Here is a 115,099-nt window from a genome sequence, read left to right as displayed (position 1 = left end):
GGGTGCCGTACCAATCGTAAGGCAGCTCTTCGGGATAGTGGCTCATGACCTTCAGGGTGTGCTCCCAGATGGACACGGGGCCGGTCTCCTCGTCGAAGGTCTGGAAGATGCGGCTCAGGGCGGCGAGTTCCGGCACCAGGCCATGCAGGATCATGGAGTCGAAGAGCAGTTCGGCGAAGCGCCACATGTTCTCGGCCTCGACCTTGCGCCACTCGTCCATGATATCCGTGACCGAGACATAGTCGAGGACACGGCGGGAGGCGCGGATGATGGACATCCACGAGTTCTCCTCGATGGGCAGGTGGTAGTTGGCCGAAAAGCGCAGGGCGCGGATGGCGCGCAGGTAGTCGTGCTTGAGGGTCTCGTCGGGGATGCCCTGGAACCTGATCTGGCCGCCGGAGATGTTCTCGAACCCATCATACACGTCGCGGGAACGGGGGATGAACGGGCAGGCGTAGTTGACCGGGAAGGCGTCGTCCTTCTCCAGCTTCTTGAGCATGGTGCCCGTGACCTGCGCCACGCAGGCTTCGGGGTGGGACGCGTCGGCCATGTCGGCCGGGTGGAAGAGGAACGTCGCGGCGCCCTGGTTCATGCGGGCCACGATGTCGCCCTCGCCGGCGGCCACTTCGGGGAAAAGGCTTTTGAGGCCCTTCAGGTCCAGATCCGTGCAGATCTCCACCTCGGCGTCCTTGGACGTGGCGAGAATCTTGCGCTGCAGGGCGGCGTTGATGACATAGGCGTCATAGCCGTTGCGCATGATGGTTTTGCAGATGGAGGCCGCTTCTTTTATCGGCTGAGGCATCAATGTCTCCTTGAGAGTCGTGTTGGCGGTCGTCGTGGTTCGGAGACCGTTCAAATATCTTCGTCTTTTTCCCCCGCCTTGGTCAAGCGGTAGCGGAACTGCCGGAAATTGAGCCCCACCATCTCGGCGGCCCGGCCCTTGTGCCCGCCGCAGCGGCGCAGGGCTTCGGCGATGACCCGGTGTTCGTGCTCGGCCAGGTACTCGTCAAGGGTCATCTGGCCCGATAGGACCTTGTGAATCCCGCCGTCCTGCTCCGTTGCGGCGATCTTCTCGTAGATGACGAGGGACTGGGCCGAGACGGCGTCGCCGGGCTCCAGGGCCACGGCCCGCTCCACGATGTTCTCCAGTTCCCGCACGTTGCCGGGGTAGCCGTAGGCCAGGAGCTTCTTGCGGGCCTCGGGCGTGAACCCTTTCAGCTGGCGCTTCTGGGCCCGGCAGGCCTTGTCCAGAAAATGGTCGGCCAGGTCCAGCACGTCCTCGCCGCGCTCGCGCAGAGGAGGCAGGTGCACCTTGACCCCGCTCAGGCGGTAGTAGAGATCCTCGCGAAAATCGCCGTCGGCCACGCACTGCTCGACGTTGCGGTTGGTGGCCGCGATGATGCGCACGTCCGAGCGCAGTTCCTCGGTCCCGCCCAGGGGGATGAAGCAGCGCTCCTGGATGTAGCGCAGAAGCCGGACCTGGGTGGAAGGGGCCAGCTCGCCCACCTCGTCCAAAAAGAGGGTCCCGCCCTCGGCCATCTCCAGGAGGCCCTTCTTGTTGCGGTCCGCGCCGGTGAAGGCCCCCTTGCGGTAGCCGAACAGCTCGCTCTCGACCAGATTCTCCGGCAGGCCGCCGCAGTTGATGGCCAGGAACGGCTGTCCGCAGCGCCGGCTCTCGTCGTGGATGCAGCGGGCGAAGAGTTCCTTGCCCGTGCCCGACTCGCCGGTCAGCAGCACGTTGATGTTGGTCGGCGCGATGCGCCGCACCAGGTCGAAGACGACCTGCATCTGGCGGCTGTGGCCGATGATCTCGCCGTAATGGCGGCTGATCTGACCCTTGAGCCAGTCGTTCTCTTCCTTCAGACGCGCCGTCTCCAGGGTCCGCTCGACGGTGTAGAGGAGGTCGTCCAGTTCGAAGGGCTTGGAGATGTAGTCCTTGGCCCCGTGCTTCATGGCCGTGATGGCGCTCTTTGCGTCGGCGTAGGCCGTGACCATGAGCACCGGCACGTCCGTCCACGTCTCGCGGATGCGCACCAGCAGGTCGATGCCGCTCTCCCGGCCCAGGCGCAGGTCCAGGAGGATAAGCGCGATGGACTGCTTCTGCAGCACGGACAGGGCCGTGGCCGAGTCAGGCGCGGTCCAGACCGTGTGCCCCTTCTTGAGCAGGGCGATCTCCAGGACCTCGCGCAGGCTTAGGTCGTCGTCGACGATGAGTATGTTGGCCATGTCATTCCCGGGCTGAAATCCCTTCCAAGAGAAACGGCTAGCCCAAATCCCGCCGCGGCTCAAGGCGGCGGCGCGAAACCTACCTGGAAAACACCTTTTCACCGCCGAGGTAGTGCGCCATGACCCGGCCCGGCACCTCCTTGTCCAGGCAGGGCGTATTCTTGCCCTTGGACAGGAGCGCCTCGGCCGAGGCCACCCAGGCCAGGTCCGGGTCGAAGAGGACGAAATCGGCCGGGTCGCCGGGCTGCATGCGGTTGGCAGGCAGACTGAAGATGTCGGCCGTGCGCCAGCACCACAGGCGCGCGATGTCGGCGAAGTCCAGTTCGCCGCTGCGCACCAACTCGTAAGTCAGGGACAGGGCCGTATCGAGCCCGGAGATGCCGTTTGGCGCGTCGGCGAAGGTCACTTCCTTTTCATGGGCCGCGTGAGGCGCGTGGTCCGTGACCAGGATGTCGATGACCCCGGTTCGCACGGCCTGGCGCAGGGCCAGCACGTCGTCGCGGGTGCGCAGTGGCGGGTTGACGCGCACGCTCGTGTCGTAATTGCCGACTCTGGTCTCGTCCCACAGCAGGTAGTGGGGGCAGGTCTCGGCCGTGACGGGCACGCCGCGTTCCTTGGCCCTGGCGATGAGCTCCACGGACTCGCGGCAGCTGATGTGGGCCAGATGGACGGGCAGGTTCAGGTACGAGGCCAGGAGAATGTCGCGGGCCACCTGCATGGCCTCGGACACGGTCGGCACGCCCTTGAGACCCAGACGGCCCGAAATCTCGCCCTCGTTCATGACCCCGCCGCGGCCAAGCCACGGGTCCTCGCAATGGTCGATGACCTTGAGGCCAAAGTCCGCGGCGTATTCCATGGCGCGCCGGAAAAACTCGGTGTTCTCGACGGGCACGCCGTCGTTGGACAGGGCCACGCACCCGGCCCGGGCCAGCTCGCCGGCCGGGGCCAACTCCTTGCCGGCGAGGCCCACGGTCAGGGCGCCCACGGGCCGCACCCAGGGCCCACCCGGGAACGCCAGGGCCGCCTTCTGCAGCATGAGGCGCGTGACCGAGGCGTTGTCGTTGACAGGGCTCGTGTTGGCCATGGCCATGACCTGGCCGAAGCCCCCGCCGGCCGCGGCCGACAGGCCCGAGGCGATGTCCTCCTTGTACTCCTGGCCGGGCTCGCGCAGGTGCACGTGGGCATCGATGAGGCTCGGCAGGAGCGTGAGCCCGCCGCCGTCCACGACCCGGGCCTCGGACGCCTGGGCCGTTCCCGCGTCGGCGAGCTCCACCACCTTCCCGTCACCGACGAGCAGGTCGCAATCACGGTCCTGCCAGGAAACGTTTCGAATCAGCAAATCGACATGTGCCATTGTTCCGCCTCCGCTCAGGCCGAGACCCGGGAGCGGGTCAGATAGAGGTGCAGGAGGGTCATGCGCACGGCCACGCCCGCGGCGACCTGGTCCAGGATGAGGCTCGCGCCGCAGTCGGCCAGCTCGGAGGCGATCTCCAGGCCGCGGTTCATGGGGCCGGGGTGCATGATCTTCACGCCGGGGTTGGCCTTCTCCAGGTGCCTGGGCGCCAGGCCGTAGGTTCCGGCGTACTCGCGCAGGTCCGGCAGCAGCCCGGCCTGCTGGCGTTCGAGCTGCAGGCGCAGGCAGATGACCGCGTCCACGCCCGTGCAGGCCCTGCCCACGTCGGAGAAGACCTCCACGGGCCAGGTCGAGACGGCGGCAGGGAGCAGGGTGCGCGGGGCGCAGACCCGCACGCGCGCGCCGAGCATGGTCAGGAGTTCCACGTCGGAGCGGGCCACTCGGCTGTGGGCCACGTCGCCCAGGATGCAGACGGTCTTGCCCTCGAAGGAGTCCCAGACCCGGCTCAGGGTGAACCCGTCCAGCAGGGCCTGGGTCGGGTGGGCGTGCCAGCCGTCGCCGGCGTTGATGACCGAGCACTCCAGCCGTTCGGCCAGGAAGCGCGCCGCCCCGCTGTCCCAGTGCCGGATGACGATGGCGTCGGGGTTCATGGCCTGCAGGGTCAGGGCCGTGTCCTTGAGGCTCTCGCCCTTCTGCAGGGAGCTGCCCGACTTGGCCAGGCTGAAGGTGTCGGCCGAGAGCCGCTTGCCGGCCATGTCGAAGGAGGTCTTGGTGCGCGTGGAGGCCTCGGCGAAGAAGAGAACCACGCTCTTGCCCTTCAGGATGGGCACCTTCTTGATGGGCCGCTGGTTGACCTCCGCGAACCTGGCCGCCGTTTCGAAGACGTGGCCGATCTCGGCCGGACTGAGCTGCGAAATTTCCAGAAGATCCTTGTGGCGCCAGTTCATATCACTTCCCGTCCCGCCCTGGGGGCCATGGTTGGCGTGTGGCCAAAAAAAAGGGACCCGCCTTCCGGCCTGTCCCCTGTCGCTGCATGACGCACGGTCTTTCGTACACGTTTCATGGCATGGGCCCTTACACCACCGGGGGCCGAGCGTCCAGTACCGCATTGCCCCCGCGATACGCGCAAAAAAGGCGCGCCCCGTGCGGGACGCGCCTTTTCATCTTTTGGTCCAATGCCCTATGCCTCGCCATCCTCGGACTCGTCGGCCTCGCCGGGTTCGTCATCCGGCAGGTCCGTATCCAGCAAATCCTCGGGATCCTCCATGTCGGCCGGAACCGGCGTAGGTCGGGGCGTCCCGGCGGTCTCGACAGTATCCGTGGGCACATGGTCGAAGCAGACCACGGTCTGTTCGTCCTCCAGGCGCACCAGGCGCACGCCCTGGGTGGCTCGGCCCACCAGACTGATGTCGGAGATGCCGATGCGGATGATCTTGCTGCCCGAGGTCAGCAGGATCAGTTCGTCCGTGGGATGGACCATCATGGCGCCGACGACCTTGCCGGTCTTGGGCGTGATGCGCATGTTGATGATGCCCTTGCCGCCGCGCGACTGGGCCCGGAAGTGCTCGACCTGGGTGCGCTTGCCGTAGCCGTTCTCGGCGATGGTCAACAGCTCCTGCCTGTCGTCCTTGCCGATGACCACGCCAGCCACGACCTGGTCGCCCTTGCGCAGGGCCAGGCCCTTGACGCCCGTGGCCGAGCGGCCCATGGACCGCACCTCGGAACAGGCGAAGCGGATGGAGTAGCCGTCGGCCGTGACCAGGACCATCTCGTCGGCGGCCTCCACCTCGCACACGCCGATGAGTTCGTCGTCCTCGCGCATGCCCAGGGCAATGAGGCCCACGGCCCGGACGTTGCGGTAGAGGCTCGCGACGCTGCGTTTGACCACGCCCTGGCGGGTGTAGAAGAAGTAGTACTTATCCTGATCCAGGTCGCGGCAGGTCATGGCCGTGGCGATGTACTCGTTGCTGTCCAGGGGCAGCAGGTTGGCCACGTGCTTGCCGCGCGCCGTGCGCCCGCCCTCGGGGATCTGGTGCACCTTGATCTGGTACATCTTCCCCTTGTTGCTGAACAGGTTCATGTACTGGTGGTTGGAGGTGGTCAGGATGGAGGTGATGAAGTCCTCGTCGGCCACCTGCACGCCGGTGATGCCCGTGCCGCCACGGCGCTGCTGGCGGTAGTTGTCCAGGCTCGTGCGTTTCAGGTACCCGTTGCGGGACAGGGTGATGACCACGGGCTCGTCGGGGATGATGTCCTCGATGTCGATGGAGTCGGGGTCATGGGCCAGGATCTCGGACTTGCGCGGCGTGGCGAAGGTGTCGCGCAGCTCCTGGAGCTCCTGCCGGATGACGGATTTGAGGACCTCGGGGTTCTCGATGACGCTGGTCAGGTACTCGATCTGCTTGAGCAGCTCGGCGTATTCCTCCAGGAGCTTCTCGCGCTCGAGGTTGGTCAGGCGCTGCAGGCGCATGTCGAGGATGGCCTGGGCCTGGATCTCGGACAGGCCGAAGCGCTCGCGCAGGCGTTCCTTGGCCTCCTGCGGCGTGCGGGAGGCGCGAATGAGGCTGACCACCTCGTCGATGTGGTCCAGAGCGATGCGCAGGCCTTCGAGGATGTGGGCCCGGTGCTGGGCCTTCTTCAGGTCGAAGCGCGAACGCCGGATGATGACCTCGCGGCGGTAATCGAGGAAATACTCGAGCACCTGCTTGAGGTTCAGGAGCTGCGGCCGGTTGTTGACCACGGCCATCATGTTGATGCCGAAGCTCGTCTCCAGGGACGTGTACTTGAAGAGCTGATTGATGATGACGTCGGAGAACACGCCCTTCTTCAGGTCCATGACGATGCGGATGCCCTTCATGTCCGACTCGTCGCGCAGGTCCGAGATGCCCTCGATCTTGCGCTCGTTGACGAGCAGGGCGATCTTCTCCACCAGGGTGGACTTGTTCAGGGCGTAAGGGATCTCCCGGACCACGATGGATTCGAGGTCCCCTTTGCGCTTCTCGATCTCGACGCGGGAGCGGATGCGCACGGAACCGCGGCCCGTGTGGTAGGCCTCGCGGATGCCGGACCGGCCGTAGAGCAGGGCGGCCGTGGGGAAGTCCGGAGCCTTGATGTAGCGCATGAGCTCGTCGATGGAGGCCTGCGGGTTGTCCAGCAGGTGCAGGGTGCCGTCCACGACCTCGCCCAGGTTGTGGGGCGGGATGTTGGTGGCCATGCCCACGGCGATGCCCGAGGAACCATTGATCAGCAGGTTGGGCACCTTGGTCGGCAGGACCGAGGGCTCCTGCAGGGAGTTGTCGTAGTTGGGGCGGAACTCCACCGTGTCCTTTTCGATGTCGGCCAGGAAGGAGCCGGCCAGCCGCGACATGCGCGCCTCAGTGTAACGCATGGCCGCCGCGGCGTCGCCGTCGATGGAGCCGAAGTTGCCCTGCCCGTCGACCAGGGGGTCGCGCATGTTGAAGTCCTGAGCCATGCGCACCAGGGCGTCGTACACGGCCGAATCGCCGTGGGGGTGGAATTTGCCGATGACGTCACCGACCACGCGGGCGGATTTCTTGTAGGGCCGGTTGTACGTGTTGCCCAGCTCGTGCATGGCGAAGAGGATTCGCCGGTGCACGGGCTTGAGGCCGTCGCGCACGTCCGGGATGGCCCGGCCGATGATGACGCTGAGCGAATATTCCAGGTAGGATTTCTGCAGTTCTTTCTCGATGCTGATGTTCGACACATCCACCTCAGTTCATTGTAAAATCTTATTGATTCGCGCTAGATGTCGAGGTCCGTGACCAGGAGCGCGTTGCGTTCGATGAATTCGCGCCGGGGCTCGACCTTGTCGCCCATGAGCTTGCCGAAGAGCTCGTCGGCCTCCACCGCGTCCTCGATGTGGACCTGCAGCAAGGTTCGGACCTCGGGGTTCATGGTCGTACCCCAGAGCTGCTCGGGGTTCATCTCGCCCAGACCCTTGTAGCGCTGCACGTTCACGCCCTTCTGGGCCAGATCCAGAACCTGGCGCAGCAGGTCGAAGGGTCCGGCAGCCTCGAATTCCGCATCCTTGTGACGGATGGTCCAGGTCCCGCCGGGGCAGACCTCACGGATTCTGGCCTGTAGCTCCAGGGCGCGGCGGTAGCGCTTGGAGTGGAAAAACTCCACGCCCAGGCGGATGACGTGGTTATTGGTGTCGACGAAGCGCAGGTAGTGGCGCGCCTCGCTGTCCAGGGCCTCGCCGTTGCCGGACTCGTCGTGCTCGCTGACCAGCTCCAGGGCGTACCCGCCCCCGGCCATATGCGCGACAAAGGCCCCGTCGGGGCCGCTCTCACGCAGGGCGTCGGGTTCGAGGGGGGCCGGTGCGTTCACGACCCGCATGAACAGACCCTCGGGGATGCCCATGTTGGCAACGTCCTCGGCCAGGTCGCGCAGGGCCAGGGCGGTGTTGAGCAGAGTGGTCAGCTCCTCGCCGGACACGGGTTCGCGCCCTTCCACCGCAAGGCTGACCTCCTCGGCCACGCGCTGGACCAGGAACTGGCTCATCTCGCCCTCGTCCTTGATGTAGCGCTCGAAGGAGCCCTTGTGCACGCGGTACAGGGGCGGCTGGGCGATGTAGAGGTAGCCCTGGCGTATGAGCTCCTCGTAGTGGCGGAAGAAGAAGGTCAGGATCAGGGTGCGGATGTGCGCCCCGTCCACATCGGCGTCGGTCATGATGATGATCTTGTGGTAGCGCAGGCGCGCGAGGTCCACGTCGTCCTCGCCGATGCCGGCGCCCATGGCCGTGATCAGGGCCTTGATCTCCTTGTTCTGGAGCATCTTGTCGAAGCGGGTCTTCTCCACGTTCAGGATCTTGCCGCGCAGGGGCAGGATGGCCTGGAACTTGGGGTTGCGGCCCTGCTTGGCCGAGCCGCCGGCCGAGTCGCCCTCGACGATGAAGACCTCGCTCTCGGCCGGGTCCTTGCTCTGGCAGTCGGCCAGCTTGCCCGGCAGGGAGTTGTCGGACAGGGCGCCCTTGCGGCGGACCAGATCCTTGGCGCGGCGGGCCGCGTCGCGGGCGCGGGCCGCGTCGATGACCTTCTCGATGATCAGGCGCACGTCCTTGGGGTTCTCGCCGAAGAATTCGTTCAATTTCTCGTAGACGATGGTCGCCACATAGCCGGCCACCTCGGAGTTGCCGAGCTTGGTCTTGGTCTGGCCCTCGAACTGCGGGTTGGGGATCTTGACGCTGATGATGGCCGTCAGGCCCTCGCGCACGTCGTCGCCCGAGACCTTCTGCTTGAGCTTCTTGGGCAGGTCGGCGCTGTTCTGGATGTAAGTGTTGATGGCGCGGGTCAGGGCCGTCTTGAAGCCCTGTAGGTGGGTGCCGCCTTCGCGGGTGCGGATGTTGTTGGCGAAGGTGTACACGTTCTCCTTGTACCCGGCCGTGTACTGCAGGGCGAAGTCGATGCTCACGCCCTCCATCTCCCCGGAGCCGCTGACGATGCGGTGGATGCCGTTGTCCAGGTTCTTGTTCTTGACGAAGAGCGGCAGGCCGCCTTCGTATTTGAACACGTCGCGGTTCTGGGACTTCTCGTCGAAGAACTCGATCTTGATGCCGGGATTGAGATAGGCGAGCTCCTCGAAACGCTTGGCCAGCACGTCGTACTGGAAGTCGAGCTCCTCGAAGATCTCCTCGTCGGGCCGGAAGCGCACCAATGTGCCGGTCTTGTCGGTCTCGCCGACCACGACCAGGGGCGCCTGGGGCACGCCGCGCACGTAACGCTGATAATGGCGCTGGCCGCCGCGGCTGACCGTGACCTCCAGGTACTCGGACAGGGCGTTGACCACGGACACGCCCACGCCATGCAGACCGCCCGACACCTTGTAGGTGTCGTTGTCGAACTTGCCGCCGGCGTGCAGCACGGTCATGACGACTTCCAGGGCCGGCTTCTTCTCCTTGGGGTGCATGTCCACGGGAATGCCGCGGCCGTTGTCGACGATGCTCACGGAGTTGTCCATGTGCACGGTGATCTTGATGTGGTCGCAGTACCCGGCCATGGCCTCATCGATGGAGTTGTCGATGACCTCGTAGACGAGGTGATGCAGGCCGTTGATGTTGGTCGAGCCGATGTACATGGCCGGCCGCATGCGGACGGCGGACAGGCCTTCGAGGACGGTGATGTTGTCCGCGGTATAGGTGGATGTTTTTGTCATAGTATTAATTTATATCTTTTAAATCAGAAGAATAAAGAAAACCCTCTTTAACCACAGAGGAACATTTTTCAATTGTCAAAACTGATGGCATCTTACCCATTAAAGGGACATTCGGCTCGCAAGATACAGTAAACGTGTATTTAGTGAACTCCTCAACCCGCACACGGACATCTTGCATTTTTAGCATAGTTTTAGAGTTCCTCTTCGCTGTAATACGTGTCTTCCGTGATCTCCACGGGCATGGTGATGATCATGTAGTTGGCGTCGTCCTTGCCCGTGATGCGGCAGGGCTCCGAGGGGCCGACGAAGGAGAAGGTCAGGGAGTCGGACACGAAGTGGCCCAGAATCTCCAGGATGACCTTGGTCGGCAGGGCGATCTTGGCCAGCTCGCCCTGGTACTGGCAGCCGATGAGCTCCGTGCCTTCGCCGATGTCCTGGCCCTGGCAGTAGAGGGACAGCTCTTCGGGGCCGAAGTCGAAGAACGTGGCCTTGTTGGCCTCGGTGTTGAAGACGAAGATGCGGTCCAGGGCGTCGGTCAGCTCGTGCCGGTCCACCGTGAGGCTGGAGGCGAAGCGGTCCTTGTACTGGTTGATGAAATTGCGGTAGTCGGCGAACACGTAGGCCTTGAGCGGCAGGCTGAAGGCCTCCTTGCGGTTGCCCGTGCGCAGGAAGAGGCGCTTGTCCGAGAGGCTGATCTCGATCTCGTCGTTGGTCAGCCACTTGCGGATTTCCAGCAGATACTTCTTGGAGATGAGGAAACCGTCCTGGCCCAGCAGGCCCCGGATGTCGGCGTTGGTGAAGCGCAGCAGGCCGAACTGGTGGCCGTTCAGGCCGCAGATCTCCACGTCGTCGCCTTCCACGGGCGCGAACTTGATGCAGTTCATGCTCGTCAGGTCCTCGTCGTCGGCAATGCAGAAGGCGATGCGGTCGATGATCTCCTTGAAGAAGTCGCCGGACCACAACACGGCGTTCTCGGCCGGGAACGGGTTGAAATCCTGGAACCAGGAGGACTCGTTGGCCGGCAGCTTGTATTTGCGCCGGCCCTGCTCGACGTGCAGGTGCTTGGAGGCCGCGTCGAGCTTCATGGTGATCTCGCCGGGGGGCAGGCGGCGCATCAGTTCGCAGAACTTCTTGCCCTGCACGCCAACCAGGCCGCCGTCGCTGATGACGGCAGGATAGACGCCCACGAACTCGATGCTCGAATCCGTGGCCAGGATGGACAGGGAGTCACCCTCGGCCTTGAGCCAGACCGTGCGCAGATAGGCGGCTCCGGTCTTGGACGGGATGATGTTCGAGGCCTTGAGCAGCCCGTCGATGACGTCTTCCTTTCGCACTTTCAAAAACATCGCCGTCTCCTTGTGTCCTGATCAGGCAGGGGATTTTTCGTTCATGGCCAGACATTTTTCGGTCAGGGCCTGTAACATGGATTTTATGCTTTTATCATCCCTCTGTAATTGCTGAATTTTCCGGCAACTGTAGAGGGCCGTGGAGTGGTCTCGCCCGCCGAAGGCCCGACCGAGCTCGGGAAAGGACAGGCCGAGGTGCTTGCGGCAGAGGAACATGGCCACCTGACGGGCGAAGACGAGTTCGTGCCTGCGCCCGGCCGAGAGGATTTCACCGGGGGTGAGGTCGAACTGGGCGCAGACCGCGTCGATGATCTGCTCCGCGCTGAGGGAGGTCACGGAACGGTCGTCGAGGTAGTTGAGGATGTTGTCGAACTCCTCGTCGGAAATATGGTCGTGCACCAGCTCGCGGTACGCCCAGAGCTTGAGCAGGCAGCCTTCGAGGTTGCGCAGATCCGGAAAGCGCTGGGCCAGGAGGAGGATGCGGTCCTTGGGCAGATCCAGGCGGCGCTCCCGGCAGCGGGACTGGACGTACTGGGTGCGGATGTCCAAGTCCGGAATCTTGAGGGTCACGGTCAGCCCCCACTCAAGCCTTGACTTGAGCTTGGTCGTCAAAAACGAGAGCCCGGCCACCTTGCCGGAACACGCGAAGACCATCTGCTTGCGGTGCAGGTGAAAATGGTCGAACAGCGCCAGCAGCTCCCCCTGCAGATACGGGTAGCGCTCGATCTCCTGCAAGTCGTCAACGGCCAGAAAATTCATGGATATCAAATACTTGCGAGCGTCAGACCTGGAGGAAAAGAGTTCGTGCAGGTCGTTGACGCCGGCCACGTGAATCCCGTCCCGGCCGTTCTCGCTTTTGGCATTGGCGATGGCGCGCAGCAGGAAGGACTTGCCCGACCCGCTCTCGCCGCAGAGCACGAAGGGGTTGTAGGGCGCGTGGCTGCTCTGGGCCACCTCCTGGGCCGAAGCCAGAGGGAAGTAGTTCTTGGTGTTGACCAGAAAGTTGTCGAAAATGAACTCCGACCCGAAGGGCAGCTCCTCGGAGGCCGGCCGCGCCTCGCGCACGATGCGGGAGCGGCTGCCGTCGCGGCACTCGTAGGCCAGGGCCAGGCCCGTGCCTTTCAGCGCGGCCTCGAACCGCTCCCGGGCGTGGCTCGCGAACCAATCGGCGAAATACATGTGCGGGAAGCGCACCGTGAGAACGCCATCCTCCACGCTCATGCCCAGAGACGAGCGCCACCTGCCCAGCTCTTCGGAGGAAAAAGCCCGTTCCAGGGCCGCATCGACCTGATCCCTGCTCAATTCAGCTCCCAATTATCTTCGATCCGCCATGGCGGCCGGTTTACTCCGGCGTGCAAATCGGGCACAGTCACGCCCTGCGGACCGGCATCGGCCCGATATCATCTTCGGAGGACAAGCATGAGCGCCCAGCACACAGTCAGAACCATCGCCGAGATCAACGAGAAGATCCGGCAAGGAAAAGCCGTCGTCCTCAACGCCAGCGAAATGACAAGCCTAGTTCGCAAGGAAGGCAAGGTCAAGGCCGCCCGCAAGGTCGATGTCGTCACTACCGGAACCTTCTCGCCCATGTGCTCGTCCGGCCTGCTGTTCAATATCGGCCAGCAGCCCCCAACCATCAAGACGTCCAAGGTCTGGCTCAACGGCGTGCCCTGCTATGCCGGCATGGCGGCCGTGGACTCCTACATCGGCGCTACCGAACCCACCGAAGAGGACCCGCTGAACAAGGTCTACCCCGGACAGTTCAAGTACGGCGGCGGCCACGTCATCGAGGACCTGGTCAAGGGCAAGCGCGTGCACCTCAAGGCCGAGGCCTACGGCACGGACTGCTACCCGCGCAAGGCCATCGAAAAGAAGGTCTCCCTGGCCGAACTGCGCAACGCCATCCTGCTCAACCCGCGCAACTGCTACCAGAACTACAACTGCGCAATCAACCGCACGGGCAAGCTCAAATACACCTACATGGGCCCCCTCAAGTCCAATCTCGGCAATGCCAACTACGCCACAGCCGGAGAGCTGAGCCCGCTGCTGAACGACCCGTATTTCCGGACCATCGGCCTGGGTACGCGCATCTTCCTGGGCGGCGGCATCGGCTACGTCATCGGCGAGGGCACCCAGCACGTGGCCGAGCCCAAGCGCAACGAGCGCGGCGTCCCCATGAGCGCCTCGGGCACCCTCATGGTCAAGGGCGACCTCAAGGGCATGAACGCCCGCTACCTGCGCGGCGTGAGCATTGTCGGCTACGGCTGCTCCCTGGCCGTGGGCATGGGCATCCCCATCCCCATCCTGGACGAGGAGATGGCCTGGTTCACGGGCGTGGCCGACGAGGACATCCAGGTGCCCGTGGTCGACTACGGCGAGGACTACCCCAACGGCTACCCCTCCAAGTACGGGCACGTCACCTTCGCCGAACTGAGGGGCGGCGTCATCAGCGTTGAGGGCAAGGACGTGCCGACCACGCCCCTGACCAGCTACACCCTGTCCCTGGAGGTGGCCGAGGAGCTCAAACGCTGGATCCTGGAAGGGCGTTTCCTGCTGACCGAAGCCCAGGAACCCATCCCGTCGAGGTAAGCCATGGCCGAGGCCGTCTATTTCTGGAACCTGCGCGCCTCGCGCAAGGCGCCCTTTGAAGCCAAGGTCAAGCGCATGCTCAAGCTCGCCGGCCTGGGAGCGGAGTTGCGTTCCGGGGACCTGACGGCCGTCAAGCTGCACTTCGGCGAAGGCGGGGGCACGGGCCATGTCCGGCCCCTGCAGCTCGCCCCCCTGCTGGCCTTCATCCGCAAGTGCGGGGCCAAGCCATTCCTGACGGACACCAATACCCTCTACGTGGGCCAACGCGGCGAGTCCGTGTCCCACTGCCTGCAGGCCGCGGCCCACGGCTTCGACCCCAACGTGCTCGGCGCGCCCGTCGTCATTGCCGACGGGCTGAAAAGCGGCAACGAACGAACCGTGCCCTGCCCGGGCAGGCATTTCGACGCGGCCTACCTGGGCGGCGACATCGTGGACGCGGACATGCTGGTCACGGTCAGCCATTTCAAGGGCCACGAACTGGCCGGTTTCGGCGGGGCCATCAAGAACGTGGGCATGGGCTGCGCCACTCGCAGGGGCAAGATGCAGCAGCACTGCGGCCTGGGCCCCTCGGTCAAGCCCGACCACTGCACGGGCTGCGGCCAGTGCGTGGAGGTCTGCAGCCACGGCGCCCTCGCCCTGGACCCGAGCGGCAGGATCTCAATCGACCGCGACAAATGCGCGGGGTGCGCGGCCTGCTTCCTGGTCTGCCGCACGGGTGGCCTGGGAGTGGACTGGCGGGTGGACGTGAACACGTTCCTGGAGCGCATGGCCGAATATGCCGCCGCGGCCCTGCTCTCCCGCCCGCGCAGGACCTTTCACCTGAGCTTCATCCAGCAGGTCAGCCCGGGCTGCGACTGCATGGGTTTTTCCGACGCGCCCGTCTGCCCGGACCTGGGCCTGCTGGGATCGTGGGACCCTGTGGCCCTGGACCAGGCCTGCCTGGACCTGGTCAACCAGGCCCAGCCCCTGCACCCCAGCGCCCTGCCGGCCGGCATCGCGCCTGGCGAAGACAAGTTCATGGCCATCCACGACCACGTGCGCGGGCAGTACCTGCTCGAGTACGCCCAGAGCCTCGGCCTCGGGTCGCGGGAGTACGCGCTGCAGCCGGTCTGAACCGTGAAATCGGGCTCGAAAGAGGCTGGACAAACGCGGCAAGGCTATTATATGTGCCCTTGCTTCGCGCCAGAAGAAATTTCACCCCATTGGAGGATTGCATAATGGCCCACAAGAAAATCGAACGCATGAAAGAGATCGCCCGCCGCCGCAAGCGTCGCGCCGAGCGCATCAAGGAACGCATCAAGGAAGCCAAGGCCGCTGCTGCCAAGAAGTAGGCTCTGTCGTCTTTGAGGAGGTAACCATGCCCATCTACGAATACTGCTGTGAAGACTGTCGCCAGATTTTCGAGGAATGGCAGAAGGATTTCCAGGACAGGGAAAAAGTCTGCCCGGTCTGCGGTGGCACAGCCCAGAGGCTTATCTCCAACACCTCCTTCGTCCTGAAGGGAGGCGGCTGGTACGCGTCCGGATACAGCAAGGAGTCCGGCGGGAACGGGAGCAAAAGCTCCTCGTCCTCCACATCCGCGGACACATCCTCTTCGGCGTCCTGACCAAGGCAGCTTAGGCTGCCTTTTTCATTTTCGGCCCCGGAAACACCGCGGCCCGCACATCAACCACACCCCACCATCATGATCGATCGCTATACACGCAAGGAAATGGGCGAGATCTGGACTCTGGAACGCAAGTTCCGGGTCTGGCTCGAAGTCGAGCTGGCCATCTGCGAAGGCTGGACCGCCATGGGCGTCATCCCGGCCGAAGACATGGCCGTCATCCGCGAGAAGGCCGACTTCGAGCTGGACCGCATCCTGGAACTGGAGGAGACGACCAAGCACGACGTCATCGCCTTCCTCACGGCCGTGGAGGAGAAGGTCGGGCCGTCGTCTCGCTACATCCACCTCGGCTGCACGTCCTCGGACATCGTGGACACGGCCAACGCCGTGCTCCTGACCCGCGCCGGCCGGATCATCCTGGCCGACCTGGACCGGCTCCTGGGCACCATCGCGAAGATGGCCGAGACCCACAAGGGACAACTGTGCATGGGCCGCACCCACGGCATCCACGCCGAGCCCACCAGCTTCGGCCTGAAGATGGCCGTGTACCACGCCGAGTTCCAGCGCCACAGGCAGCGCTGGGAGGACGCCCTGGAGAACATCCGCTACGGCAAGATTTCCGGCGCCGTGGGCACCTACGCCCAGCTGGAGCCCGAGCTCGAAAAGCGCGCCCTGGACATCCTGGGCCTGAACGTGGACCCCATCTCGACCCAGGTCATCCAGCGCGACCGATACGCCCAGTACTTCACGGCCCTGGCGCTCATCGCCGGCGGCGTCGAGCGCCTGTGCGTGGAACTGCGACACCTGCAGCGCACCGAGGTGCTCGAGGTGGAGGAAGGCTTCGGCAAGGGCCAGAAAGGCTCCTCGGCCATGCCGCACAAGAAGAACCCCATCTCGGCCGAGAACCTGACGGGCCTCTCACGCCTGGTGCGCACCAACGCCCTGGCCGCCATGGAGAACATGGCCCTGTGGCACGAGCGCGACATCAGCCACTCGTCGGTGGAACGCGTCATCATGCCCGACTCGACCATCATGGTGAACTATATGTTGAACCGCCTGAACGGAGTTCTGGCCAACCTGCGCATCATCCCCGAGAACATGCAGCGCAACCTCATGGGCTCCTACGGCCTGTTCTTCTCCCAGCGCGTGCTCCTGGCCCTGGTGGAAACGGGCCTGGAACGCCAGAAGGCTTACGAGATGGTGCAGGCCGTGGCCATGCGCTGCTGGCAGGATCGGACCTCCTTCGAGGAGGCCGTGCGGGCCGACGCCGGCATCACCTCGCGCCTCGACGCCGCGCGCCTGGACCAGGCCTTTGATCTGAACTACTATCTGCGGCACGAACAGACCGTGTTCGACCGCGTCTTCAAATAGGTGATACACCATGCTTGAACTGAAAAAACGTCTGGCCCGCCTGCTCATCGAGAAGTCCTACCTCGAGGGCGACTTCACCCTGACCTCGGGCCAGAAGAGCGACTACTACTTCGACTGCAAGCACACGGCCCTGCACCCCGAGGGCGCGTGGCTCATCGGCAAGTTCTTCCTGGACATGATCCGCGCCAAGGGCGGCGTCCAGGGCGTGGGCGGCATGACTCTGGGCGCCGACCCGCTGGTCTCGGCCGTGACCGTGGTCTCGCACCTGGAAGGCTACCCCCTGCCCGGGTTCATCATCCGCAAGCAGCCCAAGGGGCACGGCACAAACCAGTACCTGGAAGGCCTCAAGAACTTCACGCCGGGCATGAACGTCTGCCTGCTGGAGGACGTCATCACCACCGGTGGGACGCTCCTGAAGGCCGTGGACCGCGTGCGCGAGCAGGGCCTCAATATCGTGGCCATCATGGGCGTCCTGGACCGCGAACAGGGCGGCCGGGAGAACATCGAGAAGGCCGGGTTCCAGCTGCAGACCATCTTCACCCGCCGGGACCTCGTCGAGACCGCGAAACTCTAGGGAGGCTCCGGCCTCCCTTTTTCCTGCCATGGTCACCCGCTTCCTTCAGCTCCCGGTCCTGGTCCTCGCACTGGCCGCCTCCTGTGCCTTCGCCGAAGGCTGGGTGCCGACCCTCGCCCCGCGCACGAACCTGCCGCCGCAGTTCATGGCCGTGGACATGGGCCGCCAGCGCGCCTTTCTGCTGCGCAGCCAGGACGGAGCCCTGCGCACGCTGCAAAGCATGTCCTGCACCACGGGCATGCGCGGCGGCGGCAAGCTCCTCGAGGGCGACCGCAAGACGCCCGAAGGCGTCTACTTCCTGCAGGGCAAGGCCACCGGCGGGCTCGATTTCGACCGCTTCGGCAACACCGCCTACCCCCTCAACTACCCCAACCCCGCGGACCGGGTCCTCGGCAAGACAGGCGACGGGATCATGATCCACGGCCGGGGCCGCACCTTCGGCCCGCGCCAGACCCTCGGGTGCGTTGTCCTGGAAAACGACGTCGTGGACCGGCTGGACCGGCACGTACGCATCCAGGCCAGCCCCGTGGTCATCGCCGACGGGGTGAAGTGGGGCGAGACGGCCAGATTCGGCCCGCCGCCAGAGATCGTCATGGGCACCAAGGGCTGGGTCAAGGCCAGGGAACGGCGCGAAGGCGCGTTTTTCGAGATCTACGACCCCGAACGCTTCGAAAAGTCCTCGGGCATGAACTTCGAGCAGTTCAAGCGCAAAACCCTGCAGGAATTCTCCCGCTCCCCCTGGGTCGACATCCGCATGCAGGACCTGCAGGTGCTGGAGGGGCCGGGCTACATGGTCTCGGCCTTTGCCGAGCGCACCTATCCCCAGGGCGAGGAGGGCTGGCGGCGCCTGTACTGGATGCGCAAGGTCGAGCTGTGGAAGATCGTCGGCGAGGAGTGGGTGCCCCGGAATCTGGGCCCGCGGCAGGATTACGCCACTCTGGCCGGCAGCGAGATCCGCGAGCGCCTGCGCCAATGCGCCGAGGCCTGGGACCGTGGGGACCTGAAAACCCTGATCCAGGCCTACGACCGCACGGCCAGCCGCGGCAGGGACCAGGGGCGCGATGCCATCGCCGCGGCCCTGGACAAAGAGCGCGGGAAACCGAACCCCTTCCGCGCCGAGCCCTCCGTGCGCGTCACGAAGGAGGGCGTCGAAGCGGTTCTGCGGCCGGCAGGCGGACAGACCCGTACCTTCCTCTTCCTGCCCGGCGCCTTCGACGCCTGGGTCATCTCCCGCGAAGAGGGAGCTTCCTGAGCATGGCCTTTGTCAACCTGCCCCTGCGCTACCTGGACGAACACCCCGAACACTTCGAACTCTTCCTCTCGCGGCGCGTGAACCCCGAACTCGGCTTCGACGCCCGCGCCCTGGATTCCACAAGCCCGCAGCGCCATGCGGAAAACGCCCGCATCTTTCATGACGCCGGCCTGGCCTGCGCCGTGCACCTGCCCTTCTTCGACCTGCATCCGGGCAGCCTCGACCCGCTGGTGCGGCGGGCCGCCACCGAGCGCCTGCTGCAGGCGCTCGATGCGGCGCGGGTCTACGAGCCCGCCCATCTCATCGCCCACCTGGACTACAACCACCTGACCTACGCCGCGTTCCAGGAGCAGTGGCTGGAAAACTCCCTGGCCACCTGGCGGACGGTCCTGGACCATGCCTGCGCACCCCTTTTCCTGGAGAACGTGTTCGAACAGGCGCCGCAGCGCCATGTCCGCGCCCTGACCGAGCTTGGAGGCCGGGCCGGAGCCTGCCTGGACCTCGGGCACTGGCACAGCTTCGCCCGCGGCGGCGAGCGCGGCAACCTGGACGAGTGGCTGACGGCCCTTGACCCGTTCCCTCTGCACCTGCACCTGCACGACAACGACGGCAGCGCGGACCAGCATCTGGGCCTGGGCCAGGGCGCCATACCTTGGGACAGGCTCTGGGATTTCCTGGCAAAACGAAAGGCCCCGGTCACCATCACCTTCGAACCGCATACGAAGGATGATTTCCTGGCGACCGAGGCCTATCTGGCCCGAAATCCCGGACGCTGCCCGGTCTAGAAGCTCGCGCCCTCCTGGGCCGGCCAGACGCCCTTGTAGCCCCGGCACAGGAAAAGCGTGAAGGTCTGGCCGAGGCGGCGGCCCTGGGCGGTGGTCACGGTCCTGGGTTCGTCCACGCTCTCGAAAAGTTCGAGGACCCGCTCCGAAACTTCCCCCTTTTCCCCCTTGACCACGAAGACCGCATTCTGCGCGGACGCATCAGGAGCCGGCCAGAAGTCGTACTGATTCATCTTGCGGCCGCCGGCCAGGCAATAGGCCCGCCGCTGGCCAGGCACGTAGAAGGACAGTTCCGCCGTGACCCCGTACTCGTCGGCAAAAACAAAGACCGTATCGGACCCGCCCAGCTCCTGCCGCGCCTCGTCGACCTTCTGGCCCAGTTCCTGCCAGCCACGCAGCCGGTGCACGGGGTTCTTCTCCCCGTCGAAAGGAATGAACGCCTGCAGATGAAGGACGGCAAAGACAACGATGCCCAGCACGGGCCAGGCGAAACGCCACCTGGGCCGCGGCTCGCGGTGGACGAAGCGCTCCAGGGCCATGGCCGCCAGCAGGATGCCCGCCGGATAGGCCGTGGCCGACCAGTTGGCCTCGACCTTGGCGTGCAGGCTCCAGAGCAGGAAAAAGAGCCATACGGGCCAGAAGAAGACCGTCAGGATGATGGCCATGGGCCGCGGCAGCCAGGGGAAAACCGGCTCGGCCTGCCGCCGCAGGAGCTGCCGGCCGACCAGCCACGCCCCGATGAAGATGAAGACGAACCACCACGGCGTGACCACGCCCAGCTGGCTGCCCAGATATTCGGGAAAATTCTTCAGCGCGAAAAAGACCTTGGCCTTTTCCCCGGCCATGGCTCCCCGGTAGAGGACGTGCTTGATCCCGGCCCAATCGTTGGTGGCGTTCCAGATCAGGATGGGCAGCAGACCGGCCGCGCCGCCGATGCCGAGGGTCTTCCACAGCCTCGGCCAGAACAGGGCGGGCATGTCCTGCCCCCGGCCGATCCAGAAGGACGCCGCCAGGGCCAATGGGATGAAGAGCAGCATGGTGTACTTGGCCGCGATGCCCAGGGCCAGGAAAATCCCCATGAGGACGAAAAGGGGCAGGCTGCCCTTGTCCACAGCCAGACTCAAGGCGATCATGCCCAGAATCCAGCAGACCAGCAGCGGGTTGTCCGTGGTCATGAGGAGCCCCCCGGCCATGAACAGCAAGGTCGTGTTCAGCACCACGAGGGTCCAGAAGGCCGTCCGGATGCGCCGCAGCCAGATCCCGATCCAGCCCAGCACGGCCAGCTGCATGAGGGCCGCGCCGACCACGGCCCCGGCGCGAACGCCCAGTTCCGTGACGCCGAGAAAAAAAGAACCCAGGGCGTTGATGACTGCGATGAGCGGCCCCTTGGAGTAATAGGACCACTGCAGACTCCGGCTCCAGTCCCAGTATTGGGCCTCGTCGGGCGAGAGGCCCAGCTGCCCAGAGGCTACGAACCAGTACCTGGCCCAGGTGGTCAGGGCGATGACGGCGAGACTTAAGCCCCAGTACAGGGCGTTTGATTGGCGTTCGTTCATGAAGCCCCCTCCTTGGCGGGAGCGGTGGTGACGATGTCGTTGATGGTTCCGGCCAGGGCAGGGGGAACCTGCAAATCCCCGGTCCAGGGCGGAAGGACGAAATAGGCGTGTCCCGGCCAGGACAGAAAGGCGGCATGGAGCATGAGCCCCCCGCCCCGGCCGTATTTGGGGTCGCCGACGATGGCGTGCCCCTGGTCGGACAGATGCACCCTGATCTGGTGGGTGCGGCCGGTGCCGAGCACGACCAGCACGAGACTGCGGCCCGCGGCGAGGCTGATGGGATGGACATGGGACACGGCCCGCCGCCCCTGCCCCGAAACGACTTTCTCGCCTCTGCCGGTTTCGGCCTTGGCCAGGTCCGAGACGACGGTCGTCCAGCCCCGGGCCGGCCAAACGCCTTCGACCCAGCACAGGTAGGCCTTGGTCGCGCAGGGCCAGGCCTCGTGCATGGCGCGCAGGAAATCATGGGTCTTGGCGCAGAGCAGAAGCCCCGAGGTGTCGCGGTCCAGGCGGTGGACGGGAACCGGCGTGAAGGCCTGGCCGGCGAAGCGGACCCGTAGCCGGTCGTGGACCGAGTCCGTCCAGCCCGTGCCGGCGTGGACCGGCAGGTTTGATGGTTTGTTGACCACGAGCATGTCCGCGTCCTCGTGCACGATGTCGAGGTCCGTGCAGGCCGGACACGACTCCTGGCGCAACTCTACGGTCACGGGAGGGATACGCACCTTCTGCCCCGCGGCCACCCGGTCGAAGGGCTTGCAGCGGCGGCCGTCGATGCGCACCTGGCCGGTGCGCACCAGGCGCATGACGAGACCGGCCGGGAGATGCCCCAGCCGCGCCTGCAGAAAGGTCGTGAGCTTGCGGCCGTTCTCCTCCGCCCCGACCTCCACAATCTGAACCGCCGTCCTGACCGGTTGCATGGGCCCTCCGCTTTGACAGGCCCTTTCTTGATGGCTACACGGGCTCTTGTCAAATGGCCCAGGCACAACCCCTATGAAAAACACCACCCGCTCCTTCCGTCTGGCGTGCGCCGATGATCAGATCCCGGATGTCGAAGCCCTGCTTCGGGCCGAAGGGTTCGGCTTCGAACCCGAGCCGTTCTTTTCCCTGGCCCGGACCCTGACCGCCGAGCCCATGCCCCTGGGCCGCAGCATCGCGGCGCGCTTCGGCTACATCTACATCCAGGACAAATCCTCCATGTTGCCGCCCCTGGCCCTGGCGCCCCGCCCCGGCGACCGGGTCCTGGACATGTGCGCGAGCCCCGGCAGCAAGACCGGCATCCTGTCCCGCATGGTAGGCCCGACCGGCCTCGTCCTGGCCAACGAGCCCAGCCCCGACCGCCTGGCCACCCTGCGCGTGAACATGCGCCACCTGGGCTGCCTGAACGTGGCCACCTGCAAATACGAGGCGCAGAACCTGCCGCTCGCTGCGGGCTCCTGGCCCCTCATTCTCCTCGACGCGCCGTGCAGCGGCTGGGGCACGGTCGAAAAAAACCCAAAGGCCGCCCAGATGTGGGCCGGGGAAAAGACCGCGCCCCTGGAGGAACTCCAGCGCGAACTGCTGACCAAGGCGGCCGAGCTGCTGGCCCCGGGCGGACGGCTCCTCTACTCGACCTGCACCACCAACGTCCGCGAGAACGAGGACCAGATCCGCTTCGCCATGGAACATCTGGGGCTCGCGCCGTCTCCTCTGCCCGAATTTGAGTCCTTCAGCTTCGCCCCGTCCCTGCCGGGCTGCCTGCTCGTGGACGGGGAGGGCAGCGCGGCCCAGGGCTTCTTCCTGGCCGGCCTGACCAAACCTGGCACGCAAGGGGATGTGGAGAGGTCCGAAGGGCGGGAGCTTCCGGGCGACACGATCACGAGACAGCACTTTTTCGCGCGCACCGGGCTGGACACGAGCTGGCTGCCGGAGCACAGTTTCCTTTGCGTCGGCGGCCGCGTCTACCTCATTTTCGAACAGGCGAGAAAGCTGCCCGGCGAACTCCGCTGGCAGGGTTTCGCCGTGGGCAAGACGGCCGGGGATTCCGTCCTGGCCGACGCCACGCTGCGCATGTTCGTCCCGCCCGTGCCCGACGAAAACAGCCTGGTGCTGGAAAACGTGCGGGACATCGCCGCCCTGCTCTCCGGTCAGAGTCTGGCCTGGAAAGGCGATGCCCGGCGCAGGGCCTTCTATTACCGGAGCCTGCCCCTGGGGTTTCTGACGGTCAAGGGCAATCGGTGCCTGTGGTCGGATCGCTAACGCATGAGGAGAACGACATGATCGGATACCTGCGCAAGGCTGCGCGGCTCTTCCACCCCGAATCCAAGAGGACCATCATCCTGCCCCTGGATCACGGCCTGTCCGAAGGCAACATCCCGGGCCTGGAGGACCTCGGCAGCCTCCTGCGCGGCCTGCAGCACCTGCCCCTGCAGGGCGTGATCATGCACAAGGGCATGGTCATGGCCACGGCCGGGGAGATCCGCCTCGACCAGTCCCTCATCGTGCACCTTTCGGCCGGCACGCGGCACGGCCTGCCGTCCTACAACAAGGCCCTGGTCTGCTCCGTGCCCGAGGCCCTGCGCCTGGGTGCGGACATAATCTCCATGCACATCAACATCGGCAACGACCTCGAAGACCGCATGCTCTCGGACCTCGGCGCCTGCGTGGAGGAGGCACACCAGCTGGGCCTGCCCCTTCTGGCCATGATCTACGCCCGCGGCGGGCAGATCGTGAACGAGAACGACCCGACCCTGGTGGCCCACAGCATCCGCATCGGCGCCGAACTCGGGGCCGACGTCATCAAGGTGCCGTCCTGCGGCGGCCACCCGAGCTTCGCCCGGGCCGTGGCCACCTGCCCCGTACCCGTGGTCATCGGCGGCGGCCCGCGCAACGGCGACTTCCGGCATTTCCTGCGCAACGTGCGCGAGGCCCTGGATTCCGGCGTGTCCGGCGTGTGCATCGGCCGCAACATCTTCCAGCAGGAAAACCCGGCCAAGGCCCTCGAAGAGGTCTGCACCCTGGTTCACGGGAAATAATCCCCTGAATTCCATAACAAATGGCCGGTCTGCACGCGTGCAGGCCGGCCATTTCGTTTGCGAACCCTTCCCTCAGACCGTGGGTTCGGTGTTCCAGGCCATGAGCGGAGTTCGGGCCGGCGGCGCGGTCAGGTCGATGCGCACCGCCGTGACCGCACCCATCCACGGGAAGACGGAGACGCTGTTGAAGAGCCTGATGACGGGCAGAGCGTTCCAGGTGCAGGACGGCCCGAGCAGGATGGATCTGGCCTCCATGGCGCCTGGGGAAATGCTCTTCTGAATCAGGGCCCGCATTCCCGGCCAGGTGAACCAGCGCGCCCTGGCCAGGGTCGAATGCCGCTTTCCAAGACGCACCGAACACCCGTAGAGCGACCATTTGTTCAGGAACGTGACGAGGACGCCCTTGCGGGCCACGCGCGCAGCCTCCTGCAGGACGAGGGCGGGATCGTCCACGAATTCGAGCACGGTCATGAGCGAGGCGTAGTCGAACTCGCGGTCCTCGAAGGGCAGATGCTCCGCGCTGCCCAGGTGCAGGTCGGCCCTGGTCCCGATCTTTTCCCGCGCGCTGGCCAGCATGTCCGGGCTCTGGTCGATGGCCGTCAGGTCGAAGCCGCAGGACCAGAAGAACTCAAGGAACGTGCCCGTGCCGCAGCCGATGTCCAGCAGCTTCTGCTTGCGTCTGGGCCAGTGGGCGATGACGCCCTGCAGCAGCCTTTCCTCCTGCCGCAGGGCGAAGCTCCCGCAGGGGCTCTTGGCCCACTGGTCATAGCGGGCCGCGGTCTGGGCATCCCAACCCATCAGATCTTCGTCACCGCGCCCTTGGCCGCCGAAGAGGCCATGCGGCTGTAACGGCGCAGGATGGAGGACGTGATTTCCTTGGGATAGGGCTTCCAGTCATGACGGCGCCGTTCGAGTTCGGCCTCGTCCACGAGGAGTTCGAGCTTGCGGGCCGGGATATCGATGCTGATGCGGTCCCCCTCCCTGACCAGGCCGATGACGCCGCCCTCGGCCGCCTCGGGGCTGATGTGCCCGATGGCCGCGCCGCGCGTGCCGCCGCTGAAGCGGCCGTCGGTCAGCAGGGCCACCTCGCCTCCCAGGCCCAGACCTGAGATGGCCGAGGTGGGCGTGAGCATCTCGCGCATGCCGGGGCCGCCCACGGGGCCCTCGTTGCGGATGACGACCACGTCGCCGGCCACGATTGTCCCTCCCAGGATGGCGGCCACTGCCTCCTCCTCGCCCTCGAAGACTCTGGCCGTGCCCGTGCGCCGCATCATCTCGGGCGCCACGGCCGACTGCTTGACCACGGCCCCGTCCATGGCCAGGTTGCCCTTCAGGATGGCGATGCCGCCTTCCACGGAATACGGCTCGGCCACGGTACGGACTACTTCGGGCCGGGAAATGCGCGGTTTCAGGGCATCCAGGTTTTCACCCAATGTCCGACCGGTCACGGTCATGACGTCCAGTTCCATACGGCCGCTGCCGGCCAGTTCGTTCATGACCGCCTGGATGCCGCCGGCCTCGTGCAGGTCGGCGATGTGGTGCGGCCCGGCCGGGGACAGGCGGCAGAGGTTGGGGGTGTTGCGGCTGATGCGGTCGAAGATGTCCAGCGTCAGGTCCAGTTCGGCCTCGCGGAAGATGGCGGGCAGGTGCAGGACCGTGTTGGTCGAGCAGCCCAGGGCCATGTCCACGGTCACGCCGTTGGCCACGCTCTTCTCGGTCACGATGTCGCGGGGGCGGATGTTCCGCTCGACCAGGGACATGACCTGCATGCCGGCCTCCTTGGCCAGGCGGATGCGCGCGCTGGTCGGGGCCGGGATGGTGCCGTTGCCGGGCAGGGCCAGGCCCAGGGCCTCGGACAGGCAGTTCATCGAATTGGCCGTGAACATGCCGGCGCAGGAGCCGCAACCGGGACAGGCGCACTCTTCCATGCGCTCCAGGTCCTCCTCGGTCATGCCGCCGCTTCTGACCTTGCCCACGCCCTCGAAGACCGTGATGAGGTCAATAGTTTTCCCCTCGAACTTGCCGGGCATCATGGGCCCGCCGCTGACGATGATGGACGGGATGTTCAGGCGCAGCATGGCCATGAGCATGCCGGGCACGATCTTGTCGCAGTTGGGGATGAAGACCAGACCGTCGAAGGGCACGGCCGTGGCCGATATCTCGATGGAGTCGGCGATGAGCTCGCGGCTCGGCAGGCTCATCTTCATGCCTTCGTGGTTCATGGCCAGACCGTCGCACACGCCGATGGTCGGGAACTCCATGGGCGTGCCGCCGGCCATGCGGATGCCGTCCTTGACCGCCTGGGCGAGGGTGTCCAGGTGCATGTGGCCGGGCACGATCTCGTTGGCCGAGTTGACCACGCCGATGAGGGGGCGCTTCATCTCCTCGCGGGTCATGCCCAGGGCGAAGAGCAGGGAGCGATGGGGGGCCTTTTCCAATCCTTTCGTCATCTTATGGCTACGATTCATACTGTCCTCGATTGTCTAATTGCGAAGGGCGACCAGGGAGCTCAGGACTCCGACGGCCGCCAGGGTTGCGACGATGGCCAGGCAATGCATGGAGGGCAGGAAGGAGATGGTCATCCACAGTGGCGGGACGTTGAACATCTCCTCGATGCCGTTGTGCAGAAGCTTGAGCAGCCCCAGAGCCAGGCCGGCTCCGAGAAACCCCTGGAAAGCCCCGCCCACCAGCAGCGGAAACTGGATGTAGGCGCGGCTTGCGCCGACAAAGCGCAGGATTTCCAGTTCCTCCCGCCGGGCCAGTAGGGCCAGCTTGATGGTGTTGCCAACCACCAATGCGACCACGACCAGCAGAAAGCCCGTCACCGGCCAGAAGGCCATCCGCGTCAGACCCACCCACGAGGTCAGCAGGTCGACCTGCAGGGGGTTGAAGGAGACCTTCTCCACCTTGGGCAGGGCCCGCAGCCGCTCGACCATGGCCGCGGCCCACTTCTTGCCGTCCTCGGCGGGCAGCTCGCATTCCACCAGGGCCGTGGGCGGCAGGGGGCTTCTGCCCTTCATCCACTCCATGTCCGCGCTGTTCTGGAAGGATTCGGCCAGCACGCCCAGGGCCTGGTCCGGCGTGAAGGTGCGCACGTTGACTACGCCCTCCATGGACGACAGGCCGGCCCACACGTCGCGGACCTCCTCGGTCGTGGCCTGGGGCTGCCAGTAGACCTGGAACTGGACGTTGCCTTGCCTGGCGCCGATCTGCAGGTCGAGATTGTGCACGAGCATCAGAAACGCCCCGCCCAGGAAGGAAACCAGGGTGATGGCCGCGATGGTCATGCACAGGGACCAGGGAGCGCGGAACAGGTCCCGGACGCCCTGGCCCAGGAGCTGGAAAAAGACGCTCATAGGCCGCCTCCCGTTTCCACGCAGCCCTCGTGCATGACGCCGTCGTGCAGGGTTACGATGCGCGCACCGGACATGCGCTCCATTATCTCGCGGTTGTGGGTGGCGATCATGATCGAGGTGCCGAATTTGTGGAACTGCTGGAATATGTCCATCATGCGCATGGACAGCTCGTAATCGAGGTTGCCCGTGGGTTCGTCGGCCAGGAGGAGCTTGGGCTTGACCACCACGGCCCGGGCCACGGCCACGCGCTGCTGCTCGCCGCCCGAAAGCTCTTCGCACGGGGACATGGCCTTGTGGTCCAGGTGGAGGCTTCTGAGGACCGCACGCACACGCTTGTCGATGATGTGCCGGGGGATGCCGCGGACCTTCAGCGGCAGGGCCACGTTGGCGAAGACCGTCTGATTGGTCAGGATCTTGAAGTCCTGGAAGACCACGCTCACGTCGCGACGCAGCAGGTGCTTACGACGTTCGGGCAGGGTGTTGAGGTCGTACCCGGCCACGTCGACCTTGCCGCGCTGCACGGGCAGGGCTCCGTGCAGGATGCGCATGAACGTCGTCTTGCCCGCGCCCGAGGGCCCGCACAGGAAAACGAACTCCCCCTGTTTCATGCAGAAATTGACGTCCTTCAGGGCCAGCTGCTTGCCAAAGGAGTAGGACAGCTTGGATGTGGTGATCATAACTTCCTCTTCGAGCCGCTCGAATCAGTCGGCCTCGCGAGTGTGCGCTTTGTTGACCTGCTCGTAAAGCACCCTGGCCTTCTCGAACCCCGGATCGTTGCCCAGGGCGCGGGCCAGGAGTTCCTTGGCCTTGGCGAGCTGCTTGCGGTTCATGTAGGCCACGGCCGCGTTGTAGAGAATTTTCGGGTTGTCGGGTTCCTTGGCCAGGGCCGTGCGGTAGATCTCCACCGCCCGGGCCAGCTCCCCCTTGCGCCGGTAGGCCACGGCCATGTTGTTCAGGGTGTCGCAGGTCAGGGATGAAAAGATGTACGCCCCGAAATCGCGCTGGACTTCGTCGACCATGTCCAGGTCCAGGTAGGCGTTCCAGATGTCCTGCTTGATCTGGTCGTTCTTGCGGTCGACGTTGAGGGCCGTCATGAAGCTTTTCCTCGCCTCGTGCAGGTCTTCGCGGCGCAGCTGGATGGTCCCGCGCAGCACGTGGTTCCCGGCGTTGTTGGGGCTGATGGATATGGCCCTTTCCGCCGCGCCCAAAGCCTGGTCCAACTTCCCCATCCTGGACTGCAGCATGACCAGGGTTTCCCAGGCCTTGGTGAAGAGCGGGTTGGAGGACAGGATCGCGCACGCTTCCTTCTCGGCCGCTTCGAACTCCGCAATGCCCATGAGCAGATGGACCCGTTCCAGACGGATGCGCGGGTAGTTGTCGGGATGCAGGCTTTCGAAGCGGCGCAGAAGGTCGTCGGCCTGGTCGCATTTTCCGGATGCGCACAGGGTTTTCACTTCCGTCTTGAGCAGTTCGAAATCCCGTTCGAACGTGCTGCCGAACACCGCTTCGAGGGCTTCGGACAGGGCCTTGATGGTCACCGGCTTGACCAGATAGGCCGAGGCCCCTCCCTCGGAGGCCAGGGCGATGTCCTGCATCTCGTACTTGGAGGTCAGGAAGATGAAGGGAACATGCCTGGCCCCTTCCAGGGAACGAACCGACTGCAGCAGCGACATCCCGTTCATCTTGGGCATGTTCCAGTCCGAGATGATGAGCCCGGGAGTCGCTCTGCGAACATGCTCCAGGGCCACCGCACCGTTCTCGGCCTCCAGGAATCTGGAAAAGCCCAAGGCCCGCAAGATATGGATCACCGTCTCGCGGGCGGAAAGAATGTCTTCCGCCACCAGCACGGTCATGTTCTTATCCATGTTCGTTCCCGTCCGGAGAATCCGGAATGAAGAGAATGACGCAGAACCTGCTGCCCTTGGGCGTGGCGTCCTCGACCCAGATCCTGCCCTGAAACATGCTCACTATCTTGCGGCAGACGAAAAGCCCGATCCCCGTGCCCTTGATGCCGCTCTCCATGGATCTCTCCGTACGCACGAACTTCTCGAAGACGGTTTCCTTGTAGCGGTCCTCGATGCCCTCGCCGTTGTCCTCGACCCAGAACTTGAGGACCGTGCGGGACGGGTCCTCGGTGCGGCGCGATTCCCAGCTGTCCATGCCGAGCCGGATGAGGCCGTTCTCCGGCGTGTACTTGACGGCGTTGGACACGAGATTTTGCACCAGATGACCAAGGAGCATCCTGTCGCCCATAACCCGCACGTCGAGGGCGCACCCGTTCTCGATGACAATGCCCTTGTCCCTGGCCAGGGGCGCGATCTCAGCGAGCTGGCTTTCGACCAGAGGGAGAAAGGACACCGGCACGGGGCTGAAGCCGCGCTCGTGCAATTCGTCGACGCGGGCCACATGCAGAAACTCGTCGATCATCTCCAGAAGCTTCGAGGCGCCCTTGAAAGCCGTTTCGATGATGGGCCTCTGGGACTCGCTGGGGCCCAGATAGGTCAGCAGGTCCATGTTGGAGATGACGGCCGAGAGGGGGCTCTTGAAGTCGTGCACCACCATCTGGACCAGTTCGGCCCGTTCGGTGGAAGCCATGATCAGCTCCTTCTGCTTGATCTCCAGTTCCTGGGCCAGATCCCGGTACCGTTCCTTCTCCTTTTCGAGCCTGTCCAGAACGACGATGTTGTCGATGAGCGGCGTGACCCAGCCGGCGTATTCCAGAAGCAGCCCAAGGTCGGCCTGGGAAAAGGCGCCGCCCCCCTCCTTGTCGGAGACGTTGATGACCCCGATGACGCTCCCCTGCTCCGAGAGCAGAGGCACGGACATGAGGGAGGCCGTGCGGTAGGCGGCGCTGCGGCAACAGAAGCGCCCGTCGGCCGCGATGTCCGTGATGAGCAGGGGTTCCTTGAAGGTGCAGACGTAGCCCGAAACGCAGCAGGGAGACAGGGGCTGGCAGAGCCCCACGATCTCCTGCCTGGTTGCGGCCACGACCTTGAGCTCCTGCCTGTCCTCGTCGAACAGCATGACCGAGGCCTGGGAACTGCCGAGGCGCTCCTGAATGAGCACGCCCCCGAGGCGCAGTTTCTCGGCCGGACTCTTGGACCTGCAGCCGAGGATGCCCATCATCCGGCGCAGGAACAGGCCAAGGTCCGGCTCGATACCGTTAGGCAGAGGCATGACCCGTCAACCGCACTTGGTGTACCCGCAGGAGGGGCAGACAAAACACCCTTCCTGGAACACGAGTTCCGTCGAACACTCCGGGCACTCGGTCTTGGACAGGGACTTGTCGTAGCTGCGGGGGGACGTCCCCTGCAGGTACTTGTTTTCCAGCACCCAGGACACGGCGTCGGGAATGGACAGAAGCATGCCCTTTTTCTGGAAGACGGGATGCTCGCCGCCGATCCCCTTGAGCTGCTTGACAATCTCGCGCACGTGCACGCCGGAGCGCAGGGCCAAGGACACCAGGCGGCCGATGGCTTCGGCCTTGGCCGTGATGGAACGCCCTGAACGGCCGATGGTGGTGAAGACCTCGAAGGGCTTGCCGTCGATCTCGTTCACGGTCAGGTACAGATCCCCCAATCCCGTGCGGACCTTCTGGGTGAAGCCGTAAACGATGTCCGGACGGTCCATGGGCCGCGTCTCTTCCTCGGCCTTCTTGCCGTCCTTGCCGCCCTCGCCCGTGCACAGGACCTGCACGCTCTTGCAGCCGTCGCGGTACACGGTCACGCCCTTGCAGCCCTCCTCGTAGGCCATCCAGTAGATCTTGTAGATGTCCTCCTGGGTGGCGGAGTTGGGCAGGTTGACGGTCTTGGACACGGCGTTGTCCGTGTGCTTCTGGAAGGCGGCCTGCATCTTCAGGTGCCAGACGGGGTCGATGTCCATGGCCGTGACGAAGACCTTGCGCAGGTCGTCGGGCAGAAATTCCATGCCGTGCACCGTGCCCTTCTCGACGACCTCGGCCATGACCTTTTCGGAATGGCAGCCGGCGTCGTGCAGGGCCTGCACGAAAAAGGAGTTGGCCTCGGTCAGCTTCTCACCGTCCATGACCTGGCGCACGAAGCACAGGGCGAAAAGCGGTTCCACGCCCGAGGAACACCCGGCGATGATGGACAGCGTGCCCGTGGGGGCGATGGTCGTGGTCGTGGCGTTGCGGTAGGGCCCAAGGTTCTGGTCGCTGTAGACAGACGTCTCGAAGCCCGGGAAAGGGCCGCGCTCCTTGGCCAGCTGGGCAGAGGCGGACTTGGATTCGCGCTGCAGGAACTCCATGAGCTTCTCGGCCAGGACGATGCCCCGACGGCTGCTGTAGGGCAGGCGCAGCTGGTAGAGCATGTCGGCCCAGCCCATGACGCCCAGGCCGATCTTGCGGTTGCGGCGCACGGTATGGGTGATGCGCTCCAGCGGGTACTCCGAGGCGTCGATGACGTTGTCCAGGAAGCGCACGCTCAGGTGGATGACCTCGCGCAGCCTGTCCCAGTCGACCTCCTTGGCGCCGTCCCTGTCGACCACGAAACGGGCCAGGTTGATGGAGCCCAGGTTGCAGGCCTCGTAGGGCAGCAGGGGCTGCTCGCCGCAGGGGTTGGTGCTCTCGATTTCGCCCTGGTCGGGGTTGGGGTTGTCGCGGTTGATGCGGTCGATGAAGATAATGCCGGGGTCCCCGCTTTCCCAGGCCTTGCGCACCAGCAGCTCGAAGACCTCGCGGGCCTTGAGGCGCTCGATGACCTCACCCGTGTGCGGGGCGACCAGGGCGTACTCTTCGTCCTTCTCCACGGCTTGCATGAATTTTTCCGTCAGGGCCACGGACAGGTTGAAGTTGTTGAGGTCGCCCTCGCGCTCCTTGGCCCGGATGAATTCGAGGATGTCGGGGTGGTCGACGCGCAGGATGCCCATGTTGGCCCCGCGCCGCGTTCCGCCCTGTTTGACCTGCTCCGTGGCCGTGTTGAAGATCTTCAGAAACGAGATGGGACCCGAGGCCACGCCGCCCGTGGAGCCGACGCGGCTGTCCTTGGGACGCAGGCGGCTGAAGGAAAACCCCGTGCCGCCGCCGGACTTGTGGATCAGGGCGGCGTGCTTCACCGCGTCGAAGATCTCGTCCATGGAGTCGCCGACCGGCAGGACGAAGCAGGCGGCCAGCTGCCCGAGATCCGTGCCGGCGTTCATGAGCGTGGGGGAATTGGGCAGGAAGTCGTAGTCGATCATGAGCCTGTAGAAGGTCCGGGCGAGGTCTTCGACCTTCCACGTGGAGTCCGGGTAGCCGGCTTCCATGGACGCGATGCTGGCGGCAACCCTCCAGAACATCTGCTTGGGGGTTTCGATGGGACTGCCGTCCAACCCCTTTTTCTGGTAGCGCTTCCGGAGCACCAGTTCGGAGTTGGCATTGAGGGTCACTTCGGGCAGATCCGCCGGCATTTTCATAAGGTCCATGGATACCTCACTTTCCTTGAAATTGTATGAGACATATTGAAATTATTGGTTCTTCTTGATCCGTGTCTCTGTACTGGAGATGGCCGAAGACTTCAACGGTGTGAAAAGGGGAACGGGTCGGCCTTCCCCTCTTTCTGCAAAAGAAATGAGAAAAGAATTTGTTGGTATTATTAGGCCGTTTCGAATGTGACTAATGTGGTCAATATGCTTAAATAATATTAATTTTTTAGGATGCCCAGCGGTTCCGAACAAAGCTTCCCGCGGTGTTCGACCCGGACTGCGCTCTGGTGAAGGAACATGGGAAAATGTTTGGAACAATCTTTTCCACAGGTGTTCCTTTGCCAACTTACCTTATGAAATTATTGTGTTTTTTCTTCATCGTCAGCCAGTTCATCGAGGTAGCGGCCGTAGTCGTTCTTGGAGAACTTCGCGGCCAGCGCCTTCAGGTGTGCGCAATCGATGAAACCCTTCCTGAAGGCGATTTCCTCGATGCAGGCTATCTTGAAGCCCTGGCGTTCCTGGATGGCCTGCACGAAGCTGCCGGCCTGCTGCAGGGATTCGTGGGTTCCGGCGTCGAGCCAGGCGTAACCGCGGCCGAGGAGTTCCACGTGCAGGGTGCCGCGGCGCAGGTACTCGAGGTTGACGTCCGTGATCTCGAGCTCGCCGCGAGGGGAGGGACGCAGGGCCTTGGCGATGGCCACGACGTCGTTGTCGTAGAAATAGATGCCCGGCACGGCGAACTTCGATTTGGGCCTGGACGGCTTTTCCTCGATGCTCACGACCTTGCCGGCGTCGTCGAATTCCACCACCCCGTATCGCTGGGGATCCCTGACCGGGTAGCCGAAGACGATGCCGCCTTTGTCCAGCCCCACGCAGTTTTCGAGCACCGCCGACAGCCCCTCGCCATGGATGATGTTGTCGCCAAGGACCAGGCAGACGCTGTCCAGGCCGATGAAGTCCTCGCCGAGGATGAAGGCCTGGGCCAACCCGTCGGGCGAGGGCTGCACGATGTAGGTGAAGCGCACGCCGATCTGGCTGCCGTCGCCGAGCAGGTCGCGGAAGCGTGGCAGGTCGTGGGGGGTGGAGATGATCAGGATATCCCTGATGCCCGCCAGCAGCAGGATGGAGAGGGGATAGTAGATCATGGGCTTGTCGTAGACGGGCAGGAGCTGCTTGCTGGTGCCAAGGGTCAGGGGGTAGAGGCGCGTGCCGGATCCTCCGGCCAGAATGATTCCTTTCATGGGTGTCCTTTCCTGTTGATTTCAGAAACAAACTGTACGCGGGAAGAGTTCTGCGGACAAGTGGTCGCGGCTTTGCGGTAATGACAATGGCGCTTGCCTTTGGTAGCGATAGGCGTCGACTCTGAAAGAAACAAAGGGGATGGGATGCGCATAACCTGGAAGAACGCTTGGCAGCCGGGACCCGTGATCATCGCGGTGGGCATGGACCATGGCCTGGCTCACGGCCTTATCGATACGGCGCAGGAACTGCGTGCCGGGGATGTTTTGGATGATGGCGCATGCCGCGTGCAGGTGGAGAACAGGATCCGCCTTTGCCGCGCGGACGGCCTGTGCCTCGCGGCCTGGACCGGACAGGCCGCGGGAGCCGTCACGGCCGGCGAAAGGGACTGCGCCCTTTCACGCAGCGGATTTTCCCTGGCCTGGATCACCCTGAGCGACAAGGGGTCGCGCGGCGAGCGTGTGGACGCGAGCGGACCGTGCATCCGCGATACCGTCGCCGGGGCCATGGAGCTGAGCCTGGCCAGGGGGGTGATCATCCCGGACGAGCCGCTCATGCTCAAGGCAGCCCTGGTCGACTGCTGCCTGAACCACGGCTTCGACCTCGTCTTCACCACGGGCGGCACCGGAGTGGGGCCGCGCGACATCACGCCAGAGGCGACCCTGCCCCTGCTGGACAAGAGGCTGCCGGGCTTCGAGCGGGCCATGACCCTGGCTTCCCTGGCCAAGACCCCGCACGCCGTCATTTCCCGGGCAGTGGCCGGGACCATGGGAAAATCCCTGGTGGTCAACCTGCCGGGCAGCCCCAAGGCCGTGCGGGAAAATCTGGCGGCCATCCTTCCGGCCCTCAGGCACACGGTGGAAAAACTCCAGGGAGACCCAAGGGATTGTGGACAATAACCCCGAGCTGACACCCTCCGCCGAACTCAAAAGCTTTTTCGTCAAATTTTCCGTGATCCGTCTCGGAATCATGGTCTTTCTTCTCATGCTGGCCGTGTCCGAAATCCTGAACCTTTCGGATCGGGGTCTGCGGCTGGAAGTCGACAGGGATGTCCAGTACATTCTCTTCTTCGCCTCCGGGTTCGCCCTGAGCGTCGCCTACCTCCTGGCGTCGAAACGGTTCATCGGCTCCATGGCCCTGTTCCGCTTCCAGCTCACCGCGGACCTCTTCCTGACCACGTGGTGGATCGTGCTGACCGGCGGGTCGTTCAGCGCCTTCATGATCCTCTACATCCTGTGCCTCTTCTTTTACGGCCGCATCGTCGGTTTCCAGACGATCGTCTTCTCCTCCCTCGTAGTCTGGGTCCTTTTGTTCCTCATTTCGTGCGTGCAGTTCTATTTTCCCGGGCTGTGGGGGCAGATGCACATCCGCGGTTCCGATCTGGCCTACAACTACAGCCTGTTCACCCTGGCCCTCATTCTGGTCGCCTCCCTGGTCAAACTGAGCCGCACGGCGGAAAACAGGCTTCTGCAGCGTCTCATCGAACAGGAAGGGGCCCTGCGCAGGTCCGAGGAAATCAAGTACCGCGTTTTCGACTGGCTCGACGCGGGCCTGCTGGTGGTCGACGACGGCCGGCGCGTCACCAGCATCAACCAGCGGGCCCTGGACTGGCTTCCTGGTTACGACCGCAGCCGGGCCATCGGCGCGCTGCTCGATTCCCTCTATCCGGAATTCGTTCCCTTCTGGGAGGACCGCCGCAAATCCACCCGCCGCCACATGGTCGTGAGCACGGGCCGCGACCTGGTCTTTGGCTTCAAGATGACGGAGCTGCCTGAAAACCAGGGCTGGATGATCCTCTTCTCGGACATCACCGAAGTGCAGAAGATGGAACGCCAGATCAAGGAAATGGAGAAGATGGCCAGCGTGGGCGAGCTGGCCGCCGGCCTGGCCCACGAGATGAAGAACCCTCTGGCCGGCATCAAGACGAGTCTGCAGCTTCTGCTGTCCGACGATCTGGAAAAAGACTTCTCGGAGCGCCTCTCGAGGGTCATCCTGCGCGACATCGACCGCCTCGACTTCCTGCTCAAGGATTTTCTCATCTTCGCCCGCCCGCAGGCGCCAAGCCCAGATCACCTTGTTCTGGGCGAAGAGATCGAGCATGTGCTCATGCCCCTGCGCCTGCAGCATCCCCGGGTCAGGATCCGCGTCGATGTCGGTGATGCTTCCTGCCCCTTCGACCGCAACCAGTTTCATCAGATCCTCGTCAACCTGCTGGTCAACGCCATGCAGGCCCTGGAAGATGCGGACGACCCCGAGATCGTCATCTCCGCGTCCCGCGAAAACGCAAAATTGGTCCTTTCCATTTCCGACAACGGCCCGGGGCTGAGCCAAGGCGTCGAAGAGAAGTGCTTCGACCCCTTCGTCACCACCAAACCCGTCGGATCGGGGCTGGGCCTGGCCATCGCACGCCGCCTCGCGGCCCAGAACGGGACCTTCATCGACCTGCAGAACAACCCTTCCGGAGGGGCCAGGGCCGTCCTGGTCCAGGATGAATCATTTTTCCGCCCCCGAGCGGACCAGGATGCACCGTGAACACCTACATCGCAGACCTCCACATCCATTCCCGGTTTTCGAGGGCCACGAGCAAGAACCTGACGCCGAGAAACCTGGTGGCCTGGGCCGCGGTCAAGGGCATCGACGTGCTGGCCACGGGCGACTTCACGCATCCCGGCTGGATGGAGATGATCCAGTCCCAGCTTGAACCGGGCGAGGACGGTCTGTTCCGACTGCGCGAGGCCAAGGGCCTGGAGGCGGAGCTGCCCTGGTTTTCCGGCAATCTCGACACCTCGGGCATCCGCTTCGCGCTGTGCACGGAGATCAGTTCCATCTACAAGCGCGGCGGCAAGGTGCGCAAAGTCCACAATCTGGTCTTCATGCCCGACCTGGACGCGGCCCTGAGGTTCAACACCCGCCTGGCCCAGGTCGGCAACCTGGCCTCGGATGGGCGGCCCATCCTTGGGCTTGATTCGCGCGACCTCCTGGAGATGGTCCTGGAGACGGACCCGCAGGCCTATCTCATCCCGGCCCACATCTGGACGCCCTGGTTTTCCGTCTTCGGTTCCAAGTCCGGGTTCGACCGCATCGAGGACTGCTTCGGCGATTTGAGCGGCGAGATTTTCGCCCTGGAGACGGGCCTGTCGTCGGACCCCGAGATGAATTGGCTATGGAGCGCCCTGGACCGTTTCTCCCTGGTCTCCAACTCCGATGCCCATTCCGGGGAAAAGCTCGGCCGCGAGGGCAACATCTTTTCCGGTGAGATGTCCTTTGCCGGCATGCGCCGCGCCCTGCGCCGAGAGGAGGGGGGCGCGCGCTTCGAAGGCACCCTCGAATTCTATCCCGAGGAGGGGAAATACCACCTCGACGGCCACCGCAAGTGCGGGGTCATGCTGGAACCCGCGGAGTCCGCTCGGCACAAGGGCCTGTGTCCGGTCTGCGGCAAGCCTCTGACCATCGGCGTGCTGAACCGGGTCTTTGCCCTGGCGGACCGGGCCGTGCCCGTGCGGCCGGCCCACCAGCCGTCCTTCACGTCCCTGGTTCCCCTGCCGGAAATCCTCTCGGAGATCCTCGGGGCCGGGCCCGCGACCAAGAAGGTCCAGGGTATGTACAACCAGCTCATCCGGGACTTCGGCTCGGAGTTCGCCATTCTGCGTTCAGTCCCCGTGGAGGATCTGCAGCGGTCCTCGAAGATGCTGGCCGAGGCCCTGCGTCGGATGCGCCATGGGGCTGTGTACCGCCACAGCGGGTATGACGGCGAGTTCGGGCGCATATCCATGTTTTCCCCCCAGGAACTGCTCGAATTCAGGCACGGCCGCATGCTGTCCATGGCCGCTCCGGTCGCGGAGGCCGAGGAGGTCGGGCAGCGCTGGCGTAGACCTCAGGGCCAGGCGGCCCCGAAGCGCGAGGAACCCCTGCAGGAACCGAACGAGATGCAGCAAGCGGCCATCCTGGCCGGTCCCGGTCCTGTCCTGGTCTTGGCCGGTCCCGGCACGGGCAAGACCCAGACCCTCATGGGCCGGGTGCGGCACCTGCTGGACCAGGGCGCGGACCCGTCGCGCATCCTGGTCCTGACGTTCACCCGCAAGGCCGCGCGGGAGCTCAAGGACCGTCTGCAGCGCGCCTGCCCGGCCGGGGCGGTCCTGCCCAAGGCCGACACTCTGCACGCCCTGGCCCTCGAATACTGGGCACGGGTCATGGGCGAGGCGCCCATCCTGCTCTCGGAGGAATCGAGCCGGCGCCTTTTCGCCGCCGCCAACCCCGAGCTGCAGGGCAAGGCCCTGAAGACGGCCTGGAACGAGCAGTCCCTGGCCCGGGAGAACGGCGTGCGCATCCCCGGCGAACAGACCCGCCGCTACCTTGACCACAAGGTGCGCTTCAATCTGGTGGACTACACCGACCTGCTGGAATTCTGGCTCGAACACCTCCAGCTCGGGCACCATGTCCCGGACTGGGACCATGTGCTGGTGGACGAGGTGCAGGACCTCTCGCCCCTGCAGATCGCCCTGGTCACGGGCCTGAGCGGAAAGAGCGGCCGGGGTTTTTTCGCCATCGGCGACCCCAACCAGGCCATCTACGGCTTTCGCGGGGCCGTGCGCGACATCGAGGCGCGGTTGCGCGGCATCTGGCCCGACACGCGCAAGGTCAGGCTGGTGCGCAACTACCGCTCGTCCCAGCAGATCCTCGACCTGGCCGCGAGCCTCTTCCCCGAACGGGAGTCCCTCGTGGCGCAGCTCGGGCACGTTGCGTCCATGACCCTGTTCGAGGCCCAGAGCGCGGACCAGGAAGCGGGCTGGATCGCCTCTCGCATGCGCGAGCTCCTGGGCGGCACGGGCCACTGGCAGGCCGACGCTCACGGCGGGGCCGCGCTCTCGCCGGGCGACATCGCCGTGCTCGTGCGTCTCAAGGCCCTTGTCCCGCCCATCGTCAAGGCTCTGGAAGGCGCGGGCATCCCCGTGTCCGTGCCCGAGCAGGAGCCGTTCTTCACGGACCAGCGGGTGGAGGTGGTCATGGGCATCGCCGGCAACGTGCTGGGCATGCCCGAGGCCGTGCAGCAGGAATTGCCGCCCTGTCCCGAGGCCATCGTCGAGAAGGGGCCCCTGGCCATGGCCGTGCATCTTTCGCAGACGCCCCCCTTCGACGAACTGTTCTGGAAGAGCCGGGCCTTTCTTGATCTGGTCAAGGCCCACCAGAGCTTCGGCGGCTGGCGGGGCCTTCTGAACATGGTCCGCCTGGAGACGGAGCTGTGCGCCATCAGGTCCAGGGCCCAGAAGGTCCAGGTCATGACCCTGCACGGCGCCAAGGGCCTGGAGTTCGAGGCGGTCTTCCTGCCGGGCCTGGAGGAGGGCATCTTGCCCTTTGCCGGCATGGACATGCTGCTGGGCAAGACCGTGGAGGACGGGGTCGATCTCGACGAGGAGCGGCGCCTGTTCTACGTCGGCCTGACCAGAGCCCGGTCGTCGCTTTTCATGAGCCACTGCGCCAGCCGCCGCATGTTCGGCAAGACCTTCAAGCTCGGCCTGTCCTCCCTGGTGCGCCGCCTGCCCCAGGACATGCTGCGCAAGAGCGCCATCCGCCGCCACGTCAGGAAGAACGAGCGGCAGCTGAGCCTCTTTCCGGCCCCATGAGCTTCCGTCTGGCCGCACCGTCATGCGTCATCCCCGACCGGGTCGGGCCCAACTGTCTCGCCCTGGCGCCCCTGGTGCGGGAGGTGGGGCTCATGCTCCTGGAAACGCGGGGCTGTCAGGATTACGACGAGCGCGACCTGCCCCCGGACCTGCCCGACCTGGGCTTGTCCTACCATGCCCATCTGCCCGTGGACCTGCCCTGGGAATCCGGCCCGGACGCGGTCTGCGGGGCTCTGGAGGCCATCGAGCAAAAAATTGCCTTTCTGCATCCCTGCGGGTATGTGCTCCATCCTCCGCCTCCCGGGGAGCTGACGCGGTTGGTGCGCCGGCGGCCCGATCTGGCGTCGTCTCTTCGCATGGAAAACACCGGAGACAGGGACCTGAGGGACATCTGGCCGGAAATCGAGAGCCTGGGCCTGGGCGTGTGCCTGGATGTGGGGCATCTGGTCAGCTATGGACAGGAACGCATTTTGCAACTCCCCGGTTTCCTTGAGCGCGTGCGCATGTTGCACGTCTACGGCGGGGAGTCGGGCCGCGGTCACGCCGCTCTCGAAGACCTGCCCGATCCGGGGCTGCTGCGCGCCATCCTGGGCTCGGTGCGAGGGGACTGCGTGCTGGTGGCGGAGCTTTTTCGGCTGGAAGCGCTGACGCGGTCCCTGGATCTGCTGCGCGTCTGGCTCGACGCATGGGGGATGGATCATGATTGAGCTGGTGCTGGGCGGCAACAAGTCCGGCAAGTCCGATTTCGGCCTGGAACTCCTGCGGGCCGCCCCGAAGCCCTGGACCCTTGTGGCCACGGGCAAGTCCCGGGATCTGACCTTCCGGGAGCAGATCCGGGCCCATCGCCTGGACCGCGAGCCGGACATCGCGGTGCGCGAGGCCGACACGGACCTGGCCGGCGCCCTGCGCGGGCTCTCGACCCTGGGCGGCGGGATCCTGGTGGACAGCCTCGACTTCTGGATGTTCTCCCTTTCGAGTCTGGACGCCGCGTCCGGGAAAGTCCGGCGTGAGGAACTGCTGGCGGAAATTTCTTCCTGGCGCGGGGGAAAACTGATCCTCGTCTCCACGGAGATGGGCCTTGGTCCCTTGGCCTACGACGGCACCGTGCGGGCATTCGCGCGGGATCTCGGGCAGCTCAACCGCGAAATTGCCAGCATCAGTGCAAGTGTGTATCTGGTGGTTGCCGGTCTGGCCCAAAAACTGAAGTGAGAAGGTCATGGCATATTTCAGAAAGCTGGATCCGAAGCTTGCCAAGCTTCAGGAATTGCTGAACAAGAACGAGCGTTGGCTGATCCTCATCAATGCCGACCCCGACGCCCTGGCCTCGGCCCTGGCCCTGAAGCGCATCCTGGCCGGCCGCGTCGAACAGGTGGCCATCGCCCACGTCAACGACATCACCAGGCCCGACAACCTGGCCATGATCCGGCTCCTGCGCATCGCCACCAAGAAGCTGACCCCGCCCCTGGCCGCCCAGTACGACCGCTTCGCCCTGGTGGACTCCCAGCCCCATCACCACCCCGATTTCGCGAACATCAAGTTTTCCGTGGTCATCGACCACCACCCCAAGGTGGCCGGCACGCCCGTCGATGCCGACTACGTCGAGATCGTGCCCGAGTACGGCTCCAACTCGACCATCATGACCGAATACCTCTACAACCTGGACCTGCGGCCCGGAAAGCTCCTGGCCACGGCCCTGCTCTACGGCATCAAGACCGACACCCAGAGTTTCGAGCGCGAGTTCCACGACAACGACATGAAGGCCTTCCGCTACCTGTCGAAGTTCTACAGCAGGCCGCTCCTGCACAAGATCATCCGCTCGGAGTTCCGCCTGGAGTGGCTCAAGTACTTCACCCAGGCCTTCCGCAAGATGCGGCTCATGGGCAACACCATCACCATTTTCATGGGCAAGGTCGACTCGGCCGACATCCTGGTCATCCTGGCCGACTTCTTCCTGCGCGTGCACGGCCTGTCCACGACCATGGTCAGCGGCATCAGCGAGGACAAGCTCGTGATCGTGTTCCGCGGTGACGGCCTGCGCCGCGACATGGGCAAGTTCGCCAAGCGCCTGTTCGGCGACGTGGGCTCGGCCGGCGGGCACAAGTCCATGGCCCGGGCCGAAATCCCCATGGAGAAGCTGGGTTGCCAGCACGCCAGTCAGTTCATCTGGGAGCGCCTGCACAGCAGTTCCGAGACAAAGAAAAAGAAAAAGGATCCGGAGAACGGCCAAAACGGCTCCGCCTGACGGGCCGACCTTCCCCGGACCGGAGGGCGCATGACTTTGCAGACACGGCTCGGTCTGAAGACCGAGCCCCTTTTTTTGATCGACGGCCACGCCTTCATCTACCGCGGCTTCTACGCATACCCTGATTTCAAGCGCTCGGACGGGTTCCCGACCAGCGCCATGTACATCATCTTCAAGCTCGTGCTGAAGCTCTTGCGCGAGGAGAAGCCGAGCCATCTCGTCTTCGTCACCGACGGGCGAGGGCCCACCTTCCGCAACGAACTCTACCCCGACTACAAGGCCCACCGTCCGCGCATGCCCGAAGGCCTGGCCGCACAGCTGGAGCCCCTCAGGGACGGCCTGCGCCTGCTGGGCGTCCCCGTGCTGGAGGCCCAGGGCTGCGAGGCCGACGACTGCATCGCCTCCCTGGCGGGCCGCTTCAAGGACCGGAGAAGCATCGTCATCGTCGGAGCGGACAAGGACCTGCGCCAGTGCCTGGACGAGGATGTGGTCATGTGGGACCCGGCCCAGGGCAAGGAGAAGATCATCACCCTCGGCGACTTCACGCAGGAGACGGGCCTCACCCCCGGCCAGTGGGCCGACTTCCAGGCCATGATCGGCGACTCGGCCGACAACATACCGGGCATCCCCAAGGTCGGCCCCAAGACGGCCATGGGCTTTTTGCGCCGCTTCCCGAGCCTGAATCTGTTGAAGGACAATTTCGACCGCCTCACGGCCAAGGAGCAGACTCTGCTCGGGCCGCACATGGATCAGGCCTTCGTTTACCGGCAGCTGACGACGTTGCGTACGGACGTGTGTACGGAATACGGTCTGGACGACCTGGCCGTAGGGCAGGTGGACGACGCGGCCTTGGAGTTTTTCCGGGAATACGAGTTCCGTTCCCTCCTGTCCGAGTTCCAGTCGCTGGCCGGAACGAAGTCCAAGCCTGCGGCTGCGGACGGCGGTTTGTCCGGGACGCCGGAGCCCGAGGCCCCATCCCGGACGCCGCGGGTCGAACCCCGCGTGGTTTCGGAGCTGGGACCCATGGCCGGTCGCGAGGTGGGTCTTTTCGGCGAGTCCGGCCGCTGGATTCTGGGCACGGACGTCAGCGAGCTGCTTTTCATGGGGCGGGACGCGGAGCTGGGCCGGGCCCTGACCGGGGCGCGCGTGCACGTGACATCGTACAAGACACTGCTTGAGCTGGGCCGGCCGGATCTCTCGGGCTGCGCCGAAGTCTTCGACATCGAGCTGGCCGCCTACCTGCTGAGCCCCGAGGAGCGGAACTATTCCCTGGAGCGCATCCGGGACGGCCTGGGCGAGGAGATCGAGGTCCATCCCGAGAACCACGGCCAGACCGCGTTGGCCGTGGGTCGGGTGCTGCGGTCGCGCCTGGCCGGGTCGGAGCTGCTCGGGCTTCTCAAGGGCCTGGAGCAGCCCCTGACCGAGGTCCTGGTGCGCATGCAGCGCCGCGGCATCCGCATCGACCAGGCCAAGTTCCGCGATTTCCTGGACATGGTGCAGGCCGAGCTGGACCGGCTGACCCTGCGGATTCACGAACAGGCCGGAGGGGAGTTCAACATCCGCTCCAGCCAGCAGCTGGCCGACGTCCTGTTTTCGAAGCTGGGCCTCAAAAGCAAACAAAAGACCCCCGGCGGCGCCCAGTCCACCTCCAGCGCCGTGCTGGATGGCCTGGTCGGTCAGCACGCCATCGTCGACGACATCCTGGAGTACCGGATGTACGAGAAGCTGCGCTCGACCTACCTCGAGCCCCTGCCGCAGCTGGCCGACGCCGAGGGGCGCATCCACACGACCTTCAACCAGCTGGCCACGGCCACGGGCCGCCTGTCCAGCAGCAACCCCAACCTGCAGAACATCCCCATCCGCGGCAGCCTCGGCCCGCGCATGCGGTCCTGCTTCGTGGCCGCGCCGGGCAAGGCCCTCGTGGCCGCGGACTACTCCCAGATCGAACTCAGGGTCCTGGCGCACATGTCCGGCGACCCGACCCTCCTGGACGCCTTTGCCGCGGGCGACGACATCCATGCCCGCACGGCCAAGATCCTGTTCGACAAGGCCGAGGTCACGCCCGACGAGCGGCGCAGGGCCAAGACCATCAACTTCGGCCTGCTGTACGGCATGGGGCCGCAGAAGCTCGGTCGGGAGCTCGGCATCAGCCTCAAGGAGGCCAAGGAGTTCATCGAGGTCTACTTCAGCAAGCTGTCCCGCGTGCGACAGTTCTACGAGGAGATCGAGGAGGGCGCGAGGGCGCTGGGCTACGTGACCACACTGGCCGGGCGGCGGCGCATGCTGCCCGACATCAACTCGCGCAACGTCAACCTGGCCCAGCAGGCCCGGCGCATGGCCATCAACACCGTGGTCCAGGGCTCGGCCGCCGACATCATCAAAAAGGCCATGCTCGAAGTGGACAAGAGCAAGGTTATTGGCGAATTAGACGCGAGCCTGATCCTGCAGATCCACGACGAACTTTTGCTGGAAGCCCCGCAGGTCGCGGCTCGGGAAGTCGGCGAAGCCGTGGCCGCGGTCATGGGCTCGGTCTACGACCTGTCCGTGCCGCTGGCCGTGGACTGGGGCGTCGGCGCGGACTGGAGCAAGGCGCACAAGTAACCATTAATTTTCATTGGAAATACGGACATGCTGAACAAACTTCGATTGCTGACGCCCGGGCCGACCCCCTTGCCCGAAGAGGTCCGCCTGGCCCTGGCCAAGGACATGATCCACCACCGCAAGCAGGATTTCGTGCGCGTCATGGAGCGCATCCAGCCCGGCCTGCAGTACCTCTTCGGCACCACGCAGCAGGTTCTGCCCCTGTCCTGCTCGGGCACCGGGGCCATGCACGCGGCCGTGACCAACCTCTTCGCCCCGGGCGAGAAGGTGTTGGTGGTCGAGGGCGGCAAATTCGGGGAACGCTGGCGCGAGATCGCCGAGTCCCAGGACCTTGGGGTAACCTCCCTGGTGACGGAGAACGGCCATGCCGTCACGGCCCAGTCCGTGCGGGAGGCCCTGGACGCCGACCCGTCCATCGCCGCGGTGCTGGTGCAGGCTTCGGAGACCTCTACGGGCGTGCTGCATCCGGTGCGGGAACTGGGGGCCGTGACCAGGGACAGAAACGTGCTCCTGGTGGTCGACGGCATCTCGGCCGTGGGCATCTCTCCCTGCCCCATGGACGCCTGGGGCGTGGACTGCCTGCTGACGGGCTCCCAGAAGGGGCTCATGCTGCCCCCGGGCCTGGCCCTGTTGTCCTTGAGCGCGCGGGCCTGGGACAAGGTGCGGGCCGTGGGGCCCAAGAACTTCTATTTCAACCTCCTGGCCGAGCGCGACAAGAGCCTGGCCAACCAGACGCTGTTCACCTCGCCCGTGAACCTGCTGCAGGGCCTGGCCGTGAGCCTGGACCTGTTCCGCGAGCAGACCCTGGAAGGCGTGTTCCGCAAGCAGTGGGCCATGACGGCCATGGTCCGGGCCGGTGCGGCCACCATGGGCCTTGAGCTGCTGGCCAAAACGCATTTCACCTGGGGCCTGACGTCCATCAGGATGCCCGCCGGCATCGACAGTTCCGTGGTGCTGAAAGCCGCTGCCGAGCAATGCGGCGTGGTCATGGCCGGGGGCCAGGGTGAGCTGAAGAGATGCGTGGTCCGCCTCGGCCACATGGGACACGTGGACTGGGCCGACGCCCTCGCCGGCCTGCACGCCCTGAAGGTCGGTCTCGCCGCGGCCGGCGGCTACAGCGCCGCCAGGTCGTACATGGAAGATGCCATGGCCGCCTATGACGGGGCCCTGGAAGAGGGATACCCCGGAATGAAGGCCTAAGGAGACGTTATGAGCGAAGAGAAGAAAACTGAATACGAAGACCTGACCTGCGGCTGCCCGGAGCTGCCGCAGCTCGATTTCGCCACGTTCGTGCTGTCCATGAGCTCGTCGGCCCTGGTGCACCTGGGCGAGGTGCCGGAGCCCGAGACGGGCCAGATGATGGAGAACCTGCTGGCGGCCAAGCAGACCGTCGACATCCTGTGCATGCTCCAGGACAAGACCAGGGGCAACCTGACGGACCAGGAAGCCCGCCTGCTCAAGGACATGCTTTTCGAACTGAGAATGAAATACGTGCAGAAGGCGAAATAGGAGACAGGCATGGCAAAGCGCGTCGGACTGGTCGGGGTGACCGGCTACACGGGAATGGAACTGACCCGCATCCTGCTGGACCACCCGGGGCTGCAGCTGACCCAGGTCACCTCCCGCAAGGAGGCCGGCCAGCCCCTGCGGAAAATTTACCCCTTCCTGCAGGGCACGGAATTGGGGGACCTGGAGATCACCGCGCCGGACAGCTCCTACCTGGCCGAAAACTGCGATCTGGTCTTCCTGGCCGTTCCCCACGGCACAGCCATGGAGATGGCCGCCGAGCTGCGGGAGAAGGGAGCCAGGGTCGTGGACCTGAGCGCCGACTTCCGCCTGCGCGACCGCGAGGTCTACGAGAGCTGGTACGGCGTGACGCACACCCGCGAGGCCCTGCTGCCCGAGGCCGTCTACGGACTGCCCGAGCTCTACGCCGAAAAGATCGCCGGCGCCTCCCTGGTGGCCAACCCGGGCTGCTACCCGACCTCGGCCATCCTGGCCCTGTACCCGGCCCTGCAGGCCGGCCTTGTTTCGGCCGACGACCTGGTCATCGACTCCAAGTCCGGAACCACCGGCGCCGGGCGCAAGGCTACGGTGGGTACGCTCTTCTGCGAGGTCTCGGACACCTTCCGGGCCTACAACCTGACCAGGCACCGCCACACCCCGGAGATCGAGCAGGAACTGGGCCTGGCCGCGGGCCGGGAACTCCGCCTGTCCTTCAACACGCATCTGTTGCCCATCAACCGCGGCATCCTGACCACGGCCTACGCCAAGCTCGCGCCGGGCGCGGGACCAGAAGAGGTCCGCGCCTGCTACGAGAGCTTCTACGCCGGGAAGAAGTGGGTCCGGCTGCTGCCGGCCGGGACCCTGCCCGAGACGAGGTGGGTGCGCGGAACCAACTTCTGCGACATCGGCCTGGTCACGGACCCGCGCACGGACCGTCTCATCGCGCTCTCGGCCATCGACAACCTCTGCAGGGGCGCGTCGGGCCAGGCCGTGGCCAATGCCAACCTCATGCTCGGACTGGCCGAGGATGAGGGATTGCCCCGGGCCGCCCTCATGCCGTAGGCAGGGACATGACTGAACCCGAAAAGCTCTACGACCGGATCTTCGTCGCCCGCCAGCCTATTTTCGGCGTCGATATGAAGGTCTGGGGCTACGAGCTCCTCTTCCGGCACGGCGACACGCAGGCGGCCGCCATCACCGACGGCGACCAGGCCACGACCCAGGTCATCGCCGACGGGTTCACCCTGGCCTCGCGCGGCATGCGCAAGGGGACCAAAGCTCTGGTCAATTTCCCTCGCAACGTGCTTGTGGGCGCGGCGGCCTTCGTGCTCCCCCCCGAGCGTTGCGTGGTGGAGATCCTGGAGACGGTGGAGCCCGAGGCCGAAGTCATGGAGGCCTGCCGGGAGCTCAAGAAGCGCGGCTACACCCTGGCCCTGGACGACTTCGTCGGGCAGCCCGGGTTTGAGCCCCTGTGCGAGGTCGCGGACATCATCAAGGTCGACATCCTGCACAAGAAGCCGGCCGAGGTCATGGACATCGTCAAGGGCCTGCGCCCCTACAAGGCCCAACTTCTGGCCGAGAAGGTCGAGAACCTCGACATGTTCACGGTCTGCAAGCGCCTCGGGTTCGTCTATTTCCAGGGGTATTTCTTCAGCAAGCCCGAGGTCATCCCGGGCCGCAAGCTTTCCTCAAGCCAGACCACGAAGATCAAGCTCCTCAAGGAGCTGAACCAGTCCGACACGGAGCACGACAGGCTGGTCGAGATCATCCAGACGGACCTTTCCATTTCCTACCGTCTCCTGCAGTACATCAACTCGGCCCGCTTCGGCCTGCGGGGCAAGATCGAGTCCATTCAGCGGGCCGTGAACATGCTCGGCCGGCAGAACCTGCGCCAGTGGTTGCAGGTCATCGTCCTGTCCGACATGAACAGTACGGACAAGGCCCAGGAACTGGTGCGCATCTCCGTGCGGCGAGGCCGCTTCCTGCAGCTTCTGGCGGCCGACCGGCCAACCCCCTTCGGCTCCGACAGCATGTTCCTGCTGGGTTTTTTCTCCGTCCTGGACGCCATCCTCGACCAGTACATGGAGCAGCTGCTGGAGGAAGTTTCCCTCGATGCCGACATCAAGGCCGCCCTGACCGACCCGAAGAACCCGGCCGCGGTCTGGCTCGAACTCCTCGACGAGCTCGATCGTGGCAACTGGGGGCGGCTCGAAGCCAGGGCTGCGTCCATGGACATGCCCATGGACCTGGTGGACCGGGCGTCCATCGACGCGGCGGCCTGGACCGACGAGGTCATGGGCGGGGCGTTTTAAGGGCGCGGCTTGAAAATCATCCCGGGCAACTGTAAGGACGACTCTGGAACCCCATGATGGAAGAACAGTACCCGGAACAACTCTACGACAAGATCTGTGTCGCCAGGCACCCCATTTTCACCGCGGACATGCAGGTGTGGGGGTACGAGCTGCTTTTCCGCCATGAAGAGGACATCCAGTCGGCCGTCTTCACGGACGGCGACCAGGCCACAAGCCAAATCATCGCCGACGGCTTCAGCCTGGCCGCGCCAGGGCTGCGTCAGGGATCCAAGGCGCTCATCAATTTTCCGCGCAACGTCCTTGTCGGCGCAGCGCCCTACGTGCTGCCCCCCGAACGCTGCGTGGTGGAGATCCTGGAGTCGGTCCGGCCCGAGCCCGAGGTCATCCAGGCCTGCCACGAGCTGAAGAAGCGGGGCTACGTCCTGGCCCTGGACGACTACGAGGGCGCCCCGGGCCTGGAACCCCTGTGCGAGCTGGTGGACATCATCAAGGTCGACATCCTGCACAAGACCCCGAAAGAGGTCCGGTCCATCGTCGACGGGGTTTCGGGATACAAGGCGGCCCTTCTGGCCGAAAAGGTCGAGACCCACGACATCTTCAAGGTCTGCAAGAATCTCGGCTTCACCTATTTCCAGGGCTTCTTCTTCAACCGCCCCGAGATCATCCCCGGCCGCAAGCTCTCGGCCAGCCAGGTCACGAAGCTCAAGCTCCTGAAGGAACTGGGCGCCCTGGACACGAACCCCGACCGCCTGGTGCAGATCATCCAGACGGACCTGTCCATCTCCTACCGCCTGCTCAAATACATCAATTCGGCCTTCTTCGGCCTGCAGGTCGAAGTCACGTCCATCCCACGCGCCGTGGCCATGCTGGGCTGCCAGAACATGCGCCAGTGGCTGCAGGTGGTCATCCTCTCGGACATGAACACCACGGACAAGGCCCAGGAACTGGTCCGCATTTCCGTGCAGCGGGCCCGCTTCCTGCAGTTGCTGGCCATGCGCCACCCCACTCCCTTCGACCAGGACAGCATGTTCCTGATGGGCTTTTTCTCGCTGCTGGACGCCATTCTGGACCAATCCATGTCGACGGTGCTGGAGGAGATCCCGTTGGACCCCGCCCTGAAGAAGGCGCTGGTCGACCCGACCAGCCCCGACTCGGCCTGGATCGGGCTTCTCGACGAAATCGACAGGTGCAACTGGGCCAGACTGAACGGCAAGGCTGCGCAGATGGGGCTGTCCATGGCGCTCATCAGCAGGCTGTCCGCCGAGGCCTCGGCCTGGGCCAACGAGGTGCTGACCTGAAACGCAGCACCCGCAACCCGGCACGTCCCGGCCACGTGCCGTCCCACCGGAAGCCCCATGCCTGAAATGCAGCTCCCGCCAGTTCTCTTCCACGCCGCGGCCCTTATCCTGGGCCTGTGCCTGGGCAGCTTCTACAACGTCTGCGTCCACCGCTACCTCACGGGGCAGTCCGTGGTCAGCCCCGGCTCCCACTGTCCTGCCTGCGGGCACGTCCTGTCCTGGTGGGAGAACATCCCGGTCCTGTCCTACGTGCTGCTCGGCGCCAGATGCAGGTCCTGCCGGGGGCGCATCCACTGGCGTTACCCGGCCGTCGAACTCCTGTCCGGCCTGCTCTCCCTGCTCTTCGCCCTGAAATTCGGCCCCACCCTGCAGTGGGCCGTGTACATGGTCTTTCTCGGCATCTTCCTGGTGGCCAGCTTCATCGACCTCGACTCCTTCATCCTGCCGGACATCCTGACCTGGCCAGCCGCCGCATTGGCCCTGACCACCCCGCTTTACCTGCCCGCTGACTGGCTGGACACGGCGCTGGGGAGTCTGTGCGGAGCGGGCGTCTTTCTCCTGCTGCAGCAGGCCTACCTGCGCCTGCGAGGTCTCGACGCCCTGGGCACCGGGGACATCAAGCTGATGCTCAGCCTCGGGGCCCTGACCGGCCTGTCCCGCCTGCCCCTCATGATCCTGCTCGCCGCGGTCTCGGCCCTGCTCGTGGCCGTGGTCTACATGCGCCGACCCGACGCCCAGGGCATGCGCACGGCTGTGCCGTTCGGCCCCTTCCTCTGCCTCGGCGCCGTGCTGACGCTGCTCTGGGGCGACGCCCTCCTGGACTGGATTCTGTACCTGTAGCGACTGCATCAGCGGCTTGATGCACCGTCGCGGCCCCGACGCGCCCGCAGCGGGTTGATCAATCAATGCATTGTTTGACTGAACAATTTGTATGCGTACGAATAGAAGGTTGCTCGGTTGATCAAATAAGCGCTTTTATATTGACCTTTTGCCCCTCTTTTGGATAGCCAAGCGTTTTGCAAAAATCCCGAGGATTTTTGTTCACATTCTCCTTGTCCCTGCTCCTTTCGTGGGAAGTTGTCAGCCGGTCCTGCCGGCTGAACTTATACTGGCGTCTATGGTGACTGGACAAAATTGCAAGGAGGTTTTTTGCCTATGCTAGCCCCGCAACTGATAGGGATTAGCATCGCCCTGCCGTTCATCGCGGCAGTGTTGTGTCTGATCAATGTCAAACCCCTGAGGTCCGCGCTGGTTATTGGAACCGGCGTGGTCGTCTCCGTCGCATCGCTCGCGCTGGTGCAGTCGGGGGCGATTTCCTTCACGCCCGAGAGTTTTCTCGGGATCAACCCCGACAGCCTGATCGCGGTGCTCGACTTCGCGCTCCTGTTCGTCATCCTCGGTATCGCCTACCGGATGAAGAACAAGCTCATCGCCGTCCTGACCCTGCTGCAGATCGTGCCCCTGGCCTTTCTCGAACTGTTCATGCACCCCGGCGAGAACATGGGTCCCGCACTCTACGTGGATCAGTTCTCCATGATCATGTGCATGGTCATCTCCATCGTCGGCTCCCTCATCTGCGTGTACGGTCTGGCCTACATGAAGGAGCACGAGCACCATCTGAAGCTGGCTACGTCCAGGCAGGGGCGTTTCTTCTTCTTCATGGTTCTGTTCCTGGGCGCCATGAACGGCCTGGTTTTCTCCAACAACCTGCTGTGGCTGTACTTTTTCTGGGAAGTGACGACGTTCTGCTCGTTCATGCTCATCAAGCATGACGACACCGAGATCGCGGTCAAGAACGCCACCCGCGCCCTGTGGATGAACATGCTGGGCGGCGTGGCCTTTGTCCTGGCCCTCGTCATCTTCCGTTCCCAGGGCCTGCCCCTGTCCCTGCAGGAGATCATCACCGCCGAATCCGCATCCAAGCTGATCCTGCTGCCCGTGGGCCTCTTGTGCTTCGCCGGCTTCACCAAGGCCGCCCAGCTCCCCTTCCAGAGCTGGCTGTGCGGCGCCATGGTCGCCCCGACGCCCATTTCCGCGCTGCTGCACTCGAGCACCATGGTCAAGGCGGGCGTGTACCTGGTCATCCGTCTGGCCCCGGCCTTCGCCGGTACGGTCTTCAGCAAATACGTGGCCCTGTTCGGCGCCGTGACGTTCCTGGGAGCCGCGGTCCTGGCCCTGTCCCAGAGCAACGGCAAGAAGATCCTGGCCTATTCGACCATCAGCAACCTCGGCATGATCGTGGCCTGCGCAGGCATCAACACGCCGGCGGCCATGGCCGCGGCCGTGCTCCTGATTGTCTTCCACGCCATCTCCAAGGCCCTCATGTTCCTGTGCGTCGGCACCATCGAGCAGCACATCGGCAGCCGCGACATCGAGGACATGCGCGGGCTGATCAGTGTCATGCCCCGCACGACCATGGTCGCCGTGATCGGCATCGTGACCATGTTCCTGCCGCCCTTCGGCGCCCTGCTGTCCAAGTGGATGGCCGTCGAGGCTTCGGCCCATCTGCCGCTGGTCGTGCTCATGCTGGCCGTCGGCTCGGCCCTGACCATGGTCTTCTGGGGCCGCTGGCTCGGGCTGCTCATGACCTCGGTGGTGCCGGACAAGGCTCCGCAGGCCGAGTCCCAGCCCTGCCTGATCCGTCTGCCGCTCCTGGCCCTGGCCGTGGCGGCCGTGCTGATCAGCTTCGTGGCCCCGGGCCTCTACACCTCCATGGTGCTGCCGGTCCTGGAGCGCTTCTACGACACCGACCTCTACATCTCGGCCCGCGGCGTCATCTCCAACAACATCGGCATGTTCGCCCTGTACCCGGTGTTCGTGGTCATGACCCTGGGCGTCATCTACGCGGTGCGCGCCTCGTCCTCCAAGCGGCTCATCAAGCGCGGCTCCTATGTCACCCCGTACGTCTGCGGCCTGCAGGACCCCGGCGACGCGCGCAAGCTCGGCTTCAAGGGCCCCTTGGGCGTCTGGGCCGACTTCAAGACCTCGAACTGGTACATGGAAAACCTCATTGGCGAATCCCGGATCACCGGGTGGATCAACCTGGTCGCCATCGGCATTCTGATCATCTTGCTGGCGGGGGTGTTCTAAATGGACTTCAAGACTATTAGCTTCGTCATCCTGGCAATTATTCTGGCACCTCTCGCCGGCGGCCTGCTGGCCGGCATCGATCGCCGCCTCACCGCCTGGTTCCAGGGCCGCTTCGGGCCGCCGATCCTGCAGCCCTTCTACGACGTCATCAAGCTGCTGGGCAAAGAGCCCCAGGTCGTCAACTACTGGCAGATCTTCTGTGTGCACATGTACCTGGTCGCCTCGATCCTGTGCGTGGCTCTCTTCGCCATGCAGGCCGACCTGCTCATGATCTTCTTCGTCATGACCATCGGCGCGGTATTCATGGTCGTTGGCGCTCTGGCAGTTCCGTCTCCCTACTCCCAGCTCGGCGCCCAGCGCGAGCTGATCCAGATGCTGACCTACGAGCCGCTTCTGATCATCGTCTTCGTCGGCATCTACTTCGTCACCGGCAGCTTCAAGATCGACGCCATCCTGAACTACGAGCGCCCGATCTTCCTCATGCTCCCGCTCTTGTACCTCGTGCTGACCTTCGCGCTGACCATCAAGCTGCGCAAGTCGCCCTTCGACATCTCGGCCAGCCACCATGCCCACCAGGAACTGGTGCGCGGCGTGCTGACCGAATACTCCGGGCCCTATCTGGCCATTCTGGAAATCGCCCACTGGTACGACATCGTCCTCATCCTGGCCATCTGCAGTCTGTTCTGGAGCACGAGCTGGATCGGCTTGGTGATCCTGCTGGCCGTGACCTACATGGCCGAGATCATCATCGACAACGTGACGCCCAGAATGACGTGGAAATGGATGCTGACCTACGTGTGGGCAGTGGGCATCAGCCTGTCCTTCTTCAACATGGCGCTTCTGTACGCCAAGTCCTTCTAAGTACCAACGGAGTTCAGATATGGGCTTTTTTCAAGATCTGCTGCACACATCCCGGGTGAAGTCTCCGTGGCTCATCCATTTCGACTGCGGGAGCTGCAACGGGTGCGACATCGAGGTGCTGGCCTGCCTCACCCCGGTGTACGACGTCGAGCGCTTCGGCATCCTGAACATCGGCAACCCCAAGCACGCCGACATCCTTGTCGTCTCCGGCACGGTCAACCCCCGAAACGCCAAGGCTCTGAAGAACATCTACGACCAGATGCCCGACCCCAAGGCCGTCATCGCCATCGGCGCGTGCGGCACCTCGGGCGGCGTGTTCCGTGAGGCCTACAACGTCCTGGGCGGCATAGACAAGGTCATCCCGGTGGATGTCTACGTCCCCGGTTGCCCCTCCAAGCCCGAGGCCATCATCGACGGCGTGGTCCTGGCCCTGGAGAAGCTCAAGAAGCGCCGGCCCGAAAAGGACACGGAGCCGCTGGTGGCCGACCTCAAGAAGGCCAGGGAGTTTTACGAAAATCGCGAAGACCGTCAGGTCACGAGGTAAGATATGGCATTTGAAACCACAAATCTGGTGAAGAGCCAGCTCACATCCGAAGTCCAGTCCCTCAAGAACAAGGGGTACCGCTTCGTGACCATGAGCTGCGTTGATCTGGGCGACAGCTTCGACCTGCTGTACCACTTCGACCTGGACCTGAAGCTGACGCACCTGCGCCTGAACGTGGCCAAGGCGGACAGGGTGGTGCCGAGCATTTCCGGCATCTATTTCGCCGCCCTGATCATCGAGAACGAGACCCAGGACCACTTCGGCATCACCTTCGAAGGCATTGCCCTGGATTTCGGCGGGCATTTCTATCTGGAGGAGGAAGTGAAGAAGTTCCCCTTCTGCAAGTTCACGGTCAACAAGGCCGAATCAGCCGGGGAGGGAGCATAGCATGGCGACCATCGTACCTTTCGGCCCCCAGCACCCGGTTCTGCCCGAACCGCTGCACCTCAAGCTCGTCCTCGAGGACGAGATCGTCAAGGAAGCCCTGCCGACCCTGGGCTACGTGCATCGCGGCCTGGAGACTCTGGCCTCCATCCGCGACATGGACCAGATGGTCCAGATCGTGGAACGCGTGTGCGGCATCTGCAGCTGCATCCACGCCCACACCTACTGCATGTGCATCGAAGGCCTGATGGGCATCGAGGTCCCGCAGCGCGCGGACTTCCTGCGCGTCATCTGGTCCGAGCTGCACCGCATGCACTCGCACCTGCTGTGGTTGGGTCTGCTGGCCGACGCCTTCGGCATGGAGAGCATGTTCATGCACGCCTGGCGCATCCGCGAACGCGTCATGGACGTCATGGAGGCCACGGCCGGCAACCGCGTCATCATCTCCGTCAACAAGATCGGCGGCGTGCGCCGCGACATGAGCCCCGAGCAGCTGCGCTGGGTCGTGCAGGTCGTGGACGAGCTGGAGCAGGAACTGGACAAGATCAAGGCCGTCCTGACCAAAGACTACACCGTCAAGAAGCGCACCGTGGGCGTCGGCGTGCTGACCTACCAGCAGGCCTACGAACTGGGCGCGGCCGGCCCGCAGCTGCGCGGTTCCGGCGTGGCCCAGGACATGCGCATGCTGGGCTACGGCGCCTACAAGTACATCGACTTCGCGCCGGTGGTGGAGAAGGACGGCGACAGCTGGGCCCGGACCATGGTCCGCTTCCGCGAGCTGTACCAGTCCATCGACATCGTGCGCCAGCTCATCGCCAAGATCCCGGACGGCGAAATCGCCGCCAAGGTCAAGGGCAAGCCCACGGGCGAGATCGTCTGCCGTTCCGAGCAGCCCCGCGGCGAACTGATGTACTACGTCAGGGCGACCGGGGACAAGTATCTGGACCGCGTCCGCATCCGCACCCCCACATTCGCCAACGTGCCGCCGCTCTTGGCGATGCTCCCCGGCTGCGAAATGGCCGACGTGCCGATTATCGCTCTGTCCATCGATCCCTGCATCAGCTGTACGGAACGTTAAGGAGGCCCCATGTTCGATATGACAGCGACCGTGCTCAGGAACTTCCTGAGCAAGACACATACGCGGCTCTACCCGTTCCAGGTCCGGGAGACCTTCGAGAACGTGCGCGGCAACCTCGACATCAGGATCGAGGAATGCATCATGTGCGGCATGTGCCAGAAGAAGTGCCCCTCGCAGTGCATCACCGTGAACAAGGACGCCAAGACCTGGGAGGTCGACCCGTATTCCTGCGTGTACTGCGGCATCTGCGTGGACCACTGTCCCACCAGTTGCCTGTTCATGCACAAGGATTACCGCAAGCCGGCCAAGGTCAAGGAAAACAACCAGCAGGTCCAGCTGAAAGGGCCCGAAAAGAAAAAGAAAGCCCAGGAGTGATCCCGGGCGTTTCAATCGTCGATGCAAGGCCGCTCCCGCGAGGGGGCGGCCTTTTTTCACGGCAGGTAGGCCTTGGCGATGAGGTAGAGGTCGGCGAAGGGCACGCCGGACTTGATGGCCGACATCATGTGCATGGACAGGTCCATCTTCAGTTCCGTGGCCTCCAGGATCTCCTTCTTGACCAGATTCAGGCGGAACTTGACGAAGTCGTAGTCGAACCCGTCGCGGATGAGGGCCAACCCGTCCTTGAAGTACTGGGAGGAAATGAACTCCTGGTAGTCCAGCAGGAATTCCACCCCGCTGCGCCTGGCCAGCATGCAGTAGAAGATGAGGTTGATGATCAGGGCCTCGATCTTGAGCTTGTGGTCGATGTTCAGGAACTTGGCCTTGTTGAGCTCGGAGTTGTCCAGGTTCTTGAGCATGACCTGGGCCACGTCGAAGACCTGCTTCTCGAAGATCGGCGCGATGTGGAACTTGGACAGGAAGCGGATCATGACCTTCTGCGGGTTCTCCTTGGACACGATGCCCAGGAGCCCGATGGCCATGAGGACGTACTTGCGGTGCAGTTCGGCCAGGATGTTCCGCTTGCGCACCTGCGCCAGATCTTCGCAGCGGGAGGCGGGGAAGGACGAGGCGGCCAGTTCCAGCAGGAAGCGCACGTGGGGCTCGCGCGTGTGGCGGGCCTCCTCCAGCAGGAAGCCGTCGTCCTTTTTCCTGGAATCGAGGGTTTTTTTTACGGAGAGCCAGAAGGCGGCCACGCCTTCGACGGGCATCTCCATGAGGTCGAATTCCTTGGGCGCTTCGATGGCGCGGGCGCTGGCCCCGAGGAGGAGCTGCGAGACCTGGTCGTTGATGTTCCCCGCGCCGCTCATGGGGCTAGTCGAAGCAGAATTCGAGGGTGAAGGTACCGGCTTCGCAGGAGAAGGGGATGGCGATGGCCAGGGCCGAGGTCATGTGGGCGATGGTGTGGTTGTCGCCCATGATCACGGACGGCGTGGAGCCCTGGAGCTTCAGGCCCATGTCGACCAGGCCGACGCGGGCCTGGCCCGAGATCATGTTGGTGATCTCGCCCATGGCGTCCTGCACGTCCTGCAGGATGTCCTCGATGGCGTCGCCGAGCATCTGCTTGACGATGTGCACGGCGGTCTTGCGGTCGAAGGATATGGAAAAGGTGCCGTGCTTGTCGCCGGTGATGCCGATCACGGCCGACACGTCGCCGCGGGCCATCTTGTCCTTCTTGATGTAGGGCGTCCCGGCGACGACGTCGAGGGCGGCCATGGCGGCGAGCACGTCCTTGGTGGCTTTGATGAAGGGCTTGGCCAATGCTGGGTCCATTTGGGTCTCCTTGGGGCGCGTGAACTGTGAAGACTTCACACCGTGAAATCTCATAAGGACAATTCGTGTCCGTGGTCAACTCCCGGCACAGGCGCGGCGCGGATGCGCCGGGAGTTGACCGAAACGGCCCGGGGGCGCAATGATCCTTGGGGTCTGCATATCACCGAAAAGGAGTTCGACGTGGACACAAGTCTGGAGCGGAGGGTGCTTGAGCACCTGTGCCGGGTCTATGGCCTCGGCCTGGACGAAGTGCGGGAATTGTACGCCATCGGGCGCGACACGGTCGGAGAGACGATGCGCCGCCTCGACGAGGCCCTGGCCCGCGACGACTGGTCCGAGATGGCCGACGCGGCCCACATGCTGAAGGGAACCCTGTTCAACATGGGTTTGCAGGAACTGGGCGACGCGGCCCGGAACCTGGAGCTGGCCGCCAAGGAGGGGCGCCTCGACGAGGCCCGGGGGCTCCATGCCGAACTTGGCCTTTGGCTGCAGGAATTCCGCGCCCCTGCCGCAGACGCCTAGTCGTGGTGATGGTGCGGCTCGTTCCCCAGGGGGTGGGCGTGCACGTGGCGGTGCGGCAGGTGGGGGATGTTGGTCAGCAGGCTGCCGTCCTTGATGGTCATGAACCGTGTCGTGGTCTGCGCCAGGAAGTCCCAGTCGTGAGAGATGATGATGCGCGCCGTGGGCAGGGCGCCCAGGATTTCGATGATGCGCTCCCGGGTCTGCGGGTCCAGGCCGTTGGTCGGCTCGTCCAGGAGCAGGACGCTCGGCCGCATGGACAGGACAGTGGCCAGGGAGACGAGCTTCTTCTCGCCACCCGAAAGACGGTGGGTCAGACGGCTTCCGAAGCCCGCAAGGCCCAGTTCCCGCAGAGTATCCTCCGCCCGATCCCTCGCCTCGTCGGCCGATAGCCCGAGGTTCAGGGGGCCGAAGGCCACGTCGTCGAGGACCGTGGGGTTGAAGAGCTGGTCCTCGGCGTTCTGCATGACCAGGCCCACTTCGCGGCGCAGGGCGCGGAACTGCCTTTCGCCGCTGACGGGGGCGCCGTGGAAGAGCACCCTTCCCGTCGAAGGCGCCGCGAGGCCCATGATGATGTGGAAAAGGGTCGTCTTGCCGCTGCCGTTGGATCCGTAGAGGCCGATCTTGCGGCCGGGTTCGAAGGCGAAGTTCACGTCGTGCAGGATCTCGTGCCCCGAAGGATAGGCGAAGGACACGTTTTCCAGGGCGAAAAGGGACGGTTCAGACACCAAGGGCCTCCGGGTACAGGTCCATCAAGGTGAGCGCGGCCGTGGCCGCCAGCCAGAACAGGGCGAAGAGTGCGTCGCGGGTCCTGGCCCGGAAGCGGACCACGGATGCGAAGCGTCCGGAGAACCCGCGCAGGACCATGGCCTGGTAGACGCGACCCGAACGGTCGAAGCTGCCGACCAGGACCATGGCCAGCAGATGGGCGATGGTCCGGTAGCTGTGCATGCCGGTCCGGGGTGCGAAGCCGCGCAGCCTGGCCGCAGTGATCATCCGCCGCCATTCGTCGGCGATGACGTGCAGGTAGCGATAGGTGAAGAGGAAGAGAAAGACCAGCTTGGGCGGCACGCCCAGACGGTCCATGGCGTGTCCCATGGTCGGGGCGTTCATGGTCGCGGCCAGGGCCAGGAAGGCCAGCAGGATGGCGTTGGACTTGAGGGTCACGAGCCAGGCCAGGGCCACGCCCTCGCGGCTGAAGGACAGGGGCCCCACGGCCAGCAGCTCCTGGCCGGGCATGGTTGCGGGCACCGTGGCCCACAGAAAGAGGATGAAGGCGTTGACCACGGCCAGGCGCCTGGCCAGCAGGAGCGCCGGCGGCCGGCTCAGGGCGAGGACCGCCGCGGCCAGGAGCAGGGCGGCGCCGGCGGCGGCCGGCGCTTTCAGGAGCGCCACGCAGACGGAAAAAAAGGTTGCCGCGGCCAGGCGCACCCTGGGGTCGAGCCCGTGCACGGGGGAGTCGCCGCAGGCGAAGGGCTCGTCAAACACGGGACCGGCTCTTGAAATACGCGGCCAGGCCGACGATCCCGAAGATCCAGCCGATGCCGCCGATGATTTCCCGCATGTCCGGGCCCTCCTCCGTCCGTTCCAGCACGGCGCGCCTGATGGGCGCGAGCTTGGCGTCGAGGGCCGCGTTCACGATTTCCTCCACGTCGCCGCGTGACAGCGCCCCGGGCCCTTCGGCGTTGCCGGGCGCGGGCCGTTGCGGGTCGACGGCCGGCTGCGCCGCACCCGCCCCTTCGGCTGATTTCGACCCTGAGGGCATGAACTCCGCGGCGTCCACAACCCACTCGTTCTGATGGCCTTCCCCGGCCCGCAGCACGATGCGCAGTCCGGAAGCCGTCCGTTTGGCCGCTTCGGGCACCGGAAAGCGGAAGCGGCCGTCTTCGTCCGTCTCCCCGGTCAGCAGGGTTTCTCCGCTCTGCAGGCTCAGCACCTCGATGGCCCCGCGGTTGACCCGCTTGGACTTGCTGTAGCTGCACTCGACCACCACGTCTCCACCCTCGACATAGGCGAAAACATTGACCCTGTGGGCCAGGGCCGCGGTGTGGGTCAACAGGCCGAGGACAAGGGGCAGCAGAATGCGGCGCATGGGGCTTCTCCTCAATGCGGTTCAGGTGAGGTTCAGAAGTTCCGGCCGCACCCGGGCCAGAAAGGACACGGCCAGCGCGGTGACGATCCCTTCCGCGATCATGACCGGAATGTGGGCAACGAAGAGGATGCGCGCGGCCTGCAGAAAGCCTTCGCTGGTGAAGGACAGGGACAGGGCGGTCAGCAGCCCGGCCCCGGCTACGGACAGGGCTCCGCAGCAGAACGCGCCCGCGGTGCGCAGCCGGGAGTTTCGCGTCAGCAGGGGCCGCAGCAGGTAAAAGCACAGCACGGCCGGGAAGGCCATGTTGAAGGTGTTGACCCCCAGAACCGTAAAACCGCCGTATTGGAAAAGTACGGACTGCAGGACCAGGGCCACGAGGATGGCCGGGAAGGCTGCCCAGCCCAGGATCACGCCCAGGAGGCCGTTCAGGATGAGGTGGGCGCTGGCCGGGCCGATAGGCACATGGATGAGGGAGCCGACGAAAAAGGCCGCGGACAGGATGGCCACGGTCATGAGCCGGTCGTAGTCCAGGCGGCGCAGGCCCACGGCCGTTCCAGCGGCGGCCAGGGCCGCGCCGGCGCCCAGGATGGCGGGGGAGAGGACTCCTTCGGAAATGTGCACGATCGGCTCCCGCAGTCTCCGGCCCGTTACGGCCGTGTGTCGGACCCGCCGGGAGGGTTGCCGGCGGGTCGGGGTGAACGCATCTGTCGAGGCAGTCGTGTAGCCCTACTTGCGCACGGGTTCAAGAAATTCCGTCCACAGCACGGCTCCGAGCTCCACGTCCTTGGGCGAGCCTTCGTGGTCCATCTTCGCGTCCGCCGTGTTCAGGGCGGCGAAGCCCCACCAGCCGGCAAAGGGCACTCCGTAGGTGAACACGCCATTGTCGTCGGCCTTGACGACCTGGGTGATCATGTAATCGTTGGGGGCTTCACGCTTGTCGTCCCGGTTGTAGAATTCCACTTCGACCATGGCTCCGGGTACGGGCTTGCCGTCGAGGAACACCTGTCCCTGGAAGACGTTGCCTACGTAATTGCCGAAGGGGCGGGTCAGGGGCACGATCTCGGTCTTGAGGCCCAGGGGGCGGTCCCAGCCCTCCTCTTCGCCGAAAGCCGGCACGACGGTCTTGGTGATGTGGACGATGAAGCAGTCCTCGGCCGGCTCCCAGTAGGGCTTGGGCTCCATGACGAACTGGTACACGCCGGGTTTCGTGACGGCGTAGCCGGCGCTCCAGGCCTCGTTGCCCATGACCTTTGCAGGTTTCAGGGCAGGCAGCAGGTCCGCGGATTCCCCGTCGGCGAAGACCTTAAAGGATGCGGGGGAGGCCAGCGGCATGCCGACCATTTCCATGGGGTGGGAAAAGGACAGGGTCAGGGTCAGGGCCGCGTCCTTCTTGTCCGCGACGCTGCCCGCGGAGGGAATGAGCATGCCGAAATGCGCCAGGGCCGAGTTGGCGGCGCAGAAGACCAGGGTGAAACAGAGCAGAAAGATTCTCATCATCGCGGCGCACCTCCTGTCCCGGGTGCGTGCGTGGAATACGGTTCGCCCCGGAAATCACGTTGGAAGAGTATTGAACTCAAGAAAGAGCCGAAAAGATAACACCGAAAATCAAATCATAACACTGCCGGATGAACTACTGCCGAAACAGGATTGTTGTCAATCATGATTTTGAGGGGTTGCGTTACAAAGAGGCGTGAACGCAGGCCGTCTGGATATGGCGGTTCATCCGGGCGACCTGCGGACGTTTCATGCGGGTTTCTTGGATTTGGGACGCCGTGCGGGAGGGCTGCCCGCGGGCCTTCCTGCCTGCGCGGGCTTGCGGCTGGACGGGGAGCTGGGTCTGTCGGCGTCGGACCGTCTTGCGGTCGGTTTGGCCTGGCCGCCGGATTTTTGGTTCGGGTTTTGCTGCTGCTTGTCGGCAGATTCTCCGTGCCTGGCCTCCGGACGACGCGGCCCTTTCCCGGATTTTGGGACTGATGGCTCGGATTTCCGGGTTGTCTGGGCCTTGCCTGGCGTGCGCGGTGAACCGGGGGCCGCCGGTCCGCGTTTGCGCGGCGCAGGGGCCAGGGGCTGCGCACCGGACGCGTCGGACGGCGCCAAGGCGCCGCGCACCATGCGTACGGGCTCCATGGCGATGTCAAGTTCCTCGGCATAGCGTCTGGCCAGGCGGGTTTCGGGCTCGGTCAGCAAGGTCAGGACGAGCCCGGCGGCCCCGGCGCGGCCGGTTCGTCCGGCGCGGTGCAGGTAGTCCCGGCTCTGGCTCGGGGCGTCGAGGTTGACCACCAGCTCCACGTCGGCAATGTCCAGGCCGCGGGCCGCGATGTCCGAGGCGATGAGCACCCGGGCCTTGCCCCTGCGGAAGCTGTCCAGGGCGGCCTGGCGCTCGAACTTGTCCCTGGCCCCGTGCAGGTCGGCCACGGCCAGCTGGTGATAGTCGAGGCGCTCGGAGATGCGTTCGGCGCTGGCCCCGCGGTGCACGAAGACGAGGGCGCGGTTGGGTTCGAGGCCGCGCAGGGCCTTGCGCAGCCACTCGATCTTGTCCCGCTCCTCGCACACGAGGTAGCAGTGGCGGATGGTGGGGCTGATGCTTGCCTGCACGCGCACGAACTTGAGGTCCGGGGCCAGGCCCTTGGCGATGCGGGTCGTGGCCGGGCCTTCGGTGGCCGAGACGAAGACGAAGCGCGTCTGCGGCCCCAGTTCGCCGGTGATGTGCCGCACATGTTCGAGCCCTTCCTCGATGAGCAGGCGGTCCGCTTCGTCGAGCACCAGCCAGGCCGTGTCGCGCAGCTTCAGCTTGCCCAGGTCCAGCAGGTGGGTGATGCGTCCGGCCGAACCGACGACGATGTGCGGCTTTTTCTTCAGCCCCTCGATCTGCCGGCTGGCGGCCGCGCCGCCGATGAGGGCCTGGACCCTGATCCCGAGGCCGGCCTCCGCCGACAGTTCCTTGGCTACGCGGTTGATCTGCATGGCCAGCTCGTGGGTCGGGGCCAGGATCACGGCCTGCACGTGCGGGCTTTGCGGGTCGATGCCCGCCAGGATGGGCAGGAGATAGGCCAGGGTCTTGCCCGATCCGGTCCGGGAGATGAGCATGGCCGAGTTGCCGGCGGCCAATGCGGGCAGGGCGGCTTCCTGCACGGGCAGGGGTTCGCGCAGGCCGCGTGCGGCCAGGGCTTGAACAAGCGGGATGGGTAATCCGAGTGATTCGAATGACATAGATTTCCTTTGGGTCCGGCTTACTGCCGGAGGATGAAGGCGGCGGGTTCGTTTCCCGCGCCCGGCGAGGAGAGATTCGGCGGGCGCGCTATTCGGCCTTGAACTGTTCGGGCGTCCAGGCCTGGACTTTGTTGCGGCCGGAATTCTTGGCCTGGTACAGGGCCTGGTCGGCTTGTTCAAGGAGTATGTCCATGCTGCCGTCCCCTTCCTCGGGCGAGGGGACCGTGGTCACGACGCCGATGCTCAGGGTCACGCAGGGCGCGGCGTCGGACCCGGAGTGCTCGATGCGCAGATCCCGAACGGCCTGCGCCAGGACCCCGGCGATGTGCTCGGCCCCTTCGGCGTCGGTGCCCGGCAGGATCACGGCGAACTCCTCCCCGCCGTACCGGGCCAGCAGGTCGGCCGGACGCTGCATGTGCAGCTGCATGACAGCGGCCACGCCGATGAGGCACATGTCGCCCTGCTGGTGCCCGTAGGTGTCGTTGAAGTTCTTGAAATGGTCCACGTCGGCCAGCATGATGGACAGGGGTGCCTGCTCGCGCATGGCCCGTCGCCATTCCTGCTTGAGGTAGACGTCGAACATGCGACGGTTGGCGATGCCGGTCAGGGCATCGTTCAGGGAGAGCTGCGTGAGCTGCTCGTTGGCCCGCTGGAGCTCCACGGTGCGGTCGCTGATGGTCTGGACCAGGGAATCGAGGCTCTTGGCCAGGACTCCTATCTCGTCCTTGCGAGGGAGGTCGAGGCGCAGGGAGTAGTCCCCTTTCTCCTGCAGCTTGACGGCATGGTCGGTCAGGCGCTTCAGGGGCCTCAGAACCACGGCCTGCATCATCAGGTTCAGGATCACGAGCACGGTCACGCCGGAACCGATGACCAGAAAGACGGCGTAACGGATGCTGGCGAGGCCCTTGCGGGTGGTCTCGCGGGGAAAGAGGTACTGGACCCCGAAAAGGGTTTCGCCGGTTTCGTCCTGGTATCCTGCACAGGACACCATGTTCCCGCCTTCGGTCTTGGTGAAGTAGTGCAGGTCGCCGACGGTCATGGGCGTCATCCCGGACGTGTGGCAGAGGGGCTTGGCCATGTCGAGGGGGCCGACGATCTCGAAGGACAGGCGGGTCTGTTCCTGCAGGGTTTCGAGCATGGCTTGGTTCAGGAAGCGTCCCATGATCAGGAAGCCGTTGGAGGGGCCCGACCCGTCGGAGCGCAGAATTTCCCGGGAGGCGAAGAGCATGGGCCCGGCTTCGGTGTTGAATATGCCCCTGTTGCCCCTGCCGCCTGCGGGAGAGGGGTGCACGGAGAGCGTCGTGTGCTTCAGGTCGATGTGCCCGCCGTCCATGAAGCCGAGCTGCAGCGTCGTCTTTTCCTCCAGGTCGCGGACGCGGCTCCAGACGATGTTGCCGCTGGTGTCGCAGAAGGCGATCATGTTCAGGGAGATGTTGTCCAGGGAATCGTCGCTCAGGTTGCTTTCGATGAAGCGCTCGGAGCCAGTGGCCATGAAATCATGGGAATCGTTCCACGTCGCCCAGTCGCGGCACAGGCGCCCCACGTGGTAGGTTTCGCGGTCGATGGCGTGGAAGATGCGCTGCAGGTTCTCGCCGGCTTCCCGATATTCCAGCTCCAGGAAGCTGGGGTAGATGATGAAGCGCTGGATGATGAAATCCGCAGCTCCAAGGGCGGCGAAGAGAACGAAGATGATGAGGAAGACCTTGGTTCTGATGGACATGGGGACTCCTTGAACCGTTTGAGCGCTGCGTTCCCCTCGCTATCCGAGTTCTCCCCGAGGGACAAGCGGGAAGAAGCAAAGGCTTGCGTTTCCTGCGCAAGACGGCGTAAGGCCCATGCGTCCGTCCGGCTTTGCGCCCGGGCCGCCATCCTCTGCGGATAAGGAAGATGCTCGAACTCGTCACCGTCGCCACAATCACCATTTTGGCCGTCATCAGCCCCGGCGCGGATTTCGCCATGGTCACCCGCAACAGTATGGTCATCTCCAGGCGGGCCGGAGTGCTGACCGCCGTCGGCATCTCACTGGGCGTGCTGGTTCACGTGGCCTACAGCCTGCTGGGGGTGGGTCTCGTCATTTCCCGGTCGGAGATGGTTTTCAGCCTGATCAAGTATCTGGGCGCAGCCTATCTCGTCTGGCTAGGCATCGGCATGTTGCGGGCTAGGCCCGCGGCGTCCGGCACGGCGCCCTTGCCGCCCCTGTCCGACCTCGGCGCCCTGCGCCGCGGTTTTCTGACCAACGCCAGCAACCCCAAGACCACCCTCTTCGTGGTCAGCCTGTTCACCCAGGTGATCAGCCCCCGGACTCCCCTGCCGGTCCAGCTCGGCTACGGGGCGTTCATGTCCCTGGCCCATTTGGCGTGGTTCGTCCTGGTGGCCCTGGCCTTTTCCTCCGTTCCGGCCCAGCGGGTCGTTGCCTCGGCCCGGCACCACGTGGAGCGGAGCATCGGCGGCGTCCTGGTCTGCCTGGGCCTGGCTTTGGCCCTGGCCTCGCTGCGGCAGGCGTGATGGCCCCATCGCACAAGGAGAAATCATGGCTGCTGAATTGAAGCCCGAGGTGAGCTTCGAAGAATCCTTCGCCCTGCTCGACGCCCGTCTCGGGCGCATCGTCGAGGCCGAGCCCTGCGCCGAGACCCCCAAGCCGACGTACAGGATGGTCATCGACTTCGGCAAATACGGCCGCCGCACGAGCTACGGGCGCTTCACCTCCCACCCCGTGGACGAGGTCGTGGGGCGGCTGGTGCTCGGGGTGCTCAACTTCCCGCCGCGACAGATGGGGCCGGTTGTCTCGGAAGCCCTCGTGCTCGGCGTGCAGTACCCGGGCAAGGACAGCGGCGAGGCGACCTTCGTCTCTCCGGCCGTGAACGCCAAGCTCGGCAGCAAGCTCTTCTAGGCCGTGCCCATGAAGCCCTACCTCTACGCCATGGGCGCGGTGCTCTGCTGGGCCAGCCTGCCGGCGGCCACGGGCAGCGGCCTGGACGGCCTCACGGTGCCGGAGCTGCTGTTCTTCAGCTTCGTGCCGGCCGCGCTGTATCTGACCGCGCAGGAAATGGTCATCTCGAAGCGCGCGGCCATCCCCTGGCCATCGCCGCGCCTGGCCGCCCTGGGACTCGTCGGCATCTTCGGCTACCACGCGGTCTATTACCTGGCCCTGGACCACGCCCCACTGGTGGAAGGGGCCATCCTGACGACGACATGGTCCTTCTGGATCGTGGTCTTTTCGTCGGTCCTGGCCAAGCGCCGCCTGTCGGTGCCCGTGCTGGCCGTGGCCCTGGCCGGGCTTCTGGGCGCCGGGCTGGTCGTTTCCGGCGGCAGAAGCCTGCAGTTCGACCCGCGCCATCTCCCCGGCTACGCCCTGGCCCTGTGCTGCGGGCTGATCTGGAGCGGCTTCTCCGTTGCCCTGTCCCGGTTGCGGCCCACCAGGGACTACATGCCCGCCTTCACCGTCCTTGCCGCGGCCTGCTCGACCGTGGTCTACGCCGCCGGCGCCCCCCAGGGACTGCCGCCGGCCGGAGCCCTGCTCTCGGCCCTGTACCTGGGGCTCGTGCCTCTGGGCCTGTCCTTCACCCTCTGGAACCGGGCCGTGACCACGGGCAACATGACCGTCATCGGCTACCTCTCCTACCTCACCCCGCCCCTGGCCGTGCTGCTGGCGGCCCTGGCCCGAGGCGCAGCCGTGACGCCCCACGCCGTGGTCGGCATGGCGGTCATCCTCGTCGCCGCCTTCGTCGGGCGGCGCATCGCCTGAAGGCGAGCGCGGGGCGTCGAACGCAGTCGGCGTCCCCGGGGGAAACCGCCTCGGCGTGGGCATATTGTCGAACCGGGGGCGCCGCCGGGCACCGGTTTCCCGGCATTGTCTTCCATACCCTTATTTGCTACGAGCGCTTGTTTCTCTGTTTTCGCCGAACCCCAACTTTCATGGAGCATCTCATGGCCCGACCAAAAACCGCATCCCCCGAAGACGCGCGCCGCGAAGCGCTGGAAACCGCGCTGGCCACCATCGAGCGCCGCTACGGCCAGGGCTCGGTCATGCGTCTTTCCGACACGTCCCATCAGGTCGTTCCGGTCATCCCCACGGGATCCATCGGGCTGGACCTGGCCCTGGGCGTCGGCGGCATCCCACGCGGCCGCGTGACGGAGATTTTCGGGCCGGAATCCTCGGGCAAGACCACCCAGGCCCTGCACATCATCGCCGAGGCCCAGAAGCGCGGCGGCGTGGCGGCCTTCATCGATGCCGAGCATGCCCTGGACATCAACTACGCGCGCAGGCTCGGGGTCAAGACCGAAGATCTGCTCATCTCCCAGCCCGACTACGGCGAGCAGGCCCTGGAAATTGCGGACATGCTGGTCCGCTCCGGCGCCGTGGACGTGGTCGTGGTGGACTCCGTGGCCGCCCTCATCCCCCAGTCCGAACTGGAGGGGAACATGGGCGAGACCCAGGTCGGCAGCCAGGCCCGCCTCATGTCCCACGCCATGCGCAAGCTGACGGGCACCATCCACAAGTCGCGCACGTCCATCATCTTCATCAACCAGCTGCGCATGAAGATCGGCATGACCGGCTACGGCAGCCCCGAGACGACCACAGGCGGCAACGCCCTCAAGTTCTACGCCTCCGTGCGCATGGATCTGCGACGCATCCAGACCCTGAAGGACAAGGAGGAGTCGTACGGCAACCGCGTGCGGGTCAAGGTGGTCAAGAACAAGATGGCCCCGCCCTTCCGCGAGGCTGAGTACGACGTGCTCTTCGGCACCGGCATCTCCCGTGTGGGCGAGTTGCTCGACCTGGGCGTGGAACAGGGCGTCGTCGAGAAGAGCGGCGCCTGGTACGCCTTCGGCTCCGAGCGTCTGGGCCAGGGCAAGGAGAACGTGCGCGCCTTCCTGCAGGACAACGACGAGCTGCGCATGCAGATCGAGCGCGCCCTGCTCGAACAGCTGGGAATGCCCGTGCCCGAGGAAGCGCCCGCGGCGGCGCCAGCCGAGTAGTTTCGGCTGATTTTCAGTAACATCAGAGGCATGGATTTACCCTGTCGGGCGCACGTCGCGGGAATGACGCAACCTTGGCGTCATGGCGCGACGTCATTCCCGCGAAGGCGGGAATCCATGCCTTTCACCATATCATGCCCTGGCGAGAACGGGGATCAACGAGGTAGACAACGTGATCAGCGCCGGTGAAATCCGCAAACGGTTTTTGGAATATTTCGAGAAGCACGGCCACAGCGTGCAGCCCAGCTCATCCCTGGTCCCCCAGGACGACCCGACCCTTCTCTTCACCAACGCCGGCATGGTCCAGTTCAAGAAGATCTTCCTGGGCCAGGAGAAGCGCGACTACACCCGGGCCGCCACCTCCCAGAAGTGCCTGCGCGTGGGCGGCAAGCACAACGACCTGGAGAACGTGGGCCGCACGGCGCGCCACCACACCTTCTTCGAGATGCTCGGCAACTTCTCCTTCGGCGACTACTTCAAGGAAGACGCCATTCGCTTCGCCTGGAACTTCGTGACAGTGGAGCTGGGCCTGGACAAGGAGCGCCTCTACGTCTCCATCTTCCGCGACGACGACGAGGCCGGCGAGCTGTGGCAGAAGGTGGCCGGCGTGCCGGTGGAGCGCATCTTCCGCCTGGGCGAGAAGGACAATTTCTGGGCCATGGGCGACACCGGCCCCTGCGGCCCATGCTCCGAAATTTACGTGGACCAGGGCGCGGACATGGCCTGCGGGCCGGACTGCGGCATCGGCAAGTGCGACTGCGACCGGTTCCTGGAAATCTGGAACCTCGTGTTCATGCAGTTCAACCGCTCGGCCGACGGGACCATGACGCCCCTGCCCAAGCCGAGCATCGACACGGGCATGGGCCTGGAGCGCATCACGGCCATCTGCCAGGGCAAGCGCTCGAATTTCGACACCGATCTCTTCCAGGGCCTGATCCAGGCCATGGCCAGGAAGGCCGGCGTGGCCTACCGCCAGCATGCCGACTCGGATACGGCGCTTCGCGTCATCGCCGACCACAGCCGCTCCATCGCCTTCCTGCTGGCCGACGGCATGCTGCCCTCCAACGAAGGCCGAGGTTACGTCCTGCGCCGCCTGATCCGCCGCGCCTACCGCTTCGGCAAGCTGCTGGGCTTTGGCGAGCCCTTCCTGTGCGAGACCACGGCCCAGGTCGTGGCCGAGATGGGCGCGACCTTCCCCGAACTCGTGGCTGGCCGGGACTTCATGGTCCGCGTCGTACGCCAGGAGGAGGAGCGTTTCGGCGAAACCTTGGACAAGGGCCTGCGCATTCTCGAGGACGAGATGGCGGCCCTGGCCGCCAAGGGCGAACGGACCATCGGCGGCGAGACGGCTTTCAAGCTCTATGACACCTATGGGTTCCCCCTCGATATCGTCAACGACATCGCCGAGAAGCAGGGCTTTGCCGTGGACGAGGCGGGCTTTCGCGAGCACATGGCCGTGCAGAAGAAGAAATCCAAGGAAGCCTGGGCCGGCTCCGGCGACAAGGGCCTGGCCGGGCAGTTCGCGGCCCTCATGGGTTCGGGCCTGGAATCGGCTTTCATCGGCTACGACTGCCTGTCCGCCGTGAGCCGCATCGTCGCCCTGCTGGACGCCGAAGGCCAGCCCGTCGAACGCCTGACCGGCGGCACGGGCTTCATGGTCACGCTCAAGACCCCGTTCTACGGCGAGTCCGGCGGCCAGATGGGCGACACGGGCCGGGTGCAGGCCCCCACGGGCGCGGCCCGCGTGGTCGATACCCTGAAGCCCGCGCCGACGCTTCTCGTGCACAAGATCGAGATCACCGGCGGCGAGATTCTGGCCGACCAGGAAGTGGAGCTTTTCGTCGAGGAGGGAGAGCGCGTGGCCACGGCCCGCAACCACTCTTCCACCCACCTGCTGCACGCGGCCCTGCGCCGGGTGCTGGGCGAGCATGTCAAGCAGGCCGGCTCACTGGTGGGGCCCTCGCGTCTGCGCTTCGACTTCACCCACATCTCTGGCCTCACGGCCGAGGAGCTGCAGCAGGTCGAGGACGAGGTCAACCGAGCCATCCTGGCCGACGCGCCCATCACCACGCAGGTCATGTCCTATGACGCGGCCGTGAACGAGAAGCAGGCCATGGCCCTGTTCGGCGAGAAGTACGAGGCCGACGTGCGCGTGGTCGAGATGGCTGGCGAATCCGTGGAACTGTGCGGCGGCACGCACCTGGAGTCCACGGGCCAGGCCGGTTCCTTCACCATCCTGTCCGAGGCCGGCATTGCCGCCGGCGTGCGCCGCATCGAGGCCCTGACGGGCTGGGACGCCCTGCGCCACTGGCAGGCCCAGCGCGAGGAGGTCCGCAATGCTGCCGCCCTGCTCAAGGCCGCCCCGAACGAGGTCTCGAAGAAGATCGCGGCCCTGCAGGACCAGGCCAAGGTTTTGTCCAAGGAGCTGCAGGCCCTGCAGGCCAAGGTCATGTCCGAGAGCGGCAAGGACCTGGCCTCCGAGGCCAAGGACATCGTCGGCATGAAGGTGCTGGCCAGGAAGGTCGAGGCCCCGGACATGAACGCGCTCAGGAATCTCATGGACGACCTGCGCTCCAAGATCTCAAGCGGCATCATCGCCCTGGCCGCCGAGATAGACGGCAAGGCCATGCTGGTGCTTGCGGTCAGCAAGGACCTGCACGGCCGTTTCACGGCCCCGGCGCTCATCAAGGAGGTCTCGGGCGAGATCAAGGGTGGCGGCGGCGGGCGTCCGGATTTGGCCCAGGCCGGCGGCTCCGAGCCGGCGGGCATCGACCGGGCCCTGGCCAGGCTCGAGGCGTTTCTGGCGCAGTGACGGGGAAGGGCCGCCTCCGGGCGGCCCTTTCGCTTTCGGTCCCGCTCGGACGGTCATTGACAATCGATAATCTTTTTGGCGAGATGGCCGTGTCGGAGTCTAAACCACGACGCTGATCATGGGGGAGACGCTGCGCAGGTTGGCCTGCTGGCCGTAGGCCATGGCGCCCAGGCGCCTGGTGGTCGCATTGGCGGCATAGCTGCCTGCGGCCGCAAAGGGCCGAACGTGCTGGGTCAGGTACTGCAGTTCAAGCTCCTGGGCGAAGTCCTTCAGGATCTTGGGCGCGGGTTCGTCGGCGAAGGAGATGTTCTGGGTGCTCAGGCTGACGCCGAGCTTGCCGAGTTGCACGCCGACCGTGCGGGTGGAGACGCGGGCGGACAGCATCTGCCGCGAAAACCCCGAACTCCACTGCGCGTCGGAGCCGAGGCTCTGACTGGAATACGCGCTGATGGGGTCTGAGGTCATGGGCACATCCTTCCTTTGACGGTCATATTTCTTTACAATCGCCCAGGTAGTTTGACAAGCAGCGATGAAGCGGCGGAATTCTGGGCCACTTGTTCAATAAGACGCCCCGCTTAGGGCATGGAGGAATTGGTGAGCACGACCATACTGAAAAAAAGAATTCTCATCCCAGGCCGGGTCACGGAGATGACCCTGGACGCACCCGAGATCGCGGCCAAGGCCAAGCCGGGCAATTTCGTCATCCTGCGCGTGGCGGAGGACGGCGAGCGCTTTCCGCTGACCATCGCCGACGCCGATGCCGGGAAAGGGACCATCACCATCGTCTACCTCGTCCTGGGCAAGAGCACGGCCATTCTGGACAGTCTGGGCGAAGGCGATGCGGTCCTTGACCTTTGCGGCCCACTGGGCCGGGCCACGGACATCCACAAGGTCGGCACCGTGATCTGCGTGGGCGGCGGCACGGGCATCGCGGCCATGCACCACATCGCCAAGGGCCATGCTCAGGCCGGGAACAAGGTGGTGTCCATCATCGGCGCGCGTTCGGCCGATCTGCTGCTCTTCGAGGAGGAACTGTCCAAGTTCAGCCACGAAGTCCTGATCGCCACGGACGACGGCAGCAAGGGGCAGAAGGGCTTCGTGACCCAGGTGCTGAAGGAGCGCCTGGAGTCGGACCCGGAGGTCAAGGAGGTCGTGGCCGTGGGGCCGGTGCCCATGATGCGCGCCGTGGCCGAAGTGACGCGGCCCTTCGGCGTGAAGACGGTGGTCAGCCTCAATTCCATCATGGTGGACGGCATCGGCATGTGCGGCGCCTGCCGGGTGCGCGTGGACAACGCCATCCGTTTCGCCTGCGTGGACGGGCCGGAGTTCGACGCCCACAAGGTGGATTTCAACGAACTGATGATGCGGCTGGGGTCGTACGTTCCGCAGGAAAAACAGTCCTACAAGTGCTACTGTGAGTGCCATGGCAAAGAAAGCTAAGCTTCTCCCACGCGTGTCCATGCCCATGCAGGACCCCCATGTCCGCCGGGGCAACTTCAACGAGGTCGCCCTGGGGTATACCCTGGAGCAGGCGCAGGCCGAGGCCAGGCGCTGTCTGCAATGCAAGAACCCCACCTGCCAGGCCGGATGCCCGGTCGAGGTGGACTGCAAGGCCTTCATCCATGAGGTGGCCGAAGGGCGGCTCGACGAGGCCTACAAGGTCATCAAGGCCACCAACAGCCTGCCCGCGGTCTGCGGCCGGGTCTGCCCCCAGGAGAAGCAGTGCGAGGCCAGGTGCAAGCTGAACCCCACTGGCCAGCCTGTGGCCATCGGCCGCCTGGAGCGTTTCGTGGCCGATTCCTATTACGCCGTGAATCCGTGCGACGCCGTCACCGGCGGGGATGACTGCAAGCTTCTGCGCGAGGATCTCAAGGTCGCCTGCGTGGGCTCGGGCCCGAGCAGCCTGACGGCGGCCGGGTACCTGGCGGCCCTGGGCGTGTCCGTGACCGTCTTCGAGGCCCTGCACGAGGTCGGCGGCGTGCTGACCTACGGCATCCCCGAGTTCCGCCTGCCCAAGTCCATCGTGCACACGGAAGTGGAATTCCTGAAGCGCATGGGCGTGGTCTTCAAGACCAACTGGGTCGTGGGCAAGACCGTGTCCGTCCAGGACTTCTTCGATCAGGGCTACAAGGCCGTGTTCATCGGCGTGGGCGCGGGCCTGCCCAAGTTCCTGAACATTCCCGGCGAGAGCCTCCTGGGCGTGTACAGCGCCAACGAGTACCTGACCCGCGTCAACCTCATGCGCGGCTACAAGTTTCCCGAAGTGGACACGCCCGTGGCCGCCGGCCGCCAGGTCACGGTCCTGGGCGGCGGCAACGTGTCCATGGACGCCGCGCGTACGGCCCTGCGCCTGGGAGCCGAGAAGGTGACCATCGTCTACCGCCGCACCAAGGAAGAGATGCCGGCCCGCCTCGAAGAGCTCGAGCACGCCCTGGAGGAAGGGGTCTGCCTGGAAAACCTGGTCGCCCCCGTGGCCTTCAACGGCGACGAGAAGGGCCATCTGCGGAGCCTGACCGTGCAGCGCATGGAGCTGGGCGAACCCGACGCCTCGGGGCGGCGCAAGCCGGTGCCGGTGGATGGGGCCTTCTTCGACATCCCCACGGACCTGGCCATCCTGGGCATTGGCACGGGCCCCAACCAGGTCCTGCTGCGCGAGACCCCGGAGCTGACGCTGAACAAGTGGGGCTACATCCAGGCCGACCCCGAAACCGGCGAGACGGACATCCCCATGGTCTTCGCCGGCGGCGACATCGTCACCGGCGCGGCCACGGTGGTCCTGGCCATGGGCGCGGGGCGCAAATCCGCCCGGGAAATCGCGCGCAGGCTCGGCCTTCTCTAGCTTGTCACTTTCGGCTTCTCCCGCTACACAACCGGTTCCGGGCATCGGCCTGGAACCGGTTTTTTGCGCCGTGGCGCACGAACGTGAAACCGTCATCACCTCCCGCGCAGCGCGACGGGATCATCCTTTGGAATATATATGGCTCAATACGTAGGTGTTTCTTTCAGACGCCAGGGACAGATATACTTCTTCCTGTCGACGCCCTTCGTGCTTTCCCTGCACGACATGGTCCTGGTCAAGACCGAGGAGGGCATCGGCTTCGGCGAGATCGTGGCCTTGCGCGACGATCTGCCCGAAGGCGTGGACCCGGAAACCGTCAAGCCCATCTACCGTCCGGCCACGGCCGAGGACATTGCCATCGACCGTGAAAACCGGGAGTTGGCCAGTGAGGCACGCAAATACTGCCAGCGTTCCATGGCCCGCCTGCACCTAGACATGAAGCTCGTCGACGTCGAGATCTATTTCGACAAGAGCAAGATGATCTTCTATTTCACGGCGCCTGGCCGGGTCGATTTTCGGGAGCTGGTCAAGGATCTGGTGCGTAACTACCGCACCCGCATCGAGCTGCGCCAGATCGGCGTGCGCCACGAGACGCAGATGATCGGGGCGCTCGGCAACTGCGGGCAGATGTGTTGCTGTCGCCGTTACCTGCGCCGTTTCGAGCCCGTGACCATCAAGATGGCCAAGGACCAGAACCTGTTCCTGAACCCGGCCAAGATTTCGGGCGTCTGCGGGCGCCTGTTGTGCTGCCTGGCCTACGAGAAGGACAATTACGCCGATTTTCAGCGTCGCGCCCCCAAGCTCGGCCGCCGCTACATGACCACGCAGGGACCCATGAAGACCCTCCGGGCCAACATGTTCCGCGACTCCGTCAGCGTGGTGACCGAAAACGGCGAGGAACTCGATTTTTCCCTGACGGACTGGGCGGCCATGGTTCTGCCGGACCAGCCGCGCGTTGTCGCGCAGGACGACTCGTCCGATGACGTGCCCGCCGAACTCGCGGCTCTCATGGACCCCGAGGTCCGGGGTCAGGGCGGGCGCCAGGACCGCCGGCCCAAGCCCATGCGCAAGGACAACCGCCCGCGCCAGGGCGGCGATCGCGGTCCACGGCCCGAGCGTTCTGAGCGCACTGACAGGTCCGAGCGTGCGGAACGCGCCGACCGGCATGATCGTTCTGAACGAACGGACCGCCCGGACCGCCCGGACCGCCCGGACCGCCCGGATCGCCAGGACCGTCCGGACCGGGCCGAGCGGCCCAGGCCCAGGCCCGAAAGCGGCGAGGGCGGCGAGCGCAGGCCCGAAGGGTCAGGCCAGCCCCGTGAACGCAGAGACGGGCGCCCACGCGACAAGCGGCGCAGGTCCGGTCCGAGAAAGGACCAGGCCCCCAAGCCCACAGAGCAGCAATAACCTCCGGCAGATAAGGAGCACAGCGTTGAAACCGTTTTTCATTTCGACTCCCATCTACTATGTGAACGCCCGGCCGCACCTCGGGCACGGATATACGACCATCGTCGCCGACAGCGTGAGCCGTTTTCACCGGCTGAGGGGCGACGCCACGTTTTTTCTCACGGGCACCGACGAGCACGGCGACAAGATCGTGCAGGCCGCCGAGGCGAACGGTCAGGATCCCAAGGCCTATTCGGACACCATCAGCCAGCTCTTCAAGGATCTCTGGCCCGAGCTTGAGGTGTCCAACGACCAGTTCATCCGCACCACCGACACCCGGCACAAGCTCTGCGTGCGCCACGTGCTGCAGCAGGTCTTCGACAACGGGGACATCTATTTCGACGAGTACGGCGGGCATTACTGCTTCGGCTGCGAGCGCTTTTACACCGAGAAGGAGTTGGTGGACGGAAAGTGTCCGGATCACCAGACAGTGCCGACCTTCATCAAGGAGAAGAACTACTTCTTCCGCATGAGCAAGTACCTCGAACCGTTGCGCCAGCACATCGAGGCCAACCCGGATTTCATCCAGCCCGAGCGCTACCGCAACGAGGTCCTGTCCATGCTCAAGGAGGACCTGGGCGATCTGTGCATCTCCCGGCCCAAGACGCGGCTGACCTGGGGCATCGAGCTGCCTTTTGACAGCGATTTCGTGACCTACGTCTGGTTCGACGCCCTCATCAACTACATCTCGGCCCTGGGTTACCCCGACGGCGAGGATTTCCGCAAATACTGGGCCGGCGCTCATCATCTCGTGGCCAAGGACATTCTGAAGCCCCACGCCATCTTCTGGCCGACCATGCTCATGTCGGCCGGCATCCCCCTGTACAAGGGGCTGCGCGTGCACGGCTACTGGACCGTGAACGAGACCAAGATGTCCAAGAGCCTGGGCAACGTCGTCGCGCCCCTGGACATGGCCAAGAAGTACGGCCTGAGCGCCTTCCGCTACTTCCTGCTGTCGGAGATGAGCTTCGGCCAGGACTCGTCCTTCAGCGAGGATGCCCTGGTGGGCCGCTTCAACGCCGACCTGGCCAACGACCTGGGCAACCTGTTCTCGCGCAGCCTGTCCATGACGCACAAATATTTCGGCGGCGTGGTGCCCGAATGCGGCGAGCTTGAGGATCTCGACCGCGAGGTTCTCGAAATCGGCCATAACGCCATGGCCAATTTCCAGACCCAGTTCGAGCACTTCCAGTTCTCCAGGGCGCTCAAGTCCCTGTGGGAGCTCATTCGCCACCTGAACAAGTACATCGACTCGTCCGCTCCGTGGACCCTGTACAAGAACGGGGACATGAACCGGCTGGGCACGGTCATCTACGTGATCCTCGAAGGCATGCGCAAGGTCGCCCTGCACCTGTGGCCGGTCATGCCGTCCACCAGCGAGACCATGCTGACCCAGCTCGGAATCAAGTTCGCCCTGGAGGGCGTGGACCTGGAGGCCGAGACGTCGTCCTGGTTCGGCCTGGCCCCGGGGACGCCCGTGGCCGAACGCTCCAACCTCTTTCCCCGCCAGGACCTGGAGCCCAAGGAGGACAAGCCCGCCGAGCCGAAGAAGGCCAAGGCCCCCAAGGAGGCCAAGCCCGGTCCCAAGATCGAGATGGCCTGCCCCGAGTGCATCGAGTTCGAGGACTTTGCCAAGGTCGACCTGCGCGTCGGTACGGTCCTCGAAGCAGCCCCGCACCCCGAAGCCGACAGGCTGCTGGTTCTCAAGGTCGACGCCGGGGAGGAGAGCCCCAGGCAGGTCGTGGCCGGCATCGCCGAGTTCTTCAAGCCCGAGGAACTGGTCGGCCGGCAGGTGGTCGTGGTCTTCAACCTCAAGCCCCGCAAGCTGCGCGGCACCGTCTCCCAGGGCATGGTCCTGGCGGTCAAGAAGGAAGGCGGCCTGGCCCTGCTGGGGCCGAGCTCCGAAGTCGTCAACGGGGGCAAGGTGTCCTGATTTTGTGACTGTATTCCTGAGCTGAAAGGCATGGATTTACCCTGACGGGCACAAGCCCGCCTTCGTGGGAATGACACAGCGTTCCATGCGGCAGTTCGGTTTACGGTTAAAGTCCGGTTCCTTCACCCCACCATGGCGTCATCCCCGCGAAGGCGGGGATCCATCTTCCGTAATAATGAAGCGAGCCCCTGCCATCGTCTGGCAGGGGCTCGCTTCATTTGGGCAGGCAATCGGTCAGAACAGGCCGCTGATGACCCCGTTGGCGTCGATGTCAATCTTTTCCGCCGAAGGTATCTCCGGCAGGCCGGGCATGCGCATCATGTTGCCGGTGATGGGAACCAGGAAGCCCGCTCCGGCCGCGATCTCGACCTCGCGCACTGTGGCCGTGAAGTCCCGCGGGCGGCCGCGCAGTCCGGGCTGGTCCGAGAGGGAGCTTTGGGTCTTGGCGATGCAGATGGGGAGGTGCTCGAGCCCCAGCCGCTTGATCTTGTCCAGGTCCAGCAGGGCGCCGGGGGCGTACTCCACTGAGGCCGCGCCGTAGACGCGGGTGGCGATGATCTCGATCTTCTCGCGCACGCTCTGCTTCCAGTCGTAGAGGGGCTTGTAGTGGGCCGTGCAGCGGTCGGCCGTGGCCGCGACCAGTTCGGCCAGTTCCTCGGCCCCGGCCCCGCCCTTTTCCCAGCCTTCCATGATGGCCGCCTGCACGCCCATGAACTGGCAGTGGTCGAGGATGACCTGATGCTCCTCGTCGGTGTCCGTGGCGAAGCGGTTGATGGCCACGATGGGCGTGAGGTGGAAGAGGCGCACGTTCTCGACCTGCTTGGACAGGTTCTCAAGGCCCCTGGCCAGGGCCTTGGCGTTGGGCACGGACAGGTGCTGCAACTCCACGCCGCCGTGGTACTTGAGGGCCCGGACCGTGGCCACCAGGACCACGGCGCAGGGGTCGAAGCCCGCGGACTGGCATTTGATATCCAGAAACTTCTCGCCGCCCAGGTCGAAGCCGAAACCGGCCTCCGTGACCACGTAGTCGGCCAGGCACAGGCCTGTGCGCGTGGCGATGACCGTGTTGGTGCCCTGGGCGATGTTGGCGAAGGGGCCGCCGTGCATGATGGCGGGGTTGCCCTCCAGGGACTGGATCAGGTTGGGCTTGACGGCGTCCTTCAAGAGGGCGGCCATGGCGCCCTGGGCGCTTAAGTCTCGGGCGTGGATGGGTTCGCGGCCATGGGTGAAGCCGATGAAGATGTCGCCCAGGCGTTTCTTCAGGTCCGGCAGGTCATCGGCCAGGCAGAGGATGGCCATGATCTCCGAGGCCGCCGTGATGTCGAAGCCCGTCTCGCGAGGCACGCCGTGGGCCAGGCCGCCCAGGCCGCAGACCATGCGCCTGAGCGACCGGTCGTTCATGTCCATGACCCGCTTCCAGGCCACGGTGCGGCCGTCGAGGTTGAGGGACCGGCCCTTGCTCTGCAGATTGTTGTCGATGAGTGCGGCCAGGAGGTTGTTGGCCTTCTCGATGGCCGCGAAGTCGCCGGTGAAGTGGAGGTTGATGTCCTCCATGGGCAGGAGCTGCGAATACCCGCCGCCCGTGGCGCCGCCCTTGATGCCGAAGACCGGGCCCAGGGACGGCTCGCGCAGCACGACCATGGATTTTTTGCCGATGCGGTTCAGGCCGTCGCTGAGTCCAATGGACACCGTGGTCTTGCCTTCGCCAGCGGGCGTGGGCGTGATGGCCGAGACCAGGATGAGCTTTCCGTACTTGCACTGGTCCTTTTCAGCCAGATGCAGGGGCAGCTTGGCTTTATGCTTGCCGTAGGGTTCGAGCTGGTCGTAGTTCAGGCCGAGCTTGGCCGCGATGTCGCGGATGTGCAGCATCTTGGCCTGTTGGGCGATGGAGATGTCGGACTTGGCGGTTGCGGGCATGATGCTCTCCTGTCTTATTCATGTTCGGGGCAGAAGGGGCAGAGACACTGTTCGAGTTCGAGTTCGTAGCCGAAGCGTTCGAGCACGGTCCGGCGGCACAGTTCGACCAGTTCGAGGACGTCCTGGCAGGTGGCGTCGCCGACGTTGACGATGAAGCCGGCGTGCTTCTCCGAAACCTGCGCTCCACCCACACGTGCTCCCTTGAGGCCGGCCTGGTCGATGAGCTGCGAGGCGTAGGCCCCTTCGGGGCGCTTGAAAACGCTGCCGGCGGACGGGAATTCCAGGGGCTGCTTTTCCCTGCGTCTGGCCAGGATTTCCTTGCGCCTGGCCAGCAGGGCTGTGGTGTCTGCCCGGGGCAGAATCCATGTCCCGGCCAGGATGACGGAGTCGCGCAGGGCCAGGGCGCGCCGGTAGCCGAAGCCGCACTCGGCCTTGGGAATTTCGACCACGCGGCTGTCCCTGGTCAGGACCGTGACGCTGAGCAGGCAGTCGGAGATTTCCTGGCCATAGGCCCCGGCGTTCATGAACAGCGCGCCGCCCAGGGTGCCGGGGATGCCGGACAGGCATTCGACGCCGCCCAGACCTTCGCGCAGGTTCTCCAGGACCCAGGCGTCCATGACCTTCCCGGCTTCGGCGAAGACGGTGCCGCCGTCGCGCGAAGTGGCCGTCATCTCGCTCGTGGAGATGATGGGCAGCCGGATTTCGCCGTCCGGAAAGAGGGTGTTGGCCCCGCCGCCGTGAATCCAGAAAGGGCGCGCCTGGGCGCGATGCAGGCGGACGATTTCGGCCATCTCGTCGATGCTTTCCGGGAAATAGAGATCCCGGGCCACGCCGCCGATGCGGTAGGTGCAGAAATTTTTGAGCGGTATGTCGCGAAGGTGTTTCATGATACTCCCCACGTACTCCCGCAGCCGTGAAGGTGCAATATTGCGGTGCGCGCGCCGAGAAGGTAGGGGATGGTTTGAAGCCGGCCACGAAGAACCGCGCAAGGGGCGCGCCCCACGCGCGGCCACGGATTCGAGGAGTCTGGCCGAAGGTCGGACGGCCGCGCAACATCAACCCGTATCATTCGAGAAAACATGAAACTCTCCGCAAAATCCAGATACGCGTCCCGCATTCTCCTTGACCTGGCGTTGCACAACGAAGGCGTCCCGCACCGCGTCAACGACATATCCGAGCGGACGGGCATCACCATCCCGTTCATCGAGCAGATCATCAAACCCCTCAAGCACGCGGGCATGGTCGCGAGCAAGCGCGGCGCCGCAGGAGGGCATCAGCTGAACAAGTCCGCCGAAGACATCACCCTCGGCGACATCGTGCGCGTCATGGAGGGCTCGGTGGAGCTTTCGGCCTGCCTGAGCGACCCGAAGCTTTGCGGGAGGACCGATGACTGCCTGACCAGGGCTGCCTGGCAGCGGGCCACGGACGCCATGTTGCGCGAGCTGGACACCATAACCCTGGCCGAGCTGGCCAAGGGGGCGCCAAACTGCTGCCAACTGACAGAAGACTATTTCGATCGCGACCAACCCCTTTGACAAAGGTTTTTTCCCCTGTCAGGGAGGAATCCCGTGCTCGGGCGCGGGATTTTTTCGTATCCGGAGGAGTCATGAACATCCCGTCAGGTTTCCGCTTTTCCACCGCCCAGTGCGGTTTCAAACGTCCGGGCCGCTCGGACCTGGCCCTCGTGGTCAGCGATGCGCCGGCCGCGGCCGCAGGCGTCTTCACCACCAATCGCTTCCAGGCCGCGCCGGTCCTGGTGGCCCGGGAAGTCCTGGCCGCTTCGCCGGCCGGCATCCGCGCCCTGGTCGTCAATTCCGGCCAGGCCAACGCCTGCACCGGCCAGGAAGGCATTGACAAATGCCGGGCAACCCTTGAGCAGCTGGGCTGCCTGGGGCTCAAGCCCTCAGAGGTCATGCCCGCCTCCACCGGCGTCATCGGCGATCAGCTGAAGATGGACCTCTGGGAACTGGGCGTGCCGTCCCTGCGCGACAACCTCGGCCGGGCGGGTCTCGTCGATGTTGCCCGGGCCATCATGACTACGGACACCTTTCCCAAGATCGCCTCGCGCGAAGTGTCCCTCGGCTCCGGAACCGTGCGACTGGCCGGTTTCTGCAAGGGCGCCGGCATGATCTGCCCGAACATGGCCACCATGCTCGGTTTCATCCTCTGCGACGCGGGCGTGGACCCGGCCTGGTGGCAGGCTGCCCTGACGCGTTGCGTGGAGAAGAGTTTCAACGCCATCACCGTGGACGGCGACACGAGCACCAACGACTGCGTGCTGGCCCTGGCCAATGGCGCGGCCGCAACCGCCGCCGGTGCCGATCTGCAGATCCTCGAAGAGGCCCTGCTCGAAATCTGCCAGGACCTGGCCTACATGATCGTACAGGACGCCGAGGGCGGCACCAAGGTCATGCGCGTCAACGTCAGCGGCGCAGCCAGCATGGCCGACGCCCAGCTGGCCGCCAGGGCCGTGGGCAACTCGCCCCTGGTCAAGACGGCCCTCTATGGCCGCGACCCGAACTGGGGCCGCATCGTGGCCGCCCTGGGCCGCAGCGGCGCCTCCTTCACGCCCGAGGCCGTGGTGGTGCGTATCGCCGGTCTGACCATTTTTCGCCAGGGCACGCCGGTCAAGGCCGACTGGGACAGCCTGTTGGCCTCGGCCCTGCGCCGCGACACCGTGGACATCGACATCGAGCTGAACGCGGGAGGGGCCGAACTGACGCTTTTGGCGTCCGATTTCACCGAGGAGTACATCAAGATCAATGCTGAATACCGAACCTGAGGCCGCCGTCGTGGCCGACCCTACCTGGAGACGCCTGGCCGATTTCGTCTTCGAGCTTGGCATGCTGCGGCGCACCCCGCGCACGGGCTACCAGTTCCTCGGCTCCGGCGCCGAGAACGTGGCCGAGCATTCCTTCCGCACGGCCATGATCGGCTACATCCTGGCTCGCAGGGCCGGGGCCGACGTGGCTCGCACCGTGTTCCTGTGCCTGTTTCACGACGTGCACGAGGCTCGCATCGGCGACTTCAACTACGTCAACCGCATCTACAATACGAGCGACCCGGTCCTGGCCTTCACCCACGCCTTGGAGGGTACGGGCCTGCGGGCGGAGGTGCTGGATATGTGGCGCGAGCTCGAAGCCGGCGAGACGCTGGAGTCGAAACTGGCCCATGACGCGGACCAGCTCGACTTCATCGCCAACCTGAAGGAGGAGCAGGACCTGGGCAACCCCTATGCGGCCAAGTGGCTGGCCCATGCCCTGCCGCGGCTCAGGACCGACGTGGCCCGCGAGTTCGCCGCGGTCATCCGGGAGACCGACCAGTCGCAGTGGTGGTTCGCCCGGCCCGACGAGTCCTGGTGGCGCAAAGGCAACGGGAAGCGACGGTCCTGAGGCGGCATGGTCAGGCCAGAGCGGAAGGCGCCCCGGCTCGGGTGGGCGGTGACAAGCGTCCTTCTCGCCCTCTGCCTGCACGCCGGCCCGGCCTGGTATCTTTTCTTCGGCCACCTCTACGGATTGCCGAGCGTTCTCGAACTCAACATCGACGCCATCAACTGGTACCGGCAGCGCATCTTCCGGGAACGTCCGCCTGACGGATCGAGCCAGCCCGCAGCCGTTGCGCCCCTGAACATCACCGTATCCATGCAGGCCCGCCCCGACACCGGGAAGCGGGTCTCGGGCCCGCGCAGCGAGACGGAGCTCGTCAGGGCCAGGGCGGTGCAGCGCGCCATCAGGAGTCTGTGGGAGAGCATGTCCCCCGAGCGGTCGGGCTACGCCCTGGTCAGCCTGAACATCCGCGCGGACGGCAGCATCGGCGAGTTCGTCCTCAACCGTATCTCCGGCGGGGAGGAGTTCCAGGCCTTTCTCCTTTCGTTCCTGTCAACGCTCAAGGCCACCTCGGGCAGTCTCGGCGGAGCCGGCGAACCGCTGTGGATCGAATGCGAGTTCGTCATTCAACCGATGAAAGGCAAAGGGGCCTCATGATCGTCGCGGTCATTTCCGATACCCATCTCGAACGGCCGGACCGGCTGCTGGCGGCCGTGTTCGAGCGCTTCTGCCGCGACGCGGACGTTCTCCTGCATTGCGGGGACTGCGTGGGCGAGGAGACGTGGGCTTTCCTCAATTCCCATCCCCGGTTCTACGCCGTGCAGGGCAACTGCGACCTGCCGCCGCTGCGAGGATCGCTGCCCGGCTTGCGCGACCTCGAATTGGAAGGATTCCGGGTGGGCATGGGCCACGGCTGGGGACCGCGCTCCCGCGTGGGCGAGGCCGTGGCCGAGCAGTTCCCCGAGGCGGACATCGTCTGCTACGGGCACACGCACATCCGCGACTGGCGCCGGCTGGGCAACGGAGTCAGGCTCCTCAACCCCGGCTCCCTTTTCTGGCCGAGGGGCGGGGAAGGCGGGCTGGCCAGACTCACACTCGAACGGGGCCGGGACCCGGAGGTGGAGTGGGTGACGCTCTGAAGCGCGCGGAGTCCTGATTCGCGGAGTGCTTTTCAAAAAACGAAGGCCCGCCTCGGTATTCAAGGCGGGCCTTCGCGCATGTCGTGTTCGGGAAGCGTCAGTTGTCGAGCAGGGCCGGGTTCGTCAGGCGAACATCGGCCTTGGCGCGCAGATCCGCCATGAAGGCCTGCATGGCCTGGCCTTCGGTGCGCTCATTGAGGGTCGAAACCCACAGGTCCTTCTCCGCAGCCCATTCCTCAGGCGTGGGCGGGACGACCTTCACGGGCTTGGCCAGGACATATCCGGTGGGGAAGGCGAAGGATTCGGGAATCCAGGCGCCGGCAGGGGCCATGAACGCCTTCTCGGAAAGCATCTGGTTCGCGCCCAGGCCTGGGATGGAGCCCTGACGCCCGAAGGGTTCCGTCTCCATGGCCGTGGCGTTGGACGCCGCGGACGGGGCTTCGCCCTTCATGAGCAGGGCCAGATCGGCGTCGGCGTCGGCCTTGGCCAGCTTCATGGCTTCCTCCCGTACGATGGTCGCCACGATGCTCTCGCGGACGGCGTCCAGCGGCTGCACCGAGGCGTCCAGCTGTTCGCGCTTGGTCGCGAGCACGTATCCGTCCTCAAAGGGCACGGGGGACTGGGTCGTGGCGTTCTGCGCAAGGTCGAAGAGGGTGGCTGTGTTTTCCGGGGACAGGGCCGCAAGCTCCACGGGACCCTGTTCGCGGGTGAAGGAGTCGGTCGTGCGGACTTCGATGCCGAGTGTCTTGGCCACGGCATCGAGGGAATCGCCGATGAGGACCATCTCCAGCGCCTGGTCCAGGCGGTCCTGCAGCGTCTCGGTGGCGCGGTCCTCGGCGATGGAGCGGCGGATCGTGTCGGCGACGCTGGCGAAATCCTCGAAGCCGGCGGCCTTCTTGTCCTCGACCTTGATGAGGTGGAAGCCGAACTGGGTGCGGACCGGTTCGCTGACCGCGCCCTTGTCCAGGGCGAAGGCGGCGTCCTCGAAGGGCTTGACCATCCGGCCGCGGCCGAACCAGCCCAGCTCCCCGCCGGTCTGGGTTCCGGACGGGTCTTCGGTGTATTTGGCGACCGTTTCCTCGAAGCTCTTGCCGGCCTTCAGGTCGGCCTGGGCCTTCTTGATCGTGTCCATGGCCTTGGCGACATCGGCTTCGGTGGCGTTTTCATCGACGCGCACAAGGATGTGGCGCGCCTGGACCTGCTCTTCGATCTTGAAGTTGTCCTTGTGCTGGTCGTAATACGCGCGGGCTTCCTGATCCGTCACGGAGGCCGTGTCGGCCAGGGCGCCGGGGGTCAGGACGATGTAGTCGACCCTGGCCTTGGCCGGCACGGCGAAAGCGTCCTTGCGCGCGGCGTACTGCTCGGCGATCTTTTCCTCGGTGGCGTTGACCTGGTCCTTGTACTTTTCCCAAGGGTACTTCAGGTAGGCGATCACGGCAGTGCTGCGGCCGTAGTCGTAATAGTCCCGGGCCTGCTCCTCGCCCAGGCGCCCCGTGAGGCTCAGGTAGGCCTGGAGCTTGTCCATGAGCATGCTGCGCATGTACTCGGACTCGAATTTGCCGGGGGTGAGGTTGTTGGCCCGCAGCACGTTCTGGTAGGTTTCAGGGTCGAAGAGCTTTCCGTCCTTCTGGAAGGCCGGGATGAGGTGGATCTGCTTGGCGAGTTCTTCCTTGGAGACGCTCAGTCCCAAGGTCGCGGCCTGCTGCAGCATGAGCTCCTCGCCGACCATCTGGTCGAGGATCTGCCGCTTGAAGCCCATCTGGGCCAGCATTTCGGACGTCACGTTCGGGTTCTGGCGCCTGATCATCTCCAGGTTGCGCTGCAGACGCTCCTGGAAGTGCTGCAGATGAATGGGAGCGTCGTTGACCGTGGCCACCACAGTGGTCTTGTCGTTGTGCATGCGGTTCATGCCGAACGCCAGGACGAACACGGCGATGATGATGCCGAAGAGTATCTTGATTCCCCAACTTTGAGCGCCTTGGCGCAGTATATCGAGCATGGAGTCTCCGACGGAGTGTCTGAGGTTAAATGGTATCGCCGACCGGGCCTATTTCTGCCTGTCGTTGACGAAGTTGAGCAAACCGCCCGCCTTGATAATGGCTATTTCATTACCCGTCAAATCATGGCCGAGCGCGATCCGTCGGCCTTCGGCCGTCGTGGCCTCAAGGGGCTGCCCGGCGGCCAGGGCCGTCAGGTCGAAGCGCAGGACCGCGCCCTGGGCCAGGGCGTCGTAGTCCGCCGGGTCGGCCAGGACCAGGGGCAGGATGCCGAAGTTGATCAGGTTGGCCTTGTGGATGCGGGCGAAGGACTTGGCCAGGACGATGCGCACACCGAGGTGGCGCGGGGCCAGGGCCGCGTGTTCGCGGCTGGAGCCCTGGCCGTAGTTGTCGCCGCCCAGGATGAGGCCCTGGCCGGCGGACTCGGCGCGGGCCACGAAGTCCTTGTCCTCGCGCTCGAAGACGTGGCGGCTGATGGCCGGGATGTTGGAGCGCAGGGCCGTGATGGCCGCGCCGGCCGGCATGATGTGGTCCGTGGTGATGTTGTCGCCGACCTTGATCAGCACCGGTAGTTCCATGGTGTCGGGCAGTCTGTCGAAGGGCGAGAGGGCGACGATGTTGGGCCCGCGCACGATTTCCACCGCGGAGCCGTCTTCGGGCGGGAAGGCGAAGAGGTGCCGGATGGACGGGGCCGAGGACGGCAGGGACGGCTTGGAGACGGCCTTGACCCAGCCCGCGGGGTCGGTGAACTTGCCGTTCAGGGCGCAGAAGGCCGCGGTCACGGGGCTGACCAGATAGACCTGGCCGTCCTGGGTGCCGCTGCGACCCTCGAAGTTGCGGTTGAAGGTCCGGGCGCTGACGCCGTGGCTCGATGGCGAGCCGCCCATGCCGATGCACGGGCCGCAGGAGCACTCCAGGAGCCGGCCGCCGGCGTCGAGGATCTTGTCCAGGAGGCCTTCGGCCATGAGCATCTTGAGGACCTGCTTGGAGCCCGGCGAGAGCAGCAGGTCCGTGTTCGGCGCGATGTGCTCGCCGTCCAGGACCTGGGCCACGGCCTGCAGGTCGGAGTAGGAGGAGTTGGTGCAGGAGCCGATGGCCACCTGATCCACGGTCAGGCCGTCGAGTTCGGCCACGGGCACGACCAGGTCGGGCATGTGCGGACGGGCCGCCAGGGGCGCAAGGGTGCTCAGGTCGATGACGATCTCGCGGTCGTACTCGGCGCCGTCGTCGGCGGCCAGGGGCGCGAAGTCCGCCTCGCGGCCCATGAGGGCCAGGAACGCGCGGGTCTGCTCGTCGCTGGGGAAGACGGAGGTCGTGGCGCCCAGTTCCGCGCCCATGTTGGTGATGGTCGCGCGCTCGGGCACGCTCAGGCTGGCCACGCCGGGGCCGCAGTACTCCATGACCGCGCCCACGCCGCCCTTGACGGTCAGCACGCCCAACAGGTGCAGGATGACGTCCTTGGCCGAGGCGTGTCCGGTCAGCTCGCCTTCCAGGCGGATCTTGAAGACCTTGGGCATGGTGATGGTGTAGGGCTCGCCGGCCATGGCCAGGGCCACGGACAACCCGCCGGCGCCCATGGCCAGGCTGCCGATGCCGCCGGCCGTGGGGGTGTGGGAGTCGGAGCCGATGAGGGTCTTGCCCGGGACGGCGAAGTTCTCAAGGTGCAGCTGGTGGCAGATGCCCGTGCCGGGAGGCGAGAAGACGATGCCGTACTTGGCCGCGACGCTGCGCAGGTAGCGGTGGTCGTCGGGGTTGCGGAAGCCCATCTGCAGGGTGTTGTGGTCCACGTAACTGACGGAGAGCTCGGTCTTGACCCTCGGCAGGCCGATGGCCTCCCACTGCAGGTAGGCCATGGTGCCGGTGGCGTCCTGGGTCAGGGTCTGGTCTATCCTGATGGCCACTTCCCTGCCGGGCGTCATGTCGCCTTCGACGAGGTGCGCCGCGATAATCTTCTGGGTCAGGTTCTGTTTCATGGATGCTCCTTCACGGGAAAGACGGGTATTTGAAAAAAGGCTCCCAGCCGAAGCCGGGAGCCTGTCGTGTCTGGTTCACCAGGTGGATGTGAGACGTCGCAGCTTGACCTGCAGGAACTGGATCTCCGTGTCCATGCGCAGCTTGTCCTGCTGCAGGCGGAAGATCTCTTCGTGAAAGGTCACGCCCTGGGCCGGGTCCTCGCGCTGCAGCAGATCCTGGACCCGGGCCTGGATGGCGGCCTGCTCCGTCCGGATGCGGTCGATGTCCCGCTCGATGGCCTCAGTCTGTGGAGATTCTGATGCGCTTGCGCTTGGGCTTGTCATCGCGGGTTTCGTCTTCCTTTTCTTCGCTGCGCGGCTGGTTGATGAAGTTCTGGGGGTCCGGGAGATTCATGAAGATCTTCCAGAACCAGGGCCATGCGGAGGTGATGTTGTCGGCGTTGCTCATGCACAGCCCGGGATGGGTGAAGGAGATGAGCGCGCCCGCCAGGGTCCAGTAGGGACCGGGGCTCTGCCAGGGCGACTCGCCGGATTTCCTGTTCGCCTGGGGCGAGGCGGGGAGCCCGACCTGCAGGAGCCCAGGCTCGATGGAGTAGCCCGCGCCGAGGTTTTCGAGCATGTCCTGGGCGTACTCGACGTCTTCGCGGGAGGTGTCCAGGGTGATGGCGCACTTGCCGCGCAGGCCCATGGCCATGGCCAGGACAAGGGGCAGGTACTCCTGGCAGCATGTAAGATCAATGGAAAGCTGCTTGGGCCTGTTGCCCATGCGCGAGGAGATCTGGTCTGAGCCGATGTTGATGCGCAGGCCGAACTCATGAAGGATGTCCATGACGTCCTGGAGGTGCGGCGCATACTCCGGCCACTTGCCGTGAAGCACCACGTTGCCGTCCACGAAGAACGGCAGAGCGAGCAGGTGCAGGCTCATGAGCGGGTCCACCGGGATGTCGACGGAGGAAAGATCAAGACTCAGCGGCGCGGGCGGAACGATGATGGCGGTCCCTTCGTACTGCAGTTCCGAGAGGTACTGCTGCAGGAAGACGATGCCCTTGCGCAGGAGCTTGCTGCCTGCGTAGGACTCGTGCAGGCGGATGGTCAGGCCGGATTTGAACGTGGTTGCGGCCACGGCCAGGGCGAGGATGAACTTTCTGGACACGCCCTCGGGGATGAAGATGGTCTCGGGCAGCTGTCCGCTCGATTCCACGCGCACGGGCACGCCGTTGCTGTGCGGTTCGACGATGGTCAGCCGGGCGCCGAGCTTGGGCAGAAGGTCCTGGACCGGCCTGACATCGTGAATTTTCAGTTTGGTCGAGCCCGTGAACTTGGCCCGAGTCACCTTGCCCAGTGCGAGGCAGAGCAGGAGATAGAAATGGAACTTGCTCTGGCCGGCGTAAATGATCTTGTTGTCGAGGGACCATGACGAAACCGGCTGTGTCGAGCACGCGCGGTTCTGGAAGGTCAGGTTGAAGCCGCAGAGGTTCAGCGCGTTGATGAGTTCCAGAGATATGTCGTTGCCCTGGAACGGGGCCACCGTCAGGGGTGCGGGATTCGTGGCGCCGAGAAAGAACATCATGCTGCGCAGGATCTGGTCGCGCGGCGCCGAGAGGTCGATGTTGACGGGTTTGCGCCTGGGATAGAGGCACAGGGGCTTCTCGTTGGAGGCGTTTCGCTCGACGCGGGCGTAGGAAAGATTGTTGGTCAGGTGGAAGATCTTCTTGAGGATCTGGGGCTCCAGATTGTCGCCCTTGGACGTATCCCTCCAGACTTGCCACAGGACCTTTTCCTGATTCGGGTCGGTGATGCCCAGGTTTTTTGCCCGGCGGGACGCCGCCGCCCGCGACAGCAGGCTGGTGCGCGCGGCGATGAGGGATACGAGGCGTTCGTCGAGCTGCGCCAATTCCTGGGTAAGTGAGAGGGTCGTGTGTTTTTCGGCCATTCGGTTCGCTTCGGGGCTAGGGTGTTGCTGGTTCATGGGTAGATGAACGCATTGATTACTCAGGGAACAATAGGGTTGTTTAACAATAAGAAGGTACGGATTGCAAGGGCTTGTTGGCGTGCAAGATCACAACATATTGAAATAAAGGTATTAATCTTTGGTTGTTCAGAGGCCGTGCATGTTTCATGGGTGGTTGAAGAGAGGTTGATAAAAAAATCACAAAAAGGTTGACAAGTTTGCCGAGCCGAAGCAAATAGGGGTCTCCGACCTGTTATTTGTGAAGATAATAACAAACTATATTTAGGAGGATCCGCATTATGGCTCTCGTACCCCCGCATGGTGGAAAAGGTTTGGTTTGCTGTCTGCTTCAGGGCGCTGAACTCGCTGCCGAGCAGAAGAAGGCCGAAGGTCTGAAGAAGATCGACATCAGCCCCCGCGCCAAGGGCGACCTGATCATGATGGGCATCGGCGGGTTCAGCCCGCTGAACGGCTTCATGTCCAAGGCCGATTGGAAGTCCGTTTGTGAAAACTTCACGCTGGCCGACGGCACCTTCTGGCCCGTGCCCGTGACCCTGGATATGGACGAGGCAGTGAAGGTCGGTGAAGAGATCGCCCTGTTCGACCCCAAGAAGGGCGTTTTCATGGCGACCATGAAGGTCACCGAAGTGTACGAAATGACCGAAGCCGACAAGAAGTGGGAATGTGAAAAGGTCTATAAGGGCCAGGGCGAAGAGTCCGCTGACGACAAGTTCTGGGAAATCGCCCCGAAGGATCACCCCGGCGTTCAGATGGTCATGGCTCAGAAGAAGTTCAACGTCGCCGGCCCGGTCAAGGTTCTGTCCGAAGGCGACTACCGCGACAGATTCCCCGGCTGCTACATGACCCCGGCCGAAGCCCGCAAGACTTTCGAAGAGAAGGGTTGGAGCAAGGTCGCCGCTCTGCAGCTGCGCAACCCCATGCACCGTTCCCACGAGTTCCTGGCCAAGATCGCCGTTGAAGTGTGCGACGGCGTGTTCATCCACTCCCTGGTCGGCAACCTGAAGCCTGGCGACATCCCGGCCGAAGTGCGCATCAAGTGCATCGACACCCTCATCGACAAGTACTTCGTGAAGGCCAACGTCGTGCAGGGCGGCTACCCGCTCGACATGCGTTACGCCGGTCCCCGCGAAGGCCTGCTGCACGCCACCTTCCGCCAGAACTACGGCGTTTCCGACATGCTGATCGGCCGTGACCACGCCGGTGTCGGCGACTTCTACGGCCTGTTCGAGGCCCAGGAAATCTTTGACCGCATTCCCAAGAACCTTGGCGCCGGCAAGGATCTGGTCACCCAGCCCATGAAGATCGACTGGACCTTCTACTGCTACAAGTGTGACGGCATGGCCTCCCTGCGCACCTGCCCGCACGGCAAGGAAGACCGCGTGGTCCTGTCCGGCACCAAGCTGCGCAAGGCCCTGTCCGAAGGCGCTCCCGTCGCCGACCACTTTGGCCGCGACGAAGTCCTGGAAATCCTGCGCGAATACTACTCCTCTCTGACCGAGAAGGTCGAGATCAAGATGCAGAGCCACGCTGCTGCGACCAAGATGTAGTTTCGATGATCATCGGGGGGCCGGGGTAATCCCAGCCTCCCGTTTTGCCATGTGGGGCACGGCTTGAGACGGTCATGATATGCCGTCGGGCTGCTTGACACGGCATACGTGCTTTGATAAAAGATTCACAAGCGAAACGCTTGGGTATTTTTGTTCGGGCCTGTGGCTAAGTAGTTTTTAACTCTTTATTCGGAGGAATTATGCCAACCTTTGTTGATCCAGCAAAGTGTGATGGATGCAAGGGCGGTGAGAAGACTGCCTGCATGTACATCTGTCCTAACGACCTGATGATCCTGGACCCCGTTGAGATGAAGGCTTACAACCAGGAGCCGGCCGCTTGCTGGGAATGTTACTCCTGCGTCAAGATCTGCCCCCAGGGCGCGATCACTGCCCGCCCCTACGCCGACTTCGCTCCCATGGGCGGCACCTGCATCCCGCTGCGCGGCGCTGAAGACATCATGTGGACCGTCCAGTTCCGCAGTGGCGAAGTGAAGCGCTTCAAGTTTCCCATCCGCACCACTGTTGAAGGTTCCATCAAGCCTTTCGATGGCAAGCCCGAACCCGGCGATCTGGAAAGCGAACTGCTGTTCACCGAGTCTGCCCTGGCCACCCCGAAAGAGGCCCTTGGCAAGAAGATCGAAGTTGGTGAAGCCGACCTGAAGGTCACCTTCAAGTCCGCCGTCGCCTAATTCTGGGCTTTGTAACGCAAGAAATTTCAGGAGGAACACATGCCTCAGATTCCTGTTAAAGATACGATCAAGGGCCTGGCCCTTGCTGAGCCGGAAGTTGTTGAGCTTGAAACCGACATTCTCATGGTCGGCGGTGGTATGGGTAACTGCGGCACGGCCTTCGAAGCCGTGCGTTGGGGCGATCCCCTCGGTGTGAAGATCATGCTGGTCGACAAGGCCGCCATCGACCGCGGCGGCGCGGTTGCCCAGGGTCTGTCCGCCATCAACACCTACATCGGTGAAAACAACTCCGACGACTATGTCCGCATGGTCCGCACCGACCTCATGGGCCTGGTCCGCGAAGACCTGATCTTCGACCTGGGCCGCCACGTCGACGATTCCGTCCACCTGTTCGAAGAGTGGGGCCTGCCCTGCTGGATCAAGAAAGACGGCAAGAACCTGGACGGCGCCCAGGCCAAGAAGGAAGGCCTGTCCCTGCGCAAGGGTGACGCCCCTGTCCGTTCCGGCCGCTGGCAGATCATGATCAACGGTGAATCCTACAAGGTCATCGTTGCTGAAGCCGCCAAGAACGCCCTGGGTTCCGACCGCTACATCGAACGCCTGTTCATCGTGAAGCTGCTCCTCGACGCCAAGGTCTCCAACCAGATCGCCGGCGCCGTGGGCTTCTCCGTTCGCGAAAACAAGGTGTACATCATCAAGGCCAAGGCCATGTCCGTGGCTTGCGGCGGCGCCGTCAACGTGTACCGCCCCCGCTCCACCGGTGAAGGCCTCGGCCGCGCCTGGTACCCCGTATGGAACGCCGGTTCCACCTACACCATGTGTGCTCAGGTTGGCGCCGAAATGACCATGATGGAAAACCGTTTCGTCCCCGCCCGCTTCAAGGACGGTTACGGCCCGGTCGGCGCTTGGTTCCTGCTGTTCAAGGCCAAAGCCACCAACGCCAAGGGTGAAGACTACTGCGTCACCAACCGCGCCATGCTGAAGCCCTACGAGGATCGTGGCTACGCCAAGGGTCACGTCATCCCGACCTGTCTGCGTAACCACATGATGCTGCGCGAAATGCGTGAAGGTCGCGGCCCCATCTACATGGACACCGCCACCGCTCTGAACACGACCTTCGCCACCCTGTCCAAGGCCGAGCAGAAGCACCTTGAGTCCGAAGCTTGGGAAGACTTCCTCGACATGTGCGTCGGCCAGGCCAACCTGTGGGCCGCCATGAACATCAAGCCCGAAGAACGCGGCTCCGAGATCATGCCCACCGAACCCTACCTGCTCGGCTCCCACTCCGGTTGCTGCGGCATCTGGGTTTCCGGCCCGAACGAGCCTTGGGTTCCCGAGGAATACAAGGTCAAGGCCGCCAACGGCAAGGTCTACAACCGCATGACCACGGTAAACGGTCTGTTCACCTGCGCTGACGGCGTCGGCGCTTCCGGTCACAAGTTCTCCTCCGGTTCGCACGCTGAAGGCCGCATCGTCGGCAAGCAGATGGTGCGCTACTGCGTGGACCACAAGGACTTCACCCCCACGCTGAACGTGTCCGCCGACCAGCTGAAGAAGGAAATCTATCAGCCCTGGTACACCTTCGAGCAGTTCAAGGGCGCGTCCACCGATCCGGTCGTCAACCCGAACTACATCACCCCGAACAATTTCATGATGCGCCTGATCAAGGCCACCGATGAATACGGCGGCGGTGTTGCCACCCTGTACACCACTTCCGACAGACTGCTCGACACCGGCTTCGCCCTGCTCGACATGCTGGAAGAAGACTCCCAGAAGCTGGCCGCCCGTGACCTGCACGAACTGCTCCGCTGCTGGGAACAGTACCACAGACTGTGGACCGTTCGTCTGCACATGCAGCACATCCGGTTCCGTCAGGAAAGCCGTTACCCCGGTTTCTACTATCGTGCCGACTTCATGGGTCTGGACGATGCCAAGTGGAAGTGCTTTGTTAACTCCAAGTTCAACCCGGCCACTGGTGAAACCGAGATCTTCAAGAGACACTACTACCAGATCATCCCTGACTAGTTTATGGGCCAAAAGGCTGCGGGTCCAACCCGCAGCCTTTTTTCTGTATCAGGATATAGAATGGTCTATGCATGATCTGTAACCTCTGGTAGTTATAGATCATGCTTGGGCCATTCTATTCATTTTTATGGCCTTCAACATGTGTGTTCTGGGAGGAATCTAATGGCTAGCAACAGCATACTTGTCATAGGTGGTGGTTTTGCAGGACTCACCGCCGCCCTTGAGGCCGCAGAGATCGGTCATGAGGTCTTCATCATAGAGAAGACCCCATTTCTGGGTGGACGCGTTATGCAGCTGAACAAGTATTTTCCGAAGCTGTGCCCACCGTCGTGCGGCCTGGAAATCCAGTATCAGCGAATCAAGAACAACCCCAAAGTGAAGTTCTTCACCTTGGCCGAAGTCACCAAGGTGGAAGGCGGTATCGGCAACTATGAAGTTACCGTCCGCATCAAGCCGCGCTACGCTGGCCCCAGCAGTCCCGATCTTTCCGAACTGTGCGGTTCGCTCGATTCGGACGTGGTGAACGACTTCGAATTTGGACTTGCCACGCGCAAGCCCGTGTACATGGACGCCCCGTTCGCCTTTCCGCAGCGCTACGTCGTCGACAAGGCCGCGATGAGCGATGCCGACAAGGCCAAGGCCAAGAAGTGCGAGTACATCGACCTGAACGAAGAGGAAAAGACGGTCACCCTGAACGTCGGTTCCATCGTCATCGCCACGGGCTGGAAGCCGTATGACGTCACGAAGCTGACGAACCTCGGCGCCGGTCAGGTCAAGAACTGCATTTCAAACATGCAGATGGAGCGTTTGGCTTCTCCGTACGGCCCGACCAACGGCAAGATCGTGCGTCCTTCGGATGGTCGCGAGCCGAAGAAGATCGCCTTTGTGCAGTGCGCCGGTTCTCGCGATGAAAACCACCTGCACTACTGCTCCTATATCTGCTGCGCCGCATCGTTGAAGCAGGCGCAGTATGTCCGTGAGCAGTATCCGGACGCCGAAGTCACGATCTTCTACATCGATCTGCGCACGCCGGGCCGGTACGACAATTTTGCCAAGAAGGTGCTGGCCGACGAGAAGACCTTTGCCGTCAAGGGCAAAGTCGCCGCCGTCGAACAGGACAAGGCGGGCGACGACGTCTGGGTGACCGTGGAAGACGCGGTGTCCGGCAGCAAGTCCGTCGAACGTTTCGATCTCGTGGTTCTGGCCACAGGAATGCAGCCCAGCCTGGCCGGCGCTTCCCTGCCCATCGATGTCCCGGTTGACTCCGAGGGGTTCATCATCGGCGGGGAGGAAAAGGGAATTTTCGCCGCTGGCTGTGCCAAACAACCTCTGGACGTGATGAAGTCGGCCCAGTCTGCCACCGGGGCAGCGATGAAAGCGATCCAGACGGTGAGAGGGAGGTAGGACATGGCCGACAAGATTGGTGTATACTTTGACGAATCGAGCCTTGGCGGGCTGCTGGACATCCAGAAGCTTTGCGAAGGCGTGCAGAAGAAATGGAGCGATCTGTGTCCGGTGGTCAAGGTCCATCCCCGCCTGGCGAGCGACGAGGGCCGTTCGATGATCCAGAAGGACATCGACGCCGGCCTGATCAACGCCGTCTGCATCTGCGGCACGTCGCCGCGCGTGGAGTGGGACTTCTACAAGTTCGGCGAGGGCATCCTGGTCGAGCGCGTCAACCTGCGCGAGCAGTGTGTGCTCTGCTACGCCGACCCGAGCGGCGAGAAGGTCCAGCCCGGGCAGACGCCTGAACTGCTGCACAAGATGGCCAACGACTATGTGAACATGGGCGTGGTCAAACTGCAGAAGGCCAACGTCCCTGCCAGCGACCAGGTTGAGGTCGTCAAGCGCGTGCTGGTCATCGGCGGCGGCTGGGCCGGCCTGACCGCGGCCAAGAACGTCGCCGCCGTCGGCTACGACGTGACCCTGGTGGAAAAGAAGGATGTCCTTGGCGGCGCTGCGGCGGCCATGTACAAGACCATCCCCCTTTCCTACCCCTATGACGCGGCCCACCCCACGGGAGTGGAGAAAAAGATCGCCGAAGTGACCGGCAACGACAAGATCGAAGTCTTGCTCAATTCCGAGGTCGCGAGCATCGCTGGCGCCCCTGGCAACTACGAGGCGACGGTGACCGTCGGCGGCCAAGAGCGCGTCATTCCGTGCGGTTCCGTGGTCCTGGCCACGGGCTGGGTTCCGCAGGATACGGCTGTGCTGAAGCCCCTGGGCTACGGCAAGCTGAAGAACGTCGTGACCTCCCGCGAGTTCGAGGCCATGGCCAAGGCAGGGGCCATCGTGCGCAAGAGCGACGGTGCCAAGCCCCAGAAGATCATGTTCCTGCTCGGCGTGGGCGACAAGCTCGTCCCGCAGGAGGCCAAGGAAGCCGAAGCCAAGGCTGCGGCCCTGGCCGCGGCTGCCAACAAGGAAGCCGACGACGCGCCCAAGACCAACTTCAGCAAGCAGGACACCTGCAAGCACCTCTACTACAGCTCCGAGCTGACCTCCATCACGGCCCTCAAGCAGGCTAACTACGTGCGCGAGTTCATTCCCGGCGGCGTGGCCATGGTCGTCTACGAGCACATGATGGTGCCCGGCATCAACGAACTCTACTACAAGGCCGCCCAGAACGACCCGAGCGTCATGATGACCAAGGGCGTCATCAACGACGTGCGTGACGGCGGCGACGGCGACATCATCGTGGTCCTGGAGGATACGCTGCTCGGTTCCAAGATCGAGGTCGAGGTCGACATGCTCGTCCTGCCCACGGCCCTGGTGCCCACCACGGCCCTGGATCCGATCCTCAAGCTGAAATACCGCCAGGGCCCGGCCATGCCCGACCTGGACCTCTTCAGCGGCTACGCCGACTCCAACTACATCTGCTTCCCGTACGAAACGCGCCGCACCGGCATCTATGCCGCCGGCACCGTGCGCCAGCCCATGACCCTGTCCACGACCGAGACCGACGCCGCCGGCGCGGCCCTCAAGGCCATCCAGTGCCTCGAGTCCGCCAACCGCGGCATGGCCGTCCATCCTCGTTCGGGCGACCTGTCCTACCCCAGGTTCAACCTGGTGCGCTGCACGCAGTGCAAGCGCTGCACCGAGGAATGCCCCTTCGGCGCCCTGGACGAGGACGAGAAGGGCAACCCGATGCCCAACACCTCGCGCTGCCGCCGTTGCGGCACGTGCATGGGCGCCTGCCCGGAACGCGTCATCTACTTCGACAACTACAACGTCGACCAGATCGGTTCCGCCATCAAGCAGGTCGAAGTGCCCGACGACATGGCAGTGGGCGGCCCGCGCATGCTCATTCTGGCCTGCGAGAACGACGCCTACCCGGCCCTCGACATGGCCGCCCTGCGCGGCAAGAAGTGGAGCCCGTACGTCCGCATCGTCCCGGTCCGCTGTCTCGGTTCCGTGAACACCATCTGGATCGCCGACGCCATGTCCAAGGGCACGGACGGATGTCTGCTCCTTGGTTGCAAGTACGGCGAAGACTACCAGTGCCACTTCGTCAAGGGCTCTGAGCTGTGCAACCGCCGCATGGCCAACATCGGCGAGACTCTGGGCAAGCTCGGCATCGAAACCGAACGGGTGCAGCAGATGCAGGTGGCCATCGACGAATACGACAAGGTGCCCGGCATGATCGACGACTTCGTCGATGCGATCACCAAGCTCGGACCCAACCCGTTCAAGGGATACTAGGAGGAGCATGTATGTCCAAAACAGTGAAAATCGAGCCTAATCTGCAGTTCGTCAAGGAACTGCAGGAGGTGGGTGGTGCGGACCTCAAGAAGTGCTACCAATGCGCGACCTGCTCTGTCACATGCCCCATGTCTCCCGCCGACAACCCGTATCCTCGCAAGGAAATGGTCTGGGCGCAGTGGGGTCTCAAGGACAAGCTCGTCAACGACATCGACATCTGGCTGTGCCACAACTGCGGCAATTGCTCCGAGTTGTGCCCCCGCGGCGCCAAGCCGGGCGATCTCATGTCGGCCCTGCGCAACATGGCGTACCGCAAGCTCGTCGCACCGACCATCATCGGCACCTGGATGAGTTCGCCCAAGCACCTGCCCATCCTGGCAGGCATCCCGGCCGCCCTCTTCGCCATCATCTGGATGATCCGGGCCGCCATGCTCGGGACCTTCTTCCCGCTGACCGAAGACGGCAAGATCGTCTACGGGAACCTCTTTCCCGGTGACTTCACCATCGACCCGGTGTTCGTGCTGCTGTTCCTGTGCGTGTGTCTGTGCTTCGGCATGGGCATCAAGAACATGATCGACGGCTTCAAGGCCACGGTGGGACAGACCTTCGTCATCGGCTACAAGAAGCCGAGCCTGAAGGACGCCATCATCGATACCGTCAAGTACGACATCCTGCAGCATTCCAGGTTCAAGAACTGCGTGGACAGCCCGGCCGATGAAGAGCGCGTCAAGGGCCACCAGATCCTGTTTTACGGTTTCGTGGCGTGCGCCATCGTCACCACCATCGTGGCGGTGAGCCACTGGGGCGGCAAGGTCGTGCACTTCATCGCGCCTCTCGGGCATACGCCCATGCCCCTGTGGAGCCCGGTCAAGATCCTGGCCAACGTGGGCGCCGTCCTGCTGGTGACCGGCCTGACCCTGCTGACCCGTCGTCGCCTCAACGCGGACACCTCGAAATCCCGGTCGAACTACTACGACTGGTATCTGCTCGGCGTGATCTGGGTCGTGTCCCTGACCGGCATCGGTTCGGAAGTGTTCCGACTGGCCGGTGTGGCCCCCCTGGCCTTCTTCACCTACTACGTGCACCTGGTCAGCATCTTCATGCTTATCGGGTACCTGCCCTGGTCCAAGCTGGGGCATCTGGTGTACCGTACCACGGCGCTCATTTACGCCCGGTACGTAGGTCGTTTGCCCATCGGCGAAAAGCTCATCGAAGACGATAAAATCTTTGTTATTTAATTAAAGGAGGACACCATGTCTGAAGCTCGCAAGATTTTTCCCATGGATACGTTTGTGGCCTATCTGAAGGGTGATGGCAGCGCCAATGTGGCCGAGATGCTCGGTTACCTGACCCAGAAGGACCTGGATGCCGATTCCGTGCCCTTCGCCGCCGCCCTGGCCAAGGCCTGGATTTACGAGCAGCACCCCGAGCTGACCAAGATGTCCAAGGGACAGGTGGTGGAGCTGGGACAGTCCGTCTCCGTGGCCCCCATGCCCGTCAAGGCCAAGACCGAAGTGGACGACGTGTTCGCTAAACTGGCCGACTACAAGGGCCAGATCAACGCCAAGGCCGCCAAGATCGATGAGCTGACCAAGGCTCTGGCCGCCAAGGACGCCGAAATCGCCGCCCTGGCCGCCAAGGTCAAGGAATTCGAAGGCCAGAAGAAGGGCGAAGCCGAAGCCCTGTTCGTGACCACCGAAGCCCGCATCGTCGAATTCACCGGCAAGCTCGAAGCCCTGCTGAAGGAAGTCGAGGAAGTGAAGAAGACCGGTGTCGTGGTTGCCGGCGTGGCCGGTGTCGCCGCTGCCGCTGGTGCCGCCGCTCCTGCCGCCGAAGGCGCCGCCGGCGCCCCGGCCGAAGCCGCTGCCGGAACCGATTTCGGGTTCTCCGGCGGTTCTCAGGACCCCTTCGCCGATTCCAACTGGTAGAGTCGGACCTGATATGCGCCTCAAAGGCTTCTCCCGTGCGCGGGGGAAGCCTTTTTTGTATCTGCGGTGCATGGCGGGGTGTTGCCGACCTTGCGCGATTCTGGGACAGTGCGGGAAATTTTCAGTGGGGGAGGCTGCGATGAAATACTGGCTCATGAAGACGGAACCGGGGTGCTTTTCCATCGACGATCTGGCGGCCCTGCCCGGCGGCACCACAAGCTGGGACGGGGTGCGCAACTACCAGGCGCGCAACTTCATGCGCGACGGCATGAGCGTGGGGGATTTGATCCTGTTTTACCACAGCGTGACGAACCCTTCGGTGGCCGGCGTCGCCAGGGTGGCCAGGGAGGCGTATCCGGACCACACGGCCTGGAATCCCGAAGACAGACACTTCGATCCCAAGTCCACGCCCGAGAAGCCCCTCTGGTTCATGGTCGATGTGCAGTTCGTGGAGAAGTTTGCGAGCCCTGTCCCACTGGCCGCGTTGCGCGGGATCAAGGGCCTGGAACGGATGGAGCTTCTGAGGAAGGGCTCGCGGTTGTCGGTCATGCCGGTCACGCCGGAGGAGTTCGAGATCGTCTGTCGCCTGGGCAGGGAGTGAGGGCGCTGCGGTACACCGGTCCGGCGGTTCTTCGCAGACCCTTTCCGCTATGGCGGATTCTGGGCGGAAAGGGGGATTGTGCGGACAGTGCGCAATGAAAAAGCCACGTCGGCGGAACCGGCGTGGCTTTCCTTTATCCGCCCTGCGCTGAAAGGGGCTAGTGACCGCCGCCCAGGTAGGCCTTCTGGACCTGTTCGTTCTGGAGCAGGTTGGCGGCGGAGTCGGCCAGCACGATGTTGCCCACTTCCATGACGTAGCCGCGGTCAGCGAGCTTGAGGGCGGCCTTGGCGTTCTGCTCCACGAGGATGACCGTCACGCCGGATTTGTTGATCTCCCTGACCGTGTCGAAGATGGACTTGACCAGGATGGGCGCCAGGCCCAGGCTCGGTTCGTCCAGGAGCAGGATCTTGGGGTTGGCCATGAGCGCCCGGCCGATGGCCAGCATCTGCTGTTCGCCGCCGCTCAGGGTGCCGGCCAGCTGTCTGCGGCGTTCCTCCAGGCGCGGGAAGAGGGTGTAGATCCACTTCAGGCTCTTCTGGATGCGCTCGGTGTTGACCGAGGTGAAAGCCCCGAGCATGAGGTTCTCCTGCACCGTCAGGGTCGTGAAGACGCGCCGGCCTTCGGGGCTCTGGGTGATCTTGAGCTTGACGATCTCGTGGGCCGGGAGCTTGTGCAGGGCTGTGTCCTGGAAGAAGATCCCACCGCCGGTGATCTGTACCAGGCCGCTGATGGCGTTCAGGGTGGTGGACTTTCCGGCCCCGTTGGCGCCGAGGATGGTCACGATCTCGCCCTCGTTCACTTCGAGGTTGATGCCGTGCAGGGCTTCAACATTGCCGTAGTTGACGCGCAGATTTTCGATTTTGAGCAGCATGGCGGATACCTTATTCGGAGTCGGCGCCGAGATAGGCTTCGATGACCCGTGGATTGGACTGGATTTCAGCGGGGGTTCCGGAGGCGATCTTGGCCCCGTGCTCCAGCACCACCAGGGACGAGCAGACGCGCATGACCAGCCCCATGTCGTGTTCGATCAGGAGCACCGTGATGCCGCGGTCCTGGATGGCGCGGATGAGGCTGATGAGTTCCTGTGTCTCCTGGTCGTTCATGCCGCCGGCGGGTTCGTCGAGCACGATGAGCTTGGGCTTGGTGGCCAGGGCGCGGGCGATCTCCAGGAGACGCTGGTTGCCGTAGGACAGGTTCTTTGCCTTGTTCTGCCATTCCCTGGCCAGGCCCACGAATTCCAGTTCCGCCATGGCCTGCCGCATGGCCTCTTCCTCTTCCCGGCGCTGTGCGGGCGTACGCAGCATGGCCGCGATGCACCCCGCGCGCATGCGGCAGTGGACTCCGGCCAGGACGTTCTCCAGAACCGTCATGTTCTGGAACAGGCGGATGGTCTGGAACGTGCGCGCGATGCCCTTTTCCACGATGGTGTGGGTGGGCAGTCCGACGAGGTTCTGACCGTCGAAGAGGACCGTGCCCGTGTTGGGCTGGTAGTTGCCTGTAATGAGGTTGAAGACCGTGGTCTTGCCCGCGCCGTTGGGGCCGATGAGGCCGACGATGCTGCCTTTCTCCACCTCGAAGGTGACGTCGTTCACGGCCATGAGGCCACCGAAGCTCTTGCTCAGGTTGTCGACGGACAGAAGGGTCACTGTGCACCTCCCGCGTGGAGCTTGGCCGCGATGTCGTACCGCTTGGGTCCGGGCGGCAGCAGGCCCTGGTTGCGGAAGATCATCATCAGGACCATGGCCGCGCCGAAGACGAGCATGCGATATTCGGCCAGGCCGCGGAAGACTTCGGGCAGCCCGACGAGCAGGAAGGACCCGAGGATGACGCCGGGGATGCTGCCCGAGCCGCCCAGGATGACGATGGTGAAGAGGATGACCGACTCGGCGAAGGAGAAGGACTCCGGCGCGATGATGGTCATCTTGGCCGCGTAGATGGTGCCGCACATGCCGGCCCAGACCGCACCGATGATGAAGGCCACGAGCTTGTGGTGGGCCACGTTGATGCCGCTGCCGCCGGCCGCCACCTCATCCTCCTTGATGTACAGGAGCGCCCGGCCGAAGCGCGAGTGCTCCAGGCGCATGAGCAGGAAGATGGTCAGGGCGGCGAACCCCCAGATGAGGTAGAAGAAGTGGTCGGGCTTGGAAATCTTGAAGCCGAAGATCGAAGGGCGGCTGATGCCGAAGATGCCGTTGGCGCCGCCGGTGATGTCGAAGACGTTGTTGATGAGGGCGATGCGCACGATTTCGACAATGCCGATGGTCACGATGAGCAGGTAGTCGCCGCGCAAATGGATGATGGGCCGGGCCACGACCAGCGCGAACAGCCCCGCCATGACGCCGGCCAGGGGCATGAGCCAGAGCACGGGAACGCCGTACGTGGTGTTCAGGATGGCCGCGGTGTACGCGCCGATGGCGTAGAACGCGGCGTGTCCCATGTGGAAGAGCCCGCAGTGGCCGAGGATGACGTTGAGGCTCAGGGCCAGGATGGCGTACAGGCCGACGTTGTTGAAGACGTCCGTCCAGTAGGCGTTGAGGAAGAACGGGCACGTGGCCATGGCCGCGGCGAAGACGAGATAGAGGATTTTGCTCGAGTTCATACTTTTTCAGCCACCCTTTCTCCAAGCAGGCCCGTTGGCCTGACGATGAGGATGAGGATCAGGACGCAGAAGGCGATGGCGTCCTTCCAGGCGATGGAGATGTAGGCCGCGCCCAGGGCTTCGATGACGCCCAGCAGCAGCCCGCCGACCATGGCTCCGGGGATGTTGCCGATGCCGCCGAGGATGGCGGCGGTGAAGGCCTTGAGGCCGTACATCCAGCCCATGCTGAAGTTGATCTGCCCGTAGTAGAGCCCGACCATGAGACCGGCCGCGCCGCCCAGGGCCGGGCCGATGCAGAAGACGAGCATGATCACGCGGTCCACGTTGATGCCCATGAGCTTGGCCGCGCCCTGGTCGATGGCCGCGGCGCGGATGGCCGTGCCGATCTTGGTCTTCTGGATGAAGAAGTAGAGGGCCAGCATGAGCAGCAGGGACGTCAGGAACAGGATGATGCGCATGACCGGGATGTCCAGGCCCAGGATGTTGATGGCGGCCTTGGGCAGGATGTCATGGGGGTAGACCAGAAATTTGGGGCTGTAGATGGCCATGATCGCGTTCTGAAAGAAGATGGACGCGCCCAGGGCCGAGACCACGGCCGACAGCCGCGGCGAATGCCGTAGGGGTTTGTAGGCCACCCGCTCGAGGATCGCGCCGATGATGGCCACCAGGATCATGACCATGACGGCCAGCAGGATCACCGCCGGGAGCGGCCCGATCTTGTCGAAGAGGCCGAGGGACACCAGCAGGGTCAGGCCGAGATAGGCGCCGATGGTGAAAAGGTCTCCGTGGGCGAAGTTGATGAGCTTCATGACCCCGTAGACCATGGTGTAGCCCAGGGCGATGAGGGCGTAGATGCCTCCGACCGCCAGACCGTTGGTCAGCTGCTGAAAAAATTCTTCCATGATGAACGCCAGGGCAAGGTGTTGATGGAAAAGGGCTCCCCCGAACGGGGGAGCCCTTGGCGTTTACGGCTGCAGGACGAAGGCGCCGGCGGCGTCGACCTTGTACACGCGGTACAGGTCGCCCACGCGGTCGCCCTTGTCGTTGAAGGAGATCTTGCCGGTCAGGCCGGAGAAATCCTTGAGCTGGGTCTTGAGGTAGGCGGCGAGCTTTTCGCCGGAGGTCTCCTTGGACTTGGCGATGGCTTCGACGATGACGCGGTAGGCGTCGCCGGCCAGCACGGCCCAGACGGAACCGGGGGCGGTGCCGTACTTGGCCTTGTAGGCGTCCATGAAGGCCTTGGCTTCGGGGGTGTCGAGGTCGGCCGGCACGGGCGGGCTCAGGAACATGAAACCTTCGGCGGCCTTGTTGCCGGCGATCTTGACCAGGTCGGGGTTGTTGGTGGCGTCACCGCCGAGCATGGGCACGTTCCAGCCCATTTCCATCTTCTGGCGCAGCAGCATGCCGGCTTCGGGGTAGTAGCCGGTGAAGAAGACGACGTCGGGGGCGGCGGATTTGAGCTTGGTCAGGATGGCGTTGTAGTCGCGCTCGCCGGGGGTCAGGGCGTCGAAGAAGGCGATGGTTTTGCCTTCCTTTTCGAGCAGGGACTTGGCTTCGTCGGCCAGGCCCTTGGCGTAGGAGGTGTTGTCATGCAGGATGGCGATCTTGGAGTAGCCCAGGGCGCCCAGGGTCTTGGCGGCGACCATGCCCTGCTCGTCGTCGCGGGGGCAGGTACGGAAAAAGAGGGGCAGGTTCTTCTCGGACAGGCGGATGGCCGTGGAACCCGTGGCGACCTGCAGGATGCCGGATTCGGCGTAGATGTTCTGGGAGGCTTCGGTCACGGAGGAACCGTAGGTGCCGATGACGGAGGAAATTTCCTTGGTGGTCAGGCGGGTGGCTGCCAGGGCGGCCTGGCGCGGATCGCCGCCGTCGTCCTCGATGACGATCTCGACCTGGTCTCCGTTAATGCCTCCGGCCTTGTTGGTCTCGGCCGCGAGCAGCTCGACGATCTGCTTCATGTCCTGGCCTTCGCTGGCCCAGGAGCCCGTCAGGGGACACATGAGGCCGATGCGGACGGTCTTCGCCCAGGCCGACCCCAGGGTCAGCGCCACGAGGGCCAGGGTCAGGAATCCAAGTGTGAACAACTTTTTCTTCATGCAGTCCTCCTTCAGGTTGCAGAGCCCTTGGGTCCGCGGACGGCGGACCGGTTTGGGTGAGATATGGAACCGGAGAATCCGGATTACCCCCTTTGGGAAAAACAAGGGACGGAAGCGGGAACGAAGGGACTAATATGCAAATTTTGTAAAAAAGGACTACATGAGAACCGGTTGGAAATCAATTTCTTTCCAAAAAGAGAAAGGTGCTCGCCCAGGACGGAACTGCTTTGGCGAATATTCGAAAAAAATAGATTATGCGAAATTTTGTTCGAATACAACCGCAGGACAAGACCCCAATCCGGATGATCGCGGATTTGCATCCCCTGTGATGGGTGATTGTTCGGACCAAAAGTTTGTTGCGGCCTCTGGCGGGAAGCGTGCGGACAAAAAAAGGCTTGCCGGACAGGTGTCCGGCAAGCCGCGATGCGAAGTGATGACGCGCGTCAGATGATCCAGTCGTCGTCGGCCTCGATGGGGGCGAAGCCGCGGCGCATGGTGTTTTCGCAGACCACGCGGGGGTCCATGAACTGCAGCAGGTAGTCGGGGCCGCCGGCCTTGGAGCCGATGCCGGACATGTTGAAGCCGCCGAAGGGGTGGCGTTCGACCAGGGCGCCGGTGGAGCCGCGGTTCAGGTACAGGTTGCCGACGTTGAACTCGGCACGGGCGCGCTCAAGATGCCTGGGGCTGCGCGAGAAGACGGAGCCGGTCAGGGAGTAGCGGGTGGAGTTGGCCCACTCGAGGGCCTGGTCGAAGTTCTTGGCCTTCATGATCGAGAGGACCGGGCCGAAGACCTCCTCCTGGGCGATGCGGTGCTCGGGCGTGATGCCCTCGACGATGGTCAGGGGCACGTAGTAGCCGTTCGACGGCGCGGAGCTGGAAACCAGGAGCTTGCCCTCGCTCTTGGCGATCTCGATGTATTTGAGCACGTTGGCCTGAGCCTTGTCGTCGACCACCGGGCCCATGAAGTAGGTCGGGTCCTCGGCGGGCCCGATGGCCAGGGAGCGGGCGCCCTCCACCAGCCGTTCGATGAACTTGGCGTAGATGGGTTCGACCACGATGACGCGCGAGCAGGCCGAGCACTTCTGGCCCTGGAAGGCGAAGGCGGAGTTGAGCACTTCCCGGATGGCCTCGTCCAGGTCGGCGTCGTCGTCGATGATGATGGCGTTCTTGCCGCCCAGTTCGGCGATGACCTTCTTGATCTGCTTCTGGCCGGGGTGGACCACCGAGGCCTTGTTAATGATGCGGTGCCCGACCTCCATGGAGCCGGTGAAGGCGATCAGGGAGATGTCGGGGTGCTCGACGAGGTAGTCGCCCATGACCGAGCCGCGGCCCGGCACGTAGTTGAACACGCCGTCGGGCAGGCCGGCCTTGCGGAAGATCTCGGACAGCGTGAAACCGACCACCGAGGACGGGCCGGCGGGCTTGTACAGCACCGGGTTGCCGGTCACGATGGCCGCCGCGCTCATGCCGCAGCTGATGGCCAGGGGGAAGTTCCAGGGCGCGATGACGGCCGCGATGCCTTTGGGCTGGTAGATGAGCTGGCTCATCTCGCCCGGGGCGCGGCCCATGCGCTGGGGTTTGCCGAGGCGGATCATTTCGCGGGCGTAGTATTCGAGGAAGTCGATGGCCTCGGCCACGTCGGCCTGGGCCTGATCGTACTGCTTGCCGACCTCGAGGGTCTGCCAGGCCGAGAGGGTGAAGATGTCCTTGCGGGCGACGTCGGCGGCCTTGAGCAGGAAGCCTGCGCGCTCCTCGGGGGACAGGGCCTTCCAGGCCGGGGCGGCCTTCTTGGCGGCCTCGATGGCCAGGTCGATCTCCTTGGTGGACGCCTGGCAGATGGTGCCGATGACTTCGCTCGGATTGGCCGGGTTGACCGAGGGCAGGGTGTCGGCGGTGCGCACTTCCTTGCCGCCGATGACCAGCGGGTACTCGCGGCCGAGCTGTGAGCGGACCTGGGTCACGGCGTCGATGAAGGCCTTGCGCACGGACTCCCTGGTGAAATCGGCGAAGGGCTCGTTCTCGAAGCGGGGCAGGCCCTTGGCCTCTGCTTCGGCCTTGGGGGTACGGCAGGCCTTCTCGCGTTCGGCTGTCTGGACCGGGTTTTCCAGCAGGCGGTCGACCTCGGCCTCCTCGGCGAAGGACTGGCGCAGGAAGGACTCGTTGGCCGTGTTCTCCAGCAGGCGGCGCACCAGGTAGGCCATGCCGGGCAGCAGGTCGCCGTAGGGGGCGTAGAGGCGCACGCGCTTGGCCACGTTCAGCAGGCCTTTGCGCACGGGTTCGGCCATGCCGTAGAGCACCTGGAATTCGTAGCGCTCCTCGGGCACGTTCAGTTCCCTGGCCGTTTCCATGATCGCGGAGATGGTGCGGATGTTGTGGGAGGCGCAGCCGAAGTGGCAGATGTCGTGGTTCTCCAGGATGACCCTGGCCTGGCGCTCGTAGGCCGCGTCGCTCTCGGCCTTGACGGTCCAGACCGGGATGTCCCAGCCGTTCTGCTTGGCGATGACGGTTTCGTAGTCCCAGTAGGCGCCCTTGACCAGGCGCACGGAAATGGGGAGCTTCTGGGCCCTGGCCCAGGCCAGGAGGTCGGCCAGGTCGCGGTCCGTGTCCTTGAGGTAGGCCTGCAGGACGATGCCCAGGTGTGGGTAGTCGCGGAACTCCTCGCTCGAACGCAGGCGGCGGTACACCTCAAGGGTGATGTCCTTGAACTTGTACTGCTCCATGTCGATGCGCATGAAGCCGTTCATCTCCTTCACCTTGCGCAGGATGGCGGCCAGGCGTTCCTGGATGCCGCGCACGGACCCTTCGAAATCCTTGGGCGAGGCCTGGGAGAAGAGGGCCGTGGGCTTGACCGAGATGTTGACCTTGGGGGCGTGACCCCAGTCCAGTTCGCCCACGCCCAGAGCGGGCCAGGAGGAGTGTTCCTTCTTCAGGGCGGCCAGGAGTTCCAGATATTCGTTCAGGTAGGCTTCGGACTCGATCTCGCTGACCGTGGCCTCGCCCAGGATGTCGACGGTGAAGGCGAAGCCGTCCTTGCGGATTTTCTTCAGGTTCTTCATGGCGTCGGAGGTGTTCTCGCCGATGATGAACTGCTTGGCCATGCCCTCGATGTTGGAGCGGATGGTCTTGGCCATGAGGCCGGCGGCCAGCTTTCCGCCCAGGCCCGAGCCCATGGCGCCCGCGCCCCATTTGAGGACCTTGGGCACGTCCTGGTCGTCGCCGGCGAAGTACTCGTCGATGTGGCGAGTCAAGGAGTCGGAGGTGTTCAGATAGGGCAGGACGTCGACGAAGCGGAAAAGCTGAACCTTGAAGTTTTCGTTCTTCATGGACCAGTCCATGACCTTGCCGGTCCACCAGCCCTTGTTGAAGATGGAAGGCGCCTCGCCGGAAATGCTGGCGAAGAACTCCCTGCCGCGCTCGCGGATCTTTTTGTCCAAAGCTGAACTGTCCATTCCTCGTCTCCTGTACTGGGTGTTATTTTGTCGTTTTCTTGGGTTGCCTGCACTCGATGAACTGCAGCGACAGGGCCTGCGTTTCCTTCAGGGTATCGAGGACCAGCGTGGTGCGGCTGTCGCGCACCCCGGGGATCTCGCCAAACTTCTTCATGAGCAGGGCCAGGGTTTCGGTGCTGCTGACCCGCGCCTTGACGAGATAGTTGTACTCGCCCGCGGTCCAGTGCACCTCCTGCACCTCGTCGATCCCGGCCAGTTGGCGGCCTATCTCGGAACTGCCCACGGCGTCGGAGGTCTTGATCTGGATGAAGGTCGAGAGGGAAATCCCCAGGGCCTTGGGGTTCAGGCGGACCTCGTAGCCGGCGATGATGCCCTTCTGCTCCAGCTTCTTGACGCGTTCGAGAACGCCCGACGGCGCCATGCCGATCTGGCGGGCCAGCTCGGCGTTGGTGATCTTCCCGTTTTCTTGAAGGATGTTCAGGATCTGGATGTCTGTGCTGTCTAACATGGTTGGTTGTCTCTCTTTTTGGGAATATAATTCTTTGAATGATCTTCGTCAATGAAGATTGCCATTATTGGGAAAGAACCGGTTTGCACGCGTGTCCAAAGCCGGTCGGGCTTTCTGTGGCGCATGCCATGGACGGGCGGATATGAATATCATTCGGATGATTGGTCAAGAAAAAGAATTATGATTAAAATATGACGTAATCAGATGGCCTGGATTACATTATCGTCACAAAAATTCGCCCAGCTTTGGATTTTGTCAAACGTGCCCGAACAGTGAAGAATCCTGCGTCGCGGCGTCCTGGCGTCGGCGCGGGTTGGGCAGGATTTTGCAAGAACGCAGTGTTTGACCTTCCCGAACTCTGTGTTTAGTGTACTGGGGCCTCATCGGTGCGGGCACGACGGCGGTAGCCCCGCCCGCGCTTGTGACGGGATTCCTTCACATATAACCCACCCACACATCATCCATGCCCAAGAGAACAGATCTCAAGAAGATAATGCTCATCGGCTCGGGCCCCATAGTCATCGGACAGGCCTGCGAGTTCGACTATTCCGGCACCCAGGCCTTGAAGGCCCTCAAGGAAGAGGGATACGAGGTGATCCTGGTCAACTCCAACCCGGCGACGATCATGACCGATCCGAACCTGGCCGACCGGACCTACATCGAACCCATCGAGCCCGAGACCGTGGCCCGCATCATTGAAAAGGAGCGTCCCTGCGCCCTCCTGCCGACCCTTGGCGGCCAGACCGGCCTGAACACGGCGGTGGCCGTGGCCGAGAACGGGGTCCTGGAGAAGTACGGCGTGGAGCTCATCGGCGCGTCCCTGCCGGCCATCAAGAAGGCCGAGAGCCGCCAGCTCTTCCGCAAGGCCATGGAGAAGATCGGCCTGAAGGTGCCCAAAAGCGGCATCGCCCGCTCCCTGGACGACGTGCGCGAGTGGGGCGAGAAGCTCAAGTTCCCCATCATCGTGCGCCCCGCCTTCACTCTGGGCGGCACGGGCGGCGGCGTGGCCTACAACAAGGAAGACCTGGAGCGCATCGCCCAGCAGGGCTTGGCCGCCAGTCTGACCACGGAGGTCATGCTCGAGGAGTCGCTTCTGGGCTGGAAGGAGTACGAGCTCGAAGTCGTGCGCGACAAGAAGGACAACTGCGTCATCATCTGCTCCATCGAGAATCTGGACCCCATGGGCGTGCACACCGGCGACTCCGTCACCGTGGCCCCGGCCCAGACCCTGACCGACGACGAGTACCAGAAGATGCGCGACGCCTCCCTGGCCATCATGCGCGAGATCGGCGTGGAGACGGGCGGCTCCAACGTGCAGTTCGCCCTCAACCCGGCCAACGGCGAGATGATGATCATCGAGATGAACCCGCGCGTGTCGCGGTCCTCGGCCCTGGCTTCCAAGGCCACGGGTTTCCCCATCGCCAAGATCGCGGCCAAGCTGGCCATCGGCTACACCCTGGACGAGCTGCAGAACGACATCACCCGCGAGACCATCGCCGCCTTCGAGCCGACCATCGACTACGTGGTCATCAAGATCCCGCGTTTCACCTTTGAGAAGTTCCCCGGCGCCGAGGACTACCTGACCACGGCCATGAAGAGCGTGGGCGAGACCATGGCCATCGGCCGGACCTTCAAGGAAGCCCTGCAGAAGGGGCTGCGGTCCCTGGAGATCGGCTACCCCGGCCTGGGCAAGAATTTCGACGGCCGCCTCCCCGACACCGAGGAGATCCTGGCCGGGCTGCGCAAGCCCAACTCGCGCCGCCTGTTCCAGATTCGCCAGGCCCTGCTGGCCGGGCTGACCGAGGAGGACATCTTCGAGGCCTCGGCCATCGATCCCTGGTTCATCCGCCAGTTCAAGGACATCGTGGACTTCGAGGCCGTGCTCAAGAACGTCGGCCTGCAAGGCAACCTGACCGTGGACAACCCCGAGTTCGTCAGCGTCCTGCGCCAGGCCAAGGCCATGGGTTTCTCGGACCGGCAGTTGGCCACCCTCTGGAAGCGCGGCGAGATCGACATCCGCAACATGCGCAAGGAGGCCGGCATCCTGCCGACCTACAAGCTCGTGGACACCTGCGCTGCTGAGTTCGAGGCCTACACCCCATACTACTATTCCACCTACGAGACCGAGAACGAGGCCCGCGTTTCGGACAAGCGCAAGGTCGTCATCCTCGGCGGCGGACCCAACCGCATCGGCCAGGGCATCGAGTTCGACTACTGCTGCGTGCACGCCTCCTACGCCCTGCGGGAGATGGGCATCGAGTCCATCATGGTCAACTCCAACCCCGAAACCGTGTCCACGGACTACGACACCTCCGATCGCCTCTATTTCGAGCCCCTGACCCGCGAGGACGTGCTGGCCATCATCGAGCAGGAGAAGCCCGAGGGCGTCATCGTCCAGTTCGGCGGCCAGACCCCGCTGAACCTGGCCGTGCCGCTTCTGCGCGAGGGCGTGCCGATCCTGGGCACCTCCCCCGACTCCATCGACCGCGCCGAAGACCGCGAGCGTTTCCAGGCCCTCCTGAAGAAGCTCGACCTGCTGCAGCCCAACAACGGGACGGCCATGAGCGTGGACGAGGCCCTGGTCGTGGCCGTGCGCATCGGCTATCCCGTGGTGGTGCGGCCCTCCTACGTCCTGGGCGGCCGGGCCATGGACATCGTCTATGACGACAAGTCCCTGCGCGAGTATTTCGACAGGCACGTGACCGTGGTTCCCGAACACCCCATCCTCATCGACAAGTTCCTGGAGAACGCCATCGAGATCGACGTCGATGCCCTGAGTGACGGCGAGGACACCTATGTGGCCGGTATCATGGAACACATCGAGGAGGCCGGCATCCACTCCGGCGACTCGGCCTGCGTGCTGCCCCCGCACACCGTGGGCAAGATGTGGATTCAGGAGATCGAGCGCCAGACCAAGGCACTGGCCAAGGAACTGGGCGTGGTGGGCCTCATGAACATTCAGTTCGCCCTCAAGGACGAGCAGATCTACATCCTGGAAGTGAACCCCCGCGCCTCGCGCACCTCGCCCTTCGTCTCCAAGGCCACTGGCGTGCCCCTGGCCAAGCTGGCCACGCGGGTCATGATGGGTGAGAAGCTCCGCGACCTGAAGCCCTGGAACATGCGCAAGGGCGGTTACTATGCCGTCAAGGAGGCCGTGCTGCCCTTCAACCGCTTCCCCGGCGTGGACGCCCTGCTCGGGCCCGAGATGCGCTCCACGGGCGAAGTCATGGGCGTGGACCCGTCCTTCGGCCTGGCCTTCATGAAGGCCCAGCTGGCGGCCGGGCAGTTTCTGCCCGCCTCGGGGTGCGTGTTCATCTCGGTCAACGACCACGACAAGAACGGCATCGTCATCCCGGCCAAGACCTTCCAGAAGCTCGGCTTCACCATCATGTCCACGCGGGGCACGGCCGCCTTCCTGGCCGGGCACGGCGTGGAGTGCCAGGTGGTCAACAAGGTCTACGAGGGGCGGCCAAACGTCATCGACCACATCAAGAACGGGGACATCCAGCTGGTCATCAACACGTCGTCGGGCAAGCGCACCAAGGAGGACTCCTCCGAGCTCAGGCGGACCACGGTCATGTACGGCCTGCCCTACACGACCAACCTGGCGGCGGCCAAGGCCCTGGCCATGGCCATCAAGGAACGCAGCTCCTCGGGTCTGGACGTGAAATGCCTGCAGGAATACTACCGGGAACCCGGTCGCGACTACTAGCCCCGGGGTGCCCGGGACCACGGATTTTGGTGCAAAGCTCAGGGCCTTCGGCGGTCCTGGGCTTTTACACATTCAGGAACACCTACACGGAACGTAAAACGATATGAAAAAGGAAGCTTGCGGATTATTTGGAATTTACGGTCATCCCGAAGCGGCGCGCATGACGTATTTCGGCCTCTACGCCCTGCAGCACCGCGGTCAGGAAAGCGCCGGCATCATCACCTGGGACGGCCAGACCATCCGTGAGCAGCGCGGCATGGGCCTGGTCGCGGACGTGTTCCAGGAGCGCCACCTGGGCCACCAGCTCAAAGGCAGCGTGGCCATGGGGCACATCCGCTACTCGACCACGGGCGCCTCGCTTATCCGCAACGCCCAGCCCTTCAAGGTCACCTACAAGGGCATGAACCTGGCCCTGGCCCACAACGGCAACCTGGTCAACACCATCTCCCTGCGCGAGGAACTGGAAAACCAGGGCACCATCTTTCAGACCACCATGGACAGCGAGGTCATCATGCACCTCGTGGCCAAGTACATGAACGGCGGCACCCCCGAGGAGGCCATCGCCAAGGCCTGCAGCCGCATCAAGGGCTCCTACAGCCTGCTCTTCATGGTCAACCAGAAGCTCATCGCCGTGCGCGACCCGTGGGGGTTCAGGCCCCTGTCGTTGGGCCGGGTCGGCGACGCCTACGTGCTGGCCTCGGAAACCTGCGCCTTCGACCTGCTGGAGGCCGAGTACCTGCGCTGCCTCGATCCGGGCGAGATGCTCGTCATCGAGGACGGGCGCATGATCTCGCACCGTTTCATGGAGCCGGCCGACAGGCAGAGTTCCTGCATCTTCGAGCTCATCTACTTCGCCCGGCCCGATTCCCTGGTCTTCGACCAGGAAGTCTACAACGCGCGCAAGAGCATGGGCAAGATCCTGGCCCAGGAGTGTCCGGCCGACGCCGATTTCGTCATGCCGTTCCCCGACTCGGGGGTGTATGCGGCCGTGGGCTACGCCCAGCAGTCGGGCCTGCCCTTCGAGGCCTGCATGATCCGCAACCACTACGTAGGGCGGACCTTCATCCAGCCGACCCAGGGCATGCGCGACTTTTCGGTTCGCGTGAAGCTCAATCCCGTCAAGTCCATGATCAAGGGCAAGCGCGTGGTCATCGTCGAGGACTCCATCGTGCGCGGCACGACCATCCGCACCCGCGTCAAGCAGCTCAGGGAGCTGGGGGCCAAGGAGATCCACATGCGCGTCAGCTGTCCGCCCATCCGCTACCCCTGCTATTACGGCATCGACTTCTCCTCCAAGGGCGAGCTCATCGCGGCCAACCATTCCGTGGCCGACATCGGCCGCTACCTGGGCCTGGACAGCCTGCACTACATCACCATCGGCGGCCTGCTGAAGGCTGTGCGCGCCCCGGAAAACTTCTGCCTGGCCTGCTTCAACGGCGCCTACCCCGTGCTGCCCGACGAGGGCATGGGCAAGCTGTCCCTGGAGTGCTGCTAGATGGCCGGTGAAGGGATGGGCGGAAACTGGCTGGACAAGGCCCGCGAGGTTCTGGACATCGAGGTCCGGGGCCTGCGCGCCGTGCGCGACAGGCTGGACGGTTCCTTTGTCCGGGCCCTGGAGCTCATGGCCGGCTGTACCGGCCGCGTCGTGGTCACGGGCCTGGGCAAGTCCGGCCTGGTGGGCCGCAAGATCGCGGCGACGCTGAGCAGCACGGGCACCCCGTCCTTTTTCCTGCACCCGGTGGAGGGCGCCCACGGCGACCTGGGCATGATCCGTCGCGAGGACGTCATCGTGGCCATCTCCAACTCCGGCGAGACGGACGAACTGAACAACATCCTGCCGAGCCTCAAGTCCCTGGCGGGCGCCGTCATTTCCCTGACCGGGGGCGTGAACTCGACCATGGCCGGCCTGTCCGACGTGGTCATCGACACGTCGGTGCCCTGCGAGGCCTGTCCCCTGGGCGTGGCCCCAACGGCCAGCACCACGGCCACCTTGGCCGTCGGCGACGCCCTGGCCGTCTGCCTCATCGAGTGGAAATCCTTCGCCCTGGACGATTTTCGGCGCTTCCACCCCGGCGGGGCCTTGGGCCAGCGTCTGACCCAGCGCGTGGAGGAACTCATGCGTTCCTCGCAGCTGCCGGTCACGCCGAGCGGGGCTTCCCTGGGCCAGGCCCTGGAGGTCCTCAACGCCGGCAAGCTCGGCTGCGTCTGCGTGCTGGACCGCGAGGGGCGCCTCCTGGGGCTCTTGACCGACGGCGACGTGCGCCGCCTGGTCTGCGCCGGCCGTCTGGATCTGGACGTCGCCGTGGACTCGGTCATGACCGCCGGTCCCCTGCACGCCACCCCCGGGCAGAAGGCCGCCGAGGTCCTCGACATCATGGAATCCCGCGCCATCACGGTTCTGCCCGTGGTCGGCGCGGACCGGACCCTGGCCGGCATGGTGCACATGCACGATGTCCTCGGCAAGGGCCGGGTCAAGTTCTCCCGGTCCTGACCGTACCGGGCCGCATCACATTTTTTCCCGAGAATCATGAACGATACGCCAACCATACACCCGGATATCTGCCGCCGTTGCGCGGCAGTGGGGCGCACCTGCTGCGCCGTTTCCAGCGGGGACGAGGAATACTGCTTCCCCGTCTCCACGGCCGAGATGACCGCCATCAGAGGCGCTGGCGAAGGCGCGGAATGCTTTGTGCTCGCCGCCAACACGCCCGGCTTCGTGGAGCAGCTGGCCGTGCTCCTGCCGGATTGCGACATCGGGAAGGCCTTCCCGCTCCAGGGCTCCCACTGGAGGCTGGCCACCACCGCCGAGGGCCGATGCGTCTTTCTGGGCGAGAACGGTTGCCGGTTGGAGCGCAGCGTGCGGCCCTTCTATTGCCGTCTTTTTCCCCTGTGGCATTTCGAGGGCCGGCTGACCTGGTTCACGGCCGAAGAGTGCCTGGCCAACAGGGAATGTTCCTCTCTCTCTTCGATGCTCGGCGCCATGGGCA

General features: G+C 64.4%; 96 protein-coding genes (2 of these 96 running past the window's edge). 55 read left to right on the top strand and 41 right to left on the bottom strand.

The window, feature by feature from the left end; genetic code table 11:
- From ACYQ3G_RS05735 to ACYQ3G_RS05700, 8 genes are all read right to left on the bottom strand, one after another.
- Positions 1–802 carry the 5' portion of a tRNA nucleotidyltransferase/poly(A) polymerase family protein gene (locus tag ACYQ3G_RS05735; protein WP_459823528.1) on the bottom strand. It extends 521 nt beyond the left edge of the window, so the window shows 802 of its 1,323 coding nt (coding positions 1–802); its start codon is at positions 800–802; its stop codon lies beyond the left edge, outside the window.
- A 50-nt stretch (positions 803–852) separates the two neighbouring features.
- Positions 853–2,226, bottom strand: coding sequence for a sigma-54-dependent transcriptional regulator (locus ACYQ3G_RS05730; protein WP_459823525.1), 1,374 nt, complete (start codon positions 2,224–2,226; stop codon positions 853–855).
- Between the two features lie 79 nt (positions 2,227–2,305).
- The gene (locus tag ACYQ3G_RS05725) at positions 2,306–3,580 is read right to left on the bottom strand and encodes a dihydroorotase (RefSeq protein ID WP_459823522.1); all 1,275 of its coding nucleotides are present in this window, start codon (positions 3,578–3,580) and stop codon (positions 2,306–2,308) included.
- Between the two features lie 14 nt (positions 3,581–3,594).
- Positions 3,595–4,527 carry an aspartate carbamoyltransferase catalytic subunit gene (locus tag ACYQ3G_RS05720; protein ID WP_459823519.1) on the bottom strand — a complete coding sequence of 311 codons (933 nt, stop codon included), beginning with the start codon at positions 4,525–4,527 and terminating at the stop codon, positions 3,595–3,597.
- A 233-nt stretch (positions 4,528–4,760) separates the two neighbouring features.
- Entirely contained in the window at positions 4,761–7,304 is a 2,544-nt protein-coding gene (gyrA, locus tag ACYQ3G_RS05715; RefSeq protein WP_459823516.1) for a DNA gyrase subunit A, read from the bottom strand.
- A 38-nt stretch (positions 7,305–7,342) separates the two neighbouring features.
- Positions 7,343–9,754 (bottom strand): DNA topoisomerase (ATP-hydrolyzing) subunit B, encoded by a 2,412-nt coding sequence (gyrB, locus tag ACYQ3G_RS05710; RefSeq protein ID WP_459823513.1) that lies wholly within the window; start codon positions 9,752–9,754, stop codon positions 7,343–7,345.
- A 191-nt stretch (positions 9,755–9,945) separates the two neighbouring features.
- A complete protein-coding gene (gene dnaN / locus ACYQ3G_RS05705) occupies positions 9,946–11,100 on the bottom strand; it encodes a DNA polymerase III subunit beta (RefSeq protein WP_459823511.1) in 1,155 nt (384 codons plus the stop codon).
- Between the two features lie 21 nt (positions 11,101–11,121).
- Positions 11,122–12,402, bottom strand: coding sequence for a DnaA/Hda family protein (locus ACYQ3G_RS05700; protein WP_459823508.1), 1,281 nt, complete (start codon positions 12,400–12,402; stop codon positions 11,122–11,124).
- Between the two features lie 117 nt (positions 12,403–12,519).
- On the opposite strand from ACYQ3G_RS05700, the gene ACYQ3G_RS05695 reads away from it, so the two are divergent.
- The 7 genes from ACYQ3G_RS05695 to ACYQ3G_RS05665 all read left to right on the top strand — a co-directional run bounded on the left by ACYQ3G_RS05695 (position 12,520) and on the right by ACYQ3G_RS05665 (position 19,277).
- Positions 12,520–13,689, top strand: a complete 1,170-nt coding sequence (locus ACYQ3G_RS05695) for a homocysteine biosynthesis protein (protein ID WP_459823505.1) — start codon at positions 12,520–12,522, stop codon at positions 13,687–13,689.
- Between the two features lie 3 nt (positions 13,690–13,692).
- Positions 13,693–14,802, top strand: coding sequence for a DUF362 domain-containing protein (locus ACYQ3G_RS05690; protein WP_459823502.1), 1,110 nt, complete (start codon positions 13,693–13,695; stop codon positions 14,800–14,802).
- Between the two features lie 244 nt (positions 14,803–15,046).
- A complete protein-coding gene (locus ACYQ3G_RS05685; RefSeq protein ID WP_028576353.1) occupies positions 15,047–15,295 on the top strand; it encodes an FmdB family zinc ribbon protein in 249 nt (82 codons plus the stop codon).
- A gap of 78 nt (positions 15,296–15,373) precedes the next feature.
- On the top strand, positions 15,374–16,666 hold the full coding sequence (gene purB, locus ACYQ3G_RS05680) for an adenylosuccinate lyase (RefSeq protein ID WP_459823499.1): 1,293 nt from the start codon (positions 15,374–15,376) through the stop codon (positions 16,664–16,666).
- Between the two features lie 10 nt (positions 16,667–16,676).
- The gene (gene pyrE, locus ACYQ3G_RS05675) at positions 16,677–17,240 is read left to right on the top strand and encodes an orotate phosphoribosyltransferase (protein ID WP_459823497.1); all 564 of its coding nucleotides are present in this window, start codon (positions 16,677–16,679) and stop codon (positions 17,238–17,240) included.
- A 28-nt stretch (positions 17,241–17,268) separates the two neighbouring features.
- Positions 17,269–18,492, top strand: coding sequence for a L,D-transpeptidase family protein (locus tag ACYQ3G_RS05670; RefSeq protein ID WP_459823494.1), 1,224 nt, complete (start codon positions 17,269–17,271; stop codon positions 18,490–18,492).
- Positions 18,493–18,494: 2 nt separating this feature from the next.
- On the top strand, positions 18,495–19,277 hold the full coding sequence (locus ACYQ3G_RS05665; protein WP_459823491.1) for a sugar phosphate isomerase/epimerase family protein: 783 nt from the start codon (positions 18,495–18,497) through the stop codon (positions 19,275–19,277).
- On the opposite strand, the gene ACYQ3G_RS05660 is transcribed toward ACYQ3G_RS05665, so the two are convergent.
- Both ACYQ3G_RS05660 and ACYQ3G_RS05655 read right to left on the bottom strand, forming a co-directional pair.
- Positions 19,274–20,830, bottom strand: a complete 1,557-nt coding sequence (locus tag ACYQ3G_RS05660; protein ID WP_459823488.1) for an ArnT family glycosyltransferase — start codon at positions 20,828–20,830, stop codon at positions 19,274–19,276. The two genes, ACYQ3G_RS05665 and ACYQ3G_RS05660, sit on opposite strands and share 4 nt — an antisense overlap.
- Positions 20,827–21,747 carry an RluA family pseudouridine synthase gene (locus ACYQ3G_RS05655; protein WP_459823485.1) on the bottom strand — a complete coding sequence of 307 codons (921 nt, stop codon included), beginning with the start codon at positions 21,745–21,747 and terminating at the stop codon, positions 20,827–20,829. The genes ACYQ3G_RS05660 and ACYQ3G_RS05655 overlap by 4 nt, the downstream gene beginning before the upstream one ends.
- A gap of 73 nt (positions 21,748–21,820) precedes the next feature.
- On the opposite strand from ACYQ3G_RS05655, the gene ACYQ3G_RS05650 reads away from it, so the two are divergent.
- Together ACYQ3G_RS05650 and ACYQ3G_RS05645 are read left to right on the top strand one after the other, a co-directional pair.
- Positions 21,821–23,065 (top strand): NOL1/NOP2/SUN domain family protein, encoded by a 1,245-nt coding sequence (locus ACYQ3G_RS05650; protein WP_459823482.1) that lies wholly within the window; start codon positions 21,821–21,823, stop codon positions 23,063–23,065.
- A 17-nt stretch (positions 23,066–23,082) separates the two neighbouring features.
- Positions 23,083–23,841, top strand: a complete 759-nt coding sequence (locus tag ACYQ3G_RS05645; protein ID WP_028576359.1) for a class I fructose-bisphosphate aldolase — start codon at positions 23,083–23,085, stop codon at positions 23,839–23,841.
- A gap of 72 nt (positions 23,842–23,913) precedes the next feature.
- On the opposite strand, the gene ACYQ3G_RS05640 is transcribed toward ACYQ3G_RS05645, so the two are convergent.
- The 8 genes from ACYQ3G_RS05640 to rfbA form a co-directional block, all read right to left on the bottom strand.
- A complete protein-coding gene (locus ACYQ3G_RS05640; RefSeq protein ID WP_459823478.1) occupies positions 23,914–24,639 on the bottom strand; it encodes a class I SAM-dependent methyltransferase in 726 nt (241 codons plus the stop codon).
- Positions 24,639–26,309, bottom strand: a complete 1,671-nt coding sequence (ilvD, locus tag ACYQ3G_RS05635) for a dihydroxy-acid dehydratase (RefSeq protein WP_459823475.1) — start codon at positions 26,307–26,309, stop codon at positions 24,639–24,641. Before ilvD ends, ACYQ3G_RS05640 begins: the two co-directional genes overlap by 1 nt.
- 15 nt (positions 26,310–26,324) lie before the next feature.
- Complete coding sequence (locus ACYQ3G_RS05630) at positions 26,325–27,197, bottom strand: cell division protein FtsX (RefSeq protein ID WP_459823472.1); 873 nt, start codon at positions 27,195–27,197, stop codon at positions 26,325–26,327.
- Positions 27,194–27,874: a cell division ATP-binding protein FtsE gene (gene ftsE / locus ACYQ3G_RS05625; RefSeq protein WP_459823469.1), complete on the bottom strand. Its 681-nt coding sequence runs from the start codon at positions 27,872–27,874 to the stop codon at positions 27,194–27,196. Before ftsE ends, ACYQ3G_RS05630 begins: the two co-directional genes overlap by 4 nt.
- A gap of 24 nt (positions 27,875–27,898) precedes the next feature.
- Positions 27,899–29,062: a response regulator gene (locus ACYQ3G_RS05620; RefSeq protein WP_459823466.1), complete on the bottom strand. Its 1,164-nt coding sequence runs from the start codon at positions 29,060–29,062 to the stop codon at positions 27,899–27,901.
- Positions 29,055–30,374, bottom strand: coding sequence for a GAF domain-containing sensor histidine kinase (locus tag ACYQ3G_RS05615; RefSeq protein WP_459823463.1), 1,320 nt, complete (start codon positions 30,372–30,374; stop codon positions 29,055–29,057). The genes ACYQ3G_RS05620 and ACYQ3G_RS05615 overlap by 8 nt, the downstream gene beginning before the upstream one ends.
- Before the next feature lie 6 nt (positions 30,375–30,380).
- Entirely contained in the window at positions 30,381–32,618 is a 2,238-nt protein-coding gene (locus ACYQ3G_RS05610) for a vitamin B12-dependent ribonucleotide reductase (protein ID WP_459823460.1), read from the bottom strand.
- A gap of 359 nt (positions 32,619–32,977) precedes the next feature.
- Positions 32,978–33,859 carry a glucose-1-phosphate thymidylyltransferase RfbA gene (gene rfbA / locus ACYQ3G_RS05605; RefSeq protein ID WP_459823457.1) on the bottom strand — a complete coding sequence of 294 codons (882 nt, stop codon included), beginning with the start codon at positions 33,857–33,859 and terminating at the stop codon, positions 32,978–32,980.
- A 144-nt stretch (positions 33,860–34,003) separates the two neighbouring features.
- On the opposite strand from rfbA, the gene ACYQ3G_RS05600 reads away from it, so the two are divergent.
- From ACYQ3G_RS05600 to ACYQ3G_RS05510, 19 genes are all read left to right on the top strand, one after another.
- Positions 34,004–34,756, top strand: coding sequence for a MogA/MoaB family molybdenum cofactor biosynthesis protein (locus tag ACYQ3G_RS05600; protein WP_459823454.1), 753 nt, complete (start codon positions 34,004–34,006; stop codon positions 34,754–34,756).
- On the top strand, positions 34,746–36,389 hold the full coding sequence (locus ACYQ3G_RS05595; RefSeq protein ID WP_459823451.1) for a sensor histidine kinase: 1,644 nt from the start codon (positions 34,746–34,748) through the stop codon (positions 36,387–36,389). Before ACYQ3G_RS05600 ends, ACYQ3G_RS05595 begins: the two co-directional genes overlap by 11 nt.
- Positions 36,386–39,478: a UvrD-helicase domain-containing protein gene (locus ACYQ3G_RS05590; protein WP_459823448.1), complete on the top strand. Its 3,093-nt coding sequence runs from the start codon at positions 36,386–36,388 to the stop codon at positions 39,476–39,478. Before ACYQ3G_RS05595 ends, ACYQ3G_RS05590 begins: the two co-directional genes overlap by 4 nt.
- Positions 39,475–40,185: a cobamide remodeling phosphodiesterase CbiR gene (gene cbiR / locus ACYQ3G_RS05585; protein ID WP_459823445.1), complete on the top strand. Its 711-nt coding sequence runs from the start codon at positions 39,475–39,477 to the stop codon at positions 40,183–40,185. Before ACYQ3G_RS05590 ends, cbiR begins: the two co-directional genes overlap by 4 nt.
- Complete coding sequence (locus ACYQ3G_RS05580; RefSeq protein WP_459823442.1) at positions 40,178–40,687, top strand: bifunctional adenosylcobinamide kinase/adenosylcobinamide-phosphate guanylyltransferase; 510 nt, start codon at positions 40,178–40,180, stop codon at positions 40,685–40,687. Before cbiR ends, ACYQ3G_RS05580 begins: the two co-directional genes overlap by 8 nt.
- Positions 40,688–40,694: 7 nt before the next feature.
- Positions 40,695–41,720 (top strand): DHH family phosphoesterase, encoded by a 1,026-nt coding sequence (locus tag ACYQ3G_RS05575; protein ID WP_459823439.1) that lies wholly within the window; start codon positions 40,695–40,697, stop codon positions 41,718–41,720.
- 30 nt (positions 41,721–41,750) lie between these two features.
- Complete coding sequence (polA, locus tag ACYQ3G_RS05570) at positions 41,751–44,321, top strand: DNA polymerase I (RefSeq protein WP_459823436.1); 2,571 nt, start codon at positions 41,751–41,753, stop codon at positions 44,319–44,321.
- 27 nt (positions 44,322–44,348) lie between these two features.
- Positions 44,349–45,521, top strand: a complete 1,173-nt coding sequence (locus ACYQ3G_RS05565; RefSeq protein ID WP_459823433.1) for a pyridoxal-phosphate-dependent aminotransferase family protein — start codon at positions 44,349–44,351, stop codon at positions 45,519–45,521.
- A gap of 9 nt (positions 45,522–45,530) precedes the next feature.
- Positions 45,531–45,830 (top strand): DUF1844 domain-containing protein, encoded by a 300-nt coding sequence (locus ACYQ3G_RS05560; RefSeq protein ID WP_028576373.1) that lies wholly within the window; start codon positions 45,531–45,533, stop codon positions 45,828–45,830.
- 9 nt (positions 45,831–45,839) lie between these two features.
- On the top strand, positions 45,840–46,889 hold the full coding sequence (gene argC, locus ACYQ3G_RS05555; protein WP_459823429.1) for an N-acetyl-gamma-glutamyl-phosphate reductase: 1,050 nt from the start codon (positions 45,840–45,842) through the stop codon (positions 46,887–46,889).
- An 8-nt stretch (positions 46,890–46,897) separates the two neighbouring features.
- Positions 46,898–48,139 carry an EAL and HDOD domain-containing protein gene (locus ACYQ3G_RS05550; RefSeq protein WP_459823426.1) on the top strand — a complete coding sequence of 414 codons (1,242 nt, stop codon included), beginning with the start codon at positions 46,898–46,900 and terminating at the stop codon, positions 48,137–48,139.
- A 53-nt stretch (positions 48,140–48,192) separates the two neighbouring features.
- Positions 48,193–49,437 (top strand): EAL and HDOD domain-containing protein, encoded by a 1,245-nt coding sequence (locus tag ACYQ3G_RS05545; RefSeq protein ID WP_459823423.1) that lies wholly within the window; start codon positions 48,193–48,195, stop codon positions 49,435–49,437.
- A 57-nt stretch (positions 49,438–49,494) separates the two neighbouring features.
- A complete protein-coding gene (locus tag ACYQ3G_RS05540) occupies positions 49,495–50,277 on the top strand; it encodes a prepilin peptidase (protein WP_459823420.1) in 783 nt (260 codons plus the stop codon).
- 315 nt (positions 50,278–50,592) lie between these two features.
- Positions 50,593–52,527, top strand: coding sequence for an NADH-quinone oxidoreductase subunit 5 family protein (locus ACYQ3G_RS05535; protein WP_459823414.1), 1,935 nt, complete (start codon positions 50,593–50,595; stop codon positions 52,525–52,527).
- A complete protein-coding gene (locus ACYQ3G_RS05530) occupies positions 52,528–53,388 on the top strand; it encodes a respiratory chain complex I subunit 1 family protein (protein ID WP_459823408.1) in 861 nt (286 codons plus the stop codon).
- A 19-nt stretch (positions 53,389–53,407) separates the two neighbouring features.
- Positions 53,408–53,932 carry an NADH-quinone oxidoreductase subunit B family protein gene (locus ACYQ3G_RS05525; RefSeq protein WP_084435253.1) on the top strand — a complete coding sequence of 175 codons (525 nt, stop codon included), beginning with the start codon at positions 53,408–53,410 and terminating at the stop codon, positions 53,930–53,932.
- Positions 53,933–53,935: 3 nt separating this feature from the next.
- The gene (locus ACYQ3G_RS05520) at positions 53,936–54,319 is read left to right on the top strand and encodes an NADH-quinone oxidoreductase subunit C (RefSeq protein WP_459823401.1); all 384 of its coding nucleotides are present in this window, start codon (positions 53,936–53,938) and stop codon (positions 54,317–54,319) included.
- Position 54,320: 1 nt separating this feature from the next.
- Complete coding sequence (locus ACYQ3G_RS05515) at positions 54,321–55,394, top strand: hydrogenase large subunit (RefSeq protein WP_459823392.1); 1,074 nt, start codon at positions 54,321–54,323, stop codon at positions 55,392–55,394.
- A 9-nt stretch (positions 55,395–55,403) separates the two neighbouring features.
- Positions 55,404–55,769, top strand: a complete 366-nt coding sequence (locus tag ACYQ3G_RS05510) for a 4Fe-4S binding protein (protein ID WP_028576382.1) — start codon at positions 55,404–55,406, stop codon at positions 55,767–55,769.
- Between the two features lie 56 nt (positions 55,770–55,825).
- Here ACYQ3G_RS05510 and ACYQ3G_RS05505 read toward each other — a convergent pair whose 3' ends face one another.
- Together ACYQ3G_RS05505 and ACYQ3G_RS05500 are read right to left on the bottom strand one after the other, a co-directional pair.
- Positions 55,826–56,641 carry a hypothetical protein gene (locus ACYQ3G_RS05505; protein ID WP_459823386.1) on the bottom strand — a complete coding sequence of 272 codons (816 nt, stop codon included), beginning with the start codon at positions 56,639–56,641 and terminating at the stop codon, positions 55,826–55,828.
- Positions 56,642–56,645: 4 nt separating this feature from the next.
- Positions 56,646–57,104: a chemotaxis protein CheX gene (locus tag ACYQ3G_RS05500; protein ID WP_459823381.1), complete on the bottom strand. Its 459-nt coding sequence runs from the start codon at positions 57,102–57,104 to the stop codon at positions 56,646–56,648.
- 180 nt (positions 57,105–57,284) lie between these two features.
- Here ACYQ3G_RS05500 and ACYQ3G_RS05495 point away from each other — a divergent pair, with 180 nt between their 5' ends.
- On the top strand, positions 57,285–57,626 hold the full coding sequence (locus tag ACYQ3G_RS05495) for an Hpt domain-containing protein (protein ID WP_459823377.1): 342 nt from the start codon (positions 57,285–57,287) through the stop codon (positions 57,624–57,626).
- Here the strand turns inward: ACYQ3G_RS05495 and ACYQ3G_RS05490 are convergent.
- The 7 genes from ACYQ3G_RS05490 to ACYQ3G_RS05460 form a co-directional block, all read right to left on the bottom strand.
- On the bottom strand, positions 57,623–58,351 hold the full coding sequence (locus tag ACYQ3G_RS05490; protein WP_459823372.1) for an energy-coupling factor ABC transporter ATP-binding protein: 729 nt from the start codon (positions 58,349–58,351) through the stop codon (positions 57,623–57,625). The two genes, ACYQ3G_RS05495 and ACYQ3G_RS05490, sit on opposite strands and share 4 nt — an antisense overlap.
- Entirely contained in the window at positions 58,344–59,111 is a 768-nt protein-coding gene (cbiQ, locus tag ACYQ3G_RS05485) for a cobalt ECF transporter T component CbiQ (protein WP_459823368.1), read from the bottom strand. Before cbiQ ends, ACYQ3G_RS05490 begins: the two co-directional genes overlap by 8 nt.
- Positions 59,104–59,715 carry a cobalamin biosynthesis protein CbiL gene (locus ACYQ3G_RS05480; protein ID WP_459823362.1) on the bottom strand — a complete coding sequence of 204 codons (612 nt, stop codon included), beginning with the start codon at positions 59,713–59,715 and terminating at the stop codon, positions 59,104–59,106. Before ACYQ3G_RS05480 ends, cbiQ begins: the two co-directional genes overlap by 8 nt.
- A gap of 21 nt (positions 59,716–59,736) precedes the next feature.
- Complete coding sequence (gene cbiM, locus ACYQ3G_RS05475; protein ID WP_459823357.1) at positions 59,737–60,336, bottom strand: cobalt transporter CbiM; 600 nt, start codon at positions 60,334–60,336, stop codon at positions 59,737–59,739.
- Positions 60,337–60,441: 105 nt separating this feature from the next.
- Entirely contained in the window at positions 60,442–61,212 is a 771-nt protein-coding gene (locus ACYQ3G_RS05470; protein ID WP_459823352.1) for a DUF4198 domain-containing protein, read from the bottom strand.
- A gap of 246 nt (positions 61,213–61,458) precedes the next feature.
- Positions 61,459–62,925, bottom strand: a complete 1,467-nt coding sequence (locus ACYQ3G_RS05465; protein ID WP_459823347.1) for a DEAD/DEAH box helicase — start codon at positions 62,923–62,925, stop codon at positions 61,459–61,461.
- Between the two features lie 88 nt (positions 62,926–63,013).
- Positions 63,014–64,645 carry a sensor domain-containing diguanylate cyclase gene (locus ACYQ3G_RS05460; protein ID WP_459823342.1) on the bottom strand — a complete coding sequence of 544 codons (1,632 nt, stop codon included), beginning with the start codon at positions 64,643–64,645 and terminating at the stop codon, positions 63,014–63,016.
- A gap of 167 nt (positions 64,646–64,812) precedes the next feature.
- Here ACYQ3G_RS05460 and ACYQ3G_RS05455 point away from each other — a divergent pair, with 167 nt between their 5' ends.
- The 5 genes from ACYQ3G_RS05455 to alaS all read left to right on the top strand — a co-directional run bounded on the left by ACYQ3G_RS05455 (position 64,813) and on the right by alaS (position 70,717).
- Entirely contained in the window at positions 64,813–65,430 is a 618-nt protein-coding gene (locus tag ACYQ3G_RS05455) for a LysE family transporter (protein WP_459823336.1), read from the top strand.
- A 25-nt stretch (positions 65,431–65,455) separates the two neighbouring features.
- A complete protein-coding gene (locus tag ACYQ3G_RS05450; RefSeq protein ID WP_459823330.1) occupies positions 65,456–65,815 on the top strand; it encodes a tRNA-binding protein in 360 nt (119 codons plus the stop codon).
- A 9-nt stretch (positions 65,816–65,824) separates the two neighbouring features.
- A complete protein-coding gene (locus ACYQ3G_RS05445; protein ID WP_459823323.1) occupies positions 65,825–66,670 on the top strand; it encodes a DMT family transporter in 846 nt (281 codons plus the stop codon).
- A 182-nt stretch (positions 66,671–66,852) separates the two neighbouring features.
- A complete protein-coding gene (recA, locus tag ACYQ3G_RS05440; RefSeq protein WP_028576394.1) occupies positions 66,853–67,905 on the top strand; it encodes a recombinase RecA in 1,053 nt (350 codons plus the stop codon).
- Between the two features lie 172 nt (positions 67,906–68,077).
- Complete coding sequence (gene alaS / locus ACYQ3G_RS05435; RefSeq protein ID WP_459823319.1) at positions 68,078–70,717, top strand: alanine--tRNA ligase; 2,640 nt, start codon at positions 68,078–68,080, stop codon at positions 70,715–70,717.
- 99 nt (positions 70,718–70,816) lie between these two features.
- Here alaS and ACYQ3G_RS05430 read toward each other — a convergent pair whose 3' ends face one another.
- Entirely contained in the window at positions 70,817–71,182 is a 366-nt protein-coding gene (locus ACYQ3G_RS05430; RefSeq protein ID WP_459823316.1) for a hypothetical protein, read from the bottom strand.
- Between the two features lie 129 nt (positions 71,183–71,311).
- On the opposite strand from ACYQ3G_RS05430, the gene ACYQ3G_RS05425 reads away from it, so the two are divergent.
- The 4 genes from ACYQ3G_RS05425 (at position 71,312) to metG (ending at position 76,935) form a co-directional block, all read left to right on the top strand.
- On the top strand, positions 71,312–72,157 hold the full coding sequence (locus tag ACYQ3G_RS05425) for a sulfide/dihydroorotate dehydrogenase-like FAD/NAD-binding protein (protein WP_028576397.1): 846 nt from the start codon (positions 71,312–71,314) through the stop codon (positions 72,155–72,157).
- Positions 72,141–73,556 (top strand): NADPH-dependent glutamate synthase, encoded by a 1,416-nt coding sequence (gene gltA, locus ACYQ3G_RS05420; protein WP_084435255.1) that lies wholly within the window; start codon positions 72,141–72,143, stop codon positions 73,554–73,556. The genes ACYQ3G_RS05425 and gltA overlap by 17 nt, the downstream gene beginning before the upstream one ends.
- Positions 73,557–73,694: 138 nt before the next feature.
- Positions 73,695–74,963, top strand: a complete 1,269-nt coding sequence (locus ACYQ3G_RS05415; RefSeq protein ID WP_459823304.1) for a PSP1 domain-containing protein — start codon at positions 73,695–73,697, stop codon at positions 74,961–74,963.
- A gap of 25 nt (positions 74,964–74,988) precedes the next feature.
- The gene (gene metG / locus ACYQ3G_RS05410; RefSeq protein ID WP_459823297.1) at positions 74,989–76,935 is read left to right on the top strand and encodes a methionine--tRNA ligase; all 1,947 of its coding nucleotides are present in this window, start codon (positions 74,989–74,991) and stop codon (positions 76,933–76,935) included.
- Positions 76,936–77,169: 234 nt separating this feature from the next.
- On the opposite strand, the gene ACYQ3G_RS05405 is transcribed toward metG, so the two are convergent.
- Complete coding sequence (locus tag ACYQ3G_RS05405) at positions 77,170–78,852, bottom strand: formate--tetrahydrofolate ligase (RefSeq protein ID WP_459823290.1); 1,683 nt, start codon at positions 78,850–78,852, stop codon at positions 77,170–77,172.
- Between the two features lie 14 nt (positions 78,853–78,866).
- Positions 78,867–79,739 (bottom strand): UDP-N-acetylmuramate dehydrogenase, encoded by an 873-nt coding sequence (murB, locus tag ACYQ3G_RS05400; RefSeq protein WP_459823285.1) that lies wholly within the window; start codon positions 79,737–79,739, stop codon positions 78,867–78,869.
- Between the two features lie 192 nt (positions 79,740–79,931).
- Here murB and ACYQ3G_RS05395 point away from each other — a divergent pair, with 192 nt between their 5' ends.
- From ACYQ3G_RS05395 to ACYQ3G_RS05375, 5 genes are all read left to right on the top strand, one after another.
- Positions 79,932–80,387, top strand: coding sequence for an RrF2 family transcriptional regulator (locus ACYQ3G_RS05395; RefSeq protein WP_028576401.1), 456 nt, complete (start codon positions 79,932–79,934; stop codon positions 80,385–80,387).
- 71 nt (positions 80,388–80,458) lie between these two features.
- Positions 80,459–81,634, top strand: coding sequence for a bifunctional glutamate N-acetyltransferase/amino-acid acetyltransferase ArgJ (gene argJ, locus ACYQ3G_RS05390; RefSeq protein ID WP_459823276.1), 1,176 nt, complete (start codon positions 80,459–80,461; stop codon positions 81,632–81,634).
- A complete protein-coding gene (locus ACYQ3G_RS05385) occupies positions 81,615–82,244 on the top strand; it encodes an HD domain-containing protein (protein ID WP_459823270.1) in 630 nt (209 codons plus the stop codon). The genes argJ and ACYQ3G_RS05385 overlap by 20 nt, the downstream gene beginning before the upstream one ends.
- Positions 82,245–82,250: 6 nt before the next feature.
- Positions 82,251–82,835, top strand: coding sequence for a hypothetical protein (locus ACYQ3G_RS05380; RefSeq protein ID WP_459823267.1), 585 nt, complete (start codon positions 82,251–82,253; stop codon positions 82,833–82,835).
- Entirely contained in the window at positions 82,832–83,317 is a 486-nt protein-coding gene (locus tag ACYQ3G_RS05375; protein ID WP_459823260.1) for a metallophosphoesterase family protein, read from the top strand. Before ACYQ3G_RS05380 ends, ACYQ3G_RS05375 begins: the two co-directional genes overlap by 4 nt.
- A 97-nt stretch (positions 83,318–83,414) precedes the next feature.
- Here the strand turns inward: ACYQ3G_RS05375 and ACYQ3G_RS05370 are convergent, their stop codons facing one another.
- From ACYQ3G_RS05370 to ACYQ3G_RS05355, 4 genes are all read right to left on the bottom strand, one after another.
- Positions 83,415–85,316: a peptidylprolyl isomerase gene (locus ACYQ3G_RS05370; RefSeq protein ID WP_459823257.1), complete on the bottom strand. Its 1,902-nt coding sequence runs from the start codon at positions 85,314–85,316 to the stop codon at positions 83,415–83,417.
- Between the two features lie 48 nt (positions 85,317–85,364).
- Positions 85,365–87,287: an aconitate hydratase gene (locus ACYQ3G_RS05365; protein ID WP_459823254.1), complete on the bottom strand. Its 1,923-nt coding sequence runs from the start codon at positions 87,285–87,287 to the stop codon at positions 85,365–85,367.
- Positions 87,288–87,362: 75 nt separating this feature from the next.
- The gene (locus ACYQ3G_RS05360) at positions 87,363–87,611 is read right to left on the bottom strand and encodes a hypothetical protein (RefSeq protein WP_459823251.1); all 249 of its coding nucleotides are present in this window, start codon (positions 87,609–87,611) and stop codon (positions 87,363–87,365) included.
- The gene (locus tag ACYQ3G_RS05355) at positions 87,568–89,220 is read right to left on the bottom strand and encodes a chorismate mutase (RefSeq protein WP_459823249.1); all 1,653 of its coding nucleotides are present in this window, start codon (positions 89,218–89,220) and stop codon (positions 87,568–87,570) included. Before ACYQ3G_RS05355 ends, ACYQ3G_RS05360 begins: the two co-directional genes overlap by 44 nt.
- Positions 89,221–89,534: 314 nt before the next feature.
- On the opposite strand from ACYQ3G_RS05355, the gene sat reads away from it, so the two are divergent.
- The 8 genes from sat to ACYQ3G_RS05315 all read left to right on the top strand — a co-directional run bounded on the left by sat (position 89,535) and on the right by ACYQ3G_RS05315 (position 99,748).
- A complete protein-coding gene (sat, locus tag ACYQ3G_RS05350; RefSeq protein ID WP_156902391.1) occupies positions 89,535–90,806 on the top strand; it encodes a sulfate adenylyltransferase in 1,272 nt (423 codons plus the stop codon).
- A gap of 200 nt (positions 90,807–91,006) precedes the next feature.
- Positions 91,007–91,495, top strand: coding sequence for an adenylyl-sulfate reductase subunit beta (aprB, locus tag ACYQ3G_RS05345; protein WP_028576411.1), 489 nt, complete (start codon positions 91,007–91,009; stop codon positions 91,493–91,495).
- Positions 91,496–91,534: 39 nt separating this feature from the next.
- Positions 91,535–93,520 carry an adenylyl-sulfate reductase subunit alpha gene (gene aprA / locus ACYQ3G_RS05340; RefSeq protein WP_028576412.1) on the top strand — a complete coding sequence of 662 codons (1,986 nt, stop codon included), beginning with the start codon at positions 91,535–91,537 and terminating at the stop codon, positions 93,518–93,520.
- Between the two features lie 162 nt (positions 93,521–93,682).
- Entirely contained in the window at positions 93,683–94,924 is a 1,242-nt protein-coding gene (locus ACYQ3G_RS05335) for a CoB--CoM heterodisulfide reductase iron-sulfur subunit A family protein (protein WP_459823245.1), read from the top strand.
- A 3-nt stretch (positions 94,925–94,927) separates the two neighbouring features.
- Complete coding sequence (locus tag ACYQ3G_RS05330; protein WP_459823242.1) at positions 94,928–97,219, top strand: hydrogenase iron-sulfur subunit; 2,292 nt, start codon at positions 94,928–94,930, stop codon at positions 97,217–97,219.
- A gap of 11 nt (positions 97,220–97,230) precedes the next feature.
- Positions 97,231–98,457: a quinone-interacting membrane-bound oxidoreductase complex subunit QmoC gene (gene qmoC / locus ACYQ3G_RS05325; RefSeq protein ID WP_459823239.1), complete on the top strand. Its 1,227-nt coding sequence runs from the start codon at positions 97,231–97,233 to the stop codon at positions 98,455–98,457.
- Between the two features lie 15 nt (positions 98,458–98,472).
- Positions 98,473–99,147 carry a zinc ribbon domain-containing protein gene (locus tag ACYQ3G_RS05320; protein WP_459823236.1) on the top strand — a complete coding sequence of 225 codons (675 nt, stop codon included), beginning with the start codon at positions 98,473–98,475 and terminating at the stop codon, positions 99,145–99,147.
- Between the two features lie 139 nt (positions 99,148–99,286).
- A complete protein-coding gene (locus ACYQ3G_RS05315; protein WP_459823233.1) occupies positions 99,287–99,748 on the top strand; it encodes an EVE domain-containing protein in 462 nt (153 codons plus the stop codon).
- A gap of 157 nt (positions 99,749–99,905) precedes the next feature.
- On the opposite strand, the gene ACYQ3G_RS05310 is transcribed toward ACYQ3G_RS05315, so the two are convergent.
- The 7 genes from ACYQ3G_RS05310 to ACYQ3G_RS05280 form a co-directional block, all read right to left on the bottom strand.
- A complete protein-coding gene (locus tag ACYQ3G_RS05310; RefSeq protein WP_028576418.1) occupies positions 99,906–100,619 on the bottom strand; it encodes an ABC transporter ATP-binding protein in 714 nt (237 codons plus the stop codon).
- Positions 100,620–100,629: 10 nt separating this feature from the next.
- Complete coding sequence (locus ACYQ3G_RS05305; RefSeq protein WP_459823230.1) at positions 100,630–101,394, bottom strand: ABC transporter ATP-binding protein; 765 nt, start codon at positions 101,392–101,394, stop codon at positions 100,630–100,632.
- On the bottom strand, positions 101,391–102,347 hold the full coding sequence (locus ACYQ3G_RS05300) for a branched-chain amino acid ABC transporter permease (protein ID WP_459823227.1): 957 nt from the start codon (positions 102,345–102,347) through the stop codon (positions 101,391–101,393). The genes ACYQ3G_RS05305 and ACYQ3G_RS05300 overlap by 4 nt, the downstream gene beginning before the upstream one ends.
- Positions 102,344–103,249: a branched-chain amino acid ABC transporter permease gene (locus ACYQ3G_RS05295; RefSeq protein ID WP_028576421.1), complete on the bottom strand. Its 906-nt coding sequence runs from the start codon at positions 103,247–103,249 to the stop codon at positions 102,344–102,346. Before ACYQ3G_RS05295 ends, ACYQ3G_RS05300 begins: the two co-directional genes overlap by 4 nt.
- Positions 103,250–103,312: 63 nt before the next feature.
- On the bottom strand, positions 103,313–104,443 hold the full coding sequence (locus ACYQ3G_RS05290) for a branched-chain amino acid ABC transporter substrate-binding protein (protein ID WP_459823223.1): 1,131 nt from the start codon (positions 104,441–104,443) through the stop codon (positions 103,313–103,315).
- 443 nt (positions 104,444–104,886) lie between these two features.
- Positions 104,887–107,892: an L-glutamate gamma-semialdehyde dehydrogenase gene (pruA, locus tag ACYQ3G_RS05285; protein ID WP_459823219.1), complete on the bottom strand. Its 3,006-nt coding sequence runs from the start codon at positions 107,890–107,892 to the stop codon at positions 104,887–104,889.
- Positions 107,893–107,914: 22 nt separating this feature from the next.
- The gene (locus tag ACYQ3G_RS05280) at positions 107,915–108,400 is read right to left on the bottom strand and encodes an Lrp/AsnC family transcriptional regulator (protein WP_028576424.1); all 486 of its coding nucleotides are present in this window, start codon (positions 108,398–108,400) and stop codon (positions 107,915–107,917) included.
- Between the two features lie 463 nt (positions 108,401–108,863).
- On the opposite strand from ACYQ3G_RS05280, the gene carB reads away from it, so the two are divergent.
- From carB to ACYQ3G_RS05260, 4 genes are all read left to right on the top strand, one after another.
- On the top strand, positions 108,864–112,112 hold the full coding sequence (carB, locus tag ACYQ3G_RS05275; RefSeq protein WP_459823215.1) for a carbamoyl-phosphate synthase large subunit: 3,249 nt from the start codon (positions 108,864–108,866) through the stop codon (positions 112,110–112,112).
- Positions 112,113–112,215: 103 nt separating this feature from the next.
- Complete coding sequence (gene purF / locus ACYQ3G_RS05270) at positions 112,216–113,607, top strand: amidophosphoribosyltransferase (protein ID WP_459823212.1); 1,392 nt, start codon at positions 112,216–112,218, stop codon at positions 113,605–113,607.
- A 15-nt stretch (positions 113,608–113,622) separates the two neighbouring features.
- Positions 113,623–114,603, top strand: a complete 981-nt coding sequence (locus tag ACYQ3G_RS05265) for a KpsF/GutQ family sugar-phosphate isomerase (protein ID WP_459823209.1) — start codon at positions 113,623–113,625, stop codon at positions 114,601–114,603.
- A 36-nt stretch (positions 114,604–114,639) separates the two neighbouring features.
- Positions 114,640–115,099, top strand: partial view of a YkgJ family cysteine cluster protein gene (locus ACYQ3G_RS05260; protein WP_459823206.1) — the 5' portion only. The gene runs 83 nt beyond the window's last position; 460 of the gene's 543 nt are visible here — the first part of the coding sequence; its start codon is at positions 114,640–114,642; the stop codon falls past the right edge of the window.

Source organism: Desulfomicrobium salsuginis, assembly GCF_054657795.1.
The sequence above is the reverse complement of the archived record's forward strand: the minus strand, read 5'-3'. Positions and strand labels throughout refer to the sequence as shown.

Excerpts from the sequence above, each read along its gene's own strand:
- ACYQ3G_RS05455 (WP_459823336.1), top strand. The coding sequence starts at position 64,813 with ATGCTCGAACTCGTCACCGTCGCCACAATCACCATTTTGGCCGTCATC.
- ACYQ3G_RS05405 (WP_459823290.1), bottom strand. The coding sequence starts at position 78,852 with ATGCCCGCAACCGCCAAGTCCGACATCTCCATCGCCCAACAGGCCAAG.
- ACYQ3G_RS05550 (WP_459823426.1), top strand. The coding sequence starts at position 46,898 with ATGACTGAACCCGAAAAGCTCTACGACCGGATCTTCGTCGCCCGCCAG.
- ACYQ3G_RS05395 (WP_028576401.1), top strand. The coding sequence starts at position 79,932 with ATGAAACTCTCCGCAAAATCCAGATACGCGTCCCGCATTCTCCTTGAC.
- ACYQ3G_RS05365 (WP_459823254.1), bottom strand. The coding sequence starts at position 87,287 with ATGAAACAGAACCTGACCCAGAAGATTATCGCGGCGCACCTCGTCGAA.
- argC (WP_459823429.1), top strand. The coding sequence starts at position 45,840 with ATGGCAAAGCGCGTCGGACTGGTCGGGGTGACCGGCTACACGGGAATG.
- ACYQ3G_RS05640 (WP_459823478.1), bottom strand. The coding sequence starts at position 24,639 with ATGGGTTGGGATGCCCAGACCGCGGCCCGCTATGACCAGTGGGCCAAG.
- ACYQ3G_RS05515 (WP_459823392.1), top strand. The coding sequence starts at position 54,321 with ATGGCGACCATCGTACCTTTCGGCCCCCAGCACCCGGTTCTGCCCGAA.
- ACYQ3G_RS05580 (WP_459823442.1), top strand. The coding sequence starts at position 40,178 with ATGATTGAGCTGGTGCTGGGCGGCAACAAGTCCGGCAAGTCCGATTTC.
- ACYQ3G_RS05460 (WP_459823342.1), bottom strand. The coding sequence starts at position 64,645 with ATGTCCATCAGAACCAAGGTCTTCCTCATCATCTTCGTTCTCTTCGCC.
- ACYQ3G_RS05280 (WP_028576424.1), bottom strand. The coding sequence starts at position 108,400 with ATGTTAGACAGCACAGACATCCAGATCCTGAACATCCTTCAAGAAAAC.
- ACYQ3G_RS05370 (WP_459823257.1), bottom strand. The coding sequence starts at position 85,316 with ATGCTCGATATACTGCGCCAAGGCGCTCAAAGTTGGGGAATCAAGATA.
- ACYQ3G_RS05315 (WP_459823233.1), top strand. The coding sequence starts at position 99,287 with ATGAAATACTGGCTCATGAAGACGGAACCGGGGTGCTTTTCCATCGAC.
- ACYQ3G_RS05525 (WP_084435253.1), top strand. The coding sequence starts at position 53,408 with ATGGGCTTTTTTCAAGATCTGCTGCACACATCCCGGGTGAAGTCTCCG.
- ACYQ3G_RS05650 (WP_459823482.1), top strand. The coding sequence starts at position 21,821 with ATGAAAAACACCACCCGCTCCTTCCGTCTGGCGTGCGCCGATGATCAG.
- ACYQ3G_RS05450 (WP_459823330.1), top strand. The coding sequence starts at position 65,456 with ATGGCTGCTGAATTGAAGCCCGAGGTGAGCTTCGAAGAATCCTTCGCC.
- ACYQ3G_RS05720 (WP_459823519.1), bottom strand. The coding sequence starts at position 4,527 with ATGAACTGGCGCCACAAGGATCTTCTGGAAATTTCGCAGCTCAGTCCG.
- ACYQ3G_RS05335 (WP_459823245.1), top strand. The coding sequence starts at position 93,683 with ATGGCTAGCAACAGCATACTTGTCATAGGTGGTGGTTTTGCAGGACTC.
- aprA (WP_028576412.1), top strand. The coding sequence starts at position 91,535 with ATGCCTCAGATTCCTGTTAAAGATACGATCAAGGGCCTGGCCCTTGCT.
- ACYQ3G_RS05385 (WP_459823270.1), top strand. The coding sequence starts at position 81,615 with ATGCTGAATACCGAACCTGAGGCCGCCGTCGTGGCCGACCCTACCTGG.
- rfbA (WP_459823457.1), bottom strand. The coding sequence starts at position 33,859 with ATGAAAGGAATCATTCTGGCCGGAGGATCCGGCACGCGCCTCTACCCC.
- argJ (WP_459823276.1), top strand. The coding sequence starts at position 80,459 with ATGAACATCCCGTCAGGTTTCCGCTTTTCCACCGCCCAGTGCGGTTTC.
- murB (WP_459823285.1), bottom strand. The coding sequence starts at position 79,739 with ATGAAACACCTTCGCGACATACCGCTCAAAAATTTCTGCACCTACCGC.
- cbiR (WP_459823445.1), top strand. The coding sequence starts at position 39,475 with ATGAGCTTCCGTCTGGCCGCACCGTCATGCGTCATCCCCGACCGGGTC.
- ACYQ3G_RS05430 (WP_459823316.1), bottom strand. The coding sequence starts at position 71,182 with ATGACCTCAGACCCCATCAGCGCGTATTCCAGTCAGAGCCTCGGCTCC.
- ACYQ3G_RS05685 (WP_028576353.1), top strand. The coding sequence starts at position 15,047 with ATGCCCATCTACGAATACTGCTGTGAAGACTGTCGCCAGATTTTCGAG.
- ACYQ3G_RS05645 (WP_028576359.1), top strand. The coding sequence starts at position 23,083 with ATGATCGGATACCTGCGCAAGGCTGCGCGGCTCTTCCACCCCGAATCC.
- ACYQ3G_RS05355 (WP_459823249.1), bottom strand. The coding sequence starts at position 89,220 with ATGGCCGAAAAACACACGACCCTCTCACTTACCCAGGAATTGGCGCAG.
- ACYQ3G_RS05295 (WP_028576421.1), bottom strand. The coding sequence starts at position 103,249 with ATGGAAGAATTTTTTCAGCAGCTGACCAACGGTCTGGCGGTCGGAGGC.
- ACYQ3G_RS05310 (WP_028576418.1), bottom strand. The coding sequence starts at position 100,619 with ATGCTGCTCAAAATCGAAAATCTGCGCGTCAACTACGGCAATGTTGAA.
- ACYQ3G_RS05380 (WP_459823267.1), top strand. The coding sequence starts at position 82,251 with ATGGTCAGGCCAGAGCGGAAGGCGCCCCGGCTCGGGTGGGCGGTGACA.
- ACYQ3G_RS05300 (WP_459823227.1), bottom strand. The coding sequence starts at position 102,347 with ATGAACTCGAGCAAAATCCTCTATCTCGTCTTCGCCGCGGCCATGGCC.
- ACYQ3G_RS05445 (WP_459823323.1), top strand. The coding sequence starts at position 65,825 with ATGAAGCCCTACCTCTACGCCATGGGCGCGGTGCTCTGCTGGGCCAGC.
- ilvD (WP_459823475.1), bottom strand. The coding sequence starts at position 26,309 with ATGAATCGTAGCCATAAGATGACGAAAGGATTGGAAAAGGCCCCCCAT.
- ACYQ3G_RS05560 (WP_028576373.1), top strand. The coding sequence starts at position 45,531 with ATGAGCGAAGAGAAGAAAACTGAATACGAAGACCTGACCTGCGGCTGC.
- ACYQ3G_RS05530 (WP_459823408.1), top strand. The coding sequence starts at position 52,528 with ATGGACTTCAAGACTATTAGCTTCGTCATCCTGGCAATTATTCTGGCA.
- ACYQ3G_RS05600 (WP_459823454.1), top strand. The coding sequence starts at position 34,004 with ATGCGCATAACCTGGAAGAACGCTTGGCAGCCGGGACCCGTGATCATC.
- ACYQ3G_RS05540 (WP_459823420.1), top strand. The coding sequence starts at position 49,495 with ATGCCTGAAATGCAGCTCCCGCCAGTTCTCTTCCACGCCGCGGCCCTT.
- ACYQ3G_RS05610 (WP_459823460.1), bottom strand. The coding sequence starts at position 32,618 with ATGGACCTTATGAAAATGCCGGCGGATCTGCCCGAAGTGACCCTCAAT.
- ftsE (WP_459823469.1), bottom strand. The coding sequence starts at position 27,874 with ATGATCACCACATCCAAGCTGTCCTACTCCTTTGGCAAGCAGCTGGCC.
- ACYQ3G_RS05375 (WP_459823260.1), top strand. The coding sequence starts at position 82,832 with ATGATCGTCGCGGTCATTTCCGATACCCATCTCGAACGGCCGGACCGG.
- ACYQ3G_RS05500 (WP_459823381.1), bottom strand. The coding sequence starts at position 57,104 with ATGGACCCAGCATTGGCCAAGCCCTTCATCAAAGCCACCAAGGACGTG.
- pruA (WP_459823219.1), bottom strand. The coding sequence starts at position 107,892 with ATGGACAGTTCAGCTTTGGACAAAAAGATCCGCGAGCGCGGCAGGGAG.
- ACYQ3G_RS05725 (WP_459823522.1), bottom strand. The coding sequence starts at position 3,580 with ATGGCACATGTCGATTTGCTGATTCGAAACGTTTCCTGGCAGGACCGT.
- ACYQ3G_RS05575 (WP_459823439.1), top strand. The coding sequence starts at position 40,695 with ATGGCATATTTCAGAAAGCTGGATCCGAAGCTTGCCAAGCTTCAGGAA.
- ACYQ3G_RS05360 (WP_459823251.1), bottom strand. The coding sequence starts at position 87,611 with ATGACAAGCCCAAGCGCAAGCGCATCAGAATCTCCACAGACTGAGGCC.
- ACYQ3G_RS05690 (WP_459823502.1), top strand. The coding sequence starts at position 13,693 with ATGGCCGAGGCCGTCTATTTCTGGAACCTGCGCGCCTCGCGCAAGGCG.
- dnaN (WP_459823511.1), bottom strand. The coding sequence starts at position 11,100 with ATGTTTTTGAAAGTGCGAAAGGAAGACGTCATCGACGGGCTGCTCAAG.
- ACYQ3G_RS05480 (WP_459823362.1), bottom strand. The coding sequence starts at position 59,715 with ATGCGCCGCATTCTGCTGCCCCTTGTCCTCGGCCTGTTGACCCACACC.
- ACYQ3G_RS05655 (WP_459823485.1), bottom strand. The coding sequence starts at position 21,747 with ATGCAACCGGTCAGGACGGCGGTTCAGATTGTGGAGGTCGGGGCGGAG.
- ACYQ3G_RS05320 (WP_459823236.1), top strand. The coding sequence starts at position 98,473 with ATGTCTGAAGCTCGCAAGATTTTTCCCATGGATACGTTTGTGGCCTAT.
- purF (WP_459823212.1), top strand. The coding sequence starts at position 112,216 with ATGAAAAAGGAAGCTTGCGGATTATTTGGAATTTACGGTCATCCCGAA.
- ACYQ3G_RS05535 (WP_459823414.1), top strand. The coding sequence starts at position 50,593 with ATGCTAGCCCCGCAACTGATAGGGATTAGCATCGCCCTGCCGTTCATC.
- ACYQ3G_RS05620 (WP_459823466.1), bottom strand. The coding sequence starts at position 29,062 with ATGGATAAGAACATGACCGTGCTGGTGGCGGAAGACATTCTTTCCGCC.
- ACYQ3G_RS05510 (WP_028576382.1), top strand. The coding sequence starts at position 55,404 with ATGTTCGATATGACAGCGACCGTGCTCAGGAACTTCCTGAGCAAGACA.
- recA (WP_028576394.1), top strand. The coding sequence starts at position 66,853 with ATGGCCCGACCAAAAACCGCATCCCCCGAAGACGCGCGCCGCGAAGCG.
- ACYQ3G_RS05670 (WP_459823494.1), top strand. The coding sequence starts at position 17,269 with ATGGTCACCCGCTTCCTTCAGCTCCCGGTCCTGGTCCTCGCACTGGCC.
- aprB (WP_028576411.1), top strand. The coding sequence starts at position 91,007 with ATGCCAACCTTTGTTGATCCAGCAAAGTGTGATGGATGCAAGGGCGGT.
- qmoC (WP_459823239.1), top strand. The coding sequence starts at position 97,231 with ATGTCCAAAACAGTGAAAATCGAGCCTAATCTGCAGTTCGTCAAGGAA.
- ACYQ3G_RS05665 (WP_459823491.1), top strand. The coding sequence starts at position 18,495 with ATGGCCTTTGTCAACCTGCCCCTGCGCTACCTGGACGAACACCCCGAA.
- ACYQ3G_RS05545 (WP_459823423.1), top strand. The coding sequence starts at position 48,193 with ATGATGGAAGAACAGTACCCGGAACAACTCTACGACAAGATCTGTGTC.
- ACYQ3G_RS05660 (WP_459823488.1), bottom strand. The coding sequence starts at position 20,830 with ATGAACGAACGCCAATCAAACGCCCTGTACTGGGGCTTAAGTCTCGCC.
- ACYQ3G_RS05520 (WP_459823401.1), top strand. The coding sequence starts at position 53,936 with ATGGCATTTGAAACCACAAATCTGGTGAAGAGCCAGCTCACATCCGAA.
- polA (WP_459823436.1), top strand. The coding sequence starts at position 41,751 with ATGACTTTGCAGACACGGCTCGGTCTGAAGACCGAGCCCCTTTTTTTG.
- ACYQ3G_RS05265 (WP_459823209.1), top strand. The coding sequence starts at position 113,623 with ATGGGCGGAAACTGGCTGGACAAGGCCCGCGAGGTTCTGGACATCGAG.
- ACYQ3G_RS05465 (WP_459823347.1), bottom strand. The coding sequence starts at position 62,925 with ATGTCATTCGAATCACTCGGATTACCCATCCCGCTTGTTCAAGCCCTG.
- carB (WP_459823215.1), top strand. The coding sequence starts at position 108,864 with ATGCCCAAGAGAACAGATCTCAAGAAGATAATGCTCATCGGCTCGGGC.
- ACYQ3G_RS05470 (WP_459823352.1), bottom strand. The coding sequence starts at position 61,212 with ATGATGAGAATCTTTCTGCTCTGTTTCACCCTGGTCTTCTGCGCCGCC.
- ACYQ3G_RS05630 (WP_459823472.1), bottom strand. The coding sequence starts at position 27,197 with ATGAGCGTCTTTTTCCAGCTCCTGGGCCAGGGCGTCCGGGACCTGTTC.
- ACYQ3G_RS05565 (WP_459823433.1), top strand. The coding sequence starts at position 44,349 with ATGCTGAACAAACTTCGATTGCTGACGCCCGGGCCGACCCCCTTGCCC.
- purB (WP_459823499.1), top strand. The coding sequence starts at position 15,374 with ATGATCGATCGCTATACACGCAAGGAAATGGGCGAGATCTGGACTCTG.
- pyrE (WP_459823497.1), top strand. The coding sequence starts at position 16,677 with ATGCTTGAACTGAAAAAACGTCTGGCCCGCCTGCTCATCGAGAAGTCC.
- ACYQ3G_RS05415 (WP_459823304.1), top strand. The coding sequence starts at position 73,695 with ATGGCTCAATACGTAGGTGTTTCTTTCAGACGCCAGGGACAGATATAC.
- ACYQ3G_RS05615 (WP_459823463.1), bottom strand. The coding sequence starts at position 30,374 with ATGCCTCTGCCTAACGGTATCGAGCCGGACCTTGGCCTGTTCCTGCGC.
- ACYQ3G_RS05330 (WP_459823242.1), top strand. The coding sequence starts at position 94,928 with ATGGCCGACAAGATTGGTGTATACTTTGACGAATCGAGCCTTGGCGGG.
- gltA (WP_084435255.1), top strand. The coding sequence starts at position 72,141 with ATGGCAAAGAAAGCTAAGCTTCTCCCACGCGTGTCCATGCCCATGCAG.
- ACYQ3G_RS05505 (WP_459823386.1), bottom strand. The coding sequence starts at position 56,641 with ATGAGCGGCGCGGGGAACATCAACGACCAGGTCTCGCAGCTCCTCCTC.
- ACYQ3G_RS05730 (WP_459823525.1), bottom strand. The coding sequence starts at position 2,226 with ATGGCCAACATACTCATCGTCGACGACGACCTAAGCCTGCGCGAGGTC.
- ACYQ3G_RS05290 (WP_459823223.1), bottom strand. The coding sequence starts at position 104,443 with ATGAAGAAAAAGTTGTTCACACTTGGATTCCTGACCCTGGCCCTCGTG.
- gyrB (WP_459823513.1), bottom strand. The coding sequence starts at position 9,754 with ATGACAAAAACATCCACCTATACCGCGGACAACATCACCGTCCTCGAA.
- ACYQ3G_RS05695 (WP_459823505.1), top strand. The coding sequence starts at position 12,520 with ATGAGCGCCCAGCACACAGTCAGAACCATCGCCGAGATCAACGAGAAG.